The sequence below is a fragment of the Xenophilus arseniciresistens genome (genome assembly GCF_028023875.1).
Taxonomy (GTDB): Bacteria; Pseudomonadota; Gammaproteobacteria; order Burkholderiales; family Burkholderiaceae_C; genus Xenophilus; species Xenophilus arseniciresistens.
The window spans coordinates 787975-900078 of sequence record NZ_JAQIPB010000001.1 but is presented as its reverse complement, the minus strand read 5'-3'; the positions used below and the strand labels follow the sequence as shown (position 1 = coordinate 900078).

109 protein-coding genes and 2 tRNA genes (2 of these 111 cut by a window edge) are annotated in these 112104 nt (G+C 66.5%); 76 read left to right on the top strand and 35 right to left on the bottom strand.

From position 1 onward, the window contains the following. The 39 genes from PGB34_RS04010 to glmM form a co-directional block, all read left to right on the top strand. Positions 1-4300, top strand: the 3' portion of a protein-coding gene (locus PGB34_RS04010; protein ID WP_271426769.1) for a glutamate synthase-related protein. The gene continues 437 nt to the left of window position 1, outside the view; 4300 of the gene's 4737 nt are visible here — the last part of the coding sequence; the start codon falls outside the window, past its left edge; it ends in the stop codon at positions 4298-4300. A gap of 35 nt (positions 4301-4335) precedes the next feature. Further along, on the top strand, positions 4336-5814 hold the full coding sequence (locus PGB34_RS04005; protein ID WP_271426768.1) for a glutamate synthase subunit beta: 1479 nt from the start codon (positions 4336-4338) through the stop codon (positions 5812-5814). 286 nt (positions 5815-6100) lie between these two features. Beyond that, positions 6101-6931, top strand: coding sequence for an ABC transporter ATP-binding protein (locus PGB34_RS04000; RefSeq protein WP_271426767.1), 831 nt, complete (start codon positions 6101-6103; stop codon positions 6929-6931). Continuing rightward, positions 6928-7710, top strand: coding sequence for a lipid asymmetry maintenance ABC transporter permease subunit MlaE (gene mlaE, locus PGB34_RS03995; protein ID WP_271426766.1), 783 nt, complete (start codon positions 6928-6930; stop codon positions 7708-7710). Before PGB34_RS04000 ends, mlaE begins: the two co-directional genes overlap by 4 nt. Before the next feature lie 15 nt (positions 7711-7725). Then, on the top strand, positions 7726-8232 hold the full coding sequence (gene mlaD / locus PGB34_RS03990; protein WP_271426765.1) for an outer membrane lipid asymmetry maintenance protein MlaD: 507 nt from the start codon (positions 7726-7728) through the stop codon (positions 8230-8232). After that, on the top strand, positions 8213-9046 hold the full coding sequence (locus PGB34_RS03985; protein ID WP_271426764.1) for an MlaA family lipoprotein: 834 nt from the start codon (positions 8213-8215) through the stop codon (positions 9044-9046). Before mlaD ends, PGB34_RS03985 begins: the two co-directional genes overlap by 20 nt. Before the next feature lie 174 nt (positions 9047-9220). After that, positions 9221-9877: an MlaC/ttg2D family ABC transporter substrate-binding protein gene (locus tag PGB34_RS03980; RefSeq protein ID WP_271426763.1), complete on the top strand. Its 657-nt coding sequence runs from the start codon at positions 9221-9223 to the stop codon at positions 9875-9877. Between the two features lie 41 nt (positions 9878-9918). Then, positions 9919-10191, top strand: coding sequence for an STAS domain-containing protein (locus tag PGB34_RS03975; protein WP_271426901.1), 273 nt, complete (start codon positions 9919-9921; stop codon positions 10189-10191). Between the two features lie 95 nt (positions 10192-10286). Further along, the gene (locus PGB34_RS03970) at positions 10287-11234 is read left to right on the top strand and encodes an ABC transporter ATP-binding protein (RefSeq protein ID WP_271426762.1); all 948 of its coding nucleotides are present in this window, start codon (positions 10287-10289) and stop codon (positions 11232-11234) included. Further along, positions 11231-11998, top strand: coding sequence for an ABC transporter permease (locus tag PGB34_RS03965; RefSeq protein ID WP_271426761.1), 768 nt, complete (start codon positions 11231-11233; stop codon positions 11996-11998). Before PGB34_RS03970 ends, PGB34_RS03965 begins: the two co-directional genes overlap by 4 nt. Before the next feature lie 9 nt (positions 11999-12007). Further along, positions 12008-12250, top strand: a complete 243-nt coding sequence (locus PGB34_RS03960; RefSeq protein ID WP_271426760.1) for a BolA family protein — start codon at positions 12008-12010, stop codon at positions 12248-12250. A gap of 91 nt (positions 12251-12341) precedes the next feature. Next, positions 12342-13619, top strand: coding sequence for a UDP-N-acetylglucosamine 1-carboxyvinyltransferase (gene murA, locus PGB34_RS03955; protein WP_271426759.1), 1278 nt, complete (start codon positions 12342-12344; stop codon positions 13617-13619). Continuing rightward, positions 13616-14257, top strand: a complete 642-nt coding sequence (gene hisG, locus PGB34_RS03950; protein ID WP_271426758.1) for an ATP phosphoribosyltransferase — start codon at positions 13616-13618, stop codon at positions 14255-14257. Before murA ends, hisG begins: the two co-directional genes overlap by 4 nt. Before the next feature lie 34 nt (positions 14258-14291). Continuing rightward, positions 14292-15647 (top strand): histidinol dehydrogenase, encoded by a 1356-nt coding sequence (gene hisD, locus PGB34_RS03945; RefSeq protein ID WP_271426757.1) that lies wholly within the window; start codon positions 14292-14294, stop codon positions 15645-15647. Continuing rightward, on the top strand, positions 15647-16015 hold the full coding sequence (locus PGB34_RS03940) for a hypothetical protein (RefSeq protein ID WP_271426756.1): 369 nt from the start codon (positions 15647-15649) through the stop codon (positions 16013-16015). The genes hisD and PGB34_RS03940 overlap by 1 nt, the downstream gene beginning before the upstream one ends. A 61-nt stretch (positions 16016-16076) precedes the next feature. Then, positions 16077-16322, top strand: coding sequence for a CopG family transcriptional regulator (locus PGB34_RS03935; protein ID WP_271426755.1), 246 nt, complete (start codon positions 16077-16079; stop codon positions 16320-16322). Next, the gene (locus PGB34_RS03930) at positions 16306-16737 is read left to right on the top strand and encodes a PIN domain-containing protein (RefSeq protein ID WP_271426754.1); all 432 of its coding nucleotides are present in this window, start codon (positions 16306-16308) and stop codon (positions 16735-16737) included. Before PGB34_RS03935 ends, PGB34_RS03930 begins: the two co-directional genes overlap by 17 nt. After that, positions 16734-17843 (top strand): histidinol-phosphate transaminase, encoded by a 1110-nt coding sequence (gene hisC / locus PGB34_RS03925; RefSeq protein ID WP_271426753.1) that lies wholly within the window; start codon positions 16734-16736, stop codon positions 17841-17843. Before PGB34_RS03930 ends, hisC begins: the two co-directional genes overlap by 4 nt. Then, entirely contained in the window at positions 17840-18487 is a 648-nt protein-coding gene (hisB, locus tag PGB34_RS03920) for an imidazoleglycerol-phosphate dehydratase HisB (RefSeq protein ID WP_271426752.1), read from the top strand. The genes hisC and hisB overlap by 4 nt, the downstream gene beginning before the upstream one ends. Positions 18488-18511: 24 nt before the next feature. Beyond that, on the top strand, positions 18512-19159 hold the full coding sequence (hisH, locus tag PGB34_RS03915; RefSeq protein ID WP_271426751.1) for an imidazole glycerol phosphate synthase subunit HisH: 648 nt from the start codon (positions 18512-18514) through the stop codon (positions 19157-19159). Between the two features lie 87 nt (positions 19160-19246). Then, the gene (hisA, locus tag PGB34_RS03910) at positions 19247-19990 is read left to right on the top strand and encodes a 1-(5-phosphoribosyl)-5-[(5-phosphoribosylamino)methylideneamino]imidazole-4-carboxamide isomerase (RefSeq protein WP_271426750.1); all 744 of its coding nucleotides are present in this window, start codon (positions 19247-19249) and stop codon (positions 19988-19990) included. Between the two features lie 86 nt (positions 19991-20076). Then, positions 20077-20919, top strand: a complete 843-nt coding sequence (locus PGB34_RS03905) for a D-hexose-6-phosphate mutarotase (RefSeq protein WP_271426749.1) — start codon at positions 20077-20079, stop codon at positions 20917-20919. A 48-nt stretch (positions 20920-20967) separates the two neighbouring features. Next, a complete protein-coding gene (gene hisF, locus PGB34_RS03900) occupies positions 20968-21747 on the top strand; it encodes an imidazole glycerol phosphate synthase subunit HisF (RefSeq protein WP_271426748.1) in 780 nt (259 codons plus the stop codon). After that, the gene (locus tag PGB34_RS03895; protein ID WP_271426747.1) at positions 21744-22157 is read left to right on the top strand and encodes a VanZ family protein; all 414 of its coding nucleotides are present in this window, start codon (positions 21744-21746) and stop codon (positions 22155-22157) included. The genes hisF and PGB34_RS03895 overlap by 4 nt, the downstream gene beginning before the upstream one ends. A gap of 315 nt (positions 22158-22472) precedes the next feature. Continuing rightward, positions 22473-23588 carry a polysaccharide biosynthesis/export family protein gene (locus PGB34_RS03890; RefSeq protein WP_271426746.1) on the top strand — a complete coding sequence of 372 codons (1116 nt, stop codon included), beginning with the start codon at positions 22473-22475 and terminating at the stop codon, positions 23586-23588. A gap of 83 nt (positions 23589-23671) precedes the next feature. After that, a complete protein-coding gene (tviB, locus tag PGB34_RS03885) occupies positions 23672-24967 on the top strand; it encodes a Vi polysaccharide biosynthesis UDP-N-acetylglucosamine C-6 dehydrogenase TviB (RefSeq protein WP_271426745.1) in 1296 nt (431 codons plus the stop codon). Positions 24968-24989: 22 nt separating this feature from the next. After that, a complete protein-coding gene (locus PGB34_RS03880; protein WP_271426744.1) occupies positions 24990-25937 on the top strand; it encodes a Gfo/Idh/MocA family oxidoreductase in 948 nt (315 codons plus the stop codon). 29 nt (positions 25938-25966) lie between these two features. Next, entirely contained in the window at positions 25967-26554 is a 588-nt protein-coding gene (locus tag PGB34_RS03875) for an acyltransferase (protein ID WP_271426900.1), read from the top strand. A gap of 3 nt (positions 26555-26557) precedes the next feature. Next, complete coding sequence (locus PGB34_RS03870; RefSeq protein WP_271426743.1) at positions 26558-27646, top strand: DegT/DnrJ/EryC1/StrS family aminotransferase; 1089 nt, start codon at positions 26558-26560, stop codon at positions 27644-27646. A 31-nt stretch (positions 27647-27677) separates the two neighbouring features. After that, positions 27678-28829 (top strand): glycosyltransferase, encoded by a 1152-nt coding sequence (locus tag PGB34_RS03865; RefSeq protein WP_271426742.1) that lies wholly within the window; start codon positions 27678-27680, stop codon positions 28827-28829. Continuing rightward, positions 28830-30281, top strand: a complete 1452-nt coding sequence (locus PGB34_RS03860; protein WP_271426741.1) for an oligosaccharide flippase family protein — start codon at positions 28830-28832, stop codon at positions 30279-30281. Further along, a complete protein-coding gene (locus PGB34_RS03855) occupies positions 30281-31525 on the top strand; it encodes a glycosyltransferase (RefSeq protein WP_271426740.1) in 1245 nt (414 codons plus the stop codon). The genes PGB34_RS03860 and PGB34_RS03855 overlap by 1 nt, the downstream gene beginning before the upstream one ends. Before the next feature lie 2 nt (positions 31526-31527). Beyond that, positions 31528-32697 (top strand): hypothetical protein, encoded by a 1170-nt coding sequence (locus tag PGB34_RS03850; protein ID WP_271426739.1) that lies wholly within the window; start codon positions 31528-31530, stop codon positions 32695-32697. A 12-nt stretch (positions 32698-32709) separates the two neighbouring features. After that, entirely contained in the window at positions 32710-33612 is a 903-nt protein-coding gene (locus PGB34_RS03845; protein ID WP_271426738.1) for a glycosyltransferase, read from the top strand. 78 nt (positions 33613-33690) lie between these two features. Continuing rightward, positions 33691-34296, top strand: coding sequence for a sugar transferase (locus tag PGB34_RS03840; protein WP_271426899.1), 606 nt, complete (start codon positions 33691-33693; stop codon positions 34294-34296). Further along, positions 34293-34955 carry an acetyltransferase gene (locus PGB34_RS03835; RefSeq protein WP_271426737.1) on the top strand — a complete coding sequence of 221 codons (663 nt, stop codon included), beginning with the start codon at positions 34293-34295 and terminating at the stop codon, positions 34953-34955. Before PGB34_RS03840 ends, PGB34_RS03835 begins: the two co-directional genes overlap by 4 nt. A 5-nt stretch (positions 34956-34960) precedes the next feature. After that, a complete protein-coding gene (locus tag PGB34_RS03830; protein WP_271426736.1) occupies positions 34961-36142 on the top strand; it encodes a DegT/DnrJ/EryC1/StrS family aminotransferase in 1182 nt (393 codons plus the stop codon). Positions 36143-36184: 42 nt separating this feature from the next. Beyond that, positions 36185-38263, top strand: coding sequence for a polysaccharide biosynthesis protein (locus PGB34_RS03825; protein WP_271426735.1), 2079 nt, complete (start codon positions 36185-36187; stop codon positions 38261-38263). A gap of 78 nt (positions 38264-38341) precedes the next feature. Continuing rightward, positions 38342-39706: a phosphoglucosamine mutase gene (gene glmM, locus PGB34_RS03820; RefSeq protein WP_271426734.1), complete on the top strand. Its 1365-nt coding sequence runs from the start codon at positions 38342-38344 to the stop codon at positions 39704-39706. An 89-nt stretch (positions 39707-39795) separates the two neighbouring features. Here the strand turns inward: glmM and PGB34_RS03815 are convergent, their stop codons facing one another. The 5 genes from PGB34_RS03815 to PGB34_RS03795 all read right to left on the bottom strand — a co-directional run bounded on the left by PGB34_RS03815 (position 39796) and on the right by PGB34_RS03795 (position 46711). Continuing rightward, entirely contained in the window at positions 39796-42054 is a 2259-nt protein-coding gene (locus tag PGB34_RS03815; RefSeq protein WP_271426733.1) for a polysaccharide biosynthesis tyrosine autokinase, read from the bottom strand. Beyond that, the gene (locus PGB34_RS03810; RefSeq protein ID WP_271426732.1) at positions 42051-42488 is read right to left on the bottom strand and encodes a low molecular weight protein-tyrosine-phosphatase; all 438 of its coding nucleotides are present in this window, start codon (positions 42486-42488) and stop codon (positions 42051-42053) included. Before PGB34_RS03810 ends, PGB34_RS03815 begins: the two co-directional genes overlap by 4 nt. A 34-nt stretch (positions 42489-42522) precedes the next feature. Continuing rightward, on the bottom strand, positions 42523-45567 hold the full coding sequence (locus tag PGB34_RS03805) for a YjbH domain-containing protein (RefSeq protein ID WP_408647827.1): 3045 nt from the start codon (positions 45565-45567) through the stop codon (positions 42523-42525). Between the two features lie 50 nt (positions 45568-45617). Further along, positions 45618-46304, bottom strand: a complete 687-nt coding sequence (locus PGB34_RS03800) for a hypothetical protein (protein ID WP_271426730.1) — start codon at positions 46302-46304, stop codon at positions 45618-45620. 101 nt (positions 46305-46405) lie between these two features. Next, on the bottom strand, positions 46406-46711 hold the full coding sequence (locus PGB34_RS03795) for a hypothetical protein (RefSeq protein ID WP_271426729.1): 306 nt from the start codon (positions 46709-46711) through the stop codon (positions 46406-46408). Between the two features lie 161 nt (positions 46712-46872). Between PGB34_RS03795 and hisI the strand changes: the two genes are divergently transcribed. From hisI to tatC, 7 genes are all read left to right on the top strand, one after another. Further along, positions 46873-47262, top strand: a complete 390-nt coding sequence (gene hisI / locus PGB34_RS03790; protein ID WP_271426728.1) for a phosphoribosyl-AMP cyclohydrolase — start codon at positions 46873-46875, stop codon at positions 47260-47262. A gap of 62 nt (positions 47263-47324) precedes the next feature. Beyond that, entirely contained in the window at positions 47325-47693 is a 369-nt protein-coding gene (locus PGB34_RS03785; protein ID WP_271426727.1) for a phosphoribosyl-ATP diphosphatase, read from the top strand. 98 nt (positions 47694-47791) lie between these two features. Further along, positions 47792-48175: a DUF4870 family protein gene (locus PGB34_RS03780; RefSeq protein WP_271426726.1), complete on the top strand. Its 384-nt coding sequence runs from the start codon at positions 47792-47794 to the stop codon at positions 48173-48175. A gap of 50 nt (positions 48176-48225) precedes the next feature. Continuing rightward, positions 48226-48585 carry a histidine triad nucleotide-binding protein gene (locus PGB34_RS03775; protein WP_271426725.1) on the top strand — a complete coding sequence of 120 codons (360 nt, stop codon included), beginning with the start codon at positions 48226-48228 and terminating at the stop codon, positions 48583-48585. Positions 48586-48635: 50 nt separating this feature from the next. Continuing rightward, positions 48636-48875, top strand: a complete 240-nt coding sequence (gene tatA, locus PGB34_RS03770) for a Sec-independent protein translocase subunit TatA (RefSeq protein ID WP_271426724.1) — start codon at positions 48636-48638, stop codon at positions 48873-48875. A gap of 47 nt (positions 48876-48922) precedes the next feature. After that, a complete protein-coding gene (gene tatB, locus PGB34_RS03765) occupies positions 48923-49405 on the top strand; it encodes a Sec-independent protein translocase protein TatB (RefSeq protein WP_271426723.1) in 483 nt (160 codons plus the stop codon). A 97-nt stretch (positions 49406-49502) separates the two neighbouring features. Further along, positions 49503-50318, top strand: coding sequence for a twin-arginine translocase subunit TatC (gene tatC / locus PGB34_RS03760; protein ID WP_271426722.1), 816 nt, complete (start codon positions 49503-49505; stop codon positions 50316-50318). Between the two features lie 10 nt (positions 50319-50328). On the opposite strand, the gene PGB34_RS03755 is transcribed toward tatC, so the two are convergent. Then, positions 50329-51486, bottom strand: coding sequence for a trypsin-like peptidase domain-containing protein (locus PGB34_RS03755; protein WP_271426721.1), 1158 nt, complete (start codon positions 51484-51486; stop codon positions 50329-50331). A 352-nt stretch (positions 51487-51838) separates the two neighbouring features. Here PGB34_RS03755 and PGB34_RS03750 point away from each other — a divergent pair, with 352 nt between their 5' ends. The 3 genes from PGB34_RS03750 to pdxA are packed head-to-tail and all read left to right on the top strand — an operon-like array spanning position 51839 to position 55028. Next, on the top strand, positions 51839-53155 hold the full coding sequence (locus PGB34_RS03750) for an MFS transporter (protein WP_271426720.1): 1317 nt from the start codon (positions 51839-51841) through the stop codon (positions 53153-53155). A gap of 32 nt (positions 53156-53187) precedes the next feature. Beyond that, positions 53188-53967, top strand: a complete 780-nt coding sequence (locus tag PGB34_RS03745) for a Nif3-like dinuclear metal center hexameric protein (RefSeq protein ID WP_271426719.1) — start codon at positions 53188-53190, stop codon at positions 53965-53967. After that, positions 53964-55028 (top strand): 4-hydroxythreonine-4-phosphate dehydrogenase PdxA, encoded by a 1065-nt coding sequence (pdxA, locus tag PGB34_RS03740; protein ID WP_271426718.1) that lies wholly within the window; start codon positions 53964-53966, stop codon positions 55026-55028. The genes PGB34_RS03745 and pdxA overlap by 4 nt, the downstream gene beginning before the upstream one ends. A 40-nt stretch (positions 55029-55068) precedes the next feature. Here the strand turns inward: pdxA and mscL are convergent, their stop codons facing one another. Next, positions 55069-55500: a large conductance mechanosensitive channel protein MscL gene (mscL, locus tag PGB34_RS03735; protein ID WP_271426717.1), complete on the bottom strand. Its 432-nt coding sequence runs from the start codon at positions 55498-55500 to the stop codon at positions 55069-55071. A 157-nt stretch (positions 55501-55657) separates the two neighbouring features. Here mscL and petA point away from each other — a divergent pair, with 157 nt between their 5' ends. From petA to PGB34_RS03705, 6 genes are all read left to right on the top strand, one after another. Then, the gene (gene petA, locus PGB34_RS03730; protein WP_271426716.1) at positions 55658-56272 is read left to right on the top strand and encodes a ubiquinol-cytochrome c reductase iron-sulfur subunit; all 615 of its coding nucleotides are present in this window, start codon (positions 55658-55660) and stop codon (positions 56270-56272) included. A 13-nt stretch (positions 56273-56285) separates the two neighbouring features. Then, on the top strand, positions 56286-57689 hold the full coding sequence (locus tag PGB34_RS03725; RefSeq protein ID WP_271426715.1) for a cytochrome b: 1404 nt from the start codon (positions 56286-56288) through the stop codon (positions 57687-57689). Positions 57690-57706: 17 nt separating this feature from the next. Beyond that, entirely contained in the window at positions 57707-58465 is a 759-nt protein-coding gene (locus tag PGB34_RS03720; protein ID WP_271426714.1) for a cytochrome c1, read from the top strand. Positions 58466-58575: 110 nt separating this feature from the next. Further along, on the top strand, positions 58576-59187 hold the full coding sequence (locus PGB34_RS03715; protein WP_225781224.1) for a glutathione S-transferase N-terminal domain-containing protein: 612 nt from the start codon (positions 58576-58578) through the stop codon (positions 59185-59187). A 45-nt stretch (positions 59188-59232) separates the two neighbouring features. Further along, on the top strand, positions 59233-59748 hold the full coding sequence (locus tag PGB34_RS03710) for a ClpXP protease specificity-enhancing factor (protein WP_271426713.1): 516 nt from the start codon (positions 59233-59235) through the stop codon (positions 59746-59748). 54 nt (positions 59749-59802) lie between these two features. Beyond that, a tRNA-Thr gene (locus PGB34_RS03705) sits at positions 59803-59878 on the top strand. A gap of 95 nt (positions 59879-59973) precedes the next feature. On the opposite strand, the gene PGB34_RS03700 is transcribed toward PGB34_RS03705, so the two are convergent. From PGB34_RS03700 to PGB34_RS03690, 3 genes are all read right to left on the bottom strand, one after another. Continuing rightward, positions 59974-60957 (bottom strand): Bug family tripartite tricarboxylate transporter substrate binding protein, encoded by a 984-nt coding sequence (locus tag PGB34_RS03700; RefSeq protein ID WP_271426712.1) that lies wholly within the window; start codon positions 60955-60957, stop codon positions 59974-59976. Between the two features lie 93 nt (positions 60958-61050). After that, positions 61051-62079, bottom strand: a complete 1029-nt coding sequence (locus PGB34_RS03695; RefSeq protein ID WP_271426711.1) for an OmpA family protein — start codon at positions 62077-62079, stop codon at positions 61051-61053. A gap of 173 nt (positions 62080-62252) precedes the next feature. Next, the gene (locus PGB34_RS03690) at positions 62253-63317 is read right to left on the bottom strand and encodes a CDP-6-deoxy-delta-3,4-glucoseen reductase (RefSeq protein WP_271426710.1); all 1065 of its coding nucleotides are present in this window, start codon (positions 63315-63317) and stop codon (positions 62253-62255) included. A gap of 95 nt (positions 63318-63412) precedes the next feature. Between PGB34_RS03690 and PGB34_RS03685 the strand changes: the two genes are divergently transcribed. Next, a complete protein-coding gene (locus PGB34_RS03685) occupies positions 63413-64360 on the top strand; it encodes an NAD-dependent epimerase/dehydratase family protein (protein WP_271426709.1) in 948 nt (315 codons plus the stop codon). Positions 64361-64519: 159 nt separating this feature from the next. Here the strand turns inward: PGB34_RS03685 and PGB34_RS03680 are convergent. Continuing rightward, positions 64520-64604, bottom strand: a tRNA-Leu gene (locus PGB34_RS03680). A gap of 104 nt (positions 64605-64708) precedes the next feature. Here PGB34_RS03680 and cysM point away from each other — a divergent pair. From cysM to PGB34_RS03665, 3 genes are read left to right on the top strand one after another with little or no spacing between them, the layout of a single operon-like run. Next, positions 64709-65617 carry a cysteine synthase CysM gene (gene cysM, locus PGB34_RS03675; RefSeq protein ID WP_271426708.1) on the top strand — a complete coding sequence of 303 codons (909 nt, stop codon included), beginning with the start codon at positions 64709-64711 and terminating at the stop codon, positions 65615-65617. A 58-nt stretch (positions 65618-65675) separates the two neighbouring features. After that, positions 65676-66251, top strand: a complete 576-nt coding sequence (locus PGB34_RS03670; RefSeq protein ID WP_271426707.1) for an NUDIX domain-containing protein — start codon at positions 65676-65678, stop codon at positions 66249-66251. Further along, a complete protein-coding gene (locus PGB34_RS03665) occupies positions 66248-66523 on the top strand; it encodes a sulfurtransferase TusA family protein (protein WP_408647818.1) in 276 nt (91 codons plus the stop codon). Before PGB34_RS03670 ends, PGB34_RS03665 begins: the two co-directional genes overlap by 4 nt. Before the next feature lie 62 nt (positions 66524-66585). Here the strand turns inward: PGB34_RS03665 and galU are convergent, their stop codons facing one another. From galU to PGB34_RS03615, 10 genes are all read right to left on the bottom strand, one after another. Beyond that, on the bottom strand, positions 66586-67473 hold the full coding sequence (gene galU, locus PGB34_RS03660; RefSeq protein WP_271426706.1) for a UTP--glucose-1-phosphate uridylyltransferase GalU: 888 nt from the start codon (positions 67471-67473) through the stop codon (positions 66586-66588). 71 nt (positions 67474-67544) lie between these two features. Next, positions 67545-70442 carry a valine--tRNA ligase gene (locus PGB34_RS03655; protein ID WP_271426705.1) on the bottom strand — a complete coding sequence of 966 codons (2898 nt, stop codon included), beginning with the start codon at positions 70440-70442 and terminating at the stop codon, positions 67545-67547. A 123-nt stretch (positions 70443-70565) separates the two neighbouring features. Next, the gene (locus PGB34_RS03650; protein ID WP_271426704.1) at positions 70566-71060 is read right to left on the bottom strand and encodes a MarR family winged helix-turn-helix transcriptional regulator; all 495 of its coding nucleotides are present in this window, start codon (positions 71058-71060) and stop codon (positions 70566-70568) included. A gap of 7 nt (positions 71061-71067) precedes the next feature. Continuing rightward, entirely contained in the window at positions 71068-72810 is a 1743-nt protein-coding gene (locus PGB34_RS03645; protein WP_271426703.1) for an acyl-CoA dehydrogenase family protein, read from the bottom strand. A gap of 39 nt (positions 72811-72849) precedes the next feature. Then, entirely contained in the window at positions 72850-74565 is a 1716-nt protein-coding gene (locus tag PGB34_RS03640) for a tannase/feruloyl esterase family alpha/beta hydrolase (protein ID WP_271426702.1), read from the bottom strand. After that, a complete protein-coding gene (locus tag PGB34_RS03635) occupies positions 74562-75551 on the bottom strand; it encodes a Bug family tripartite tricarboxylate transporter substrate binding protein (protein ID WP_271426701.1) in 990 nt (329 codons plus the stop codon). The genes PGB34_RS03640 and PGB34_RS03635 overlap by 4 nt, the downstream gene beginning before the upstream one ends. Positions 75552-75598: 47 nt before the next feature. Then, positions 75599-76582, bottom strand: a complete 984-nt coding sequence (locus tag PGB34_RS03630; RefSeq protein WP_271426700.1) for a tripartite tricarboxylate transporter substrate-binding protein — start codon at positions 76580-76582, stop codon at positions 75599-75601. A 131-nt stretch (positions 76583-76713) separates the two neighbouring features. Next, complete coding sequence (locus PGB34_RS03625; protein WP_271426699.1) at positions 76714-77508, bottom strand: SDR family NAD(P)-dependent oxidoreductase; 795 nt, start codon at positions 77506-77508, stop codon at positions 76714-76716. Positions 77509-77524: 16 nt separating this feature from the next. Then, complete coding sequence (locus PGB34_RS03620) at positions 77525-79447, bottom strand: feruloyl-CoA synthase (protein ID WP_271426698.1); 1923 nt, start codon at positions 79445-79447, stop codon at positions 77525-77527. Between the two features lie 23 nt (positions 79448-79470). After that, complete coding sequence (locus tag PGB34_RS03615) at positions 79471-80244, bottom strand: crotonase/enoyl-CoA hydratase family protein (RefSeq protein WP_271426697.1); 774 nt, start codon at positions 80242-80244, stop codon at positions 79471-79473. 115 nt (positions 80245-80359) lie between these two features. Here PGB34_RS03615 and PGB34_RS03610 point away from each other — a divergent pair, with 115 nt between their 5' ends. The 7 genes from PGB34_RS03610 to PGB34_RS03580 all read left to right on the top strand — a co-directional run bounded on the left by PGB34_RS03610 (position 80360) and on the right by PGB34_RS03580 (position 86201). Then, the gene (locus tag PGB34_RS03610; protein WP_271426696.1) at positions 80360-81244 is read left to right on the top strand and encodes an amidohydrolase family protein; all 885 of its coding nucleotides are present in this window, start codon (positions 80360-80362) and stop codon (positions 81242-81244) included. Between the two features lie 85 nt (positions 81245-81329). After that, positions 81330-82118, top strand: a complete 789-nt coding sequence (gene yaaA, locus PGB34_RS03605; protein WP_271426695.1) for a peroxide stress protein YaaA — start codon at positions 81330-81332, stop codon at positions 82116-82118. A 74-nt stretch (positions 82119-82192) separates the two neighbouring features. Then, complete coding sequence (locus PGB34_RS03600; protein WP_271426694.1) at positions 82193-83068, top strand: 2OG-Fe(II) oxygenase; 876 nt, start codon at positions 82193-82195, stop codon at positions 83066-83068. Between the two features lie 5 nt (positions 83069-83073). Then, complete coding sequence (locus PGB34_RS03595; RefSeq protein ID WP_271426693.1) at positions 83074-83976, top strand: alpha/beta hydrolase; 903 nt, start codon at positions 83074-83076, stop codon at positions 83974-83976. Beyond that, positions 83973-84911: an NADPH-dependent 7-cyano-7-deazaguanine reductase gene (locus PGB34_RS03590; RefSeq protein ID WP_271426692.1), complete on the top strand. Its 939-nt coding sequence runs from the start codon at positions 83973-83975 to the stop codon at positions 84909-84911. Before PGB34_RS03595 ends, PGB34_RS03590 begins: the two co-directional genes overlap by 4 nt. 187 nt (positions 84912-85098) lie before the next feature. After that, positions 85099-85473: a response regulator gene (locus PGB34_RS03585; RefSeq protein WP_271426897.1), complete on the top strand. Its 375-nt coding sequence runs from the start codon at positions 85099-85101 to the stop codon at positions 85471-85473. After that, positions 85470-86201 (top strand): hypothetical protein, encoded by a 732-nt coding sequence (locus tag PGB34_RS03580; RefSeq protein ID WP_271426691.1) that lies wholly within the window; start codon positions 85470-85472, stop codon positions 86199-86201. The genes PGB34_RS03585 and PGB34_RS03580 overlap by 4 nt, the downstream gene beginning before the upstream one ends. A 6-nt stretch (positions 86202-86207) precedes the next feature. Here the strand turns inward: PGB34_RS03580 and PGB34_RS03575 are convergent, their stop codons facing one another. From PGB34_RS03575 to PGB34_RS03565, 3 genes are all read right to left on the bottom strand, one after another. Further along, the gene (locus PGB34_RS03575; RefSeq protein ID WP_271426690.1) at positions 86208-87398 is read right to left on the bottom strand and encodes a DNA topoisomerase IB; all 1191 of its coding nucleotides are present in this window, start codon (positions 87396-87398) and stop codon (positions 86208-86210) included. Between the two features lie 122 nt (positions 87399-87520). Next, positions 87521-88219 (bottom strand): TIGR02117 family protein, encoded by a 699-nt coding sequence (locus PGB34_RS03570; RefSeq protein ID WP_271426689.1) that lies wholly within the window; start codon positions 88217-88219, stop codon positions 87521-87523. A gap of 2 nt (positions 88220-88221) precedes the next feature. Next, entirely contained in the window at positions 88222-89406 is a 1185-nt protein-coding gene (locus tag PGB34_RS03565) for a Y-family DNA polymerase (RefSeq protein WP_271426896.1), read from the bottom strand. 170 nt (positions 89407-89576) lie between these two features. On the opposite strand from PGB34_RS03565, the gene PGB34_RS03560 reads away from it, so the two are divergent. Continuing rightward, positions 89577-90137, top strand: a complete 561-nt coding sequence (locus tag PGB34_RS03560; protein WP_271426688.1) for a putative glycolipid-binding domain-containing protein — start codon at positions 89577-89579, stop codon at positions 90135-90137. 281 nt (positions 90138-90418) lie between these two features. Beyond that, entirely contained in the window at positions 90419-90748 is a 330-nt protein-coding gene (locus PGB34_RS03555) for a hypothetical protein (protein ID WP_271426687.1), read from the top strand. Positions 90749-90764: 16 nt separating this feature from the next. Here the strand turns inward: PGB34_RS03555 and PGB34_RS03550 are convergent, their stop codons facing one another. From PGB34_RS03550 to PGB34_RS03520, 7 genes are all read right to left on the bottom strand, one after another. Further along, the gene (locus PGB34_RS03550) at positions 90765-90956 is read right to left on the bottom strand and encodes a hypothetical protein (protein WP_271426686.1); all 192 of its coding nucleotides are present in this window, start codon (positions 90954-90956) and stop codon (positions 90765-90767) included. A gap of 63 nt (positions 90957-91019) precedes the next feature. After that, positions 91020-95147 (bottom strand): translocation/assembly module TamB domain-containing protein, encoded by a 4128-nt coding sequence (locus PGB34_RS03545; RefSeq protein ID WP_271426685.1) that lies wholly within the window; start codon positions 95145-95147, stop codon positions 91020-91022. A 30-nt stretch (positions 95148-95177) separates the two neighbouring features. After that, positions 95178-97034, bottom strand: a complete 1857-nt coding sequence (locus tag PGB34_RS03540) for an autotransporter assembly complex protein TamA (protein WP_271426895.1) — start codon at positions 97032-97034, stop codon at positions 95178-95180. 214 nt (positions 97035-97248) lie between these two features. Continuing rightward, complete coding sequence (locus PGB34_RS03535) at positions 97249-98436, bottom strand: vWA domain-containing protein (RefSeq protein WP_271426684.1); 1188 nt, start codon at positions 98434-98436, stop codon at positions 97249-97251. Between the two features lie 25 nt (positions 98437-98461). Next, a complete protein-coding gene (locus tag PGB34_RS03530) occupies positions 98462-99076 on the bottom strand; it encodes a GNAT family N-acetyltransferase (RefSeq protein ID WP_271426683.1) in 615 nt (204 codons plus the stop codon). A gap of 11 nt (positions 99077-99087) precedes the next feature. Next, complete coding sequence (locus PGB34_RS03525) at positions 99088-99345, bottom strand: hypothetical protein (RefSeq protein ID WP_271426682.1); 258 nt, start codon at positions 99343-99345, stop codon at positions 99088-99090. A 16-nt stretch (positions 99346-99361) separates the two neighbouring features. Further along, complete coding sequence (locus PGB34_RS03520; protein WP_271426681.1) at positions 99362-100204, bottom strand: AAA family ATPase; 843 nt, start codon at positions 100202-100204, stop codon at positions 99362-99364. Between the two features lie 156 nt (positions 100205-100360). Between PGB34_RS03520 and PGB34_RS03515 the strand changes: the two genes are divergently transcribed. Continuing rightward, positions 100361-101047, top strand: coding sequence for a c-type cytochrome (locus PGB34_RS03515; protein ID WP_271426680.1), 687 nt, complete (start codon positions 100361-100363; stop codon positions 101045-101047). Between the two features lie 40 nt (positions 101048-101087). Here the strand turns inward: PGB34_RS03515 and PGB34_RS03510 are convergent, their stop codons facing one another. Then, the gene (locus tag PGB34_RS03510; RefSeq protein ID WP_271426679.1) at positions 101088-101522 is read right to left on the bottom strand and encodes a DUF1841 family protein; all 435 of its coding nucleotides are present in this window, start codon (positions 101520-101522) and stop codon (positions 101088-101090) included. Between the two features lie 180 nt (positions 101523-101702). Between PGB34_RS03510 and PGB34_RS03505 the strand changes: the two genes are divergently transcribed. The 5 genes from PGB34_RS03505 (at position 101703) to pcaF (ending at position 105735) form a co-directional block, all read left to right on the top strand. Beyond that, positions 101703-102386: a phosphatase PAP2 family protein gene (locus PGB34_RS03505; RefSeq protein WP_271426678.1), complete on the top strand. Its 684-nt coding sequence runs from the start codon at positions 101703-101705 to the stop codon at positions 102384-102386. A 109-nt stretch (positions 102387-102495) separates the two neighbouring features. Further along, positions 102496-102774, top strand: a complete 279-nt coding sequence (locus tag PGB34_RS03500) for an acyl carrier protein (RefSeq protein WP_271426677.1) — start codon at positions 102496-102498, stop codon at positions 102772-102774. Further along, positions 102771-104000 (top strand): beta-ketoacyl-[acyl-carrier-protein] synthase family protein, encoded by a 1230-nt coding sequence (locus tag PGB34_RS03495; protein WP_271426676.1) that lies wholly within the window; start codon positions 102771-102773, stop codon positions 103998-104000. Before PGB34_RS03500 ends, PGB34_RS03495 begins: the two co-directional genes overlap by 4 nt. Next, entirely contained in the window at positions 103997-104431 is a 435-nt protein-coding gene (locus tag PGB34_RS03490; protein ID WP_271426675.1) for a DUF4189 domain-containing protein, read from the top strand. Before PGB34_RS03495 ends, PGB34_RS03490 begins: the two co-directional genes overlap by 4 nt. A gap of 98 nt (positions 104432-104529) precedes the next feature. Beyond that, positions 104530-105735 (top strand): 3-oxoadipyl-CoA thiolase, encoded by a 1206-nt coding sequence (gene pcaF, locus PGB34_RS03485; protein ID WP_271426674.1) that lies wholly within the window; start codon positions 104530-104532, stop codon positions 105733-105735. Here the strand turns inward: pcaF and lhpI are convergent. The 3 genes from lhpI to rtcR form a co-directional block, all read right to left on the bottom strand. Continuing rightward, complete coding sequence (gene lhpI / locus PGB34_RS03480) at positions 105732-106670, bottom strand: bifunctional Delta(1)-pyrroline-2-carboxylate/Delta(1)-piperideine-2-carboxylate reductase (protein WP_271426673.1); 939 nt, start codon at positions 106668-106670, stop codon at positions 105732-105734. The two genes, pcaF and lhpI, sit on opposite strands and share 4 nt — an antisense overlap. Before the next feature lie 17 nt (positions 106671-106687). Next, on the bottom strand, positions 106688-107296 hold the full coding sequence (locus PGB34_RS03475; RefSeq protein WP_271426672.1) for a hypothetical protein: 609 nt from the start codon (positions 107294-107296) through the stop codon (positions 106688-106690). 109 nt (positions 107297-107405) lie between these two features. Continuing rightward, positions 107406-109016, bottom strand: a complete 1611-nt coding sequence (gene rtcR, locus PGB34_RS03470; protein ID WP_271426671.1) for an RNA repair transcriptional activator RtcR — start codon at positions 109014-109016, stop codon at positions 107406-107408. A 214-nt stretch (positions 109017-109230) separates the two neighbouring features. Between rtcR and PGB34_RS03465 the strand changes: the two genes are divergently transcribed. Both PGB34_RS03465 and PGB34_RS03460 read left to right on the top strand, forming a co-directional pair. Further along, complete coding sequence (locus tag PGB34_RS03465; RefSeq protein WP_271426670.1) at positions 109231-110787, top strand: vWA domain-containing protein; 1557 nt, start codon at positions 109231-109233, stop codon at positions 110785-110787. A 431-nt stretch (positions 110788-111218) separates the two neighbouring features. Further along, on the top strand, positions 111219-112104 hold the 5' portion of the coding sequence (locus tag PGB34_RS03460; RefSeq protein ID WP_271426669.1) for an RtcB family protein. Its footprint extends 347 nt past the window's final position; only the first 886 of its 1233 coding nucleotides appear in the window; the start codon lies at positions 111219-111221; its stop codon lies beyond the right edge, outside the window.

The following is a 112104-nucleotide window of genomic DNA, read 5'->3' as shown; positions in this document are numbered from 1 at the left end:
GCGCAAGACCGAGCCCATCGCGCGCCAGGTCTTCATCGGCCGCGGCGCCGACGTGATCGTCCAGGACGCGCTGGAGCGCAAGCTCTATGTGATCCGCAAGACGGCCAGCGCCAACATCCAGGCGCTCAAGCTCAAGTACTCCAAGGAGTACTACGTGCCCAGCATGTCCAGCCGCACCGTGGTCTACAAGGGCCTACTGCTGGCCGACCAGGTGGGCACCTACTACCTGGACCTGACCGACAGGCGCTGCATCTCGGCCATCGGCCTGGTGCACCAGCGCTTCTCCACCAACACCTTCCCCGAGTGGCCGCTGGCCCACCCGTACCGCTACGTGGCCCACAACGGTGAAATCAACACCGTGCGCGGCAACTACAACTGGATGCGCGCGCGCGAAGGCGTGATGTCCTCGCCCGTGCTGGCGGCCGATCTGGCCAAGCTGTACCCCATCAGCTTCGCCGGCCAGTCCGATACGGCCACCTTCGACAACTGCCTCGAGCTGCTGACCATGGCCGGCTACCCGATCAGCCAGGCCGTGATGATGATGATCCCGGAGCCCTGGGAACAGCACGAGGCGATGGACCCGCGCCGCCGCGCCTTCTACGAATACCACGCCGCCATGCTGGAGCCCTGGGACGGCCCGGCCGCCGTGGTCTTCACCGACGGCAAGCAGATCGGCGCCACGCTGGACCGCAACGGCCTGCGCCCCGCGCGCTACTGCGTGACCGACGACGACATGGTGATCATGGGTTCGGAATCGGGCGTGCTGCCCATCCCCGAAGCCAAGATCGTGCGCAAGTGGCGCCTGCAGCCCGGCAAGATGTTCCTGATCGATCTGGAACAGGGCCGCATGATCGACGACGAGGAAGTCAAGGCCACGCTGGCCAACAGCAAGCCCTACAAGCAGTGGATCGAGAACCTGCGCATCAAGCTCGATGACGTGGAAGGCGCCGGGGAAGCCCCGGCCAGCGCCGTGCCGCTGCTGGACCGTCAGCAGGCCTTCGGTTACACGCAGGAAGACCTGAAGTTCCTGCTCAGCCCCATGGCGCAGGCTGGCGAGGAAGGCATCGGCTCCATGGGCAACGACAGCCCGCTGGCCGTGCTGTCGAGCAAGAACAAGCCGCTGTACAACTACTTCCGGCAGATGTTCGCGCAGGTGACCAACCCGCCCATCGACCCGATCCGCGAGGCGATCGTGATGTCGCTGGTGTCCTTCGTCGGCCCCAAGCCGAACCTGCTGGACATCAACCAGGTGAACCCGCCGATGCGGCTGGAAGTGAGCCAGCCCATCCTGGACTTCAACGACATGGCCAAGGTGCGCGACATCGAGACCGTGACGCAGGGCAAGTTCAAGAGCTACACGCTGGACATCACCTACCCGCTGGCCTGGGGCGAGGAAGGCATCGAAGCCAAGCTGGCTTCGCTGTGCGCAGAAGCCGTGGACGCCATCAAGGGCGGCCACAACATCCTGATCATCAGCGACCGCGCAGTGAGCGCGCAGCAGGTGGCCATCCCCGCGCTGCTGGCGCTGTCGGCGGTGCACCAGCACCTGATCCGCGAAGGCCTGCGCACCACCGCCGGCCTGGTGGTGGAAACGGGCTCGGCGCGCGAAGTGCATCACTTCGGCGTGCTCGCGGGCTACGGCGCCGAGGCCGTGCACCCCTGGCTGGCCATGGAAACGCTGGCCGCCATGCACGAGGACCTGCCGGGCGACCTCTCCGCCGAGAAGGCGATCTACAACTACGTCAAGGCCATCGGCAAGGGTCTGTCGAAGATCATGTCCAAGATGGGCGTGTCCACCTACATGAGCTACTGCGGCGCGCAGCTGTTCGAGGTGATCGGCCTGAACTCGGGCACGGTGGACAAGTACTTCCCGGGCACCGCCAGCCGCGTCGAGGGCATCGGCGTGTTCGAGATCGCGGCTGAAGCCATCCGCATGCACAAGGCTGCCTTCGGCGAAGACCCGGTGCTGGCCAACATGCTCGATGCCGGCGGCGAGTACGCCTGGCGCACGCGCGGCGAAGACCACATGTGGACGCCCGACGCCATCGCCAAGCTGCAGCACAGCACGCGCGCCAACAACTTCAACACCTACAAGGAATACGCGCAGATCATCAACGACCAGAGCCGTCGCCACCTCACGCTGCGCGGCCTGTTCGAGTTCAAGTTCGATCCCTCCAAGGCCATTGCCGTGGACGAGGTCGAACCCGCGGCCGAGATCGTCAAGCGCTTTGCCACCGGCGCCATGTCGCTGGGCTCCATCAGCACCGAGGCGCACGCCACGCTGGCCATCGCGATGAACCGCATCGGCGGCAAGAGCAACACCGGCGAAGGCGGTGAAGACCCGGCGCGCTACCGCAACGAGCTCAAGGGCATCCCGATCAAGGCCGGAGCCACGCTGCGCAGCGAGATCGGCGTGGAGAACGTCGAGGTCGACCTGCCCCTGCAGCCCGGCGACTCGCTGCGCTCGCGCATCAAGCAGGTGGCTTCGGGCCGCTTCGGCGTGACGGCCGAATACCTGGCTTCTTCGGACCAGGTGCAGATCAAGATGGCGCAGGGCGCCAAGCCCGGCGAAGGCGGCCAGCTGCCCGGCGGCAAGGTCACCGACTACATCGGCAAGCAGCGCTACTCGGTGCCCGGCGTGGGCCTGATCAGCCCGCCGCCGCACCACGACATCTACTCGATCGAGGACCTGGCGCAGCTGATCCACGATCTGAAGAACGTGGCCACGCAGGCCTCCATCAGCGTCAAGCTGGTGTCCGAAGTGGGCGTGGGCACCATCGCGGCCGGCGTGGCCAAGTGCAAGGCCGATCACATCGTGATCGCCGGCCATGATGGCGGCACGGGCGCTTCGCCCTGGTCGTCGATCAAGCACGCGGGCAGCCCCTGGGAAATCGGCCTGGCCGAAACCCAGCAGACCCTGGTGCTGAACCGCCTGCGCGGCCGTGTGCGCGTGCAGGCCGACGGCCAGATGAAGACCGGCCGCGACGTGGTCATCGGCGCGCTGCTGGGCGCCGACGAGTTCGGCTTCGCCACGGCGCCGCTGGTGGTCGAGGGCTGCATCATGATGCGCAAGTGCCACCTCAACACCTGCCCGGTGGGCGTGGCCACGCAGGACCCGGTGCTGCGCAAGAAGTTCTCTGGCAAGCCCGAGCATGTCGTCAACTACTTCTTCTTCGTCGCCGAGGAAGTGCGCCAGCTGATGGCGCAGCTGGGCGTGCGCAAGTTCGACGACCTGATCGGCCGCGCCGACCTGCTCGACACCCGCAAGAGCATCGAGCACTGGAAGGCGCGCGGCCTGGACTTCAGCCGCCTGTTCGCGCAGCCGAACGTGCCGGCCGACGTGCCGCGCCTGCATGTGGAGAACCAGGACCACGGCCTCGAGAAGAGCCTGGACATCAAGCTCATCGAGAAGTCGCGTCCGGCCATCGACAAGGGCGAGAAGGTGCAGTTCATGGAGACCGCGCGCAACGTCAACCGCTCCGTGGGTGCCATGCTCTCGGGCGAGCTGACCAAGGTGCATCCCGAAGGCCTGCCCGACGACTCCATCCGCATCCAGCTCGAAGGCACCGGCGGCCAATCGTTCGGCGCCTTCCTGGCGCGCGGCATCACGCTGTACCTGATCGGCGAGGCCAACGACTACACGGGCAAGGGCCTGTCGGGCGGCCGCGTGGTGGTGCGCCCCAGCCTGGACTTCCGCGGCGACGCGGCACGCAACATCATCGTGGGCAACACGGCGCTGTATGGCGCAACCACGGGCGAGGCTTTCCTGGCCGGCGTGGCCGGCGAACGCTTTGCGGTGCGCCTGTCGGGTGCCACCGCGGTGGTGGAAGGCACGGGCGACCACGGCTGCGAATACATGACCGGTGGCACCGTCGCCGTGCTGGGCAAGACGGGCCGCAACTTCGCGGCCGGCATGAGCGGCGGCGTCGCCTTCGTCTACGACGAGGACGGCCAGTTCGCTTCGCGCTGCAACCTGTCGATGGTCTCGCTCGAGAAAGTGCTGACCAGCGCCGAGCAGACCGCGAGCGTCCATCGCAAGCACTGGCATGGCGGCGAGACCGACGAAGCCCAGCTCAAGCGTTTGCTGGAGGCGCAGTACCGCTGGACGGGCAGCAAGCGCGCGCGCGACCTGCTGGATGACTGGGCCGTCGCCCGCACCCGCTTCGTGAAGGTCTTCCCCAACGAATACAAGCGCGCGCTGGCCGAGATCCATGACCGCAAGGTCGAGATCACCAGCAGCGGCAACAACGCCAAGGCCGGCCTGGAGCCGCACGCCGTCTCGAAGCCCGCCACGGTCTGAGACGCCCCACGCACAAGAAAGAGCAGGAACACACGATGGGAAAGATCACCGGCTTCATGGAGCACGAGCGCATCGAGGAGGGCTATCGCCCGGTCCCGGAGCGCCTGAAGCATTACAAGGAATTCGTCGTCGGCCTCGACAACGAACAGGCCAAGGTGCAGGGTGCGCGCTGCATGGACTGCGGCACGCCCTTTTGCAACAACGGCTGCCCGGTCAACAACATCATTCCGGACTTCAACGACCTGGTGTACCGCCAGGACTGGAAGAGCGCGATCGAGGTGCTGCACAGCACCAACAACTTCCCCGAGTTCACCGGCCGCATCTGCCCCGCGCCCTGCGAAGCGGCCTGCGTGCTGAACGTGAACGATGACGCCGTGGGCATCAAGAGCCTGGAGCACGCCATCATCGACCGTGCCTGGGACGAGGGCTGGGTGCAGGCCCGCCCTCCCAAGCACAAGACGGGCAAGAAGGTGGCGGTGGTGGGCGCGGGCCCCGCAGGCCTGGCCGCGGCCCAGCAACTGGCGCGCGCCGGCCATGACGTGACGGTCTTTGAGAAGAACGACCGCGTGGGCGGCCTGCTGCGCTACGGCATCCCCGACTTCAAGATGGAGAAGTCGCACATCGACCGCCGCGTGGAGCAGATGAAGGCCGAAGGCGTGGTCTTTCGCACCGGCGTGGTCGTCGGCGCAGCCAAGGACCCGCTGGGCAAGGGCTCCAAGGTCACGAACCTGGCCAAGGAAAACGTCACGCCCGAGCAGCTGGACAAGGAATTCGACGCCGTGCTGCTGACCGGCGGCGCCGAGCAGTCGCGCGACCTGCCCGTGCCGGGCCGCGACCTTGATGGCATCCACTTCGCGATGGAGTTCCTGCCCCAGCAGAACCGCGTGAACGCCGGCGACAAGGTCAAGGGCCAACTGCGTGCCGACGGCAAGCATGTGATCGTGATCGGCGGTGGCGACACCGGCTCCGACTGCGTGGGCACCAGCAACCGCCACGGCGCTGCCAGCGTCACGCAGTTCGAGCTGATGCCCCAGCCGCCCGAAGAAGAGAACCGCCCGCTGACCTGGCCCTACTGGCCGATCAAGCTGCGCACCAGCTCCAGCCACGAAGAGGGCTGCGAGCGCGAGTTCGCCATCTCCACCAAGGAACTGATCGGCGAAAAGGGCAAGGTGACGGGCCTGAAGACCGTGAACGTCGAGTTCAAGGACGGCAAGTTCGTGGAAGTGGCCGGCACCGAGAAGACCTACAAGGCCGACCTGGTGCTGTTGGCCATGGGCTTCGTGAGCCCCGTCGCGGCCGTGCTCGATGCCTTCGGCGTCGAGAAGGATGCACGCGGCAACGCCAAGGCCAGCGTGGACTTCACGGGCGGCTACGCCACCAACGTGCCCAAGGTCTTCGCCGCTGGCGACATCCGCCGCGGCCAGTCCCTGGTGGTCTGGGCGATCCGCGAGGGCCGGCAGGCGGCGCGTGCCGTGGATGAGTTCCTGATGGGCTTCAGCGACCTGCCCCGTTGAGATCCGCGGATCGCCCTTCGGGCGTTCATGGACGCGCAGCCTGCCGGCTGCGCTGCGCGAGGGCCGCCAGGCGGCGCGTGCCGTCGACGAGTTCCTGATGGGCTTCAGCGACCTGCCTCGCTGAGGGCGCGCGCCCCGATCTGGCCGAAATCTGGAAGCCCCCGTCCTGCCTACTCCAAAGGTGGGGCGCGGGTCAGGGGGCCATCCCTTATCATCGGGCCAACCGCCAAGCCGGGATGCTGTCAATCAGCCCCCCGGCTTTTTTGTTGACCGGGAGTACAACGGCTTGTCGTCTGCAGCCTTCATCGAGTTCCGTGACGTGCGCTTTGCGTACAACGAACGCGCCATCCTCGATGGCGTGTCCTTTGCCGCGCCGCGCGGCAAGGTCACGGCGCTGATGGGTGCCTCGGGCGGCGGCAAGACCACGGTGCTGCGGCTGATCGGCGGCCAGGTCCGGGCTCAGGCCGGCCAGGTGCTCTTCGACGGCCAGGACGTGGGCCAACTGGACAACGACGCGCTCTACGCCGCGCGCCGGCGCATGGGCATGCTGTTCCAGTTCGGTGCCCTGTTCACCGACATGAACGTGTTCGACAACGTGGCCTTTCCGCTGCGCGAACACACCCAACTGCCTGAAGTGCTGGTGCGCGACATCGTGCTGATGAAGCTCGACGCCGTGGGCCTGCGCGGCGCACGCGAGCTGATGCCTTCGCAAGTCTCGGGCGGCATGGCGCGCCGCGTGGCGCTGGCCAGGGCCATTGCGCTGGACCCGGAACTGGTCATGTACGACGAGCCCTTCGCGGGGCTGGATCCCATTTCGCTGGGCACCGCCGCGCGGCTGATCCGCCGGCTCAACGACGCGCTGGGCCTGACCAGCCTGATCGTCTCGCACGACCTGGACGAGACCTTCCGCATCGCCGACCACGTGGTGGTGCTGGCCAATGGCGGCGTGGCGGCGCAGGGCACGCCCGAGGAGGTGCGCGCCAGCACCGATCCGCTGGTGCACCAGTTCGTCAACGCGCAGGCCGAAGGGCCGGTGCGCTTTCATCACCCCGGGCCGGGCATCGAAGCCGACTTCGGCGTCGGCGGCGGCGGCGGAGCAGGGGAGTCGTCCCGATGAGCTGGTACAAGCCTGCAGACGTCGGCTTCGCGGTGCGCAGCAAGCTGGCGGACATCGGCCATGCGGGCCGCCTGTTCGTGCGCCTGCTGGCGCTGGGCGGCGTGGCGCTGAGGCGCTTCTCACTGGTGCGCGACCAGATCCATTTCCTGGGCAACTACTCACTGGCCATCATCGCGGTCTCCGGCCTGTTCGTGGGTTTCGTGCTGGGCCTGCAGATCTACTACACGCTGGCGCAGTTCGGCTCCACCGACACGCTGGGCCAGGTGGTCACGCTGGTGCTGGTGCGCGAGCTGGGCCCGGTGGTGGCGGCGCTGCTGTTCGCGGGCCGCGCCGGCACCTCGCTGACGGCCGAAGTGGGCCTGATGAAGGCCGGCGAGCAACTGGCCGCGATGGAAATCATGGCGGTGGACCCGGTGCGCCGCGTGCTCGCGCCGCGCTTCTGGGGCGGCGTGATCACCATGCCATTGCTGGCGGCGGTGTTCAGCGCCGTGGGCGTGATCGGCGCCTACATCGTGGGGGTGCTGATGCTGGGTGTGGACGCCGGCACCTTCTGGGGCCGCATGCAAAGCAGCGTGGACGTCTGGTCCGACGTGGGCAACGGCATCGTCAAGAGCGTGGTCTTCGGCATCGCCGTGAGCTTCATCGCGCTGCTGCAGGGCTACGAGTCCAATCCCACGCCCGAAGGCGTTTCGCGCGCCACCACCCGCACCGTGGTCATGGCCTCGCTGTCGGTGCTGGGCCTGGATTTCCTGCTGACGGCCATGATGTTCAGCAGCTAGTACAAGGGATCACACATGCAACGTTCGAACAAGGACATCTGGGTCGGCCTGTTCGTGCTCATCGGCGCGGCGGCACTGCTTTTTCTGGCGCTGCAGTCGGCCAACCTGCTGAGCCTGAGCTTCCAGAAGACCTACAACGTCACGGCGCGCTTCCAGAACATCGGCGGCCTCAAGCCGCAGACGGCGGTGCGCAGCGCCGGCGTGGTGGTGGGCCGTGTGGAATCGATCACCTTCAACGACAAGACCTTTCAGGCCGACGTCGTGCTCTCGCTGCAGAGCCGCTATTCTTTTCCCAAGGACAGTTCCCTCAAGATCCTCACCAGCGGGCTGCTGGGCGATCAGTACATCGGCGTGGAGCCGGGCGCTGACGACCGCAACCTTCAGGCCGGCGACGTCGTGACCGACACGCAGTCCGCAGTGGTGCTGGAGAATCTGATCAGCCAATTCCTGTTCAATTCGGCTGCGGATGGCGCCGGTGGATCGGGAAATGCCAAACCCACAAATGACGACCGCAAGCAGTAGCAGTTTCACGTTCCCCGGCGCCGCGCCGGCCGCCTGGCGCCTGGCGGGCACCAGCCTGGCCTTGGCCCTGGGCCTTCTGGCCAGCCATGCCGCTGTGGCCCAGCCCCTGACCGGCAATGCACAGCCCGCGCTCCCCGCTGCGTCTGCTGCAGCCGCCCCGGCCCCGGCTTCGAACGAGGACGACCCCTTCGAGCCCTTCAACCGGACCATGTACCGCTTCAATGACGGGCTGGACCGCGCCGTGCTCAAGCCCGTGGCCACCACCTACCGCGATGTGCTGCCCAGCTTCGTACGCACGGGTGTGAGCAACTTCTTCGGCAACATCGGCGACGTCTGGAACCTGGCCAACAACGTGATGCAGCTCAAGCTGCGGGGCAGCGCCGAGACCTTCATGCGGCTGAACGTCAACACGGTGTTCGGCCTGGGCGGCCTGCTGGACATCGCCAGCGAAGCCGGCATCAACCGCCATTCCGAGGATTTCGGCCAGACCCTGGGCTACTGGGGCGTGCCTTCCGGCCCGTTTGTGATGCTGCCGCTGTTCGGCCCCTCGACCTTGCGCGACACCGCGGCCCTGCCCGCGGACCGCTGGGGCAACCCGGTGGGCGCCATCAATGACATTCCAGTGCGCAACGCGCTGTCGGTGCTCGACGTGGTGGACACGCGGGCGCGCCTGCTGGGCGTGACGCAACTGCTGCAGGAAGCCGCGCTGGACCCCTACAGCTTCCTGCGCGATTCCCACCTGCAGCGCCGCGCCATCGAGGTGCGCGACGGCGCCGCGGGCACCGAAACCGAAGAGCGCTACGACCTCGACTGAGCGAGAGCGGGTTGTTGCACGCGCCTGAAAGCGCCGATGCCCGCATGCATCGTGTTGCATTCAGGCCCGGCGGTGCGGGAACCCGGTGCGCCGCCGCAGTCTCCAAAGCCGGGACGAGGGCTCCGCCTGAGCCTGCGTCACCCTAGAAAAAATCACACAAGGAAGGTGAGCAAGATGACAAGCCTGATCCAACGTCGCACCCTGGCCCGCTGGGCTGTTTCGGCCACGCTCGTGGCCACCGGCGTCACCGCCTTTGCGCCTGCCTGGGCCGCCGACGAGGCGCCCGACATGCTGGTCAAGCGCCTGTCCACCGAGGTGCTCAACACCATCAAGGCCGACGCTTCCATCAAGGCGGGCGACATCAACAAGATCATGGCGCTGGTCGATACGCAGATCATGCCCAACGTGAACTTCCAGCGCATGACCGCCTCGGCCGTCGGCCCGGCCTGGCGCCAGGCCACGCCCGAGCAGCGCACGCGCCTGCAGCAGGAGTTCAAGACCCTGCTGGTGCGCACCTACGCAGGGGCGCTGGACCAGGTGTCGGACCAGGAGGTGGCCATCAAGCCCTTCCGCGGCACGGCCAACGACAAGGAAGTGCTGGTGCAAAGCGAGATCCGCGGCCGTGGCGACCCGATCCAGCTCGACTACCGCCTGGAAAAGACCCCCGGCCAGGGCTTTGGCTGGAAGGTCTACAACCTCAACGTGATGGGCGTGTGGCTGGTGGAAACCTACCGCACCCAGTTCGCGCAGGAGATCAGCAGCAAGGGCATCGATGGCCTGGTGGCGTCGCTGGCGGCGCGCAACAAGTCCAACGCGGGCACCAAGGGCTGAGCCCCTCACACATGGCCACCCAAGCCGCTTCCGAAGCCGCCATGCTGGTGCTGCCCGCGCGCCTGACGCACGACGAGGCCCCGGCCTGCATGCGCATGCTGCAGCAGGGCCTGGAGGCGCAGCGCGGCTCGGTGGCCATCGTCGACGCGGGCGCGCTGGCCCAGTTCGATTCTTCGGCCATTGCCGTGCTGCTCGAATGCCGGCGCGAGGCGGGCGTCAAGGGCCGCGGCTTTGCCGTCAAGGCGCTGCCCCAGCGCCTGCGCGAGCTGGCCACGCTGTATGGCGTGGCCGGCCTGCTGCCCGCCGCACCTTAGGCAGAAGCGCCCACGGCGCGTCCCGGGCGCCCTGCCGGCGCGGGGATGGCCCCATGCCAGCGGCCGGTGGCCGGGCCGCCTAAAATTCCGGCCCCATGCCCGCGATCTCCTTCCAGTCGGTCTCCAAGACCTATGCATCTTCACGTCAGCAGAAAACGCAGGGCGGCAACGGCCTGCGGGCCCTGGACGATGTGAGTTTCGACATCGAGGAGGGCGAGTTCTTCGGCCTCCTGGGCCCCAACGGCGCGGGCAAAACCTCTTTGATCAGCATCCTGGCCGGCCTGTCGCGCCCCACGGCCGGCCGCGTGAACGTGCGCGGCTATGACGTGCACACGCACTACGCCCAGGCGCGGCGCCAGCTGGGCATCGTGCCGCAGGAGCTGGTCTTCGACCCCTTCTTCAACGTGCGCGAAACGCTGCGCATCCAGTCCGGCTACTTCGGCATCGCCAACAACGAGGCCTGGATCGACGAGCTGCTCCAGAGCCTGGGCCTGGCCGACAAGGCCACGGCCAACCTGCGCCAGCTCTCGGGCGGCATGAAGCGCCGCGTGCTGGTGGCGCAGGCCCTGGTGCACAAGCCGCCCGTGATCGTGCTCGACGAGCCCACGGCGGGGGTGGACGTGGAACTGCGCCAGACGCTGTGGCAGTTCGTGGCGCGCCTGAACAAGCAGGGCAGCACGGTGCTGCTGACCACGCACTACCTGGAAGAGGCCGAGGCCCTGTGCAACCGCATCGCCATGCTCAAGAAGGGCCAGCTGATCGCGCTGAACCGCACCAGCGAGCTGCTGAAGTCCGCGGCCAGCAACGTGCTGCGCTTCAAGACCGATGGCAACCTGCCCTGGGCGCTGGCCCAGCATGCGCGCATCACGGGGCGCATCGTGCAACTGCCGGCGCGCGACGCCGGCGAAGTTGAACAACTGCTGGCCAGCCTGCGTGAAGCAGGCGTGGCCATCGAGGACGTGGAAATGCGAAAGGCCGACCTGGAAGACGTGTTCATTGACCTGATGGCCGGCGAGCAGACACCCCTGGAGGTGGCACGATGATCGCCGGCGCACTGGGCTGGCGCGCGCTTCTGTACAAGGAGACGCTGCGCTTCTGGAAGGTGGGTGCGCAGACCATCGGCGCGCCGGTGCTCACGGCCGTGCTGTATCTCATGGTCTTCGGCCATGTGCTGGAGGACCACGTGAAGGTCTACGGCAGCGTCAGCTACACGGCCTTCCTGATCCCGGGCCTGGTGATGATGAGCGTGCTGCAGAACGCCTTCGCCAACAGCTCGTCCTCGCTGATCCAGAGCAAGATCATGGGCAGCCTGGTGTTCGTGCTGCTCACGCCGCTGTCGCACTGGGGCTGGTTCTTTGCCTACGTGGGGTCGTCGGTGCTGCGCGGGTTGATCGTCGGCATGGGCGTGCTGCTGGTCACGCTGTTCTTTGCGGTGCCGCCCTTTGCCGCGCCGCTGTGGATCGTCGTGTTCGCCTTCCTGGGCGCGGCGCTGTTGGGCACGCTGGGGCTGATCGCCGGGTTGTGGGCCGAGAAGTTCGACCAGATGGCGGTGTTCCAGAACTTCCTGATCATGCCCATGACCTTCCTGTCGGGCGTGTTCTATTCCATCCATTCGCTGCCGGCCTTCTGGCAGGGCGTGAGCCACGCGAACCCCTTCTTCTACATGATCGACGGCTTTCGCTACGGCTTCTTCGGCATCTCGGACGTTTCGCCCTGGCTCAGCCTGGGCATCGTGGGTGGCGCCTGGCTGGTCGTGAGCGCGCTGGCCGTCCATCTGCTGCGCATCGGCTACAAGATCAGAGGCTAGCCCCACCCCATGACCGCTGAAGAACTGCAATCCATCATCGAAGCGGGCCTGGCCTGCGAGCACATCACGCTCGAGGGCGACGGCCGCCATTGGTACGCGACCATCGTCTCGGCCGAGTTCGAGGGCAAGCGCGCCATCCAGCGCCACCAGCGGGTGTACGCCACCCTGGGTGCCAAAATGCACACCGATGAAGTGCACGCGCTGTCGATGAAAACCTTCACCCCGGCAGAGTGGGCCGCACAGGCCCCTTGAGATCGGCACGGGGCGTCAGGCGCCTGGCATCGAGCGCGAAGCTGCCGACTCGAGACGCCTGAGGCCCGACGCCCCACCTTTTGGAATGCAGATGGACAAACTCCTGATCCGCGGCGGACGCACGCTGCATGGCGAAGTGCCTGTTTCCGGCGCCAAGAACGCGGCCCTGCCCGAGCTGTGCGCCGCGCTGCTCACGGCGCAGCCCGTGCTGCTGCACAACGTGCCGCGTCTGGAAGACGTGAGCACCATGCTCAAGCTGGTGCGCCACATGGGCGTGATCGCCGAGCGCGACGACAACGGCACGGTGCGCCTGAACGCAGCCGAGTTGACGCGCCCGGAAGCTCCGTACGAGCTGGTCAAGACCATGCGCGCCTCGGTGCTGGCACTGGGTCCGCTGCTGGCCCGCTTCGGCCACGCCAAGGTGTCGCTGCCCGGCGGCTGCGGCATCGGCTCGCGTCCGGTGGACCAGCACATCAAGGGGCTGCGCGCGATGGGCGCCGAAATCGAGGTGGAGCACGGCTACATGATGGCCAGGCTGCCGACCGGCCGCACCCGCCTGCGCGGCACGCGCATCACCACCGACATGGTGACCGTGACCGGCACCGAGAACCTGCTGATGGCCGCCGCGCTGGCCGAAGGCGAAACGGTGCTGGAGAACGCGGCCCAGGAGCCCGAGATTCCCGACCTGGCCGAGATGCTGATCGCCATGGGCGCGAAGATCGAAGGGCATGGCTCAAGCCGCATCCGCATCCAGGGCGTGGACAGCCTGCGCGGCGCCAGCCACACGGTGGTGGCCGACCGCATCGAGGCCGGCACCTTCCTGTGCGCCGTGGCTGCGGCCGGCGGCGACGTGCTGCTGAAGAACGCGCGCGCCGACCACCTGGACGCCGTGATCGACAAGCTGCTCGAAGCCGGTGCGCAGATCGAGGCCGTGGACGGCGGCATCCGCGTGCGCGCCGAAGGCCGGCTGAAGGCGCAGAGCTTCCGCACCACCGAGTACCCGGGCTTTCCGACCGACATGCAGGCGCAGTTCATGGCGCTCAACGCGGTTTCCGAAGGCGCCTCGACGGTGACCGAAACCATCTTCGAGAACCGCATGATGCACGTCAACGAGCTGCTGCGCCTGGGCGCCCGCATCCAGACGGATGGGCGCACGGCCGTGATCGAAGGCGTGCCGCGCCTATCAGGCGCCACCGTGATGGCCACCGATCTGCGGGCCTCGGCCTGCCTGGTGATCGCCGGCCTGGTGGCCGAGGGCGAGACCCTGGTGGACCGCATCTACCACCTGGATCGCGGCTACGACCGCATCGAGGCCAAGCTGGGTGCGCTGGGCGCCGACATCGAGCGCCTGTCGGGGAGCCGCGCATGATCACTCTGGCGCTTTCCAAGGGCCGCATCTTCGAAGAGACCATGCCCCTGCTGGCCGCGGCCGGCATCGAGGTGACCGAAGACCCCGACAAGTCGCGCAAGCTGATCCTGCCGACCACGCGCCCCGACGTGCGGGTGGTGCTGGTGCGCGCGTCCGACGTGCCCACCTATGTGCAGTACGGCGGCGCCGACCTGGGCGTGACGGGCCTGGACGTGCTGCTGGAGCATGGCAACCAGGGCATGTACCAGCCGCTGGACCTGAAGATCGCCGCCTGCCGCCTCAGCGTGGCCGTGCGCGCCGACTACGACTATGCCAACGCCGTGAAGCAGGGCGCGCGCCTGAAGGTGGCCACCAAGTACGTGAACCTGGCGCGCGAGTTCTTCGCGGCCAAGGGCGTGCACGTGGACCTGATCAAGCTCTACGGCAGCATGGAGCTGGCGCCGCTCACCGGCCTGGCCGATGCCATCGTCGACCTGGTGTCCACCGGCAACACCCTCAAGGCCAACCAACTGGTCGAGGTGGAGCGCATCATGGACATCAGCGCCCGCCTGGTCGTGAACCAGGCTGCGCTCAAGCTCAAGCGCGCACCCATGCGCCACATCATCGACGCCTTCGCGTCGGCCGTTGCCCAGCCCTGATTCCCAGTCCTTCCTTCTTTCTGCAAGACCGCTCATGAGCCTGCAAGCCCAGCCCCTGCGCCTCGCCACCTCCGCGCCCGATTTCGAGGCCGCGTTCAAGGCGCGGCTGCATTGGTCGGCCGACCAGGACGCGGCCATCGAACAGCGCGTGGCCGACATCCTGGCCGATGTGCGCGCGCGTGGTGATGCGGCGGTGCTGGAGTACACCGAACGCTTCGATGGCCTGCGCGCGCAGAGTCTGCAGGCGCTGGAGCTCAATGCAGGGGAGCTCAAGGCCGCTTTCGAGGCGCTGCCTGCGGCGCAGCGACAGGCGCTGGAATCGGCCGCGCGCCGCGTGCGCAGCTACCACGAGGCCCAGAAGAAGGCCAGCGGCGAAAGCTGGAGCTACCGCGATGAAGACGGCACGCTGCTGGGCCAGAAGGTCACGCCGCTGGACCGCGTGGGCATCTACGTGCCTGGTGGCAAGGCGGCCTATCCGTCCAGCGTGCTGATGAACGCCATCCCGGCCCATGTGGCTGGCGTGGGCGAAATCATCATGGTCGTGCCCACGCCGCGCGGCGAGAAGAACCCGCTGGTCCTGGCCGCCGCCCACGTGGCCGGCGTCACGCGCGCCTTCACCATCGGTGGCGCGCAGGCCGTGGCCGCGCTGGCCTACGGCACGGCCACCGTGCCTGCGGTGGACAAGATCACCGGCCCGGGCAATGCCTACGTGGCCGCCGCCAAGCGCCGCGTCTTCGGCACCGTGGGCATCGACATGATCGCCGGCCCCAGCGAGATCCTGGTGCTGGCCGATGGCAGCACGCCGCCCGAGTGGGTGGCGATGGACCTGTTCAGCCAGGCCGAGCACGACGAGCTGGCGCAGAGCATCCTGCTGTGCCCGGACGCCGACTACATAGCCGCCGTGCAGCGCGAGATCGACCGGCTGCTGCCCACGATGCCGCGCGCGCAGATCATCGCCGCCAGCCTCAACGGCCGCGGCGCGCTGATCCACACGCGCGACATGGAAGAAGCCTGCGCCATCAGCAACCGCATTGCGCCCGAGCACCTGGAAGTCTCCAGCAGCGAGCCGCACCGCTGGGAGCCGCTGCTGCGCCATGCGGGCGCGATCTTCCTGGGCGCCTACACCAGCGAGAGCCTGGGCGACTACTGCGCCGGCCCCAACCACGTGCTGCCCACCAGCGGCACCGCGCGCTTTTCGTCGCCGCTGGGCGTGTACGACTTCCAGAAGCGCAGCAGCCTGATCGAGGTGAGCGAGGCCGGCGCGCAGGTGCTGGGCCCGGTGGCGGCCGAGCTGGCCTATGGCGAAGGCCTGCAGGCCCACGCGCGCGCGGCCGAAATGCGCCTGGCCCAGGTGCCGCCCATGCGCGGCACCTCCGACGCGGCCCCCTGATGAAGCCCCGAGCCCTGCATCGGCTGGCTGGGCTGCTGGTGCTTGCGCTGCAGCTGTTGCCCGCGCCGGCGCAGGCCATGAGCATCCGCGAGCTGCGCACGCTCGAAGCGCAGGAGGCCGAAGGCCGCAACCGCGCCAGCTACTACCTCGTGGGCGTGCTCGAAGGCCTGCGCGAGGCTGCCGACGCCGCGCAGCGGGCGGGCGCCAGGCCGGCCTTCTGCGCCAACGGCCGCCGGCTGGAGCCGGCGATGGCGCGGCCCCTCTACGAAGGCGAACTGCGGCGCAACGCCGATCTGTACGAAGCCGACATGCCGGTGCCGCTGGTGCTGGCCGCTGCGCTGCAGGCCGCGTACCGCTGCGAGCCCTGAGAAGCAAGCCGGAATATCAACACGAACTTCGTGTTGCACGAGATTCGTGTACCATGCGCCCATGAAGAACGTCACCATCACCGTGGACGAGGGCGTGCTGGAATGGGCTCGCGTCGAGGCGGCGCGGCGGGGTTCCAGCGTCTCGCGCATGGTCGGCGAGATGCTGGCGGACAAGATGCGCCACGACGACGCCTACGAGCGGGCCTATCGCGAATGGCAATTCGATGACCGTCGCTGGATGTCCGACGGACAGGCGCCCTTTGCACGCGACGAGATCTATGCCGAGCGCCTTGCCCGTTTTCGTTGACACCAACATCCTGCTGTACGCCGATGACGGCGTCGATGAAAGCAAGCGACAGCGCGCGCGGCTCTGGCTCGATCATCTCTGGCTCACGCACCGCGGGCGATTGAGTACGCAGGTGCTCAACGAGTACTACGTCAACGCCATCCGCAAGCTGCACATGAGCCAGGGTGATGCGCGCGCCAAGGTGCGCCGCATGCAGCTCTGGCAGCCCTGGCAGATCGACCACCAGACGGTGGAGGCTGCATGGGGCGTGGAGGCCAGGCATGGCTTTTCCTTCTGGGATTCGCTCATCGTCGCAGCCGCCATGCAGGCCGGCTGCGGGCACCTGATCACCGAAGACATGCAGCACGGGCAGCGCGTGGAATCGCTCACCATCCTCAACCCCTTTCTGTCCCTCCCGGACGAGTTACCCCAATGACTGCTCCCCTTGACCGCATCCGCCCCGACGTGCAGGCCATGCATGCCTATGCCGTGCAGGACGCGCGGGGCTTGCTCAAGCTCGACGCGATGGAGAACCCCTACGGCCTGCCGCCCGCGCTGCAGGCCGCGCTGGGCGAACGCCTGGGTGCGCTGGCGCTCAACCGCTACCCCGGCGCGCGGGGCGACGACCTGAAGGCCGCCCTGGCCGCGCATGTGCAACTGCCCGAAGGCCAGGCTTTGATGCTGGGCAACGGCTCGGACGAACTGATCGGCCTGCTGTCCATGGCCTGCGACCTCCCCGGCGCAACCGTCGTGGCACCCGCGCCGGGCTTCGTCATGTACGCCATGAGCGCCCAGCTGCAGGGCCTGCGCTACGTGGGCGTGCCGCTGACGGCCGATTTCGAGCTCGACGAAGCCGCGATGCTGGCCGCCATCGAAAAGGAGAAGCCGGCCATCCTGTACCTGGCCTACCCCAACAACCCCACGGCCAACCTGTGGGACCGCGAGGTGGTGCGCCGCCTCGTGGCCGCCCAGGGCGCTCAGGGCGGGCTGGTGGTCATGGACGAGGCCTACCAGCCTTTCGCCAGCCACAGCTGGCTTGACGAGATCCGCCTGGACCCGGCCGCCCACGCGCATGTGCTGCTGATGCGCACGCTCAGCAAGTTCGGCCTGGCCGGCGTGCGCCTGGGCTACCTCATCGGCCCCGCGGCGCTGGTGGCGCAGATCGACAAGGTGCGTCCGCCCTACAACGTCAGCGTGCTGAACTGCGAATGCGCTCTGTTCGCGCTGGAACACGCCGACGTGTTCGCGCAGCAGGCCGCCGCCATCCGCGCCGAGCGCGATGCGCTGCTGGCGCGGCTGGCCGATCTGCCGGGCGTGAAGGTCTGGCCCAGCGACGCCAACATGGTGCTGCTGCGCGTGCAGGGCGGCGCGCAGGGCGCGCACGAGCGCGCCGACGCCGTGTTCGAAGGCATGAAGCAGCGCGGCGTGCTGGTGAAGAACGTTTCTAGAATGCACCCGCTGCTGGCCCAGTGCCTGCGCCTGACCGTCGGCTCCGCCGAAGACAACGCGCGCATGCTCGAAGCCCTGCGCCAATCCCTATGACAGCCTCCACGACACCCACCAGCGCCAGCGCCGCGATCCATGCCGGCCAGAGCGGCGAGCGCACCGCCGATGTTTCGCGCAACACGGCCGAAACCAAAATCCGCGTGCGCGTCAATCTCGACGGCAGCGGCCAGGCCAGTCTGGCCACCGGCATCGGCTTCTTCGACCACATGCTGGACCAGATCGCCCGCCATGGGCTGATCGACCTGGACATCCAGTGCGAGGGCGACCTGCACATCGACGGCCACCACACCGTCGAAGACGTGGGCATCACCCTGGGCCAGGCCGTGGCCAGGGCCGTGGGCGACAAGAAGGGCATCCGCCGCTACGGCCATGCCTACGTGCCGCTGGACGAAGCGCTGTCGCGCGTGGTGATCGACTTCTCGGGCCGCCCGGGCCTGCACATGGACGTGCAGTTCACCAGCGGCACCGTGGGCGGCTTCGATACCCAGCTGGCCTTCGAGTTCTTCCAGGGCTTCGTCAACCACGCGGGCGCCACGCTGCACATCGACAACCTCAAGGGCGTGAACGCACACCACCAGTGCGAGACCATCTTCAAGGCCTTTGCCCGCGCCGTGCGCGCCGCGCTCGAACTGGACCCCCGTTCGGCCGGCGTCATCCCTTCCACCAAAGGCTCCCTCTAAGCCCACCCGCCTGGTCCGAGCGTCATGAGCAATTCCGTCGCCGTCGTCGATTACGGCATGGGCAATCTGTGGTCCGTTTCCCAGGCCGTGCGCCATGCGGCCGATGCCGCCGGCGTGGAGGTCTTCGTCACTGCCGACCCCGAGGTGGTGCGCCGCGCCACGCGCGTGGTGCTGCCGGGGCAGGGCGCCATGCCCGACTGCATGCACGAGCTGCGCGCCTCCGGCCTGCAGGAATCGGTGCTCGAAGCCGCGGCCAGCAAGCCGCTGTTCGGCGTCTGCGTGGGCATGCAGATGATGCTCTCGCGCAGCGAGGAAGGCCCCACCGATGGCCTGGACCTGATCCCGGGCCAGGTGCAGCGCTTCGCGCTCGAAGGCCAGCGCCAGGCCGACGGCAGCCGCTTCAAGGTGCCGCAGATGGGCTGGAACCAGGTCTGGCAGAGCCAGCCCCATGCGCTGTGGGCCGGCGTGCCCGACGGCAGCCACTTCTACTTCGTCCACAGCTTCTATGCGCGGCCCGAGCTGGCGGTGCACAGCGTGGGCGAGGCGGACTACGGCGCGCGCTTTACCGCTGCCGTGGCCCGCGATAATATTTTTGCGACCCAGTTCCACCCCGAGAAAAGCGCCGACCGCGGCCTCCAGCTGTACCGCAACTTCCTGCACTGGAACCCCTGATACGGAGGCCGTGCGCCGGGCGTTTCTTGCGTTCAGCGCGCTGACTTCCCACCCGACGCTCATCGCTCAACGTCTGCTTCCCACCCCATGCTTCTCATTCCCGCCATCGACCTCAAGGACGGCCACTGCGTTCGACTCAAGCAGGGCGACATGGACCAATCCACCGTGTTCAGCGAAGACCCGGCCGCCATGGCGCGCCAGTGGGTGGACCGCGGCGCGCGCCGCCTGCACCTGGTGGACCTGAACGGCGCCTTCGCCGGCAAGCCCCAGAACCACGCGGCCATCAAAGCCATCCTGCGCGAAGTGGGTGAAGACATTCCGGTGCAACTGGGCGGCGGCATCCGCGACCTGGACACCATCGAGCGCTACATCGACGACGGCCTGCGCTACGTCATCATCGGCACCGCGGCCGTGAAGAACCCCGGCTTCCTCAAGGACGCCTGCATCGCCTTCGGCGGCCACATCATCGTGGGCCTGGACGCCAAGGACGGCAAGGTGGCCACCGACGGCTGGAGCAAGCTCACGGGCCATGAAGTGGTGGACCTGGGCAAGAAGTTCGAGGACTACGGCGTCGAGTCCATCATCTACACCGACATCGGCCGCGACGGCATGCTCTCGGGCATCAACATCGACGCCACCGTCAAGCTGGCCCAGTCGCTGAACATTCCGGTCATCGCCTCCGGCGGGCTGTCGAATATGGCCGACATCGAGCAGCTGTGCGCGGTGGAAGACGAAGGTGTCGAAGGCGTGATCTGCGGCCGGGCCATCTATTCGGGCGACCTGGATTTCGCCGCGGCGCAGACGCGCGCGGACGCGCTGGCGCGGCGCTGAGCCTGCTGCGCGTTCAGACCCACTTGCACGAGCGAAGGTTTCACAACAAAAAAGGGAGGATCCGCGCCATGTCTGTACGGAGCAAGATGACAACCGAGAGCCTGGCCGGGCAGCCGGCCGTGGCATTGGCCCTGCCCCAGGGCGATCGCGTGCTGGTGACCCTGCACGGCGGCCAGGTGGTGTCCTGGCAGAGTGCGGACGAGGCCGGACGGCTGACCGAACGCCTCTACCTCAGCCCCCGGTCGGTGTTCGATGGCAGCTTCCCGATCCGCGGCGGTGTGCCCGTGTGCTGGCCGCAGTTCAACAGGCGCGGCCCGCTGGTCAAGCACGGCTTCGTGCGCAACCTGCCCTGGCAGCCGGTGCCCACCGATGTGCCCGACACGCTGGTCTTGCGCCTGGCCAGCAGCGAGGCCTCGCGCGCCTTCTGGCCCGAAAGCTTCGAGGCCACGCTGACGGTGCAACTGGCCCCGGCCAGCCTGCGCATTGCGCTGGACGTGCGCAACACCGGCGATACGCCCTGGTCGTTCACGGGCGCCCTGCACACCTACCTGCATGTGCAGGACGCAGCCGCTGTCAGCCTGCATGGCCTGCAAGGCGCCGCCCGCTGGGACGCCGTGCGCGACACGCACAGCACCGAGGCCTCGCCGGCCCTGCGCTTCGGCGAAGAGTTCGACAGCGTCTTTGCCGCGCAGTCGGCGCCACTGCTCCTGCAAGACGGCGCCCGGCGCCTGCAGATCAGCCAAAGCGCCAGCTGCACCGAAACCGTGGTCTGGAACCCCGGCCCGGCGCTCTGCGCGAAGCTGCCCGACCTGCCCGATGACGGCTGGCGCCACATGCTGTGCGTGGAGGCTGCCTGCATCGACACGCCCCAACTCGTGCCGCCCGGTGCCCACTGGCAGGCGTGGCAAGCGCTGCACGCACTGGCCTGAAGCGCCTTTCACCCCGCATCCTTTCCAAGTCTCTACGCTGCTTCTTCCATGCTTGCCAAACGCATCATTCCCTGCCTCGACGTGACCGGCGGCCGTGTGGTCAAGGGTGTCAACTTCGTCGAGCTGCGCGATGCCGGCGACCCCGTGGAGATTGCAGCCCGCTACAACGCGCAGGGCGCCGACGAACTCACCTTCCTCGACATCACGGCCACCAGCGACGGCCGAGACCTGATCCTGCCCATCATCGAAGCCGTGGCTTCGCAGGTCTTCATTCCGCTCACGGTGGGTGGCGGCGTGCGCACGGTCGACGACGTGCGCCGCCTGCTCAACGCGGGCGCCGACAAGACCAGCTTCAACTCCGCCGCCATCGCCAACCCCCAGGTGATCGAGGACGCGTCGCGCAAGTACGGCGCGCAGTGCATCGTGGTGGCCATCGACGCCAAGCGCCGCAGCCCCGAAGAAGCCGCCACGCGTGGCCCGGGCTGGGACGTGTACAGCCACGGCGGCCGCAAGAACACCGGGCTGGACGCCGTGCAATGGGCTGCCGAGATGGCGCGCCGCGGCGCCGGCGAGATCCTTCTGACCAGCATGGACCGCGACGGCACCAAGAGTGGCTTCGACCTGGAGCTCACCCGCGCCGTGAGCGAGGCCGTGAGCGTGCCCGTCATCGCATCGGGTGGCGTCGGCAACCTCGACCACCTCGCCGACGGCGTGCAGCAGGGCGGCGCCGATGCCGTGCTGGCCGCCAGCATCTTCCACTACGGTGATCACACCGTGGGTGAAGCCAAGGCGCGCATGGCCGCGCGCGGCATCCCGGTGCGGCTGTGAGCCGCCCGGTGCCTGCGCATCCCTCCTCTGTTGCCGGCCTGGCCCGGCTGTGGCGCACCCCCCGCTTCTGGCGTGCGCTGTTCGCTGCGGCCTTGCTGGGCGTGCTGGTGCTCAGCCTGATGCCACCTTCGCCCGCACTGCCCACCACCGGCTGGGACAAGAGCAACCATGCCTTGGGCTTTGCAACGCTGGCCTTTCTGGGCTTGTGCGCCTTTCCGGGTGGATGGCGGACAGCACTGATCCTGATGATCGGGCTCTTGGCCTACGGCGCTGTCATCGAAGTCCTGCAATCCTTCACGCCTGCGCGCATGGCGGAGTGGGCTGATTTGTGGGCCGATGGCATGGGCCTGCTCATCGGCTGGGCCATACACCGCATTGTTCGCAAAGCCTGGGCGCCGCTCCCGGGCTGAACCAAACAAGCACAGAAAAAGCCTTTTCGCATCCCCTGTTTGCGGGATGCCTCACGAATTTACGCACCACTGTGGCTCATAGCCAAATGTCACTGCCACGCGATTGTGCGTTCCGCTTTGATCGACAATCATCCACAATCCTGTCAACTAGGGCTGACCTGTGATCGGGTGTAGTTATTGTTATTTTTTGTGAATTTTGCAAGTTAATTCGTTTGACTTCATACATCTGAAAATATGGGTGGCTCATTTCAAGCTGGGAGGAGTATGACAAAAAGTAAGAGGACCAATGTGTTGAGCAGAAGCTTGTTGCTGTGCATGGCCGTTGCCATGGCTGGGTGTTCGTCGATCGTGCCGGGAATGGGGAACGTCAGCCCCTATGCCGATCAATCGCTGCCCACGCAATTCGACTACCTGGCGGATGAAGCCCCCGAAGGCCGCATCACGCCGATCTCGCTGGCCCTGGTGCGCACCCTGGCGCAGCAGGCGCCGCAGGGCATCCCCCCGGAAGTGCAGACCCTGTTCGGTCAGCCCATGCCCTACACCATCGGACCCGGCGACGTGCTGGGCGTGATCGTCTACGACCATCCGGAGCTGCTGCCCAATTCCGGGGCCGTGATCTCGCAGTCTGTTGACCCCACCGGTGTGCAGGTGGCCCCCGGCTTCATTGTTAACTCGAAGGGCGAAATTGCCTTTCCATATGTGGGCCGGGTCCGTGTACAGGGCTTGACTGAAGCAGAGGCCTCCGACCTCATACGCAACCGAATCGCAGCCCAAGTCCGCGATCCGCAAGTGACGGTGCGGATCCAGTCTTTTCGCAGCCGCCGTGTGCATGTCGAAGGCGAAGTGCGGACTCCGGGCCAACAGATCATCACCGATGTGCCCATGACGCTCAACGAGGCCATCAGTCGTGCCGGAGGCATGACCGCCAATGGCAATCGCTCGGCAGTCACGCTCATCCGCGAAGGTCGCTCTATTCCCATCAATCTGACCCGCCTGCGTGATACCGGCCACGATGCCAATGCCATCCCGTTGCACAACGGCGACACCGTGCGGGTGGCCCATCGCGAAGACAGCAAGGTCTTCGTTATGGGCGAGGTGCTTGCCCCACTAGCCCTACCCATGCGCAGCGACGGGCACTTGAGCCTTAGCGAAGCCTTGGGCGAAACCGGGGGCCCCGCAGGCGCCACCGCTCATGCAGGGCAGATCTATGTGATTCGGGAAGGCGCGAAGACCGGCAGTCCGGCGATCTTTCACCTGGATGCGAAGAACCCCGCCGCCATGGCGGTGGCCGGCCAGTTCAATTTGCAGCCGCACGACGTCGTCTATGTAGATCCCGTGCCGCTGGTCAAGTGGAACCGCGTGGTCAGCTTGATTCTTCCGTCGTCTCAAGCAGTGAATACAGCCAGCCAGATTTATGTCAGACACCGTTAAACCGTTTTACATGACAACGATCCTGCGAATTTTCCAAGGCTTGCCTAGTATTCAGAAATGTAAACTTGCATCAAATTAAGTTTATGAATGTTGCTTCTTTAAAAATTGCTGTAATTGGCTTGGGCTATGTTGGCCTGCCTTTGGCTGTTGAGTTTGGCAAAAAACAAAAAGTTATTGGATTTGATATAAATTGTCAAAGAATTGAAGAGTTGATGTCGGGTCGTGATCACACGCTGGAAGTCTCGGCTGAAGAATTGAAAGAAGCTACACATTTAAAATATAGCTTCAATGTTGAAGAGCTTGCCTCCTGCAACATTTTCATTGTTACCGTACCGACTCCTGTTGATAGTGCCAATCGTCCCGACCTAAATCCTCTCATTAGGGCTAGTGAAACCATCGGAAAGGTATTGCCTGAGGGCGCAATTGTTGTTTACGAGTCGACCGTATTCCCCGGCGCTACGGAAGAGGTATGCGTACCAATTCTTGAAAAAATAAGCGGTAAAAAATTCAACAAGGATTTTTTCTGCGGCTACAGTCCCGAAAGAATTAACCCCGGTGATAAAGTCAATACGCTGACAAAAATCAAGAAGATCACGAGCGGTTCTACAGAAGAAATCGCAAAGCTGGTCGACCAGCTCTATGCTTCGATCATCACTGCCGGCACCTACAAGGCCAGCAGCATCAAGGTTGCCGAAGCGGCAAAAGTCATTGAAAACACCCAACGCGACCTGAATATCGCCTTGGTCAACGAGCTGTCCGTGATCTTTGACCGGCTGGGCATTGACACGCTAGACGTGCTGGAAGCCGCTGGAAGCAAGTGGAACTTCCTGCCGTTCAGGCCAGGTTTGGTTGGCGGGCACTGTATTGGCGTCGACCCGTACTACCTCACGCACAAGGCCGAAGAGGTGGGCTACCACCCGCAGGTCATTCTTGCGGGCCGCCGCATCAATGACAACATGGCGCGTTACGTGGCGCGCAACACCATCAAGCACATGCTGCGCAATGGCATGGACGTGCCGCGTTGCCGCGTTGGCGTGCTGGGAATTACCTTCAAGGAAAACTGCCCCGACATTCGCAACAGCAAGGTTGCGGACCTGGTGAACGAATTCAAGGCGTGGGGCGCGCAAGTGGTAGTAGCAGACCCCTGGGCAGATGCAGAAGAAGTCGAGCACGAATACGGGTTGCGCCTCGGTGTGGTAGATGAAGAGCACCCTGTGGATGCCATTGTGGTGGCTGTGGGCCATAACGAATATCGACAGCTGTCGCCTGAAGAATTGCGCGCCCTGTGCCGTGGCAACAAGCCGGTTCTGGCTGACGTCAAGAGCCTTTTTAACCGCCATGCAGCCGCAGCAGCCGGCTTCACCGTTTTCCGTCTTTAAGCCTCGGGCGCAAAAAAAGCAAATGAAGAATTTCGCATTGATCGGAGCCGCTGGCTACATCGCTCCCCGCCACATGCGGGCCATCAAAGACACGGGCAATCATCTGGCCGTTGCCTACGATGTCAACGATTCCGTGGGCATCATTGACAGCATCTCACCGCAAAGCGAGTTTTTCACTGAGTTCGAGCGTTTTTATGAGCATGCGCAATGCCTGCGCCGCGACCCGGCCACGGCATTGCACTACGTGAGCGTGTGTTCGCCTAACTATCTGCATCACCCGCACATTGCTGCGGGGCTGCGCTTGGGCGCAGACGTCATCTGTGAAAAGCCTCTGGTGCCGACGCCCGAACTGTTGGACGAACTGGCGCGGGTAGAGGAAGAAACCGGCCGGCGCGTATTCAATATCCTGCAGCTGCGCCATCATGACGCCATCCTGAAGCTGCGTGACAAGGTTGCCGCCGCACCGGCAGACACCAAATTCGATGTGGAGCTGACCTACATCACCTCTCGCGGCAAGTGGTACGCAGAAAGCTGGAAGGGTGACCCGCGCCAGTCTTTCGGCGTGGCCACCAATATCGGCGTGCACTTTTACGACATGCTGCACTTCGTGTTTGGCCAACTGCAGAAAAACGCCGTTCACTACAGCGGCGAAACCAAGGCCGCCGGCTATCTGGAATACGAACGTGCCCGAGTGCGCTGGTTCCTTTCGATCGACGCCAATGACCTGCCTGACGAGGTGAAAGGCAAAAAGCCTACCTTCCGGAGCATCGACATCAGCGGCGAGCAATTGGAGTTCTCCGAAGGCTTCACCGACCTGCACACCGTCAGCTACCAGGAGGTGCTGGCAGGCCGTGGCTACGGGCTGCAGGCTGCGCGCCATGCAGTGGAAACCGTCAACGTCATCCGCACTGCGCGCGTGGTGCGCGGCGAAGCGGGTGAAGTCCACCCGTATGTGCAGCGCCTAGCATGAACGGCAGCAACCTGCATGACCGTACCAGCATGAGTTACACCGCACACCCCAGCGCCATCATTGACGAAGGCGCACAAATTGGCGAAGGCACACGCATCTGGCATTGGGTGCACGTCAGTCCCCAGGCGCGCATTGGCAAGGGCTGCTCTTTGGGTCAGAACGTTTATGTGGGCAATGACGTGGAAATTGGCAACAACGTCAAGATCCAAAACAACGTGAGCGTGTACGACGCCGTAACGCTGGAAGATGACGTGTTCTGCGGCCCGAGCATGGTATTCACCAACGTCTATAACCCGCGATCAGCTGTCGCCCGCAAGAACGAGTACCGCCGCACCTTGATTCGGCAAGGTGCAACACTGGGTGCCAATTGCACCATCGTGTGCGGCAACACCATAGGCCGCTACGCTTTTGTGGGAGCTGGCGCTGTGGTCAATAAAGACGTGCTGGACTATGCGCTAATGGTGGGGGTGCCCGCCCGCCACATTGGGTGGATGAGCGAGTTTGGTGAGCAACTTGATTTACCGGTAAATGGCTCGGGTGAAGCCAACTGTCAGCATACGGCCACGCGCTACGTGTTGACGGATGGCCGAGTTGAAAAGATGGAAAGAAGGCCCTGAAAAATGGAATTTATCGATCTCAAGGCGCAATACCAAGAACTCAAGGCCGCCATCGATGCTGGCATTGCGCGCGTGCTGGCTCACGGAAAATTTATTCTGGGCCCGGAAGTGACAGAGCTGGAGGAAAAGCTGGCCATCTATACGGGAGCCGCACACTGCATCAGTGTCGCAAATGGCACCGATGCGTTGCAGATTGCATTGATGGCCTTGGGCGTCGGGCCCGGCGATGAAGTTATTACGCCCGGCTTTACCTATATTGCCACCGCCGAGACCGTCGCGCTGCTGGGTGCTAAACCTGTATATGTGGATGTGGACGCTCGGACCTGCAATCTGGATCCCGCGCTGCTGCAGGCTGCCATTACGCCTAAAACCAAGGCCATTATTCCTGTTAGCTTGTACGGCCAGTGCGCCGATTATGACGTCATCAACACCATCGCGCAAAAAAATGGCCTACCTGTCATTGAAGATGCGGCACAGAGTTTTGGTGCTACTTACAGGGGCCGCAAGAGCTGCAACCTAACCACCATTGCCTGCACCAGTTTTTTTCCAAGTAAACCACTGGGGTGCTACGGCGATGGCGGAGCGATTTTCACAAACGATAATTCCCTCGCGAAGGCGATGAATCAAATCGCCCGCCATGGGCAAGATCGCCGCTACCACCACGTCCGCATAGGAGTAAACAGTCGGCTAGATACTCTGCAAGCAGCCATTCTGCTTCCAAAGTTGTTAGTACTTGATCAAGAGGTTAGAGCACGGCAGCAAGTAGCGAATCAATACGAAAATCTTCTCAAGACCTTGCCATTTTCGCTCCCAAAAATAAATTCTGATAATGTCAGTGCGTGGGCACAGTACACGATTCAAACTGACGAGCGTGATAAAGTGCAGGAGAGGTTGCAGTCCCTCGGCGTTCCGACGGCTGTGCACTATCCGATCCCACTTAACAAACAGCCCGCGGTTTCAGATGGTAATTCCCTGCTTCCGGTTGGCGATGCTCTATCTAATCGTGTACTAAGTCTTCCGATGCATCCATATATGAATTTTGAAGATCAGCTATTCGTAGCTAATGCATTGAAAGAATCTGTGGTTGGCTAGCTGTTCCAATGGTTACTAGGAATGAGAATTAATGAAAGTTCTAATAATCGGCTCTGCTGACTCAATTTTCGTGAAGGATTTTGCCCGTCAATTCATTACCGACGGGCATAGCGTTGATATTCTGTCTCTTACAGTTGCCGCGCCAGTCCAAGGTGTGGATAGGTTCTGGGTTGTAGAGAATTTGAACAGCTCGAGTGTTATCCATTCGAAAATAAAGAAGGCAGTTGAGATTTTAAAGTCATATCAATATATAAATAAGACGGCTAAACTAATTAAAGATAAAGAATATGACTGCACCTTTATTCATTTCGTCGCGTATCGATTGGCTTGGAATTTGCTAGAAATAGAAAGAATATCAAAAAAAATTGTTGCAGTTATATGGGGAAGCGATCTATACCGTACCAATTCAATAAAATCAAATTTCCAGAAAAGAATATATAGAGCCGCAAATAAAATAGTATTTACCAATCAACGATCCATTGAATTTTTTGAGAGAAAATACGGCAATAAATTCTCTTCAAAAATAAGGGTCGCAAACTTCGGGTTGCCCGTACTAGATGAAATTGACTTAATGAAAAATCAAACCTTCAGTCGGGATCAAGCGTTGAGTTTTTTTGATTTCCCTAAGAATAAATTAATTATAATGGTGGGATATAACGGGAATCCGTTGCAAAGACAGCTAGAATTTATAGCTGAGTTTTCGTGCTTGGCTCCGGTAGAAAGAAATCGATTTCACTTGGTTTTTGCGGTGGGGTATGGGAACACAGGAATAGATAAAAAAATAAGGGAATTGACGACTTTGAAGGGACTTGACAACTATTCAATTCTCGACAAATTTCTAAATTTCCCCGATACGGCAAAACTCCGTTATAGCGCCGACATCCTCGTTAATATTCAACCGTCGGATCAGCTAAGTGGCTCAATGCTCGAGGTCCTCTACGCTGGCGGAACTGTGTACGCAGGCAGTTGGTTACCTTATCAGGACTTAGTAAAAGCAGGCGCGCGAATTTACTCGGTTGGTTCAGTGCAAGAGTGTGTTAGGGCTATCGCGCAGCACAAATGGAGGGAATCAAAGGCAGAAGAAGAAAATAAGGCTCTTGACTTTATTCGGGATAAAGCTAGTTGGAAGTCGTGCTATGAGAGATGGAGAAAAATATCTCTGGAAACCGATCATCATCATTAAATGAATTTAAGAACTATTTTGGGATTTGCGCTGGGGCCTATCGTTGGGGGTCTTCTATCCCTGGCAACATTGCCCATGCTTTCTTGGCACTTCTCATCGTCTGATATCGGGCGCTTTAATATCTACCAAGTGCTGGTCGGATTCTCGCTCGTCGCAATTCTGTTTGGGCTTGATCAAGCCTATATTAGAGAGTTTCACGATACGCCTGACCAAAAAAAACTCTTGAAAAGTTGTATAGAACCCAGTTTGTACGCTCTGGTAGTTCTAGTGGTTCTTGCTGTATTTTTTGCTTCAAGTCTCTCGATAATTTTTTATGACAAAGAACGCTCAATTTATATTTATCTCAGCGCGCTGAGTATTGCGCTTACGGTTATCTCAAGATACTTTTCGCTGATCCTGAGAATGTCGGAGCGGGGGTTCGCATTCTCTATTAGTCAAATATTGGCAAAATTTTTGCTGCTGGCAGTTATTGCGATCTTGATATTTCTAGACATTGGGCACGACTTTTTGCATTTGATGATCGCCAGCTTGGTGTCGCTAGGCGCCTCAGCGGTGATGTCCGCGTGGTGGAGCAAAAAGCAATGGATTGGTCTATGGAATGAAGATATTTCTAGGCGAGATCAGGTGAAGTATGTCCAATATGGGATGCCATTGGTTGGAGCAGGTTTCGCTTACTGGGGCTTAACGGCGATAAATACGATTGCGTTGAGGTTTACAGCTGATCTAAACGCTCTTGGAGTTTATGCAATGGCCATGAACTTCGCAGGGCTCGGCACCTTGTTGCAGATGATCTTTGCGACCATTTGGGCTCCCGTAATTTACAGATGGACAGCTGAGCACAGAAATCTTCAATATGTTGACAAGCTGATCAATTACGTATGCATTGCTGTTGCGTTAGCGTGGGTGGGGACTGGCCTATTCTCTTGGATAATCGAACTTGTCCTCCCTAGTGAATATCGAGATGTTAAATATTTGCTTGCTTGCTGCATGCTACCGCCGCTTTTTTATCTGCTTTCAGAAGCGACGGTCACGGGTGTCAATGTCGCAAGGAAAACAAGCTATGCTCTATGGGCGGTACTGGTCGCGTTGCTAGTGAATCTCATCTTTGCCGCGTGGCTAATACCTAGTTATGGTGTCGTTGGAGCAGCCATTAGCTCAGCAGTGACTTATTTCCTATTTTTTGTGTTGCGTACTGAGGCTGCTGGCGTGGCATGGCGCCCAGTCCAAGGACGTTTTCGGATGTATGTAGTGGGGGCGGCAATGCTAATTGCCAGTGTTGTCTATGCGGTTCACGGACAGCAGCTCAGCGCCAAGGCGGATGTGATTTTTTGGATCGCTGTCCTAGTAATTATTCTATTGAAGTTTGGGCGCACACTCTTCGAGTTCCCAGGTTTCTTGCGGCAACTCACGGTTTCTGAAGTTCTACAAGAATCTAAAAATCGTTCAGCGTAATGAAAATCCTTTATTTAACGTGGGGCGAAACGCCTCGGACTTCTGGCGCCTACGGTTCGCAGGCCTTGAATCAATTCAAAGCAAACATTGCGCTAACTGGGGCAACGGGAAAGTTTGTCGCTGCGGTGCCGCTTATTCATAGCGGCCACGTTAGAGAAAGAGGCCAATACACACATGAGCTTAAAAATGTGCGCGAACGGCTCGCAAACATTGAGTACGAGCAGATCCCAATCTACTGTGCTCAGCCCCTGATTTTTCCTAATAGATGGACTTTTAAATTTAATCATATTGGCGCAAATTTGAGGTTGCGTCAGCTTGTGGATCGTTTCGATCCAGACGTCATCCATTGCCGCTCCTATCATGCGACTTTTGCAGCATTGCGATTGCGTGAAGCGACTTCTGCTCGGTACAGGATATTGTTTGATGCAAGAGGGCTTTGGATTGACGAGTTAGCCTTGCGTAAAGGATGGGAGTCGAGCAGCAGAAATTATCGCTTCTTCCGCGCACTCGAAAGCTACCTCCTAGGGGCGGCCGACGCTGTTGTCGCTGTGTCGGAAGGAATGAAAGAGTATTTCATCTCCCAGGCAGCTCGTAGAGTTGAAACCATATATCTAAGCGCCCCAGTGCGCTTACTGTCTTCGGCGGCAGTCCGCACGGAGACATATGTTGAGCGCGTTTCTGTTGTCTATTTGGGAACACTTGACAGTAACAGCTGGCACCCACCTGATGAACTTCGGCGTTTAATTGAGTATTTGCTCAAATTGGGTTTGAAAATTGATCTGAAGATTATCACGATGTCAGATCATGCCGCGTTGGAGCCCATCTTTAAGCCATTGGGCTTAGGAAGTTTTAGGGTGGTACGGACTCATTCAGCCAAGGAGTTGGCTGCCGAACTTCGAGAGGCTGATTTCGGAGTTCTTTCATACTTCCGACCTACTGGGGTGTTAGAACATAGGCTGTCGAGTGTGGTTATGGCCATAAAGACCGCGGAGTATTTGGGGGCGGGAGTCCCAATTCTAGTAAATAAGCATTGTGGAGGAGCTGCAGGGATAGTTCGTGAGCACCGAGTAGGCCTCGCCTATGATCCAGAGAGTTTCTCGGAATTGACTAGGGATGCTGTTATTTCGTTACTTGAGCCAGGAGTTCGCCGCCGCGCAATAGACGTGGCCTTCGCGAAATTCGATATAGGAAGTAACGCACAGCGCTATGCGAGTTTATACAGCTCTCTGGCGGCTCCAAATTGAAGATGAAATTGTCTAGCTTTGGCCTGAGTGCGGTGGCCGCGTACACGGTTATTGTTGTAGTCGGTCGCATTTTGTATCCGTTTGGTGACGAGCCAGATTTTTCCGCTCGCGCCCCTTATTTGATTTTTTCGGAAAAATCTTGGATAGACCCGTACTACTGGCTGCAAAGTATGCTTGACGGGATCAATTTGAGTTCTAATTGTTCCATTCAAGGTGGTGCATTTTCATTTTGGTCTGATATTGAATTTCTGACGTGTAGCGAGCCGCTGCCCCAAGTGCTTAGGCGAATCATATTGACGCTTTTTGTGTCGATCCCCTTGATAATTGCAATTTGTTTTCATCGAAAACAAAAGATACGACCAGCACCTGCTCATCCTGCAATAGTTCTTGGCGGTAGTATTTTGCTTCCAGGAATGACATATTACCTCGGTGTTTTGTCATATGAGCAATGGACATTGGTACTGAGTTTACTGTTGGTACTGGTAAGTCGGTCCTATTTGATAATGGGTCTTATAGCCGTAGCGGTTTGTGCGATTGACTTTGGCAACGGAATTGTTGTTCTATCCTATGTGTTGTTAACGCCGATCTATCGTTATTTTTTAAGGAAGAAATCGCTAAAATTTACAGTCATAGTTGCTGTTTTACAAATATGTGTCGCGGGTATTTTGGGTTTAGCATTTTTGAGTGCGGCGGGCTCACTATCTGCGCTCGAGAATAAAGCCTCAGCCATTGAGGAATCCTTGGCGGGGAGCGATCTGGTCGGAAAATATCCGCTGATTTTACGCCCTGCTATTACTTTCATGACGGCGATCTTCATGACACCTGCCTTTGTGAAAATTATCCCTCTTTATATAGTATTCGGGTTCGCAATTTTCTTTGGAATTATTCGGCTGAGAGAATATTTAAATTCTCTTCGTATGGAAGAGAAAAAGAATTCGTATGAGCTAAATGAAGTAAATATCATCCTCACTGATGCTATTGTTGCCCTCACCACTATTTGCTCTATAGTATTTATTTTGCCAACGTACAGCAACGCCAAATACTATATATTCTTGGCCCCAATCCTTCTACGCCCCGCTTTTTTGGTGTACGCGAAAACCTCAATTTTTTTCTTTATGTTAATGTCACAGGTTGTTGTTTTCTTTTTTTTGATGGCGTTTCGGCTTAACTAGGGCGGCATCTACATGTATAAAGTCGCGGTTTTGCTTGCGTCTTTCAATGGGGAAAAGTGGTTGGAGGAGCAGGTCAGTTCGATTCTTGCCCAAACAAAAGTGGAAATAAATTTGTTTTTGCGGGATGATTGCTCCAGCGACGGCACACGAGATGTGCTTAATAGTCTTGGCCACGAATCCCGACTTCATGTCCTTCCAAACCGAGGGCGAGCAACAGGAACAGCAGCTGGTAACTTTTTTGAAATTATAAAAGAATGCGCGGATATCAATGTAGATTATTTTTTTCTGGCCGACCAAGATGACTATTGGTACCCAGAAAAAATTTCCGCTGCAATAGAGCTCATGAGAAAAGAGGGGGCTGATTGTTATGCGTCAAATTTGAGATGTGTGTCTGACAGCCAGTCTCCTCGTATTCTGCGTAAAGATTTCCCGCAAACAACCAATGATTTTTTATTTCAGGGAGCGAGTGCGGGATGCACCTATGGCCTAAGTGCGAGGTCAATTAAGTATGTGCGCAACGTGATAAATGATTCTTCGACACATAGGGTGAATCTGGCCGCTGTATCGCACGACTGGGCAATTTATGCGATAACCCGCTCGCGTGGATGTGTATGGGCAATTGATCCGTCCTATTACATAGATTATCGGCAGCATAACTCTAATGTTTACGGTGCCTTAGGCTTTAAGTCATACGTGAAGAGGCTGCGGTTGCTGCGTTCGGGCTGGTATCGCGAAAATGTTCTAAATGTTGCGGAGCTTTGTGAGTTGAATTCTTCGCAGAAAAGGATAGTGGAGGCAATAAGAAGGGGGGGTATCATTGGGAAAATACGGCTGCTGAGCGATTGTTTTTCATTTAGAAGAAGAAGGTCAGAAAAGATAATTATGCTATTTTTTATTGTTGTAGGATTTATTTGATATTCGGGCAGAAATTTCGATTCGTTTTGATGCAGGACTTATCTTATGAGTGATGATTATTTTTCGGTGCCTAGTGCAATGAAGCGAGGAGTGGATTTGTTTTTGGCTTTTATTGCAATTCTTATTTTATTTTTTCCATTGCTTATTATTTCGCTTTTGATCTTTGTAAAAATGGGTTCTCCGGTTTTTTTTGTGCAAACGAGATCCGGCATGGGAGGTGCGCCTTTTCGAATATTAAAATTTCGAACGATGGCAAACGCCTCTTCAATTGGGGGGGCGCCCTTGCTTGATGGGCAACGCATCACGCCGTTGGGCGATTTTCTGAGAAGCACCAGTTTAGATGAGTTGCCCGAGCTCTGGAACGTGATCAGGGGCGACATGAGTTTGGTCGGCCCCCGGCCGTTATTAATGGACTACCTTCCTCTTTATTCCGATGAGCAAGCTAGACGTCATGAAGTACGACCTGGCATTACCGGATGGGCTCAGATCAATGGGCGCAATACGCTAAGCTGGGAAGAGAAGTTCAAGCTTGATGTCTGGTATGTCGACAACCGCACGCTGTGGCTGGACATCAAGATCCTGTGGCTGACGGTGCGCAAGGTGCTGGTGCGTGACGGCATCAGCGCGGCCGGAGAGGCGACGATGCCGCGATTCACCGGAGCGCGCGTGGAGCCCAAGCAATGAGTACGCCCTTGTTTGCCGTCTACGGCGCCAGCGGGTGCGGCCGCGGCGTGATGCCGCTGGCGCGGGCTCAGCTCATGCGCGCAGGCGTGCCTGTTGAACGACTCGTCTTCGTTGACGATGCAGCCACCGCGCCAAACGTGAACGGCCAGCGCGCATTGCGTTATGAAGAGTTCCTCCAGACGCCGGCGAGCGAACGCCACGCAGTGCTGGCCATTGCCAACAGCAAGGTGCGGGAACAACTGGCACTGCGCCTTGCCGCAGATGGCGTGCACGCGTGGACGGTGAGTGCCGAGAACGTGGTGCGCATGGACGATGTCGTGCTGGGTGAAGGCGCTGCCCTGAGTCCTTTCGTCACGCTCACATCCAACATACGCATTGGCCGTCACTTCCACGCCAACCTCTACAGCTACGTAGAGCACGACTGCGTCATTGGTGACTTCGTCACTTTCGCACCAGGCGTCAAATGCAATGGAAATGTCGTCATCGAAGACCATGCTTATGTGGGCGCGGGGGCTGTCATCAAGCAGGGTGTCCCGGGCAAGCCGCTCGTGATCGGCCGCGGCGCGGTCGTGGGGATGGGGGCAGTCGTCACCCGCAGCGTGCCGGCAGGTGCCACCGTGGTGGGCAACCCTGCACGTCCTATGAAAACCAAAGGTTGATTGTTTTGCTGAATACCAAGTTCTCTGTGTGGCCCAGCTTCACGCTGGAAGAAGCCGATGCCGTGCAGCAGGTGCTGCTGTCGAACAAGGTCAACTACTGGACGGGCCAGGAGTGCCGCGAGTTCGAAAAGGAGTTCGCGGCGTGGGCTGGCACTGCGCATGCGGTGGCCTTGGCCAATGGCACCCTTGCCCTGGACGTGGCGCTCAAGGCCATGGGCATCGGCCCCGGCGACGAAGTCGTGGTCACGCCGCGCACCTTCATTGCCAGCGTGTCGTGCGTGGTGAACGCAGGCGCAACGCCGGTCTTTGCCGACGTGGAGCCCGACAGCGGCAACGTCTCCGCGGCCACCATCGCGCGGGTGCTCACGCCGCGCACGCGTGCCGTGATCTGCGTGCACCTGGCGGGTTGGCCCTGCGACATGGACCCCATCATGGCGCTGGCGGCCGAGCATGGCTTCAAGGTGATCGAAGACTGCGCACAGGCACATGGCGCGCGGTACAAGGGGCGTTCCGTGGGCTCCATTGGCCATGTCGGCGCCTGGTCGTTCTGTCAGGACAAGATCATGACCACGGGCGGCGAAGGCGGCATGGTGACCACGAACGACACATCGTTGTGGCGCGCCATGTGGGAGTTCAAAGACCACGGCAAGAGCTATGCGGCGGTGTATGAACGCCAGCATCCGCCGGGCTTTCGCTGGCTGCACGAGAGCTTCGGCACCAACTGGCGCATGCTCGAGATGCAGGCCGTCATCGGCCGCATCCAGCTGCGGCGCATGGCCGACTGGCGTGCACGGCGCACCGCGAATGCAGAAGCGATCTGGTCGACCTGCCGCGCTTTCCCCATCTTCCGCGTGCCCGAACCGCCCTCGGGCTCGGAGCATGCGCACTACAAGTGCTACGTGTATGTGCAGCCGCAGCTGCTGGCACCGGGCTGGTCCCGCGACCGCATCGCAGACGCCATCCAGGCCCTCGGCGTACCTTGTTACCAGGGCAGCTGCTCAGAGGTGTATCTTGAGAAGGCCTTCGACGGCACGTCCTGGCGGCCCGCTCAGCCGTTGGCGGCTGCGCAGGAGCTGGGCCAGACGAGCCTGATGTTCCTGGTGCATCCCACGCTGACGGACGAAGAGATTCGCAAGACCCAGGCCGCCATCGAGCAGGTCGCCGTGCAGGCGGGCATGCCCGCCTGATGGCGCAGGCGCGCTGAAGAAAACTCCAAGACAGGACGCTCCATGATCAACAAGTCGGCAGACCGGTTGCTGATGCTGCCCAGGCCAGCCAAGCGGCTGCTCGCGGTGACGGTCGATACCGTGCTCTGCGTCTTCTGCGTGTGGCTGGCGATCAGCCTGCGGCTGGAAGTCTGGCATTCCTGGCATCTGGCGCACTGGCGGGCGATGGTGGCGGCGCCGCTGCTGGCCTTGCCCCTGTTCGTGGCCTTTGGCCTCTACCGCGCCATCTTTCGCTATGCCAGCGGCGCGTCGGCGCTCGCCATCGTGCGCGCCTGCTTCCTGTTTGGCCTGGTGTACTGCATCGTGGTCACGGGCATCGGCATTCCTGGGGTGCCGCGCTCCATCGGCGTCATGGTGCCGCTGCTGTTGTTCGTGATGATCAGTGGCTCGCGCGCATTGGCGCGCCATTGGCTGGGTGGCACCTACACCTACGTTCGCAATCGGCATTCGCTGCCCCAGGTCTACATCTACGGGGCCGGGCAGGCCGGCCGCCAGCTGGCGGCAGCGCTCAACCACGGGCACGACATGGTCGTGCGCGGTTTCGTCGATGACGACCGGCAATTGCAGGATGCCTTGATGGACGGCCTGCGGGTGCGCACGCCCGAATGGCTGCTGGCCAATGCCCGTGCGCAGGGCGTGACCGACATCCTGCTGGCCATGCCGTCGGCCTCCCACGCGCGGCGTGCCGAGATCTTGAATGCACTGCTGCCGCTGCATCTGCATGTGCGCATGCTGCCTGGCCTCGACCAGTTGGCCAGCGGCAAGGTGCAGGTCAATGACCTCAACGAAGTGCGGATCGAGGACCTTCTGGGCCGGGACACGGTCCCTCCGGTGGCTGACCTGCTGCATCGCAACCTGAGCGGCAAGGTGGTGCTGGTGACGGGCGCGGGCGGCTCCATTGGCAGCGAGCTGTGCCGCCAGATCGCGCAACAGCGGCCGCGCATGCTGCTGCTGGTCGAATGGAGCGAGTTCGCGCTGTATGCCATCCATGGCGAGCTGGAGAAGGCCGTCGCGGGGCTCAAGGTGGTGCCGCTGCTGGCTTCGGTCTGCGACGAGCCGCGCATGCAGGCCATCATGCAGGCCTTTCGCCCGGACACGGTCTATCACGCCGCGGCCTACAAGCATGTGCCGCTGGTGGAGCACAACCCCGCACAGGGCTTGCGCAACAACGTGCTGGGCACCTTCATCACGGCGCGCATGGCGCGGGCCTGCGGCGTGGGGCGCTTCGTGCTCGTCAGCACGGACAAGGCCGTGCGGCCCACCAACATCATGGGTGCCAGCAAGCGGCTGGCCGAGATGGTGCTGCAGGGCCTGGCGCAAGAGCCGTCGGCCACCTGCTTTTCCATGGTGCGCTTTGGCAATGTGCTGGGCTCCAGCGGTTCGGTGGTGCCGCTGTTCCAGCGCCAGATCGCCGCTGGCGGCCCCATCACGCTCACGCACGAAGACATCACCCGCTACTTCATGACGATCCCCGAAGCCGCTCAGCTGGTGATCCAGGCGGGCGCGATGGCCAACGGGGGCGAGGTGTTCGTGCTCGACATGGGCGAGCCCGTGCGGATCATCGACTTGGCGCGTCGGATGGTGGAGTTGTCGGGCCGCAGCGTGCGCGATGACGACAACCCCCATGGCGACATCGAGCTGCAGGTCACTGGTCTGCGCCCCGGCGAGAAGCTGTACGAAGAGTTGTTGATCGAAGACAACGCCCTTTCCACGCCGCATCCGCGCATCCGCATGGCGCAGGAGCCCTGCCTTGCCTCCGCGCAGCTGTGGCCCCTGCTGGAAGAGTTGCAGCGCCTGATGGCTGCGGGCGACGTGGGGGCAGGCAAGGCGCTGCTGAAGCAGTTGGTGCCGGGCTACCGTCCTCATGCCGAGGTGGTCGACTGGATTCACATGGCCCGCCAGACGCGTAAGCAGATGGCCGTGGTTGACTCTGCACCTGCACCTGCACCTGCACCTGCACCTGCACCTGCACCTGCACCTGTGGCCGTGCCTGCCGCGGTCGTGCCTCAGGCGACCGGCGAGGCACCTGCAGCCCCGGCCTGCCCCAAGGGGGTCGGGCAGCCCATTCCGCTTTCCAGCTGAAGCGCCCGTCTTCAAGGGGCAAGCGTCAGCGCGCCAGCAGTTGCAGCAAGCGCAATCCATTCAAGAGGTTCTTCAACAATGAGCAGACAGTACTTTGGAACGGACGGCATCCGCGGCACGGTGGGCCGCGCGCCCATCACGCCGGATTTCGTGCTTCGGCTGGGCCATGCCGTGGGCCGCGTGCTCCGGCGCACGCAAGCCCGCCCCACGGTGCTGGTGGGCAAAGACACGCGGCTGTCGGGCTACATGCTCGAATCCGCGCTGGAGTCGGGCCTGAACTCCGCCGGCGTCGACGTGGTGCTGCTCGGCCCGCTGCCCACGCCAGGCGTTGCCTACCTGACCCGCGCCCTGCGGGCCAGCCTGGGCGTGGTGATCAGCGCGAGCCACAACCCCTACCCGGACAACGGCATCAAGTTCTTCAGCGCGCTGGGCACCAAACTCAGTGACGAGTGGGAGTTGGAGGTGGAGGCCGCATTGGCAGAGCCGCCGGAATGGGCCGACTCCGCGGCCATTGGCCGCGCGCGGCGCCTGGACGACGCGGCAGGCCGCTACATCGAATTCTGCAAGAGCACCTTTGCGCCCGAGCTGAGCCTGCGCGGCCTGAAGCTGGTGGTGGATGCGGCGCACGGCGCGGCCTACCAGGTGGCGCCGAATGTGTTCCATGAGCTGGGCGCCGAGGTGGTGAGCATTGGCGTGCAGCCCGACGGCTTGAACATCAACGATGGCGTGGGCGCGACGCATCCGGAAGCCCTGATCGCTGCCGTGAAGGCGCACAAGGCCCACTACGGCATCGCCCTGGACGGCGACGCCGACCGCCTGCAATGGGTCGATGCCGACGGGCGCCTGTTCAATGGCGACGAACTGCTCTACCTCATGGCGCGTGACCGCATCGCGCGTGGCGAGAAGCCCGAAGGCGTGGTCGGCACGCTGATGACCAACAAGGCCGTGGAAGTGGCCTTCAAGCGCCAGGGCATCGACTTCGTGCGCGCCAAGGTGGGCGACCGCTACGTGCTCGAAGAGTTGGACAAGCGTGGCTGGCTGCTGGGCGGCGAAGGCTCTGGCCATCTGCTGGCGCTGGACCGCCACAGCACCGGCGACGGCCTGGTCAGCGCCTTGCAGGTGCTGCAGGCCTGCGTGCGCAGTGGCCGCACGGTGGCAGAACTGCTGGCCGATGTGCGCCTGTTCCCCCAGGTGCTGATCAACGTTCGGCTGCAGCCAGGCCAGGACTGGAAGACGCACGCTGCCATGCAGGAAGAAACCGCGCGCGTTGAAGCCGAGCTGGGAGAGGGCGGCCGCGTGCTGATTCGCGCCAGTGGCACCGAGCCCGTGCTGCGCGTGATGGTGGAGGCGCAGGACGCCGCGCAAGCCCGGCAATGCGCCTCGCGCATCGCGGCCACGCTGCAGGCCGAAGCGCCAGCCCAGAGGACCGCAGTCTCCGCGTAGGCGGATTCACCCGCCACAAACAAATAACCCGGCCATTTGGGCCGGGTTATTTTTTGGGCGCTCAGCGCGCGGGCATCAGGCCTTGTGCATCAGGCCTTGTACTTGTACTCGGTGTAGCGGTAGCCACCGTAGCGGTAGCCATAGCTGCCCGAATGGCGGCGGCTCAGGTCCATGCCGTTGAAGACCACGCCGGTGACCGAGGTGCCGGCCTGCGCCAGGCGGCGCGCGCTTTCGGTGATCTCGCCCATGTGTGTCTGCTCCGAGCGGGCCACCATCAGCACCACGCCGCAAGAGGGCGCCACGGCCGCGGTGTCGGCGGCCACCAGCACGGGCGGCGTGTCCACGATCACCAGGTCGTATTGGGCCGACAGCGACTCCAGCAACTGCGCGAAGGTGGCGGACATGAGCATGTCCGACGGATTGGGCGGCAGCGCACCCGTGGTGAGCAGGTCCAGGCCGGGGAGCAGGTCGGCGTGGATCGCTTGCTGCGCGGTGATGCTGCCGTTCAGCAACTCGGAAAGCCCGCCCTCGCGCTTGAGGCCGAAGGAGCGGTTGATGTGGCCCTTGCGCAAGTCGGCGTCGATCAGCAGCACGCGCTTGCCGCCTTGCGCCATGATGGCTGCGAAGTTGGCCGAAATGAAGCTCTTGCCGATGCCTGGCGTCGGGCCGGTGATCAGCACACGGTTGTTGCCCGCTTCCATCATCGCGAACTGCAGGGCCACGCGCAGGCTGCGCAGGGCTTCCACCGGCAGGCTGTCGGGCTCGTTGTGGGCCAGCAGCTGAATGCCGCGCGCGCCTGCCGTGATGCGCTTGTCGAGCACGGGCTGGTCGGTGCTCAGCGGCACCGTGGCGTACACGCTCAGGCCCGTGTGGCCCTCGATCTCCTGCGGATCACGCAGGCCGCCCATGAGGCGTGCCCGACCAATAGCAGCTGCCACTCCAGCCAGGGCACCCAGGACCAGCGCCAGCGCGGCGACAAGTTGCTTCTGCGGTTTGACCGGGCGAAGGGGCTGCACGGCGGGGTCGAGCAGGCGCACGTTGCCGGTCTTGCCTTCTTTCACCAGCCGCAGTTGCAGCGCATTGTTCTGCAGCGATTGGTACAGCTCGGCATTCACGCGCACATCGCGTTCCAGGCGCAGTGCATCCTGCTGGATGGTGGGCATGCGGCTCACGCGGTTGCTGAGCTTGTCGAGCTCGGCCTGCAAGGCGCCGATCTGGCGGTCCACGGTCTGCACGCGGACGTTGTTGTCGGTGAAGCGCGCGCTCAGCTCGCGCCGCTGTTGCTGGGCTTCCAGCAGCTTAGTTTGCATCTCGATACTCTGCTGCAGAACGCCGCGCGCCTCTTCGTCGAAAGCCACCGTGCCGTTCTGATTGCGAAAGCGCGTGAATGCGTCTTCCGAGGCTTCGAGCTGCTTGCGGAAGGCGGGCAGTTGCTCGTCCAGGAAGACCAGGGTTTTCTGCGCTTCGGCGGCCTTGCGCTCCACGTTCTGGCGCACGTACTGGTCGCCAATGGCGTTCAGGATCGATTGCAGCCGTGCGCGGTCGCTGCCTTCCAGCACCACGTTGATCACGTTCGACTGGCGGCCCTGCTCGGAAATCTGAAGCCCGCGCTGCAGTTCTTCGACCGAGGCCAACTGCGACGCGCGTTCGATGCTGAACTCGGCGCCGGCTTCGCCGTCAAGCCGTGTGATGAGCAGGTCGATGGCCTGGTCACCGGGCAGCACGTGCTTGAGCGGCTGGCCGACCGTGCCCTGCAGGGGCTCGGGCAGCAGCTCGTGCGTCAGCGTGTAGCGGCCTTCGCCCCTGGCCGTGACGGTGAACTCGCCCTGGCCCTGCAGCGAGGAGGGCAGCTCGAAATGGTCCACCTCGATCCGCTCGGTGCCGCTGACGAAGCCGCCCATACCCAAAAAGCCCGGCGTGGACAGGCCATCGGCCCGGGCGGCCATCCAGCGGCCAAAGAAGGGGGTGTACCTGGGCTGCGCGTCCAGGTAGTAGCGGGTCTGCTCCACGGCCGCGCCCAGCACCATGCGTGAGCGGATGACCTGGATTTCCCCGGTTGCAGGCGTCTTCACGTCGAAGAGGCTGCCGGCATCGCCCAGAAAGCCCTTGGCTTCGGGTGCCGAGTCCTCGACCTGGACCAGGACGTTGGTTTGATAGATCGGCGTGGCCAGCAGTGCATAGGCCACGCCCGCTGCCAGCGCCACCGCCGTGATGCCCGCGATCAGCCATTTCTGGTCGATCAGGATGTCCAGGTACTCGATCAGATTGATCTCGTCGTCGTCCGCCTCGATGGGAGTGGGGCGCGGCGCTCGCTGGCCGTCGGGGGTCGATGCGGAATGTGCGTTCATTGTTGGATCCTCCGGATGCGTTCGGCCCATGCCTGGGCACCCGCATCAATCATCTGCAAAGCCTGTTCAAAGGCGGACCGACCGCGGCGGTACGGGTCTGGAATGTTGATCCTGGCCGCGTCGCCGAGACGGAACACCTTCCCCATGGCAAAGGGGTAGCGTGCTTCCACGTGGCGACGCTGCTCGTCGTCCATCACCAGGATCAGGTCCGACTGCAGGCACATGGCCTGGTTGATCTGGCGCGCGCGGTGTGCGCCCACGTCGAGGCCGCGGGCGGTCATCAGCTCGGCCGCGATGGGATCGGCCGGGTTGCCGACCAGTGCCCCGAGACCGGCGGATGACACGTCCATGTGCGGCAGTGCATCGGCCAGCAGGACCTGCCCCATGGGGCTGCGGCAGATGTTGCCGATGCACACGACAAGGATGGACTTCATGGCTTGGGTGGGGTTGAACTTGGGGCAGCTGGGCTCAACGGCGATTCTCGAAATCGAGCAGATTGTCCCCGTTCCCCGGGGTCTTCGAGACGGGCGGCCCGATGTGCGGCGCGCGCGGGTCCGTTCCGGAAGTCAGCTCGTAAAGCGGCTGGGCCCGGATCAGCCGCGCGCCGCCGTCCCGCGTCAGCGGGTTCCACACGAAGCCGAAGTTGCCCTTGGTGGAGCGGGGCAGCAGCGCGTCGAGCGGAATGTTGAGGTAGATGCCCTTGTCGAAGCCGCCTTCGCCGAACTGCTCGGAAGACACGTTGGTCTTGGTGGCATAGGCGCCAATGACCAGGCCGTTGTCGAAGCGGCGCGAAACATCGATGGTGGCGCCGCGATCGCCCGCCAGGTACTGGCCCACGGACACCCTGGCCATCACGCCCTTCCAGCCCGTGTCCCAGTAGAGGGTCGCGTGGCCGGTGGTGATCTCGTAGTCGCGCAGGCTGAAGTCCTGTTTGAAGCCGCGCTGACGCACACGGTTCACATCGACGCCGAAGGCCACGCGGCTGTGCCAGGGGCGGTAGAGCCATTCACCGCCCACGCCGGCGAACATGCTCTCGAGCATCCCGCCGTACACGCTGTAGTAGTGGCCGGGCGCCCACTGGCCGACATGGGTCAGCTGCAGGTTGGGCAGCGTCACGCGGCTGCTGATGGCGTACTCGCGCTGGAAGGTGCGCACGCGCGGCAGGTTGCTGGGCGCGGTGTAGCTGAACTTGCTGTAGTTGTCGGCCAGCCGCCAGTTCACGGTACCGCTGAGCCAGGTGCGCTCGGTGAAGCGGTATTCGGCCGAGGCTGCCAGGCCCAGTTGGTAGATGAGGAAGGCGTCGGGTCCGCCGATGATCGGCTGGAAGCTGGGCGCGATGGACCAGCTGAACCTGTCGCTCGGAGCCGTCCATGGGCCTTCCACGGCCTCGCCCTGGGGCTGGCCGCCTGCCGGCGCAGCGGCGGCTGGTGCCGCAGGCGGAATCTGCCCTGCACTGATCCGCCCGGCTGCACTCTCCTTGGCCGCGGCGGGGTAGTGGGTCACAGGCTCCACGCGCGCCTGGCGCGGCAACTGGGGCAGGACCTGCTGCTTCACCCAGACGGCCCGGTCGATCACCTGCGTGCTGACGCCCATGCCACGTTGGCTGAAATGCAGGACGAAGCGCTGGATGCTGGCCGGCGCGGCCGCGTGCAGCACCGCAACGGCGCGTTGGGTGCGCTCCTTGACGTAGGCAGCCTGGGCGTCGGTCACCCAGACATGCAGCCCTTCGCCGTCGGGTGCGATGTGCGTCACCACCCACTGGGTCTGCGTTTCAATGTTCTCTGCCGTCTGCGCCCAACCGGCGGGGCGCAGCGGCGCGTGCACGTTGACGGTCGGCGCGGGTTCGTCCAGGACCTTGGGCGCCGACGCCTGCGCCAGGTCTGACGCCACACTCAGCCCCAGCATCACGCGGTTGCCGCGCTCCACGCCTGCAGACAGCGTCACGCCCTGGGCCAGGCGGTAGCTGAGGCCGACGTTGATGGGCGAGCGATGCCGCAGCTGGTTGCCCAGCGGCTCCGACTGGTAGTCGTTGCTGTCGTATTCGATCTTCAGGGTCAGCGGATCCCAGGGCGTGCGCCATTGCACGCCGCCGAACACGCCCACCGGCCCGCGAAACATCGAGCTGAAATTCACGGTGCCCGCGCCATCTGCCGTTGGACGTACGCGGAAGCGGTCACCCAGGATGCGAAGCGGATTGCCGATGCTGCTTCCGTTTGCGATGTTGCCCCAGCCCAGCCCCAGGCTGAAATCCAGATCTCTCCAGCGCTTGCTGGCCACCAGGTACTCGCTGGAGAAAAGGCCCGTGCCCCCGAGGTCGCGAAAGCCCAGAACCACTTGCGGGACGTGGGCCGTCTCCCGGAGCAGTCGCAGGCGAAGGTCGATGCTCTTGTCCTTGGTCGACTGCCCCGTCACGCTGGCGGCGTAGGCCACATTCGACACGGAGGTGTAGCGAAAGCCCCCTTCCAGCCAGTCCAGGGGCTGAAAGAACACGGTCCCGCGCGTGTACGGGTACACGTTGCTGAGCGTCACCCGCATGTGGCCCGCGCTTGCCATGCGCGCGCTGGGCGTCTGCAGCAAGCCGGGCTCGCCCCAGTCGTTGGCCCCGATCTCGAAGGGCCTGGGCTGGGCCGCAGCCTTCGCGGGCAAGGCGACAGGCGCGGTTGCTGCAGGCGCCGGGGCGCCTGCACTGGAGATGGCAGATGGGCTTTCGCCCATGGCCGGTGCAGGGCGCGTGGCGGAGCTTTCGGTGGCTGGGGCAAGCTGCGGCGAGGGGCCCTGCGTCGCCAGGAACTTGATGATGCCTTCGGAGATGGCGTCCAGCGTCCGCGCGCTGCGCGGAGGCGCCCAGAGCCAGGCGCCCGGGGCCGGCTCCTGCACGGGCCCGGCGTTCCAAGCGGCAACTTCCATCTGGAATGTCCGCCCATCGGGTTGAGCCAGCCAGGCCCAGTCGGCCGCGTCGGCGGGCAGGCCGCAGGCCGCCAGATAGTCCAGCACGTTCCGGCCGGGCTCGTGCCTGACCTGGCACAGCTCGCCGTCGGGCCGCAACAGGGCCACCGTCTGCAGCGGCCAGGGCGAGGGCACCAGGCGCTGGCCGGCTTCGAGAATCGGGTCGTGACGCGGATTCACCTCCAGCCAGCGCGGGTCCGTCGCCTGGAGCCCCACGCGGCCCGTGACCGGCAGCGCGCGCAACCACGCCAGCAGCTTGGTTCCCTCGAGGCGTTGATGCGCGTGCGCAGCGTCGCGCACCCAGGCCTCCAGTTGGACCAGCAAGGTGTTTTTCAGGTGCAGCTGCGGCAGCTCTTCTTCGCGCACCTGCCAGGCCAATCCGGGGTTGGCGAGTTGCTGGCCGTCGGGTTGGCGCAGGAGCCATTGGCTCAGGCGCTCGCCGGGAACGATGGCGCCGGGGGCCTGCGCAGAGGAAGAGCCGTGGTCGGCCGAGGGTGCGGCACTTGCTCGCGCAGCGTCAGCGCCGCGTGCCGGTATGGCATGGAACCCCAACAGCAAGCTCGCCATCACGGCGCCAAGACAGAGGGGGAAAGGGGGGCGTGACGATCCGGGGGGCGTCATGAGTCCTTGTCGACGGCCGCTGCAGTCGGGAGAGGGGCGGCGGCCGCCGCATGGGGAACCCAGCGCTCCAGGCTGAGGCAGAAGTTGGCGGCCAGGCATTGCTCGGAATAGAGCACCTCGGCTCGTCCGTTGGCCACGGTCACCGCATAACGGGAGGGCGGCAGCGCTTCGTCCGCCGGCACGGTGGAGCTTCGCTCCTCAAACCACTGCAGCCCGGCGCCTTGCACCTGCAGCGCCTGGGTGCGCTCCGGTGCGGCGATGCGTGTCTGCACGATGTCGTCGCGCACTGCCATTCGATAGCCGGGCATCAGATCGCGCTCGCGCGTAAAACGTGTGATCTCACTCGGTCGGTCGGGGCGCGTTGAAGACGGGGGTACAGCCCAGGCTGGCAGGGCCGAATAGCGCACGGCCTGCCAGTTTCTGACACCGCGCAACCCGGTCGTGCCCACGATGCGGCCCTCGCGGAGGCGAAAAACTTCGCCGGAGCCGCTGTACCAGACCTCGGTAGCACCCTCGGGAAGCTGATCAAGATACCCCAGTGCCAGGAACGCAACGCGGCCATCAATGTTGGCGCGCAAATAGCGATAGCGCGCGTCCAGCGGGGCGGCTGGCGCGCCCTCGCTGGCAAATGCGCGCTTGGCCGCGCCATACACCTGAGTCTGGCCGCTGCTGCAGCCGACCATGCCCAAAAATGCGGCTACGAGGGCGCACGAAGCCCACCAGCGCATCCATGCAGGGCGAAAGAGACGGGATTCGGGCCCTCCTTGCCGGAGGGTGCGAAACATCAGCGGGTGGTGCCGGTCGTACCCGTGGTGCCCGTGCTGCCGGTGGGCGGGAAGATGCTGCGGCCACCGCCATTGCCCTGGCTCAGGGCGACTGCCAGAACTGCGGCAGCGGCGCCGGCACCGATGACCTTCTCCCTGGAAATGTCGCCAGACGCGGCGCTAGCTGCGCCGGCGCCGCCTGCTGCGGCGACCTGGCCCGTCGTCGATGCATTCGGGCTCGTGGTGCCGGGGGTGTTTTGCGCAAACACAGGAGCGCTGCACACGGCGCTGAGGGCGAAGATGGAAATCAGTTGACGGGCGTTCATAGGAGGACTCTCCCCAGTTAGGTTGGCTGATGTTAGCTGCCCTCTGGAAATACTCAAAACCTCGGGTTTTGACGTTCTTGCAACAGTGGGCACGGTGTACAGACGGTTACAGCCACGCAGAGGCTTTTTCCGCGCTTGCGCGAGTAGGTGACAATACCTCGATGACTTGGCTTGATGATGTCAGATGGGACGCCAACGGCTTGGTGCCGGCGATTGCCCAGGAAAAAGGCACCAAAGATGTGCTCATGTTCGCCTGGATGAACCGAGAGGCTTTGGCCAAGACGGTGGAGCTGGGCCGTGCGGTCTACTTCAGCCGCTCGCGCGGCAAACTCTGGTTCAAGGGAGAAGAGTCGGGCCATGTGCAGACCGTGCACAGCGTGCGCCTGGACTGCGACAACGATGTCGTCCTGCTGGAGGTCACCCAGCAGGGGCATGAGCCCGGAATCGCTTGTCACACCGGCCGGCACAGTTGTTTCTTCCAGAAATATTCTGAGGGGGCGTGGCAGGCCGTCGATCCGGTCTTGAAAGACCCGGAGTCCATCTACAAATGACGCGAACCATGACTGTTGCCGCTCCTGCCCCGGTTCCCCTTTCTGCCTCCTCCGACGCTGCCATGAGCACTGGCGATGTTCTGGACCGGCTGGCCGCGGTGATCGACAGTCGGCGGCCTGGGAGCGGCGGCGACCCCGAAGCCAGCTATGTGGCGCGCCTGTTGCACAAGGGGCCCGACGCCTTCCTCAAGAAGATCGGCGAAGAGGCCACGGAAGTCGTGCTGGCTGCCAAGGACGCCGACCACGGCGGTGATCGCCAGAAGCTGGTGAACGAAGTCGCCGACCTGTGGTTCCACAGCATGGTGGCGCTGTCGCACTATGGACTCGCGCCGCGCGACGTTGCGGCTGAGCTGGCTCGGCGCGAAGGCACCAGCGGCATCGAAGAAAAGGCCCTGCGCAAGGCGCAGCGGCGCGAAGCGGCTGGCGACTGAAGACGGCAGTGCGTGTGCGGCCATGGGCCGTGCGCGTTTGACCTCGGCCCGGCCAGCACTGAATACTCACCCTTCGCCATCCAAAGGGACTTCAATACATGCCCAATGACATCGTCACGGTCGAAGACAAGGACGCCGAATCGCTGCGCACCATCGGCTGGGTCAGCTACCTGCTTCACATGGTGGTGGCCCTGGGTGCGGTGGTGCCGGGGGCGCAGGTCTCGGTGCTGATCCTGCTGGCTGCGCTCCTGATCGATTTCGTGAAGCGCGACGACGCGCAAGGCACCTGGCAGGCTTCGCACTTCAGCTGGCGCATCCGCTCTGTGCTGTGGGCGGGCGTGCTGTATCTGCTGACCTCCTGGCTGTGGCTCTTGTTCCTCGTGCCGGGGTGGATCGCCTGGACGCTGATTTCCCTTTGGTTCTTCTATCGCATCGTCAAGGGCATGGTCAGGCTGCACGCGGGCCGGCCCATGGATGCCTGATGGCGGATTCAAGGCATTTGTCGACCTTCCGTCCCGACCCGGAGTTTTGAGTGGCGCACGATCCGAACTGCATCTTCTGCAAGATCATTGAAGGCCAGATTCCTTCGCGCAAGGTCTACGAGGACGAGGACCTCTACGGCTTTCACGACATCGCGCCCTGGGCGCCGGTTCATTTCCTGCTGGTTCCCAAGAAGCACATCGCATCCATGGCGCAGCTCACGCCCGAAGATGCCGGCGTGATGGGAAAGCTGATGACGCTGGCGCCCCGGCTGGCAGCCGAAAACGGCTGCAACCCCTATCCGGAAGGGGGGTTCAGGGTGGTCGTGAACACGGGCGCAGAGGGCGGTCAGGAAGTGCACCACCTCCACGTTCATGTGATGGGCGGCCCGCGGCCATGGCTTCGGGGCTGAACTGTCACACGCCCGACTAAAATCGTTCGATTCTTCAGGAGAAATCCACCATGGGTACCCTTTCTATCTGGCACTGGCTCATCGTTTTGCTCGTGGTCGTCATGATCTTCGGCACCAAGAAACTCAAGAACATGGGCTCCGACCTGGGCGGCGCCGTCAAGGGTTTCAAGGACGGCATGAAGGACGGATCCTCCCCTGACGCGCCTGCCGCCCCCCAGCAGCAGGTTTCGGCCAACAACGCCGCGGCCGACAAGTCGACCATCGACGTCGAAGCGCGTCAGAAGTCCTGATCGGCCGCCACAGCCCCGGCATTCGCTGTCATCGCATCCGCTGATTCGTGATCGACCTCGGAATCTCCAAGATTGCGCTCATCGGCGCGGTGGCGCTGATCGTCATCGGCCCTGAAAAGCTGCCCCGCGTGGCTCGCACGGTGGGCACGCTGCTGGGCAAGGCCCAGCGCTATGTGAACGACGTCAAGGCCGAGGTCAACCGCTCCATGGAGCTGGATGAGCTGCGCAAGATGAAGGACACGGTGGAGGGTGCTGCGCGCGACGTGGAAGGCAGCATCCGCACGGGCGCCCAGGATGTGCAGGACAAGCTGAGCTTCTCCGACAACGCGAGCGGCGATGGCGGCGGCCTGGATACGGCCAGCGCTTTCGAGCCTGCTCCCCTCTACCCGAGCTACCGGCATCCGGGCAAGAAATGGCGCCTCAAGCAGGGTGCCGTGCCGCAGTGGTACAAGGCGCGTGCGGGTGTGCGTAGCAAGGCGTTGTCAGGCGCTGCGCGCGTGGCCCGCCACCGCCCGCGGCGCTTCAAGTAAGTTGCGACGCCCATTCGCTGCTGCTGGCTGCGGCCTCCTGTGACCTTTCCTCACCTTCCATCCGGTGCCCACTCCGCGGCCCGGTGTCCCCTGCGCGATGGCTGATCCCGACACCAAGAACAAAGAAGACGAGCTGGCCGGCACCGAGCAGCCTTTCGTGGCCCATCTGGCCGAACTGCGCGACCGGCTGCTGTACTGCGTCTATGGTGTGGCGGCGGCGGCGGCGCTGCTGGCCCTGTGGCCCGGGCCGGGCGGGCTGATCGACCTGATCGCCATGCCCATCCGCGCGCACATGCCGCCCGATGCCAAGCTCATCGCGGTGGGCGTTTTCTCGCCTTTCTTCGTGCCGCTGAAGGTGCTGATGATGGCCGCCGTGCTGCTGGCCCTGCCATGGCTGATGTACCAAGCATGGATGTTCGTGGCACCGGGTCTCTACAGCCATGAGAAGCGCTTTGCGCTACCGCTCATCGTGTTCGGCAGCGGCCTGGCCTATGCCGGCATCGCGTTTGTGCAGCTCTTCGTGCTGGACAAGATGTTCGGCTTCATCCAGAAGTTCACGCCTGCAGCCGTGGCGGCCACGCCGGACATTTCCTCCTACGTGGAAGCCATCCTGTCGCTGTACCTGGCTTTTGGCATGGCCTTCCAGGTGCCCATCGTGGTGATGCTGCTGGTGCGCTTCAACATGGTCACCATTGAGAAGCTGCGCTCCTTCCGCGGCTACTTCATCGTGGTGGCTTTCGTGGTGGCTGCCGTGGTGACGCCGCCTGATGTGATCTCACAGCTGGCCCTGGCCGTGCCCATGTGTCTGCTCTACGAGGTGGGCATCATCGCGGCCCACTACTTCGCGCGCGGCAGCCGCACGCCTGAAGACGAATCGGATTCCTCCGAGTCGTCTTCGTCCTCTTCTTCCTGATCTTCCCGGGCTACTGCCCCGGCGGCACCCGCCGTGGTGGCCGCGTGCCGGGTGTGACCTGCAATGCCAGGCGTTCATTGCCGCGTTGCACGGTGAAGGCCGATGCGGTCCCGGGCCGCAGGTTGGCCACGGCCGTGAGCAGTTCCTTGAAGTTGGCCACCTTCTTCTCGCCCACTTCGGTGATCACGTCGCCTGGGCGGATGCCGGCCTGCGCGGCCGGGCCGTTCTGCAGCACGCCCGTGATGATCACGCCCGACGTCGCCTTCACGCCGAAAGTCTCGGCCAGCTCGGGCGACAGGTCGCTGGGCTCCACGCCGATCCAGCCGCGCGTGACGCGCCCGTCGCGCACGATGCCTTCGAGCACCAGCTTGGCCATCGAGGCCGGAATGGCGAATCCGATCCCCATGCTGCCACCCGAGCGCGAATAGATCGCCGTGTTGATGCCCAGCAGGTTGCCGTTCACGTCGATCAGCGCGCCACCCGAGTTGCCGGGGTTGATGGCCGCATCGGTCTGGATGAAGTTCTCGAAGTCGTTGATGCCCAGCTGGTTGCGCCCCAATGCAGAGACGATGCCGCTGGTCACGGTCTGCCCCACGCCGAAGGGGTTGCCGATGGCCAGTACCTGGTCGCCCACCAGCAGGTGGTCCGAATCGCCGATGACGATGACGGGCAGCCGGTCCAGGTCGATCTTGAGTACGGCCAGGTCGGTCTCGGGGTCGGTGCCGATCACCTTGGCCAGCGCCTGGCGGCCGTCGGCCAGATGCACCTCGATTTCGTCGGCGCTTTCGATGACGTGGTTGTTCGTCAGGATGTAGCCCTCGGGGCTCACGATCACGCCGCTGCCCAGGCCCACCTGCGGCTGGCTCTGCGCCTGGTCGCCGAAGAAGAAGCGGAAGAAGGGGTCGTTGCTGTAGGGATGCGCGCGCACCGCCTTGCTGGTGTTGATGCTTACCACCGCAGGCGAAGCCCTTTGCGCCGCCGCGCTGTAGCTGCCCGGCGCGGGTGTGGGCGCGCTGCTGCTGATGGGGGTTTCGATGATGGAGACCACACCACCCAGCGAACTCGCCGCTCCGCGCTGCACCCATTGCGGCTTGAGCGTGGCGACGACGAAGAAGGCGGCGAGCAGGACGGTGACGGCCTGGGAGAACAGCAACCAGATGCGCTTCATGAGCAGGAGAAAGGAGGGGCGGGCGGTGGAGGGCCGGTGGCCGGCAGGGCCGCAATTGTCGTTCAGCCCCGTGGCGCGGAAGGCCGCGTGAGCTTGTCGGACAAGCGCGCATCCCGGTGCGATAAAGGGTAAACCCTTAAAATCACCCGGCCCAACCGGCTTTCCGCCGCTTGGCGGCGCTGCCTACCCGGTGCGCCGCAAGCGGCTCTTCGCATTCTGGCGCCTTGCCTCGGCCTGACCGGCCCGCAGGCGGCGCGCGGATCGCTCCTGTCAGTCACAGGCCCTGCCACCTGCGCCGTTCACACCGTTCGGGCGCGGCGGCGGTCTGTGCCGTCGATCTGCTGTTTCGCTCATGACATCGACCACCACCTTCCCGGGCGCGGCTGCGCCCGCCGCCCAGCGCACGCTGGGCAAACGCGACTACCAGACGCTGGGGCTTTCGGCCCTCGGCGGCACGCTGGAGTTCTACGACTTCGTCGTTTTCGTGTTCTTTGCCAACGTGCTGGGGACGCTGTTCTTTCCGGCCGACATGCCCGACTGGCTGCGCCAACTGCAGACACTGGGCATCTTCGCGGCCGGCTACCTGGCCCGCCCGCTGGGCGGCATCGTCATTGCGCATTTCGGCGACATCCTGGGCCGCAAGCGCATGTTCACGCTGTCGATCTTCCTGATGTCGCTGCCCACGCTGGTCATCGGCTTGCTGCCCACCTATACGGCCATCGGCATCGCGGCGCCGCTGCTGCTGCTGGCCATGCGCATCCTGCAGGGGGCGGCCATCGGCGGCGAGATGCCGGGCGCCTGGGTCTTCGTGGCCGAGCACGTGCCGCAGCGCCACTACGGCATGGCCGTGGGCACGCTGACGGCCGGCATCACGGGCGGCATCCTGCTGGGCTCGCTGATCGCGGTGGCGCTGAACAGCTGGTACACCCCGGCCGAAATCCATGACTGGGCATGGCGCATCCCCTTCATCCTGGGCGGCGTCTTCGGCATGGTGTCGGTTTACCTGCGCCGCTACCTGGAGGAAACGCCCGTGTTCCAGGAACTGGCCGAGCGCAAGAAGGTGGCGCGCGAGCTGCCACTCAAGACCGTGCTGCGCGACCACCGCAAGGCCATCGTGCTGGTGGCGCTGATGACCTGGGTGCTGTCCACAGCCATCGTGGTGGTGATCCTGTTCACGCCGGCCTACCTGCAGAAGGTGTTCCAGATCCCGGCCAAGCTGTCGCTGCAGGCCAACCTGGCCGCCACCTTCACGCTGACCATCGGCTGTGCGCTGGTGGGCTGGGCATCGGACCGCATCGGCACCAAGGCCGTGATGCTGATCGGCTGGGGCGGGCTGTTCGTGACCACCTACCTGTTCTACCTGGGCCTGCCGGGAACGGCCGCATCGCTGGTGTGGGGCTATGCGCTGATCGGCCTGTTCGTCGGTTCCATCGCGCTGCTGCCCATCGTGGGTGTGCGCGCCTTCCCGCCCGCCGTGCGCTTCTCGGGCCTGTCCTTCGCCTACAACATGGCCTATGCCGTGTTCGGCGGCCTCACGCCGGTGCTGATCAGCGTCTGGCAGAAGTACGACCAGATGGCACCGGCCCACTACGTGGCCTTCGTGTCGGTGCTGGGCTTCCTGATCGGCCTGTGGCCCTTCGCCTCGCGCGGCTGGCAGCCCAGGGGCTGAGGCGGCCAGGCAGCGCCTGAGACAATTCATCGATGCACATGACCACGCGCGATGAATTGCTGCAGGCCTGCGATGCGCTGCTGCAGCCGGCCCGCTTCAAGGACTACGGCCCCAACGGCCTGCAGGTCGAGGGCCGCCGCGGGGTGCGCCGGCTGGTCAGCGGCGTGACCGCCAGCCGGGCGCTGATCGAGGCCGCGATTGCTGAAGAGGCCGATGCGATCTTCGTGCACCACGGCCTGTTCTGGCGCGGCCATGACGGGCGTGTGACCGGCTGGATGAAGCAGCGCCTGGCCCTGCTGCTGCAGCACGACATCAACCTCTACGCCTACCACCTGCCGCTGGACGCCCATCCGCAACTGGGCAACAACGCGCAGCTGGGCCTGCATCTGGGCTTTGCCGCGCGCGAGGGCCTGGGCAGCCGCTTTGGCGATCAGGACCTGGGATGGCTGGGCACACCCGGCGAAGGCCAGCACTTCGACGACACGCAGGCGCTGGCCGACCATGTGTCTGCCCGGCTGGGCCGGGGCGTGCAGTGCGTGCCAGGCGCAACGGGCCGGCCCGTGCGCACGCTCGCCTGGTGCACGGGCGGCGCGCAAGGCTTATTCGAGGCCGCCATCGCTGCGGGCGCCGATGCGTTCATCACCGGCGAAATCTCCGAGCCGCAGGCGCACTATGCGCGCGAACTGGGCGTGGGCTTCATCGCGGCCGGCCACCATGCCACCGAGCGCTATGGCGCGCCGGCCGTCGCGGCGCATGTGGCGACGCAACTGGGCATCGCGCATCGGTTCATCGACATCGACAACCCCGCATGAGCACGCCGCAGTCTCCTGGCGCGCAAGCGCCACTGGCCCTGACGCAGGGCGATCCGGCCGGCATCGGACCGGAAATCCTGGTCAAGGCCTTCCAGCGCGCGCCTGAAGCCATGCATGGTTGCTTCGTGGCCGGCGACGTGGCCGTGATGCGCCATGCCGTGCGCGCGCTGGCCCAGGATGGCTCCCCGCCGTGGCCGGTGCTGGAGATCGAGCAGGCCTCGCAGGCAGCGTCATTGCCGCCGCGCTGCGTGCCGGTCCTGCAGGCCGTGATGCCGGTCGATGCGCTGCCGGCCATGGGCCATGTCAGCGCCGCGGCGGGCCGCATGGCCGGCGATGCGGTGGTGTGGGCGGCGCGCGCGGCCCTGCGCGCAGAGATCGGCGGCATGGTCACGGCGCCGCTGCACAAGGAGTCGCTGTCGGCGGCCGGTTTCCCTTTCCCTGGCCACACGGAACTGCTGCAGGCCGAAGCCGCTGCGCATGCCGGGCTGTCCATCGATCAGGTACCGGTGCGGATGATGCTGGCCAACGACGAGTTGCGCACGGTGCTGGTCAGCATTCACATGGCGCTTCGGCAGGCCATCGACAGCCTGAGCACCGACGGCGTGCTGCAGACCCTGCGCATCACGCATCAGGCGCTCAGTGCCGTGCTCGGCGCAGCGCCGCGCATCGCCGTGGCGGGCCTGAACCCGCACGCAGGAGAAGGCGGCCTTTTCGGCCGCGAAGACCTCGAACTGATTGCACCGGCCATCGCAGCCGCGCGGGCCGAGGGCATCGATGCCAGCGGCCCCTGGCCGCCCGACACCGTGTTCATGCGGGCGCGGGCGCGCGAGGGCATGTTCAGGGAGTTCGATGTGGTCCTGGCCATGTACCACGACCAGGGCCTGATCCCGGTGAAGTACCTGGGCGTGGAGCAGGGCGTGAACGTGACCTTGGGACTGCCTTTCGTGCGCACCAGCCCGGACCATGGCACGGCTTTCGACATCGCCGGCCACGGGGTGGCCGATCCGGCCAGCCTGCTGGCGGCCGTGCGCATGGCCCGTCAGCTGACCGGCCTGCGCTGAGAGGCTGCGCCGCGGCCAGCGAGGGCCGCAGCACGCGGGTTCAGGGACGCTTGAGGCTGTCGCGGATCTCGCGCAGCAGCACGATGTCTTCGGCCGGCGTGTCGGGCGCGGCAGGTGCTTCTTCCGTCGAGCGGCGCAGACGGTTGATCTGCTTGACCATCAGGAAGATGACGAAGGCCAGGATGATGAAATTCACCGCGATGGTGATGAAGTTGCCGTAGGCCAGCACGGGCACGCCCGCCTTCTTCAGTTCAGCCAGGTTGTTGGCAACGCCGGCGGGCACTGTGCCCAGCACCACATAGAGATTGGAGAAATCCAGCTTGCCGAAGATCAGGCCCACGATGGGCATGATGATGTCGGCCACCAAGGAGTCGACGATCTTGCCGAACGCGCCGCCGATGATCACGCCGACCGCCAGGTCGACCACGTTGCCCTTGACGGCAAACTCGCGAAACTCGGTGAAAAAACCCATGCTGACCCTCCATGAAATTGAGAAGAATGCGGGATGAGTATAGGGAGGGCCGAGCCTCGGCATTCCTGTCGCGCGGGTGCCCGCTTCGGTGCGGCCGCTCGAAGCGCTCCGCTACAATCTTTTAACCCCACAGCACATAAGTACTTTGAGGAGCCCCATGAGTGAAATCTCGGTCGGTCCAAAGAAGGTCGATGCAAGTAAAAGGACCTGGTTGATCGCTTCCGGCTGCGCCGGGGCCGTGGGTGGAGTGGCAACAGCCATCCCGTTCGTCAGCACATTCCAGCCATCGGAGCGGGCCAAGGCCGCAGGCGCGCCCGTCGAAGTGGACATCGGCGCCATGCAGGACGGCGAGAAGATCACGGTGGAGTGGCGTGGCCGCCCCGTCTGGATCCTGAAGCGTTCCAAGGCCCAGCTCGAAGAGCTGGCCAAGCTCGATGGCCAACTGGCCGATCCGAATTCGCAGCGCAACCCCGCCGAGTTCACGCCCAAGTACGCGCAGAACACGGGCCGCTCGATCAAGCCCGAGATCCTCGTGGTCGTGGGCATCTGCACCCACCTGGGCTGCTCGCCGATCGACAAGCTGCAGGCCGGGCCTCAGCCCTCGTTGCCCAGCGACTGGCAGGGCGGCTTTCTGTGCCCCTGCCATGGCTCCACGTTCGATCTGGCCGGGCGCGTGTTCAAGAACAAGCCTGCGCCCGACAACCTGCCGGTGCCTCCACACAAATACCTGACCGACACGCGTCTGCTGATCGGCGATGACGCCGCGGCCTGAGGAGCGCACGACAATGGCTGAATTCAAGGAGATCTCGCCGAACGCTCCCGCCGGTGCACGGCTGGGCAATTGGCTCAACAACCGCTTCCCGACCCTGTTCGACGCGTACCGCGTCCACATGTCGGAGTACTACGCGCCGAAGAACTTCAACTTCTGGTACATCTTCGGCTCGCTGGCGCTGCTGGTGCTGGTGATCCAGATCGTCACCGGCATCTTCCTTGTGATGCACTACAAGCCCGATGCGAACACCGCCTTCGCCTCGGTCGAGTACATCATGCGCGACGTGCCCTGGGGCTGGCTGATCCGCTACATGCACTCCACGGGCGCTTCGGCCTTCTTCGTGGTCGTGTACCTGCACATGTTCCGCGGCCTGCTCTACGGCAGCTATCGCAAGCCGCGCGAGCTGGTCTGGATCTTCGGCTGCGCGATCTTCCTGTGCCTGATGGCCGAGGCCTTCATGGGCTACCTGCTGCCCTGGGGCCAGATGAGCTACTGGGGCGCGCAGGTGATCGTGAACCTGTTCGCCGCCGTGCCGCTGGTCGGCCCCGACCTGGCACTGCTGATCCGCGGTGACTACGTGGTCAGCGACGCCACCCTCAACCGCTTCTTCAGCTTCCACGTGATCGCGGTGCCGCTGGTGCTGCTGGGCCTGGTGGTGGCGCACCTGCTGGCGCTGCACGACGTGGGCTCCAACAACCCCGACGGTGTGGAGATCAAGGCCACCAAGGACGAGAACGGCAAGCCGCTGGACGGCATTCCCTTCCACCCCTACTACACGGTGCACGACGCACTGGGCGTGGTGATCTTCCTGATGGTGTTCTCGGCGGTGATCTTCTTCGCTCCCGAGATGGGCGGCTACTTCCTGGAGTACAACAACTTCATCCCGGCCGATCCGCTCAAGACGCCCAACCACATCGCTCCGGTCTGGTACTTCACGCCCTTCTACTCGATGCTGCGTGCCATCACGACCGAGATGATGTATGTGCTGATCGCCTGCGTGGTGGGCGGCGCCGCCTTTGCCGTGCTCAAGACGCGGCTGAGTTCGATTGCCAAGGGCGCCGTCGTGGTCGCCGCCGTGGTGGCCTGTGTGCTGATGCTGGGCATCGATGCCAAGTTCTGGGGCGTGGTGGTCATGGGCGGTGCCGTGATCATCCTGTTCTTCCTGCCCTGGCTGGACCACAGCCCGGTCAAGTCCATCCGCTACCGCCCCGACTGGCACAAGTACCTGTATGGCGTGTTCGTGGTGAACTTCGTGGTGCTGGCCTACCTGGGCGTGCAGCCGCCGTCGCCCATCGGCGAGCGGGTGTCGCAGGCGGGCACGCTGTTCTACTTCGGTTTCTTCCTGCTCATGCCCTGGTGGACGCGTCTGGGTCAGTTCAAGACTGTGCCTGACCGCGTGACCTACTCGGCGCACTGAGCCCGGAGACTGACCTCATGAAGAAACTGATCCTCACGATGATCACGGCGCTGAGCATGAGCTTCGGCGCGCATGCGGCCGAAGGCGGCATCCCCTGGGACAAGGCGCCTGACCGGACCAACGACCTGGCCGCGCTCCAGCATGGCGCCAAGCTCTTCGTCAATTACTGCCTCAGCTGCCACTCGGCCGCCTTCATGCGCTACAACCGCCTGCAGGAGATCGGACTGAGCGAGCAGCAAATCAAGGACAATCTCCTGTTCACGACCGAAAAGGTCGGGGACACGATGAAGGCCAACATCGAGCCGCGCGAGGCCAAGGAGTGGTTTGGAGGTGTGCCTCCGGACCTGACCCTGGTGGCGCGTTCGCGTGCGGCCGTGGGCAAGGGCAGTGGAGCTGACTATCTCTACACTTACCTGCGCACCTACTACCGCGACGACACCAAGGCCACGGGCTGGAACAACCTGGCTTACCCCAGCGTGGGCATGCCGCATGTGCTGTGGGAGCTGCAAGGCGAACGCCGGCCGGTGTTCGAGAAAATCAGCCACGGCGGCCACGAATCGGTGGTCGTCAAGGGCTGGGAGCAGGTCAAGCCCGGCGCCATGACGTCCGCACAGTACGATCAGGCCATGGGTGACCTCGTGGCTTACATGCAATGGATGGCCGAACCGGCGCAGAACGCGCGGGTGCGACTGGGCGTGTGGGTGATGTTGTTCCTGAGCGTGTTGCTCGTTCTGGTGTGGCGCCTCAATGCGGCGTACTGGAAAGATGTGAAGTGAACGTGCATGAAGACCGGCGCCGCCGTTGAGGGCGACGCCGGTTGCTTGTGACCTTGGAGTGGGTTGCCTGAGGCAAACCCACTCCTTTTGATTTTGAGGAGCCTTTCGCCATGATGGTGCTGTATTCCGGAACGACCTGTCCTTTTTCCCACCGCTGCCGTTTCGTGCTTTTTGAGAAGGGAATGGACTTCGAGATCCGCGACGTTGACCTTTACAACAAGCCGGAGGACATCAGCGTCATGAACCCCTATGGCCAGGTGCCCATCCTGGTCGAGCGTGACCTGATCCTGTACGAGTCGAACATCATCAACGAGTACATCGACGAGCGCTTCCCGCACCCGCAGCTGATGCCCGGCGACCCGGTCGACCGCGCGCGCGTGCGTCTGTTCCTGCTGAACTTCGAGAAGGAGCTGTTCGTGCATGTCTCCACGCTGGAAAACCGCAGCGTCAAGGGCAACGAGAAGGCGCTGGAAAAGGCGCGTTCGCACATCCGTGACCGTCTCACGCAGCTGGCCCCCGTGTTCCTGAAGAACAAGTACATGCTGGGCGAGAACTTCTCGATGCTGGACGTGGCCATCGCACCGCTGCTGTGGCGCCTGGACTACTACGGCATCGACCTGAGCAAGAACGCCGCCCCGCTGTTGAAGTACGCCGAGCGCATCTTCTCCCGCCCCGCCTACATCGAGGCGCTGACCCCGTCCGAGAAGGTGATGCGCAAGTAAGAAAGCGCCGCCTTCGTCTGCCCGCCTGCCTGCTTGCTGCTTTCAATGATCAACGCGCTCGAATCGTCCTCGCTGCGGCCTTACCTGATCCGCGCTCTCTACGAATGGTGCACCGACAACGGCTTCACGCCCTATCTGGCGGTGCAGGTCGATGAGAACGTGCAGGTGCCGCGCGAGTACGTGAAGAACGGCGAGATCGTGCTCAATGTGAGCTACGACGCCACGAGTTCGCTCAAGCTGGGCAATGAATTCATCGAGTTCAAGGCCCGCTTCGCAGGCACTGCGCGCGACATCATCGTGCCCGTGGGCCGCGTGGTGGCCATCTATGCGCGTGAGAACGGGCAGGGCATGGCTTTCCCGCCGGTGATTGCCGAGCAGGCGACGACGGCGAATGCCCAGCCTGCGGCCCCCGCAGCTGAAGAGGCGCGCGTGATGCAGCTGGTGGCCGACGAAGCCGACACGGCGCCGGACGATGCCTCCACGGCCGATGAGGGCGCGGACGGCGAGCCGCCCAGGCCCGGCGGCCCGGGCGGACGGCCGGCGCTCAAGCGCGTCAAGTAAGGGGCGTGGCGCGAGCCGAGGGCTCGCGTTTGCAGCCAGTAGAATCGCAGGTTCGCCGCTTTAGCTCAGTTGGTAGAGCACCCGCCTTGTAAGCGGTAGGTCGTCAGTTCGATTCCGACAAGCGGCACCATTTCGCAAGAAGCCCGGTCCTTCGCAAGAAGGGCCGGGCTTTTTCCATGGGTTCGGCAGTCGCCGAAGGGCGGGCCTCGAAGGCCCGCCACAGTCTCAATCGACCTTGGCGCCGGTGGCCTTGACCACCCGCTCGTACTTGGCGAGCTCCGCCTTCATGAAGGCGCCGAACTGGGCGCTGGTGTTGCCCACGGGTTCAGCCATCAACGCCGCGAAGCGGGTCTTGGTCTCGGGGGCCTGCAATGCCGCCACGAAGGCCTGGTTGAGTTTGTCGAGCACCGGTTGCGGCGTGCCTGCCGGCGCGACCAGACCCCACCAGGTGTCGATGGCGAAGCCCTTGAGCACATCGGCCACGGGCGGCACCTCGGGCAGCATGGGGCTGCGGGCCAAGGTGGTGACGGCGATGGGCTTGAGCTTGCCGGACTTGATGTTGGGCGCCGCGGTGGCCAGGTTGTCGAAGTTGAAGTCCACCTGGCCCGATAGCAGTGCCAGCTGCGCAGGGTTGCCGCCGTTGTAGGGAATGTGCACGGCAAAGATGCCCGCTTCCTTCTTGAACATCTCGCCGGCCAGGTGGCCGGCGCTGCCGTTGCCGCCGCTGGCGTAGTTGAGCTTGCCGGGGTTGGCCTTGGCGTAGGAGATCAGGTCCTTGAGCGTGTTGATCTTCAGGCGCTGCGCGACCTCGGCGTTCATCACCAGCACATTGGGCACGCGCACCATCTGCGTCACCGGCGTGAAGTCGGTGGCTGCATTGAAGGGCATCTTGCTGTAGAGCCAGGGGTTCACCGCGTGGGTGGCCGTGGCGGCGATGCCGATGGTCAGTCCGTCGGGCGCGGCCTTGGCGACGATGTCGGCGCCGATGTTGCCGCCCGCGCCGGGCTTGTTGTCGATGATGACGGGTCCGCCCAGCGCATCCTTCACGCGCTCAGCCAGCGCGCGTGCGGTGACGTCGATGGGGCCGCCGGCGGCGTAGGGCACGACCAGGCGCACGGTGTGTGTCTGCTGGGCCTGGACCAGAGGGGCGGCAAAGCTGAGCGCGGCGGCGGTGCCGAGCAGCGAGATCAGGTGGTGTCTCTTGTTCATGCGGCCATTGTCGCCGTCGAGCCGGGCGTTGGCAGGCGGGACTGCCCGTACCTGCGCAGTCCGCCAGCGATGTGCGCGCGGTGCTGGTGCCCGCTACTGCTTCACCAGTTCCACGCGCCGGTTCTTTGCGCGACCGGCCTCGCTGTCGTTGGGAGCCACGGGTTCGACCGGCCCCGCGCCGCGATGCGTGAGCCGCCTCGGGTCTACGCCGGCCTGCACCAGCGCCGCCACCACGGCCACGCTGCGGCGCTGTGACAGGTCCCGGTTGTGCGCATCGCCGCCCTGGTTGTCGGTGTGGCCCACCACCTGCAGTTTGAGCTGCGGCTGGCTGCGCATCAGTTTGACCATCTCGTCGAGCGTGGGACGCGAGGCGGGTTGGAGCTCGGCCTTGTCGGTGTCGAAGAGGATGCCGTAGAGGGCCACGCGGCCGTTGCCCGCCAGGCTCCGGGCCATGGCCGTGGCATCGACGAACACGATCCGGTCGCTGTCCATGGCCTTGCTTTCCACCACGCGCACGAAGGCGTAGTTGCCCACTTCGGGACGGTGTTCCGACAGCGCGATGCTGGCGTAGACCGTGCCCTGCGGTGTGGCGCGCCGGGCCAGCAGGTAGCGCGCATTCGTGCTGAAGTAGTTGCGGACGTAGTCACCGCGCTTGCCCAGGCGCGGCCATTCCGGCTCGTCGAAGGCGAGCGCGAAGTCATAGGGCGCAGTGGTGGGCACCGAATTCGGTCGCGGCTGGTAGCAGGAGGCGTCGCTGGTCGCGCAGCTGAACAGCAGCTCGAAGCCCTTGGCCCGGAGGCTGGCCTCGTAGTTGCGCAGCACTTCCAGCGTGGAGCGTTCCGCGGGCAGGCTGTAGTAGTACAGGCCCACCTTGCCTTCGACCTTCAGGCGCTGCGGCCGCGCGCCGCCCCAGTTCTGCAGCGGCTCCTGGATCAGTGCGGCCTCGTCGTACGAGGAGCCCTTGTAGGCCTCCAGCACCGCGCCTTCGTAGCGGCCGACCAGCGGATGGTCCTTGGCTGGCTCGGCGGCGCGCAGGGTCTGGGTGGTGCCGGCGCTCCACAGGGCTGCGCCGGCCAGCAGCAACATCAGCAGGCGACGGTCGGACAGGGCTCGGATCGGCATGGTGGGCGGCTCCCTGCGGGGGCCTGCACCAGGCGGCCATCAGCCCATCCGCTTGCCGGTCAAGATACGTGCCGGCCCAGGCACGAGCAATCGACCAGCGGCGCTATGACCTTTGGTGAGAGCGCACGAACCGGGCCGCCGCCCGTGGCCTGCGCGTCAATGCCTGAAGTGGCTCAGGGCAGGGCCTTGTCGGCTTCGCTCGTGAAGGCGTCGGCGTAGAACTCTTCGTCGGGCAGGCCGGCCAGCGCCACATAGTCGCGCCGGGCCGATTCCACCACCACCGGCGCGCCGCAGGCATAGACCTGATGGCCCGACAGATCGGGCAGGTCTTCCAGCACGGCCTGGTGCACGAAGCCCGTGCGGCCGGTCCAGTTGTCTTCGGGCGTGGCGTTGGAGACCACGGGCACGTAGCGCAGGTGCGGCATCAGCGCCTCGCGCTCGCGCAGCCAGTCGTCCATGTACAGGTCTTCGGGCCGGCGGCCGCCCCAGTACAGCACGGTGGGCCGCGTGAGGTTCTTGAACTGCATGTGTTCGATGAGCGCCTTGATCGGCGCAAAGCCGGTGCCCGACGCCAGCAGCACGATGGGCTTGGTCGATTCCTCGCGCAGGAAGAAGCTGCCGTAGGGGCCTTCGACGCGAAGGATCTCCTTTTCCTTCATCGCGCCGAACACATGGTCGGTGAACTTGCCGCCGGGCATGTGGCGCACATGCAGCTCCACGCCTGCGCCGGGCGCATGCAGCGTGTGCGGCGCATTGGCCATGGAGTAGCTGCGCCGTGCGCCGTCACGCAGGATGAATTCGATGTACTGCCCGGCATGGAACTGCATGGGCTCGCCGGCCGGCAGCTGCAGCTGGATCTGCATCACGTCATGCGAGAGCCTGCTCAGCGCGCGCACGCGCACGGGCATCTTGCGGATGGGGAAGGCACCTGCCTCGGTGACCTGGCGCGACTCCAGCACCACGTCGCTGGTCGGGTGCGCGCGGCAGGTCAGGATCAGGCCCGCCAGTTCCTCGTCGGCCGACAGGGCCTTGCTCTGGTGGCTGTCGAGCGTCACCGTGCCCGCGAGCATCTTGCACTTGCACGAGCCGCAGGCGCCGTCCTTGCAGCCATAGGGCAGGCCCACGCCCTGGCGGATCGCCGCCGAAAGGATGGTCTCGTTGCCTTCAACGGTGAAGGCGCGCCCGCTGGGCTCTACAGTGATGGAAAAGCCCGCATCCGCGGTGCCGACAAGGCTCATGGCTATTCTTCGGCCCTTTGGGGAACGCACTTCACTTTTCGAGAATCGTGAGGGCCTCCTTGCTTCAGGCTTTCTTCGTCAGGGAACCCTCGATTTTGCCTTCAAACCAGTCCCCCCTCGGCGCGCTGCCGGCGCGCTTCCGGCGCGAGCGGCTGCTCATCATCGGCTGCGGCGACGTGGGTACGCGCGTGCTGCGCGCCCTGCAGGGGCGCATGCAGGTGCTGGCCCTCACGTCCTCGCCGCAACGCGTGCCTGCGTTGCGCGCGGCCGGTGCACGAGCGCTGATCGGCGATCTGGACGCGCCCGCCACGCTGCACCGGCTGGCGGGGCTGGGCACGCGCGTGCTGCACCTGGCGCCGCCGCCGCGCGCCGATGAGGGCGAAGCGGCGACGCACGAGGCCGTCGTGCGCGACCGCCGCACCGAGGCCGTGGTGCGCCTGCTGCGCCAGCGCACGCCGCCGCTGTCGCTGGTCTATGGCTCCACCAGCGGCGTGTACGGCGATTGCGAAGGCGCACGCGTGCCCGAAACGCGCGGCGTGCAGGCCGGCACCGCGCGCGCCTTGCGCCGCGTGGCGGCCGAACGCCAGGTGCGCTGGCTGGGCCGCGGCCTGCAGGTGCGCACCGGCATCCTGCGCATTCCTGGCATCTACGCGCCCGACCGCGAAGGCGGCACGCCGCGTGCGAGGCTGCTGCGCGGCACGCCCGTGCTGCAGCCGCAGGACGATGTCTTCACGAACCACATCCATGCCGACGACCTGGCGCGCGCCTGCATCGCCGCGCTGTACCGCGCACGCGGCGGGCGCGTCTTTCACGTCAGCGACGACAGCGAGCTGCAGATGGGCGACTACTTCGACCTGGCGGCCGGCCTCTACGGCCTGCCGTGTCCGCCGCGCGTGGCGCGGGCCGAAGCGCAGCAACAGCTCACGCCCATGCAGCTGAGTTTCATGAGCGAATCGCGCCGGCTCGACAACCGTCGCATGAAGCGTGAGCTGGGCGTGCGGCTGCGCTATCCCACGGTGCGTGAGGGATTGGCGGCGTCTTGAGCCCTCGTATTGGCCGCAACCCAGGAGGCCGGAATCGAAGCCTCGTTCACACGACTGAGCGGACGATCACATGCACGCCCACGGCGTGCCGGAGCGATTGCATGCGCGAAGGCGGCGCCAAAAAGCAAAAGGCCCGCCAAGGGCGGGCCATGCTTTTTTTGGTGCCGGAGGCCGGAATCGAACCGGCACGCCTTGCGGCGGGGGATTTTGAGTCCCCTGCGTCTACCAATTTCACCACTCCGGCAGGAAAGGCTGAGACAGCCCAAAATTATGGCACAGTGCCCAGCCGCCTCGCCGATTCGGCGACCCCGCGGCGCCCTGGCTTCGCAGTTGTCCTAAGCTTGTTCCATGACCCATTCCTACCCCACCCTTGAAGACGCCGTCGGCCAGACACCGCTGGTGGCGCTGCAGCGCATCGACGCGGCACGCAACGCGCAGCGCGGCAACGTGATCCTGGCCAAGCTGGAGGGCAACAACCCGGCAGGCTCCGTGAAGGACCGCCCGGCGCTATCGATGATCCGGCGGGCCGAGGAGCGCGGCGAGATCAAGCCCGGCGACACGCTGATCGAGGCGACTTCGGGCAACACCGGCATCGCGCTGGCCATGGCGGCGGCCATCAAGGGCTACCGCATGCTGCTGATCATGCCGGAGGACCTGTCCGTCGAGCGTGCGCAGACCATGAAGGCCTTCGGCGCCGAGCTGATCCTCACGCCCAAGAGCGGTGGCATGGAATACGCGCGCGACCTGGCCGACCAGATGGTGGCGCAGGGCAAGGGCCGCGTGCTGGACCAGTTCGCCAACCCCGACAACCCGCGCATCCACTATGAAACGACGGGCCCCGAGCTGTGGGCCCAGACCGGCGGGCGCATCACCCACTTCGTGAGCGCGATGGGCACCACGGGCACCATCACGGGCGTCTCGCGCTTCCTCAAGGAAAAGAACCCGGCCATCCAGATCGTGGGCGCGCAGCCCGACGAAGGCTCGCGCATCCCGGGCATCCGCAAGTGGCCGCAGGAGTACCTGCCCAAGATCTACGACCCCTCGCGCGTGGATCAGGTGGTGAACGTGAGCCAGGACGAGGCCGAGGAGATGGCCCGGCGCCTGGCGCGCGAAGAGGGCATCTTCGGCGGCATCTCGGCCGCGGGGGCGTTGTGGGTGGCGCTGGAGGTGTCCAAGACCGTGGAGAACGCGACCATCGTCTTTGTGGTCTGCGACCGCGGTGACCGTTATCTGTCCACCGGCGTGTTCCCGGCCTGATCCCCCCTGTTCGCGTGGGCGACACGCCGGATGCGCGACAACGCAGAGACTCCCCGCCATGAAACTCCCCCGCTTCTGCCCCGACTGCGCCACGCCGCTCGAATGGATCGCCCTGATGGAAGACGGCGGCCCGAAGGAGCGGCTGCGCTGCGTCAACTGCGGCCACACGCACTGGGGCAATCCCACGCCGGTCCTGGCGGCCATCGTCGAATACCGCGGCCAGGTGCTGCTGGCACGCAATGCGGCCTGGCCGGGCAAGATGTTCGCGCTGATCACGGGCTTCATGGAAGCGGGCGAGTCGCCACAGGAAGGCATTGCGCGCGAGGTCAAGGAAGAGACCAACCTCGACGTGCTCAGCAGCAGCATCGTGGGTGCCTATGAGTTCACGCGCATGAACCAGGTCATCATTGCCTACCACGTGGTGGCAGAAGGCGAGGTGAAGCTCTCGCCTGAGCTGGTGGACTACCGGCTCTACGACCTGCCCGATCTGAAGTGCTGGCCTGCCGGCACAGGCTATGCGCTGGCGGACTGGCTGCGCACGCGCGGCCATGAGCCCGTGTTCTTCACCGCGCAGGAAAATGAGGAACGGCGGCGCGGGCTGGATCAGCCGCCTTCATCGGAGAATGGGTCATGAGCGTTGATCAAGACACCCAAGCCCCGGCCGCTGCGGCAGCCCCGCTGAGCATCGACCGCGAGATCGACACGCGGGGCCTGAACTGCCCCTTGCCCATCCTCAAGGCCAAGAAGGCGCTCAACGACATGGAAAGTGGCCAGCTGCTCAAGGTCGTGTCCACCGACCCGGGCTCGCTGCGCGACTTCCAGGCCTTTGCGCGCCAGACCGGCAATGCGCTGATGGAGCAGCAGACACAGGGAACGGACTTCATCCACGTGCTCAAGCGGCGCTGAGCCGCGCACAAGAAGAAAAGCCCGGCGCAAGGCCGGGCTCGTGGGCCGCAGGCGCGTGGCCCTCAGAGCTTGAGCGTGCGCAGGTAGTCGCGGAAGGAGTCCCCGACTTCGGCGTGCGCCAGGGCCAGCTCCACGGTGGCCTGCAGGAAGCCTTCCTTGGCGCCGCAGTCGTAGCGCGTGCCCTGGTAGGCATAGGCATACACGCTCTCCTTCTTCAGCAGCGAGGCGATGCCGTCGGTCAGCTGGATCTCGCCGCCCGCGCCCTTGGGCTGGTTGCGGATCTCGTCGAACACGCCGGGCGTGAGGATGTAGCGGCCGGCCACGCCCAGGCGCGAGGGCGCCTTCTCGGGCGAGGGCTTCTCGACCATGGCGCTGACCTTGGTCAGGCTGTTGCCCATGGCGTCGCCGGCCACGATGCCGTAGCGCTTGACCTGGTCCAGCGGCACTTCCTGCACCGCCAGCACCGAGCCGCCCAGGTTGTTGAAGTTGCGAACCATCTGCGCGAGCACGCCTTCGCCGCCCTTGGGGCCGACCATCAGGTCATCGGCCAGCAGCACGGCAAAGGGCTGATCGCCCACCAGGTGCTCGGCGCACAGCACGGCGTGGCCCAGGCCCAGCATGCGCGGCTGGCGCACATAGGAGCAGGTCATGTCCTCGGGCGCGACCGAGCGGGCGATGTGCAGCAGCGCGTCCTTGCCGCTGGCCTCGAGCTGGCTTTCCAGCTCGTAGGCCGTGTCGTAATGGTCTTCGATGGCCCGCTTGTTGCGGCCGGTGACGAAGATCATGTCGCGGATGCCGGCCGCGTAGGCCTCTTCGACGGCGTACTGGATCAGCGGCTTGTCCACCACCGGCAGCATTTCCTTGGGCTGCGCCTTGGTGGCCGGAAGGAAGCGGGTGCCGAAGCCGGCAACGGGGAAGACAGCCTTGCGGATGCGCGTCGAAGTGGGCATGAGTCGGTACGAAGAAGTGGAAAACAGAAGACGGGCTGCCTATCGTAGAGGACGCCCGTCCTCATTCGTTGTCAGCCAAGGCGCTGCAACTGGGCCTGCAGGCGCGTCAGGGCCGCCGAAAAGTCCGCCAGGCGCTGCTTTTCCTGCTCGATGACGGCCGCCGGGGCCCGTGCCACGAAGGATTCGTTGCCCAGCTTGCCGTTGGCCTTGGCGATCTCGCCCTCCAGCCGCGCGATCTCCTTGCCCAGGCGCACGCGCTCGGCGGCCACGTCGATCTCCACATGCAGCGCCAGGCGCGCACCGCCCACCACGGCCACGGGCGCGGCCTGCGCTGCTGCAGCCCAGGCGGCCTCGTCGGTGAAGACCTTCACTTCGCTGAGCTTGGCCAGCGCCTGCAGCACGCTGGCGGCGCCCTGCAGGAACTCGGCCTCGGCCGGGCTTTCGGCCAGCGCGAACAGCGGCAGTCGCTGTGCGGGAGAGACGTTCATCTCGCCGCGCAGCGTGCGGCAGGCCGCCACCAGCGACTTGAGCCTGAGCACGTGGGCTTCGGCCGCTTCGTCGATCTTCTCGGGCTGCGCCACGGGGTAGGCCGCAACCATGATGGACTCGCCCGCCCGCCCGGCCACCGGGGCGACCTTCTGCCACAGCTCCTCGGTGATGAAGGGGATGATCGGGTGCGCCAGGCGCAGCAGCGCCTCCAGCGTGCGGATCAGGGTGCGGCGCGTGCCGCGCTGCTGGGCCTCGTTGCCGGTCTGGATCTGCACCTTGGCGATTTCCAGGTACCAGTCGCAGAAGGCGTCCCACGCGAACTGGTAGATGGCGTTGGCCACGTTGTCCAGGCGGTAGTCGGCAAAGCCCTGCGCCACTTCGGCTTCCACGCGCTGCAGCTGCGAGGCGATCCAGCGGTCGGCCTGGCTGAAGTGCATGTAGCCGTGCGCGGCACCGCCGGGCTGGCATTCGGCTTTGGTGTGCTCCTTCAGCCCACAATCTTGCCCTTCGCAATTCATCAGCACGAAGCGCGTGGCGTTCCACAGCTTGTTGCAGAAGTTGCGATAACCCTCGCAGCGCTTGGAGTCGAAGTTGATGCTGCGGCCCAGTGAGGCCAGCGCCGCGAAGGTGAAGCGCAGCGCATCGGCGCCATAGGCCGGGATGCCTTCCGGGAATTCCTTCTCGGTCTGCTTGCGCACCTTGGGGGCGGTCTCGGGCTTGCGCAGGCCGGTGGTGCGCTTGTCCAGCAGCGGCTCCAGCGCAATGCCGTCGATCAGGTCCACCGGATCGAGCACGTTGCCTTCGGACTTGGACATCTTCTTGCCCTGCGCGTCGCGCACCAGGCCGTGGATGTACACGTGCTTGAAGGGCACGCGGCCCGTGAAGTGCGTGGTCATCATGATCATCCGGGCGACCCAGAAGAAGATGATGTCGTAGCCCGTGACCAGCGTGGTGGAGGGCAGGTAGAGGTCGTAGTCTTTCAGCGCGTTCTTGTCGTCCAGCGCCTGGGGCCAGCCCAGCGAGGAGAAAGGAACCAGCGCCGACGAATACCAGGTGTCCAGCACGTCCTCGTCGCGCGTGAGCGCCTTGCCCGGGGCCTGCTGGCGCGCATCTTCCTCACTGCGCGCCACGTACACCTTGCCGTCCTCGTCGTACCAGGCCGGGATCTGGTGGCCCCACCAGAGCTGGCGGCTGATGCACCAGTCCTGGATGTTGTTCATCCACTGGTTGTAGGTGTTGACCCAGTTCTCGGGCACGAAGCGCACTTCGCCCGACTGCACGGCATCGATGGCCTTTTGCGCGATGGACTTGCCGCCCGGCTCCTTCTCGCTGGGCTTGCTCATCGCCACGAACCACTGGTCCGTCAGCATGGGTTCGATCACCTGGCCCGTGCGCGCGCAGCGCGGCACCATCAGCTTGTGCTTCTTGGTCTCGACCAGCGCGCCGGCCGCTTCCAGGTCGGCCACCACGGCCTTGCGCGCGACGAAGCGGTCCAGCCCGCGGTACTTTTCAGGCGCGTTCTCGTTGATTTTTGCGTCCAGCGTCAGCACGCTGATCATGGGCAGGCCATGGCGCTGGCCCACCGCATAGTCGTTGGTGTCGTGCGCCGGCGTGACCTTCACCACGCCGGTGCCGAACTCGCGATCCACGTAGTCGTCGGCAATGATGGGGATCAGACGCTGGACCAGCGGCAGGCGCACCTGCTTGCCGATCAGCGCGGTGTAGCGCTCGTCCTCGGGGTGCACCATCACGGCCACGTCGCCCAGCATGGTCTCGGGGCGCGTGGTGGCCACCGTCAGGCTGCCGCTGCCGTCTTCGAGCGGGTAGGCGATGTGCCAGAGGAAGCCATCTTCCTCCTCGCTTTCCACTTCGAGGTCGCTCACGGCGCTCTTGAGCTCCGGGTCCCAGTTCACCAGGCGCTTGCCGCGGTAGATCAGGCCCTCCTCGTACAGGCGCACGAAGGTCTCGGTCACCACCTTGGACAGCTTGTCGTCCATGGTGAAGTATTCGCGGCTCCAGTCCACCGTGTCGCCCATGCGGCGCATCTGGTTGGTGATGGTGTTGCCCGACTGCTGCTTCCACTCCCACACGCGCGAGACGAAGTTCTTGCGGCCCAGGTCATGGCGGCTCTGGCCCTGGCCCTGCAGCTGGCGCTCCACCACGATCTGCGTGGCAATGCCCGCATGGTCGGTGCCCGGCACCCACAGCGTGTTCGCGCCCGCCATGCGGTGGTAGCGCGTGAGGCTGTCCATGATGGTCTGGTTGAAGGCATGGCCCATGTGCAGCGTGCCCGTCACGTTCGGCGGCGGCAGCTGGATCGAGAAGGAGGGTGCGCCTTCCTGGGGTTGCTGCGTGCCGCGAAAGCCGGCCTTCGCGTAGCCGCGCTTTTCCCACTCGGGGCCCCAGTGGGCTTCGAGGGCTGCGGGTTCAAAGGACTTGGACAGGCCGGCCAGGCCCGGTTGTTCGGGGGTGTCGCTCATGGGAATCCAGACGGGGGAGGCCGCGCACATCGTCGGCTGCCGGCATGGGCCGGCAAGCTGCCGCGCGGCAGGCGAAGGAAGGACAGGATTTTAGGGCAGGGCCTTCGCAGACCACCCGGATGCCTATGCCTTGTACAGCTTCTGCAGCAGGTTCCGCAGCGTCTCGCGTTCGCGCGCCGTCAGCGCGTCTGCGGCGTCGCTTTCCAGCTCGATCACGACCTGCTCGGTTTCCTGCGCCAATGCCAGGCCCGCGGCCGTGAGGTGCAGGCCGATGGCGCGGCCGTCGCGCGGGTGCGGGCGGCGCTCGATCAGGCCGCGCCGGTCCAGCGCAGAGATCAGGCTCACCAGGTTGGGCGGCAGGATGTCCAGGGTGGCGCACAACTGGCGCGAGGTGGCGCCGGGGTTGTGGGCCAGCAGCGCCAGCACCGAGTACTCGACCTGCTTGAGCCCGTAGGGCGCCATGCGTTCGAAGAACAGCGCGCTGATCACGCTGTAGGCGCGGCGCGTGTTGTAGCCGATCAGGGCTTCGAGGGTGCCGGCTTCCAGCCGCTCGGGGGCGGGCGCGGGCGCAGCGGCAGAGGGGGTGGCGGCAGTCTTCTTGCGGGGTGCGGCTGGCATCGTGCGCTCATTGTCGCGCGAGGGCGGCGCCCGGCGGCTGCGCATGCGCGCCCAGCACACCTTCGGCGGCGCGCTTGACCAGCCCCAGGCGCATCTCGAACTCCGGCAGCACATGGCGGCGGAAGGCGGCGGCGGGCGCCTGCCAGCGCGCATCGTCGGTGCCGCTGTGGGCTTCGATGCGGGCCCAGGCCCAGGCCATCAGGCCCAGCATGGTCACGCGCAGGAAGTCGTCTGCCACCTCATAGGGCAGGCGCGGGTTGGCCTGCGCGGCCATCGCCACGCTGGTGCCCAGGTAGCGCAGTTGCGCCAGGCGGCGCTGCGCGTCGGCGTCGGCCTCGCGCGAGGCGTCCAGCTCGTCGCGCAGTTCCAGCAGCACGGCCGAGAGGGCGGCGCCGCCGTCGGGCAGCACCTTGCGCACCAGCAGGTCGATGGCCTGGATCTCGTTGGTGCCCTCGTAGATCATGGCCACGCGCACGTCGCGCACATGCTGCTCCACGCCCCATTCGCGCACGTAGCCATGCCCGCCGAAGACCTGCAGGCAGGCACTCGCGCCCTCGAAGCCCTGCTGCGTGCAGGCGGCCTTGAGGATGGGCGTGACCAGGGCGCACCAGCGCTGCGCGCGCTCGCGCAGCTTGGGCTCGGGCGCATGGCGCGCCAGGTCCAGTTGCAGGCCGGTGCGGTAGGCGATCAGGCGCCCGCCGTCGATCCAGGCGCGCTGCGTGTCCAGAATGCGCGCGATGGCCGGGTGCTCGGCGATCAGGCTGGGCTCAGCGCCCGTGGCGCCGGGCACTCTCATCTGCTGGCGCTCCTGCGCGTAGGCATGGGCCTTCTGCCAGGCTGCGTCCAGCGTGCCGATGCCCTGCAGCGCCACATGCAGGCGCGCCGCGTTCATCATCACGAACATGGCGTTCAGGCCCTTGCCGGCCTCGCCCACCAGCCAGCCCCGCGCCTCGTCGAAGCGCAGCACGCAGGTGGGGCTGCCGTGCAGGCCCATCTTCTCCTCGATGCGCTCGCAATGGATGGCGTTGCGCGTGCCGTCTTCCAGCACCTTGGGCGCCAGCACCAGCGACAGGCCCTTGGGCCCCTCGGGCGCATCGGGCAGGCGGCACAGCACCAGGTGCACGATGTTGTCCGTCAGGTCGTGCTCGCCGCCGGAGATGAAGATCTTGCTGCCACTGAGCAGCACGCTGCCGTCGGCCTGCGGGGTGGCGCGCGTGCGCACGCGGCCCAGGTCGCTGCCCGCGTGGGCTTCGGTCAGCGCCATGGTGGCCAGCCATTCGCCGGTGGCGATCTTGCTCAGGTAGCGCGCTTTCAGTTCTTCGCTGCCGTGATGCCTGAGGCATTCATAGGCGCCATGCAGCAGGCCCGGCGCCATGGTGAAGCCGTGGTTGGCGCCCGAGAGCCATTCATAGAGCACGGCGTCGAGCACCGCGGGCAGGCCCTGGCCGCCGTCCTCCACGGCCGCCGACAGCGCGGGCCAGCCGGCCTGCCAGAAGGCCTGGTAGGCCTCTTTGAAGCCCGGGGGCGAGACCACGGCGCCGTTGTCGAAGCGGCAGCCGATCTCGTCACCCGTGCGGTTCAGCGGCGCGACCACCTCGCCCACGAAACGGCCGGCCTCTTCCAGCACCTGGCGCATCAGGGCGGCGTCGGCGCTGTCGGCGAAGGCCGGCAGGGCCGCCAGCTGTGCCGGCGCCCCCAGCACGGTGTCGATCAGGAACAGCGAATCATCGGGGCGGGGGGCGTAGTCCATCGGGCACAGGCAGGAAGAGGAAGGCGGAGGAAGGAACGGTCAGGACGGGCTGCAGGCAAAGCTGGCCGCCAGCTCCGGGTCGCCGCCACGATAGCGCGCCACGGCGGGCCAGGCGCACAGCGGTCGGCTGCGCGTGGGCGACCAGTCGGCCGGCACCTCGGGGTTGGGGCTGGCCGTGCCCGCGCCGCGCGCGCGGGCCGGCACGGCTTGGGGGGCCACGCCGCGCTCCACCCAGTCGACCAGTGGCGTCAGCAGATCGAACTGGTCGGTGGCCGGGCCGCCGCGGCAATGGTTCATGGCCGGCACGGGGAAGTAGCGCGCAAAGCTGGCCGCGCGGCCCTGGTGGGCGCTGTCCAGCTGCGTCCACCAGCGGGCCGTGTCGTCGGAGGAGAACACGCCGTCGGCCGTGCCGTGGTAGACGATCATGCGCGCGCCGCGCTGGCGCAGGGGCTGCAGGTCGCCGGCCGGGGGCAGCATGAAGTCCAGGGCCGATTCGGTGTACAGGCCCGCCGTGGCGCCGATGCTGGGCGCGTCGCGGTCCATGTCGAAGCCCAGTGCAAAGTCCAGCCCTTGCGGGCGCTCATGCATCGGCGGCGTCGCGAAGATGAAGGCCACGGCCGCCGCGTCGCGCGTGGCCGGGGCGGCGAACTTCCAGCTTCGCCAGTCCTGGCCGGTGATGCCCGGGTCGAAGGGAAAACTGCTGTAGACCGGCTGGCCGCGGCTGTTGCGCGCACCCGCGAAGACGCGCGCCAGCGCCTCCTTCTGTGCCGGCGCCAGGCAGGCGCTGCCGGCGTTGCTGCCGCTGCTGCTGGCGCCGGGCGTGCAGCCCGGCACGTCGCGCATCAGGTCGAACTGCGCCTGGCAGGCCTTCACGTCGCTCACGATGCCGTCGGCCAGGCCGTCCAGTGCATCGCAGCGCGCACGCACGCCCTGGGCCACCGCCGCCAGTTGCGCGGGCGTGAAGGCGCTCTGCAGCTCGGGCTGGCCCTGCGGCGTGCGCGCCGTGGCCAGCGGGGCCCACTGCTGGGCGCCCCACAGCTGCGCGACGGCCGCGCGCGGCAGGTTGAAGCCGGGGTTGCCGGCCAGCACGCCGTCGTATTCGCCGGGCAGGCGCGCGGCGGCCACCATGGCGTGGCGTCCGCCGTTGGAGCAGCCGCCAATGTACGAACGGTCCGGCCCGCGCCCGTAGGCGCTGGCGATCAGCTGCTTGGCCACGGGCGTGAGCTGGGCCACCGCGCCGTAGCCGTAGTTGATGCGCGCCTGCGGGTCGAGCCCGAAGCGCGGGTTCTGCGCGCCGCTGTGGCCGGCGTCGGAGCTGACGACGGCAAAGCCCTGTTGCAGCGCCGTGTGCGTGGGCGCGCCGCCGCCGATGGCGCCCATGGCCGGCACCACCGCGCCGTCCAGCCCGCCGTTGACCTGGTGGAAGAAGCGCCCGTTCCAGGCCTGCGGCAGGCGCAGCTCGAAGCCGATCGCGTAGCGCTGGCCGTCGACCGGGCTGCTGCGCTCGTGGAGCTGGCCCTGCACCAGGCAGTGCGCGGGCACGGCCGGCGTGGTGCCGGTGGCTGGCGCGGCGGCCACGGCTTGCGTGCGCGTGAGGCGCGTGCCCGCCGGCAGCGCCCCGCGCGCCAGCGCCTCGCACTGCTGCAGCGGGCCGGGGCGGGCTTCGGCCAGCGCGGGTGCCGCGCCCTGCGGCGCGTGGCCGCATGCAGCCAGCGCCAACGCGGCGGCGAGGGCGGTCCAACGGGGGGAGGTCATGACTCAGCGGTGAAGCCGATCTGCTTGACCAGCGGGCCCCAGCGCTCGAACTCGGCTTTCTGGTCGGCCGCCATTTCCTGCGGCGTGCTGCCATGCGCCACCAGGCCGACGAGGGCCAGTGAATCGATCACCGTCTTGTCCTTGAGTGCGGCCGTGATCGCGGCATTGGCGTTGGCCAGCGTGGCAGCCGGCGTCTTGGCCGGCGCGTAGAAGCCGAACCATTCCTCCGAAGTCACGTCGGGGTAGCCCAGCTCGGTGAAGGTGGGCACATCGGGCAGGTAGGGCGAGCGCTTCCTGCCCGAGGTGGCCAGCACGCGCACGCGGCCGCTCTTCATGTACTGCAGGTAGTCGCCGCTGGGGTTCATGGCCGCGGCGATCTGGCCGCCCACCAGGTCGGTGATGCTGGGCACCGTGCCGCGGTAGGGCACATGCTTGAGGTCCACGCCCGAGCGGATGCCCAGCAGCGCACCCAGCAGGTGCGGCATGGAGCCCGCGCCCGGCGAGCCGTAGCTGGCCTGGCCCGGGTTGGCCTTGGCCCAGGCCAGGAAGTCCTTGAGCGTCTTCACCTCGGCCGGCACGGCCGGGCCCACGGCCAGGCCGTGGAACATGATGGCGCCGATGGAGACCTGCGTCACCTCCTCGGGCTTGTAGCTGAGCTTGGGGTAGATGTAGGGATACACCGCGAGCGCGGACACCGGCGCCAGCGTCAGCACGGAGCCGTCCGCCGGCGAGTTCTTGAGCGTTTCCACCGCGATGCGGCCACCCGCGCCGGGCTTGTTCTCGACGAAGCCCGGGTTCTTGCTGTAGGCCGTGCCGCCGATCTTCTCGGCCACGCGGCGGGCCACGCTGTCGCCCGCGCTGCCGGCCGGAAAGCCGTACATGATCTTGACCTGGTCCAGCGCCTGCGCGAGCGCGGACATCGGCGACAGGGCTGCCAGTGCGGCAGCGCTGCCCAGGGTGTGCAGGAAATGGCGGCGTTCGAACATGGTTGTCTCCTAGTGGATGAATGGGATGAGCGGGCTCGGCGCAAGGCTCAGGAATCGGTGGTGAACCCGATCTTGCGAACCAGCGGGCCCCAGCGCTCGTGGTCGGCCTTGAGTTCGGCGGCGGCTTCTTGCGGCGTGCCGCCCTTGACCAGCAGCCCCAGGCTGGCCAGGCTGTCGGCCACGCGCGGGTCGCCCAGAGCGGCATTGATGGCGGCGTTGGCGGCCTGCACGATGTGCGGCGGCGTCTTGGCGGGCATGTAGAAGCCGAACCATTCCTCTACCGTCAGATCGGCAAAGCCCTGCTCGGCGAAGGTGGGCACCTGTGGCAGATGGGGCGAGCGCCGGCTGCCCGAGGTGGCCAGCACGCGCAGCTTGCCGGCCGACAGAAAGGGCAGGTAGTCGCCGCTGGGCGTGACCATGGCGGCGATCTGCCCGCCGACGGTGTCGGTCACGCCCGGCACCGAGCCCCGGTAGGGGACGTGGCGCAGTTCGATCCCGCTGTCGATGCCCAGCAGCGCGCCGATGAAGTGCGGCGTGGAGCCGGCGCCGGGCGAGCCGAAGGCGGCCTTGCTCGGGTTGGCCTTGGCCCAGGCCAGGAAGTCCTTCAGCGTCCTCACGCTGTCCGGCACCAGCGGCCCGACCGCCAGCCCGTGGTGCATGACGGCCGCGCGACCGACCACCTGGAAGTCTTCGTTGCGGTAGCGCTGCACCTTGTAGGTGTACGGGTGGATGGTCATCGCGCCCAGCGGCGCCAGCGCCATCACCGTGCCGTCGGCCGGCGCCGACTTCAGGCTTTCCAGCGCGATGCGACCGGCGGCGCCGGTCTTGTTCTCGATCACCGCCGCCTTGCGCGTGTAGGCCGAGCCGGCCAGCTTTTCGCCGATGCGGCGCGCCACGGCATCGCCCGAACTGCCGGCCGGAAAGCCGTAGTAGATCTGCACCTGGTCCACCGGCAGCCCGGCACCCTGGGCGGCGAAGGCGCGCAGCGGCACGGCGGCATTCCAGGTGGCCGCGCCGGCGGCGCTCAGCATGAGTTGAAGGCAGCGGCGGCGTGCGGGTATCGGCATGAAGGTATCTCCTGACTCAAAGGCCGGGTGCAGGGTGGGATACAGGGCGGGGCAGGGTGGATGGCTGGGTGAATGAAGGATGCGTTCAGGCCTTCTCAGCGCGGCGCCATGCGCAGCGCGCCGTCGAGGCGAATCACCTCGCCGTTGAGGTGGCCGTTGGTCACGATGTGGCAGGCCAGCTCGGCGAATTCCGAAGGCTTGCCCAGGCGCGGGGGGAACGGAATGGCGGCCGCCAGCGATTGCTGCACCGGCTCGGGCAGCTCCAGCAGCAGCGGCGTGGCGAAGATGCCGGGCGCCACCGTGCAGACGCGGATGCCGTGCTGCGCCAGGTCGCGCGCCATCGGCAGCGTCATGCCCGCCAGCCCGGCCTTGGAGGCGCTGTAGGCCTGCTGGCCCACCTGGCCGTCGAAGGCTGCGACGGAGGCGGTGAACACCATCACGCCGCGCCCCTCGCCGTCTTCGCCTGCCAGTGGCGCCAGCTTCGCGCAGCGCGCGGCGAACAGGCGGCTGACGTTGTACGTGCCGATCAGGTTGATGCCGATCACCCGCGCGAAGTCCTCCAGCGGCGCCGCGTTGCCGTCCTTGCCCACGACGCGCTTGGCCGAGCCGATGCCCGCCACGTTCATGAGGATGCGCGCGGGGCCGTGCGCGGCCTCGGCCCCGGCCAGCGCGGCTTCCACGCTGGCGGTGTCGGTGATGTCGCAGGCGAAGGCCACGGCGCAGCCGTCTCCGTGTTCCCTGCCGATGTCGGCCGCCACCTTCGCGGCCAGCTCGGCGTTGCGGTCCAGCACGGCCACCTTGGCGCCCAGGCGGGCCAGTTCGCGCGCGGTGGCCTCGCCCAGGCCCGATGCGCCGCCCGTGACGAGGGCGGCCTGTCCTTGGATCTTCATGGTGTGTGTCTCCGGCTTAGTTCCATTGGGGCTTGAGCGTGAAGGGCAGCCCATCGCCATGCAGCGCCTGCACGAAGGCATCGCGGTGCTTGAGCACGGCGCGCTGGTTGATGGAGCCCTTGTCCGTGACCTCGCCCTTGTCGATGGAAGGGGGCTCGGCCACCAGCACGGCGCGTGCGATGCGGTTGGCGCTGCCCGTGGCGTCGGCCGCCAGGCGGTCGACCACGGTCTGGAAATGCGCCTGCACGGCGGCGCTTTGCAGCACCTCGGCCAGGGGCGTGTGGGCCGGCAGCTGCGCCAGTTCGCGCACGGCCTGGGTCGGGAAGATCAGCGCGCCCACTTCCTTCATGTTCAGGCCCGTGAGCACCACGTCCTGCACATAGGGCGCGCCAAAGGCGGTGACCTTGGCCCGCAGCGGCCCCACGCTCACGAAGGTGCCGGTGGTCAGCTTGAAGTCCTCGGCGATGCGCCCGTCGAAGCGCAGGCCCAGGTGCAGGTTGTCGGGGTCTATCCAGCGCACGGCGTCGCCGGTCAGGAAGAAGCCCTCTTCGTCGAAGGACTCGTGCGTGGCTTCGGGCATGCGCCAGTAGCCGGGCGTGACGTTGGGGCCGCGGTAGCGGATCTCGGTCTTGCCGTCGCTGGGCACCAGCTTCAGCTCCAGGCCCGCGGCAGGCAGGCCCAGCTCGCCGGCCACCATGTCGGGGCGCGTCACGTTCAGCGCGAAGGGCGACGACTCGGTCATGCCCAGGCCGGTGCCCATCACGATGCGCTCGCCCACCTCGGCCTCGGCAATGCGGTAGAGCTTGTCCAGCACGCCCGGCGGCAGCGCGGCGCCGGCGTAGTAGAAGAGCTGGCAGCGCTCCAGCAGCTTGCGGCGCAGCTGCGCGTCCTGCTCCATCGCGTCGGCGATCGCCTCGAAGCCGGTGGGCACGTTGAAGTAGATCGTGGGTCCGATCTCGCGCAGGTTGCGCAGCGTCTCGCCGATGCCTGCGGGCGTGGGCTTGCCCTCGTCGATGTAGAGCGTGCCGCCGTTGTTCAGCACGATGCCGATGTTGTGGTTGCCGCCGAAGGTGTGGTTCCAGGGCAGCCAGTCCACCAGCACCGGGCCGCAGCCATCCTCCAGCCGCGCCGACACCGGCGGCAGGCTGCAGCGCAGCTGCTGCTGGTTGGCGCACCACATGCGATGGGTGTTGATCACCGCCTTGGGGTTCTTGGTCGAGCCCGAGGTGAACAGGAACTTGGTGATGGTGCCGGGGTGCACCTGCGCCATGGCGTCGTCCACGGCGTGCGTGGCGTGCGTGGCCAGCAGCTCGGCCAGCGGCCGGGTGGCGCGGCCTTCCAGCGCGCCGCTGCCCATCACCACCGGCACCTCGGGCGGCACGGTGGCCGCTATGGCGGGGCCAAAGCGCGCGTCGGCCGCGAACACCAGGCCCGGCGTCAGTGTCTGCATCACATGGCGCAGCTTCTCGTAGTCCTTGCTCACCAGCGCATAGGGCGTGGAGACAGGGCAGTGCGGCACGCCGATCAGCAGGCAGCCGAAGGCCACCAGCGCATGGTCCAGGCTGTTCTCGGCCAGGATCGCCACCGGCCGCTCCTCAGAGAGGCCGTATTGCAGCAGGGCCTGCGCGATGGCGCGCGCGCGCGCCAGGAACTGGCTGTAGCTCAGGCGCACCCAGTCGCCGCGGCTGCCGTCGGGCAGGCGCTCGCGCTGGGCCATGAAGGTGCGCTCGGGCGCGATGGCGGCCCAGTGCACCAGCCGGTCATTCATGCGGTGGGCGTAGTGGGGCAGGGCCGTGTCGCACGTGAGGTACTGCACCCCGCCCTGGCCCTCGCGCAGCACGCCGCGCGTCACGCCATAGATCGCGGCAGGGTTCGCTGCGCGGTATTTGGGCAAGGCTGCGCCCCGGCTGCTGTCGGCAGCCTTGTCGGTTTGCGTCATGTCTTCCTCCGGGAGGTGAGGGATCAGTCTCTGGAGACCTTGGCGGCGCGGCCTTCAAGGAAGGCGCGCACGCGCTGCTTGGCATCGGGCGCGTCCTGCGCGATGCCGGCCATCAGGGCTTCAGTGAACAGGCCATGGTCGGCCGGCTGTTCGGCGATGCGCGGCAGCGCGTGCATCAGCGCGTAGTTGGTCAGCGGCGCATTGGTGGCGATGCGGCGGGCCAGCTCGATGGCCTTGGCCAAAGCCTGGCCCTGTGGCACCAGGTACTGCGCAAAGCCGGCGCGCTCGCCTTCCTCGGCCTTGTAGACGCGGCCGGTCATCATCATGTCGGTCATGCGCGCCACGCCGATCAGCTTGGGAATGCGCACCGAGCCGCCGCCGCCCACGAAGATGCCGCGCGAGCCTTCGGGCAGGGCGTAGAAGGTGCTCTCGTCGGCCACGCGGATGTGGCAGGCGCTGGCCAGCTCCAGCCCGCCGCCCACCACCGCGCCATGCAGCGCCGCCACCACGGGCACGGGGCCGAACTGCAGCGCATCGAGCGCCTGGTGCCACATGCGCGAATGCAGCACGCCCTGGCCGGCATTGCGCTCCTTCAGTTCCGACAAATCCAGGCCGGCGCAGAAATGCTCGCCCTCGCCATCGATCACCACGGCGCCCACGCCCTCGGGCAGGTTCTGGAAGCAGTCGCGCAGCGCCAGGATCAGGCCGTCGTTCAGGGCGTTGCGTTTGGCGCCGCGCGCCAGGCGCACGATGGCGATCTCGTCCTGGCGTTCGAAGAAAAGGTCGGGGTGGGTCATGATTGCATCCTGGGAATGCATCGATTATGGTTATGCAAAATAACCAAATCAAGGCAAGATCGGGTTCCTCGATCTCAGTGCTTACCCTAGCCACACCGCTCCTCCGGAGACATCCATGGACTGCTCCCAACTCATCGCCATCGACACCCACACCCACGCCGAGGTCAGCTGCTGGAACCCCTTCGACAGCTACGGCGAGGAGTACGACCGCGCCGCCGACAAGTACTTCAAGAACGCCAAGCGGCCCACGATCCAGGAGAGCATCGACTACTACCGCGAGCGCAAGATCGGCTTCGTGATGTTCGGCGTCGATGCGGAGTCGCAACTGGGCCGCCGGCGCATCCCCAACGAGGAGATCGCCGAGGCCGCGCAGAAGAACTCGGACATCATGATTGCCTTCGCCAGCATCGACCCGCACAAGGGCAAGATGGGCGCGCGCGAGGCGCGCCGGCTGGTGGAGGAGCACGGCGTCAAGGGCTTCAAGTTCCACCCCACCGTGCAGGGCTTCCACCCCTACGACCGCATGGCCTGGCCGATCTACGAGGTGATCGCCGAGCACAAGCTGCCGGCCATCTTCCACACCGGCCACAGCGGCATCGGCTCGGGCATGCGCTGCGGCGGCGGCCTGCGGCTGGAATACAGCAACCCCATGCACCTGGACGACGTGGCCATCGACTTCCCCGACATGCAGATCGTGATGGCGCACCCCAGCTTTCCGTGGCAGGACGAGGCGCTCTCGGTGGCCACGCACAAGCCCAATGTCTGGATCGACCTGTCGGGCTGGAGCCCCAAGTACTTCCCGAAGCAGCTGATCCAGTACGCCAACACCCTGCTCAAGGACCGCGTGCTCTTCGCCAGCGACTGGCCGCTGATTTCGCCCGAGCGCTGGCTCAAGGACTCGGAAGAGGCAGGCTTCAAGCCCGAGGTGATGCCCGGCATCCTCAAGGGCAACGCGATGCGGCTGCTGGGGCTGAAGGACGGCGGCGCGCCGGCTGCCTGAACGCAGTCAGCGGCGGTGCCTTGCCGCGGGCCGAAGCTGCCACACGCGTGCCGGATAATTTCCGGCTGCACCTTCGGTCCCGCGCATGCTCTTTCTCCTGTCTCCCGCCAAATCCCTCGACTACGACACACCGGCCCCCGCCGACCTTGCGGCCACCGCCGCGCATTTCGAGGGCCCGCGCGGCCCGGCGGCCGAGCTGATCGGCCTGCTGCGCCAGCAGTCGCCGCAGCAGGTGGCGGCGCTGATGAAGCTGTCCGACAAGCTGGCCGCCCTGAACGTCGGCCGCTATGCCGCCTGGGCGCCCCGGGGCACGGCCCGCAACGCCAAGCAGGCCGTGCTGGCCTTCGACGGCGATGTCTACGGCGGGTTGGACGCCAAGACCCTGAGCACCGCCGAACTGGACTGGGCCCAGGCCCATGTGGTGATCCTCAGCGGCCTGTACGGCGTGCTGCGGCCCCTGGACCGGCTGCAACCCTATCGCCTGGAAATGGGCACCGCGCTGGCCAACCCGCGCGGCAAGGACCTGTACGCCTTCTGGGGCAGCCGCATCGCCGATTACCTCAACGAGCGCGCGGCCGCGGACCACACGCCCGTGGTGGTCAACCTCGCCTCGCAGGAGTACTTCCGCGCCGTCGATCGCCAGGCCCTGAAGGCGCGGGTGATCGACTGCCAGTTCGAGGACTGGAAGAATGGGCAGTACAAGATCATCAGCTTCTATGCCAAGCGTGCGCGCGGCCTGATGGCCCGCTGGGCCATCCAGCACCAGGCCACCACGCCCCGGCAGCTGGAAGCCTTCGATCTGGAGGGCTATGCGCTGGCGCGCTCCGAATCGTCGCCCGAGCGTCTGCTGTTCAGACGCAAGATGGCCGATTGAGGGAACGCCGCGGCGCTGAAGCGATCCCTGTCTGATTGCCACAGAACCCAAGCACACCGAGGAGCCTTGTCCGCATGCAGCCGATCAGCCCTGAACTGCGCGAGTGGATCGTCGCCCAGCTCGCCGCCGGCCATTCCGTGGCCGCCCTGCGCCAATCCATGCAGGCCGCAGGCTGGCATGACGACGCCACCACGGCTGCCCTGGCCGAGGTGGAGCGCAGCGTGACCAGCCGCACCGGCGACCCGGCCGCCAGCGGTGCCGCCGTGGCCAAAAGCGTGGCCGCCGACGCCAACAAGCCCTTGCCCGGCCCCAGCCTGGAGGGCTCGCCGCTGTACCTGGACGCGGGCGACCGCCGCGTGCAGGTGCTGCAGACCGTGCAGCACCCGCGCGTGGTGGTGTTCGGCAACCTGCTGGACGCGGCCGAATGCGAGGCGCTGATCGAGGCCGCGCGCGCCCGGCTCGCGCGCTCGCGCACCGTGGAAACCAAGACTGGCGGCGAGACGCTCAACGCCGACCGCACCAGCGACGGCATGTTCTTCGAACGCGGCGAAAGCGAGCTGGTGCAGCGCCTGGAGGCGCGCATCGCCAGGCTGCTGAACTGGCCGCTGGACCATGGCGAGGGCCTGCAGATCCTGCGCTACAGCCCCGGCGCCCAGTACCGCCCGCACTACGACTACTTCGACCCGCGCGAACCCGGCACGCCCACCATCCTGCGCCGCGGCGGCCAGCGCGTGGGCACGCTGGTGATGTACCTGCAGGAGCCCGAGGCCGGCGGCGCCACCACCTTTCCTGACATCGGCCTGGAAGTCGCGCCCGTGCGCGGCACGGCCGTGTTCTTCAGCTACGACCGCCCCGACCCTGCCACGCGCACGCTGCATGGCGGCGCCCCCGTCATGGCGGGCGAAAAATGGGTGGCCACCAAGTGGCTGCGCGAGCGCGTCTTCACCTAGCGACCATGAAAGTCCAAGCCAACGGCATCTCCCTTGAAGTGGAAGACAGTGGCGGCAGCGGCCCGGCCGTGCTGCTGGTCATGGGCCTGGGCATGCAGCTGATCGCCTGGCCCGAGGCCTTCGTGCAGGGCCTGGCCGGCGCGGGCTACCGCGTGCTGCGGCATGACAACCGCGACGTCGGCCTGTCGCAGTACTTCGACGAGCTGCCCACGCCCGGCCTGATGTGGCAGGCGCTGCGCCAGAAGATGGGCCTGCCGGTGCGCGCGCCCTATGGCCTCGACGACATGGCCCGCGACGCGCTGGGCCTGCTGGACGCGCTGGGCATCGAGCAGGCCCATGTGATCGGCGCCTCCATGGGCGGCATGATCGCGCAGCGCATGGCCATTGCCGAGCCCACACGCGTGCGCAGCCTGGTCAGCGTCATGAGCTCCAGCGGCGCGCGCGGTCTGCCCGAGGCCCGGCAGGACGTGGGCCTGGCGCTGCTGAGCCGTCCGCCGCGCCAGGGCGGCCAGGCCGCGCTGGTCGAGCATTCGCTGAGCCTGGTGCGTCTGATCGCCAGCCCGGGCTATCCCTTTGACGAAGCCGCCACGCGCGAGCGCCTGGCCGCCGCGCTGGACCGGGCCTACCACCCGGCCGGCCTGGTCCGGCAGATCCTGGCCATCGGCGCCGACACCGGCGTGCGCGACGCGCTGCTGCCGCGCATCAGCAGCCCCACGCTGGTGCTGCACGGCGACGGCGACGTGCTGGTGCCCATCGAATGCGGACGCGACACGGCGCGCCGCATTCCCGGCGCGCGCTTCGAGGCCATCGCCGGCATGGGCCACGACCTGCCGGCCGGCCTGCTGCCGGTGCTGCTTTCGCACATCCTGCCCTTCTTCCAGGCCGTGGACGCCGGGAATCCTCCATGAGCCTGAACCCCAACACCCCCGAACAGTCCCAGCTCGGCCGCGCCTCGGCCTACGTCGACCAGTACGACGCGAGCCTGCTGTTCCCGCTGCCGCGCGCGGCGCAGCGCGTGCCCATGGGCATCGAGGAGGGCCGGCTGCCCTTCTTCGGCGCCGACCTGTGGACCGCCTACGAGCTGTCCTGGCTCAATGCACGGGGCAAGCCGCAGATCGCGCTGGCCCACATCACGGTGCCTTGCGAGTCGCCCAACATCATCGAAAGCAAGTCCTTCAAGCTCTACCTCAACAGCTTCAACAGCACGGTGTTCGCCAGTGCCGATGACGTGCGCGAGCGCTTGAAGACAGACCTTTCCGAGGCCGCCTGGCGCGGCGCACCAAGCCCCCAGGGCCGGGCTTTGCCCGGCCCGCCCCCCGAGGGGGACCAGAAAGCTTGGGGCGGCCCGGCGCTTTCTTACCGACCCAGTTCTGTGGGCGTCAAGCTCGTGCTGCCCGAGCATTTCGGCCAGGAGCGTGTGGCAGAACTGGAAGGCTTCGATCTGGACCGGCTGGACCTGGACTGCACGCACAGCGAGCCCGCGCCCGAGCTGCTGAGCGCGGCCACGCACGAGGCGCCCGTGAGCGAGACGCTCAGCAGCCGGCTGCTCAAGAGCAACTGCCGCGTCACCAGCCAGCCCGACTGGGGCAGCGTGCAGATCCGCTACACCGGCCCGGCCATCGACCAGGCGGGGCTGCTGCGCTACATCGTGAGCTTCAGGCGCCACAACGAGTTCCACGAGCCCTGCTGCGAGCGCATCTTCCAGGACATCTGGCAGCGCTGCCAGCCGACCAAGCTGGCCGTGTACTGCCGCTACACGCGCCGCGGCGGGCTGGACATCAACCCCTTCCGCACCAGCTGGCCGCAGGCGCTGCCGGTGCCGCTGCGCACGGCGCGGCAATAGCACCTCGGGCGGCTGCGGCGCACGCTGTTGCGCTTTGTTTCGCGCCGGTTTCCTACAGGCGTGCGTTCGCTGTCCGACAGATACTGATCCGCTGCGTATCGCGGCGGGCCGTGGCCGCGGCCCGGCCCCCGGCGGGGCGCATCCCGGCCACCCCACCGCTCTCAAGAAAAAAGGTGCTTCCTTGAACGTGCTGATCGTCGACGACAACCAGGCTGCCGCCGAACTTCTGCAGGAGCTGATCGCGCTGCAGGACCATCAGGCGGTCTGTGCGTATACCGCACAGCAGGCGCTGGACCTGGCGGCCCAGCCAGGTGCCCGGTTCTGCCTGGCCTTCATCGACCTCACGCTGCCCGACCAGCCGGGCGCCGAAGTGGCGCGCCAGCTGCGCGCGCAGGCCCAGGCGCAGGGCAGGCCGCTGGTGCTGGTGGCCGTCTCGGGCTACGGCCCCAATGACCCGGCCGGCAGGCAGGCGGCGCCCCATGTGGACCACTTCCTGCAAAAGCCCATCGATTTCGACGCGCTGGACCGCCTGCTGGCGGCCACTGCTGCCGCCACCGCATGAAGGCAGCCCCCAGCGCGCGCAGCTGGATGGCCGCGGGGGTTCGGCATGAACTCCTGATGCGGGCCTTGCCCGCGGTGCGCCACGACCTGGCGGCGCCCCTGTCGCTGATGCGCATGCAGCTGCTGCTGCTGCGCCGCCATGCGCAGGCCGACGCGCCCGCGCCGGCCGAGGCGCTGGCCGCGCGCGTCACGCAGCTGGAGTCGCAGACCAGCGAGATTTCCGACAGCCTGCGCACCCTGCGCCAGTGGGAATGGCCCACCCCCGAAGGCGCCCTGGGCGCCACCGAGCCCACGCGCGCGGAGCTGGTGGCGCAGGCCGTGTCGCTGATGCGCGCGGCCTTCGAACTCAACGGCATCGCGCTGCAGGTGGCCGATGCGCTGAACCCGCTGAGCGGCGCCGCTGCCGACGCCGGCCCGGCCGAGCGCTGGCCCGACCCCGTGGGCCTGCGCTACCTGTTGCTGGGCGCGCTGTGCCACCTGCACGACTGGCATGACGGGCTGGAAGGCGGGGGCAGCATCGAACTCTCGCCGGTGGAAGACTGGGGCGTGCAGCTCAAGGCCCGGTCGGCGGCTGCGGCGCAGGGCCAGCCGGCCGGTGCGCTGGCCCCGCATCGCGCGCCGCGCCACCTGGCCATCGACGCCGTGAGCCTGCAGGCCCTGGCCGATGACCTGGGCCATGAGGTGCAGATCACGCCCGGCATGCTGGTGGTCGATCTGCGCGCGCCCTGAGCGTCTTCAAGCGCGCTTGCGCGGCGCCTTCGCCGCATCTTCCTTCTTCTTTTCCTGTGCAGCCTTCGCGGACGGCGCCTTGCTGCGCTTGATGCGCTGCTGGCGCATGAACTGCAGCAGCCGCGCCTCGGCCGCCAGAAGGCCACGGGGGCGGCGTGGCGTGCTCAGACGCGGCCACAGCGCGGCCAGCGTGGCGGCGTCGTCGGCCATGGATTCGCCCAGCGCCAGCACATCGGGATGCACATAGGCCTTGCGGCACACGGCGGGCGTGTTGCCCAGCTGCCGGGCCACCGCCGTCACGATGGCCAGCGCCGCGCTGCGCGCCGGCAGCGCCTGCGCGTCCCGCGCCGAGGCCTCGCAGGCCAGCCGCGTGAGCTCCAGCGCCAGCACGCTGCCGTGCCAGGTGCGGAAGTCCTTGGCCGTGAATTCGCCGCCCGAGGCTTCGCGCAGGTACTCGTTCACGTCGCCGGCCTGCACGCGGTGCGTCTGGCCCTGCTCGTCCACGTACTGGAACAGCTCCTGGCCCGGCAGCTCCTGGCATTGACGCACCACGCGGGCCACGCGCGGGTCGTCCACCTCGCTTTCGTGCATCACGCCGCCCTTGCCGCGAAAGCGCAGCCGCAGGGTGCTGCCCTGCACCCTGGCATGGCGGTTGCGCAGCGTGCTCAGGCCGAAGGAGCCGTTGTCCTGCGCATAGCTTTCATGGCCCACGCGCAGGCGCGTGGCATCCAGCAGGCGCACCAGCGTGGCCAGCACCAGCGTGCGCGTGGGTGGCGCGGGGCGGCGCGCCGTGGCCGGCGCGAGGTCGCGCTGCACGCGCGCGCGGATGCGCGGCAGCGCACGGCCGAAGGCCTCGATGCGCTCGAACTTCACGGCGTCCTGCGAGGCGCGCCAGGCCGGGTGGTAGCGGTACTGCAGGCGCCCGCGCGCATCGCGGCCCGTGGCCTGCAGGTGGCCGTTGGGCAGGGGGCAGATCCATACCTGCTGGTAGGCCGGTGGAATGGCCAGGGCGCGGATGCGCGCCAGCTCGGCCGCCGCCCGCACGGGGCGCCCGCGCGCGTCGCGGTAGCGGAAGTCGGGCGCCTGTCCCAGGCGCCGCAGGCCCGGCATGCCGGGGTTGACGTAGACCAGCGTGACGGGCTCGGCCGCCTGGGCGGCCAGGGTCGCTGCAGCGGCGGCGCGGGAAGGGGCGGGCATGGGGCAGGGCGAAGCGATGGCGTGCGGGTGGAGGGCGATGCCTGCCACTGTGCGGCAGGCCGGCGCCAGCGGCTGTAGGACTCGCAGGCCCGCCGCCAGGGCCGCCGCGGCGCTGCTGCGTGTCAGTCGCCAGCCTGCGCCAGCGGCTGCAGGTGCCAGCGCACCCCGAAGTCGAACGGCGCCCACGGCGGCACAGCCACGCCTGCGGCGCGCAGGGCCTCGGCGGTCCATTCATTGCAGGTGCGCATCAGGTTGTAGTGGCCGGTGGCTTCGTAGAAGGCGTCCTGCGCGTGGTAGTGCGCGCCCGCAATCGGCTGCGCCTTGCCCTGCGGCAGGCTGCGCTGCACATGGCGCAGCAGTTGCGCGTGCTGCGCGGTGCTCACGGGCAGCCGCCAGGTCTGGCCAGCGGGCAACTGGTCGCGCTGCAGCCAGCTCACATGCAGGGCCGCGGGGTGCCGGCCCAGCAGCGCGCCCAGTGCGCGGGGCAGGGTCAGGTCGGCCCAGGTGGGCGTGTGCAGGTAGAACTCCCGGTCGCCCCAGCCGATGGCCACGAACTCGGCATCGGCCGGCGCGGCCTGCGCATGCGAAGGCGCAAAGAGCGCGGTCCAGTCCACGCCGCCGCCGCGCAGCGGCAGCACCAGATCGGTGTGCACGCCGTTGCTGATGACGTAGGCCTCGATCGCATCGCCGCCGGGCGCGGTGGCGGGCTTCACGGGCCAGGCCAGCGCGGTCAGCGCCAGCACGACGTAGAGCACGGGTGCGGCCACCAGCATCGTCAGTTGCCACAGAAAAAAGCGGCGCAGGGCGGTGCGCGTGCGCATGCTCAGAACAGCGAGGCCGTCACCGGCACCGGTGCGGCGGCCGCGGCGCGGCTGACGGGCGCTTGCGCCTCGGGGCTGTCGGCGCGCACCAGCGAGCCCACGCGCACGCCCAGCAGGCGCAGCGGCTGCGCCAGCGGCGCGCGCTTGAGCGCCAGGCCCGCGGTGCGGCGGATCAGCGCCGGATCGGCCGTGTAACGGTCCAGGCTCTGGTCGCGCGTGGCGATGCGGAAGTCGTCATAACGCAGCTTCACGCCGATGGTGCGGCCCACATAGCCCTTGCGCTGCAGGTCCTCGGCCACGCGCCGGCACAGGTCGGTGAAGATGGCGCCCAGCTCGGCCTTGTCGCGTACTGCGTGCAGGTCGCGGTCGAAGGTGGTCTCGCGGCTCATCGAGACCGGCTCGCTCTCGGTCACCACGGGCCGCTCGTCGCGCCCCCAGGCCATCTCGTGCATCCAGGCGCCGCTGGCGTTGCCGAAGCGCTCGATCAGCCAGCTGCGCTCGCAGGCCGCCAGCTCGCCGACGGTGCGGATGCCCAGCTTCTCGAGCCTGGCGTCGGCCTTGGGGCCGATGCCGTTGACCTTGCGCACGGGCAGCGGCCAGATGCGCGCCTGGAGGTCGGCCTCGTGCAGGATGGTGATGCCGTTGGGCTTGTCCATCTCGCTGGCCAGCTTGGCCAGCAGCTTGTTGGGCGCCACGCCGATGGAGCAGGTCAGGCCCGTGGCCGCGAAGATGGACTTCTGGATCAGCCGCGCCAGCACGCGCCCGCCCTCGCGCTGGCCGCCGGGCACGTCGGTGAAGTCGATGTAGACCTCATCCACGCCGCGGTCCTGCATGACGGGCGCGATGTCGGTGATGATGGCCTTGAACTGGCGCGAGATGCGGCGCACCTCTTCAAAGTCCACCGGCAGCACGATGGCCTGCGGGCACAGCTTGGCGGCTTTCATCATGCCCATGGCCGAGCCCACGCCGAACTGGCGCGCCGGGTAGGTGGCGGTGGTGATCACGCCGCGGCCCACATAGTCCCTGAGCAGCGGAAAGGCCTCGGCCGGGATTTCGTGCTGCGGCACCCCCGCCCAGTCGCGCGCGAGCATCTCATCGACCTTGCGCCTGCCGCCGCCGATCACCATCGGCAGGCCCTTGAGCTGCGGATAGCGCAGCAGCGCCACGGACGCGAAAAAGGCGTCCATGTCGAGGTGGGCGATGCGGCGCACGGATGGGGGGCTCACCCGCGCTATTGTCTTTGCCCCGGCCACGCCGGGCCGGCCCGCACGTGGCCCGACCCGCAGCCGCGCACGTCTTTTCCGATAGGCGCAAGCGGCACTTGCGCGGCCCCCGGGCGAGGGCCATCATGCGGCCCATGCACACCGTCGCCACCCTTCTCTGGCGCCGCCTCGATGCCCCCGGGCACGACGCCTGTCGCCTCGACCAAAACGATGTCGCCTGGCAGCTCGACGGCGCCGCCGTGTTCCGGCACGGCGACGGTCGCATCGCGCAGCTGCACTACCGCGTGCGCTGCGACCGCCACTGGCACACGCAGTGGGGCACGGTGCGCGGCTGGCTGGGCGAAACCGCCATCGACCTCTCGGTGGCGCATGGCGCCAAGGGCTGGACGCTCAACGAACAGCCGGTGCCCGAACTCTCGCACTGCGTGGACCTGGACCTGGGCTTCACGCCCGCTACCAACCTTTTGCAGCTGCGCCGCCTGCATCTGGCCGAAGGCGAGGCCGCCGAGGTCCCCGTCGCCTGGCTGGACATGGCCGATGCCAGCCTGGGCCTGCTGGAGCAGCGCTACGAACATCTGGCGCCGGGCCGCTACGGCTATGCGGCGCCGCGGCTGGACTTCCGCACCGAGCTGGCGGTCGACGCCCAGGGCTTCGTGCATGACTATCCGCCGCTGTGGCAGGCCGATTCGGCCTGATACGGTTTCGCCTTCAAACGCATAGCTTCGTTGGGCTGCCTTGCCGTGCGTCAGCACTGTCGGCGGCACCCCGCCTCGCTCCGCGCTTGAATGCAAAACCGTAGGAGTGGCACGCGCGGCGCTCACACGCCCTTCGTCCTGGGACCGCCCGCGCGGAAGTCCCATTCCTACAGGCAGGACCGGGCCAGCCTCCTAAGTTGGACTGCATGCAAGCCGCCGGGCGCACGCCTCCTGCAGGCGCCGCGCGGCGGGGAGCCTGACACCCAGCCGGAGAGAACGCCATGCCTCAAAGCCCGTCCACCCATCCCGATCCGCAAGCCCATGCCCACCCGCGCACGCGCGAGCCCGAAGCCGCGCGCGCGGGCGGCGCCACGCAGCGCACGCCCGCACCCGGCACCAACGGCCGCATGACCGAACGCGACAACCAGCGCATCCTTCGCATTGCGCTGGTGGTCGTGGTCCTGGCCTTCGCGGGCGTGCTGATGCTCAACGCCTTCTGGCAGCCGGGGGCGCGCATCGGCCACAGCGCGGCGCCGCAGCAGGCCGCGCCGCCCGCAGCCGCCAGTGCGCAGCCGGGCAGCGGCACGCCCGCGCCCGCCGCACCGCGCTGACGCCGCAGGCGGTGCCTCAGCGTCCGCTGCGCCGCGCGACGATGGCCGCCACGTACAGCACCAGCGCGCCGATGCCAAAGCGCGTGGCCCACACGGGGTTCTGCTGAAAGGAAAACCAGGCGGCCACGAAGGCGCAGCCGGCGCCTGCAATCATGAGAGCCAGGATCCAGGGCTTGAAGGGTTTGCGCGGGGGCAGCGGAGCGATCATGGGGCGCGAGGGTAGCAAAGCCGCCGCGCGCAGCGGCGCCAATGCCCCGCTGCGGCGCCGGCCTCAGTCGTACTTCACCGTGTAGATGAGGTCCACCGCGCTCTGCTGGCCGGCCTGGCCGCGCAGCGTGAGGTTGCGCGTGAGGTCGTAGAAGATGAACAGGGTGCCCAGCGCACCGGCCAGGCTGCGTTCGTAGGTCACGTAGAAGTCCTTGGACAGGCGCTTGCCCAGCGTGACCGAGGACTCCGTCAGTTCGCCGCCGCCCGGCCCCTTGAAGCCGATCTCGTCCAGCCCGAAGCGGCTGGCCAGGCTGCCGCCCGACTGGCCCTTGCCCAGGCCGCCCAGCAGCGCCAGCGCGGCCTGCTGCATCAGGATGGCCTCGCCGCCGCTGGCCGCCGAAGCCCGGCCCAGGATCACCCACGACAGCGTTTCCGCATCCGAGAGCACCGGGTCTGAATAAAGCGCCACGCGCGGCGCCTGTGCGCTGCCCGTGATGCGCACGCCCGCGCGCTGCGTGATGTTGGGGCGCAGCGCGAAGATGTCCAGCTGCGGGTTGTCGACCACGCCGTTGAAGCGGGCCAGGCCGCTTTCCACGTCCAGCGCCTGGCCGTAGGCCCGGTACTGGCCCTGCACCGTGCGCACCTCGCCGGTCACGCGCGGCGCGGCCGTCAGACTGTTGGCGCGGATGTCCAGCGCGCCCTCGAGGCGCGTGGTGATGCCGCGGCCCTGCACGGCGAAGTCGTTGCCGAGGTCGAAGCTCAGCTCGATGTCGGGCGGCCGGCGCAGCAGGGGCTGCTGGGGCTTTTCGGCGTCCTGCGCGTCGGCATTGCTGCGCGCGCGCGCCTCGCGCTCGGCCTTCTCGCGCGCTTCCTTCTCGATGGCGGCCGAACGCACCACCACGTCGCTGCCCAGGCTGGGCGCGCTTTCGTCGGGCAGGATGATGGCGGCGCGGTCGGCCGTGATCTTGCCGCGCACCTGCAACTGGCCGTCCTGCAGCCGGGTCTGCAGATTGCCGGACACGGTCACCTGGCGGTCGGTGCGCACCAGCGCGCGCAGGCGTTGCACCTCGGCCTGCAGGTCGATGCGCGGCGCGCTGGCGCTCCACTGCGCCTCGCCGCGCACCGTCAGGCGCCCGCCGTCGCGCCCCAGTTCGCTGCCCACGGTGCTCAGGTTGCCGCCGCGCCCGGCAATGCGCACCCGGCTGGCCTGCCCGCCCTGCAGCGTGAATTCGTCGATGCGCATGCGGTCGCCGGCCAGGGTGGCGCGCAGGCGGCCGTCGCGCAGGTCCAGCCCTTCCACGCGTGCGCGCAGCGCCAGCTGGTCCGCCGCCAGCGTGCCGTTCCAGCGCGGCTCGGCCCGGTTGCCGCCGAGCGTGGCATCGGCCTGCAGCGAGCCGGCCACGCGCCAGCCCGGCGGCGCCAGCATGGACCACACGCCCAACTGCGGCAGGGCTGCGCGCACGCGCCCGCTCAGCGGTGCGTCGGGGGCCCATTGCCAGCCGCCGCCCTGCTGCACCAGCCGCGTGCCGGCTTCGGCGTTGATGGTGCCCGCGCGTTCGCTGTCCCACACCAGCGAGGCCTGCAGCGCGTCGCCATCGGCGCGCAGCAGCAGCTCGGCCTGGCGCAGGCCGGCCGGCGTGCCCGGGCCTTCGTCGGTCGGCGTCATGGTGATTTCGCTGCGCGTGCCGGTGCCGCGGCTTTCGATGCGCCGCACCAGCGCCGCTTCGCCGGCCTGCACGCGCAGGTCGCCGCTGGCGCGGGCCACGCGGGCCTGGGCCCGCAGGCGGTCGGCGGCGTCGATGTCCCAGTCGCCGTCGAACACGAGGTCGCCGCTGATGCCCATTTCGCGCAGGCTGGCGTCGCCGCCAAAGGCGCGGGCCCAGGCCATGGGCAGGCCGCGCATGCGCCCCTTCGATTGCAGGCGCAGGCTGGCGCCCTGGGCGCCGCTGCGCTGCTGCAGGCGCAGCGGTTCCCAGTCGATGCTGACGGTGCCGGGCACGGGGCCGTTGAGCGTGACGCCGGCGGCCGAGCCCTGCACCTCGATCAGCCCCTGGCTGATGCGCACCTGGCTGCTGAATTCGCGCGTGAGCGCCAGCGTCCAGGGCGCGAGCTGCTGCTGCGGCTGCGTGCCGGCTTGCACGTCCTGGGCCTGGGCGCGCAAGCGGGCCAGCTGCAGCCGCCATTCGCCCGCGCGCTGCAGGCCGCCGCTGGCCTGGGTGTCCAGCGACAGGCGCTGGGTGCCGCGCTCGGCCTGGCCCTGCAGCGCAAGGCTGGCTTGCGCAAGCCGCCCTTCGAGCGTGGCGCGCACGCCGCGCAGCAGCACGGGCGCGGGTCGCGGTGCCTGGGCATCGGCTGCAGCCTGCTGCAGCGCCAGGCTGGGCACCTCGAGCCGCGCGTTGACCGTGGGCTCGGCGCTGCCGCGCGGCAGCGGCTGGCCCGGGTTCTGCAACTGCTGCATGAAGCTCTGCCAGCCGCCCTGCCAGCGCGCATCGAGCCGCGCTTCGCCGCGCAGGCTGTTGCCGGCAAAGACCTTGGACAGGCCGGGCAGGCTTTCGACCCAGCCTTGCAGCGCGCTGGCGTCGCGCAGTTGCAGTTGCGCCTGGCCGTTGCCCTGCGCGGGCGCCATGCGGCCGTCGATGTCGAGGCTGGCGCCGGGCAGCGTGGCCTGCAGCTTCGCGCTGCCCGCCTGTTCGGCGATGCGGGCCTGGCCCTGGCCGCGCACGTCCACGCGCGCGGCCTGCACGCGCAGGTTGCGCAGCTCCAGCAGCTGCGCCGGCAGGCTCCAGCGGCCCCGGGCCTGCGCCAGTTGCAGGTTCAGCCCCTCGAGCGCGCGTGCGCCGGCGCCTTCGCCCGCGGCCTGCAGGTCCACGTCGAAGTCCAGCACCGTGCCTTCGCTTTCGGCGCCCGCGGCTTTCTGCGTGGCCTTGATCTCGCCGCGGATGGGCGCGCCGGCCAGTTGGGTGTGCAGCAGGCCGGGCCGCAGGTCGCGCACGGTGGCTTCGATCTGCCAGGGCGCGGGTGCGGGCCGCCATTCGCCTTGGGCTTCGATGCTGCCGCGGCCGGCCTCGATGCGGGCTTCGCGCACGCGCACGGCCTGCTCGGCCGCGTTGTAGTGGAGCTGGGCCTGCAGGGCCTGCACGGGCAGACCGCCTTCGTCCCAGGGCGCGGCGGCGGCATTGCGCAGCTCGGCATCGAGCGCCCAGGCCTGCTGCGTGCCGGCGCTCTCGTCGGGGCGCACGGTGATTTCGCCGCTCAGTTGGGTGCGCGGCGCCTGCGGCAGCAGCCAGGCCGCATCGATGTTGCGCAGCCGGGCCAGGGCATCGACCACCGGCTGCGGCGCCCAGGGCGCGATGTTGGCCTTGAGCAGCGCATCGACGGGGCGCGCGGGATCGGCCTCGCCTGCGGGCTGCAGCGTGGCTTCGACGGCCAGGCGCGCATCAGGCCCGGCCAGTTGGCCCGTGGCACTGGCCTGGGCCTGCAATTGCAGCGGCGCTTCGCCCTCTTGCAGGGCGGCCTGCACGCGGCCCTGCAGCGCGAGCTTCAGGTCCATGGGCGCCGGGCCCTGCAGCTTCATCGTGCCGCTGTAGTGGCCGTCGGCCACGTCCACGCCGTCGAGCTGCAGATGGTGGGCCTGGCCTTCATAGCGGTAGCGGCCGGCCAGGGCCTGCACCGTGAGAGCCGGCGGGCCCACCCATTCGATGGTCTGCACCTTGAAGGGCAGGTCCACGTCCACCGGCAGCGGCAGTCCCTGCAGCGGCTGCAGGGGCTCGGCCGGCTTGTCGGGCTGGGGGAAGGATTCGATGCGCACGTGCGCGGCCCGCACTTCGCCCAGCTGCACCTTGCGGCTCAGCAGCGGGCGCAGCAGCCAGCCGATGTCGGCGTCCTGCACCGTGACCTGCATCGCGTCGCTGCGCCACTGCAGATGGTCGATGTGGCCGCCGCGCCGCACCGAGCCGCTGACCTCGCGCGTCTCCAGGGTCTGGCCCGCGGGCATCAGCCGCGCCACGCGCGCCAGCGTGGCGGCCAGCGACTGGTCGGTGCCGGCCCACCACCACAGCGCGCCACCCAGCGCGATCAACAGCGCCGCAAGGCCGGCCAGGCTCCAGCCCAGCCAGCGCAGCACGCGGCGGCCCCGGCGGCGGCGCGGCGCGCTGCTGGCGGCGGTGTGCGTGGCGAGGGTCTGTTCGTCCATCGGAAAAAAAACGCGGCAGAAAAAAGCCGATCAGAAAGAGAAGCCCAGGCGCAGGTGCAGCCTGAATTTCTTGACGTCCACGCCGTAGGCCAGATCGGCCTGCACCGGCCCCACGGGGCTGGCCCAGCGCGCGCCCACGCCCACGCCGACCTTGAACTTGTTCAGCGCATTGGCCTTGTCGGCCACGGCGCCCGCATCCACGAAGGCCACGCTCTCCCAGTCGGTGCGCTTGCCGTTCCACACCACGGGCCGCTGCCATTCCACGCTGGCGACGGCCATGTAGCGGCCGGCCACCGTGGCACCCACGGCATCGAGCGTGCCGATCTGGCGGTAGCTGTAGCCGCGCACGCTGGTGTCGCCGCCGGTCAAGAAGAGCAAGGTGCTGGGGATGCGGGCCGAGTCCTTGGCCACCACGCCGCCCAGCTCCGCGCGCAGCGCCAGGCGCGAGCGGCGCGCGTCGAGCGAGCCCTCGCCGGGCTCGGCCCGGCCCAGCGGCACCACGCCCAGCCAGCGCGCATAGGCGCGCGTGAAGGGCAGGCGCTGGCCCGACAGCGCATAGCCCGCGCCCAGCTCCAGCGCCAGGCCCCAGCCGCGGCGCGGCGCGCCGGCGTCGTCGAAGTAGCGGCCCGTCCAGTGCCAGTTCACGCTCAGCGCAGAGGCCGAGGGCGGCGCGCTTTCGCCCACGTTCTCGGCATAGTCGTACTGGAGGAAGGTGGCGTAGTCGATGTGGTCGCCGGCCTTGCTCAGGCCGTAGCGCACGCGGCCGCTGTTCACGTCGTAGGTGCCGGCCTGCTCCTTCTTCAGCTCGCCCAGCGCGCCCCAGCGCCAGCCGCTTTCGCCGGGCAGCGAGGTCCAGGTGGTGTTGAGCACCTGCGTGTCGCGCTCCACCGAGAGCTTGGAGACGGCGCGCCAGCCCAGCAGCGGCATGCGGTTGTGGATGTGGTCCACCGACACGCGCGGGCCGTTGTCGGTGGTGAAGCCCACGCCCAGCACCACCTTCTGGTAGGGCGCCTCGCGCACCTGGGCGATCACGGGGGCGAAGGTGGGCAGGCCCTGCTCGGTGTCCAGCGTGAGGAAGACCGAGTCGTAGTAGCCGCTGCTGGCCAGGCGCTGCTGCGCGTCGAGCAGCTTCTGCTGGTCATACACCTCGCCCGTGGGCACGCGCGCGATGCGGCGCGCGCCGTCGGCGTCGTAGCGCTCGGCGCCGCGCAACTGCAGTGCGCCGAAGCGGTAGGCCGGGCCCGAGTGGTAGGTGACCGACAGGCGCGCGCGGCTGCGGTCGGCATCGATGTCGGCGCGGCTGAACTGCACGCTGCCGGTGGGAAAGCGCCGGGCCGTCAGGGCGCGCAGGCCCACGGTCTTGGCGTTGTCCCAACTCTGCTGCGTGAACACCTGGCCCGGTGCCAGGCTCCAGCCGCTGCGGATCAGCTCGCGCTGCACGCGCGCGTCTTCATCGCTGGTGATGGGGCCGGCGAAATCCACCTGCACCGCCTCCACCTGCGTGCGCTCGCCGGGCTGCACGCGCACCACGATGCGGTGCGGCGCCTTGCGGTCTTCGGGCCGGTCCTGCAGCTCCAGCGTGAGCGCGGGCGTGAAGTAGCCCTGCGTGGCCAGCAACTGGCGCGCGTTGGCCTCGGCCGCCACCATCAGGCGCGAGACTTCGGCCAGTTCCAGGTCATCGAGCTGCCGGTAGCGCTGCAGCTCCAGGTGCTTTTCCAGCAGCTCGCGCAGCTCGTCGTCGTCCGCCAGCACCTCGACGCTGAACGCGTGGTTTTCCGGCGCGGGCGCGCTGCCTGGCGCATCGGCCTGCACGGCCGAGGCGCTGGCGTCCGCTTCGGCCGCCGCATCCCCGCGCCCGGGCAGCAGGCTGCAGCCCTGCAGCAGCATCAGCAGCAGCAGGGCCAGCACCAGCAGCCACCCCGACGCGGGCAGCCGCCAGCGGCCCGACACATCCGCATGAAGGGGTGTGGGCCGGCAAAAAAACGCCGGCTGGCAGGCCGGCGTGGGGGTCATCGGAGAACGTCGCGCCGCCCTGTGCATGGGAGGAATTCTGACATCCGGGGACAAGCCCCGATGTCGGAGATGGACTCAGAACCCGTCCTTACTTCGACAGCAGGCGCATCGCGTCTTCAAGCCCCTTGAGCGTGAGCGGGAACATGCGCTGGCTCATGAGCTGCTGCACCACCGAAATGCTCTGGCGGTACTGCCACACGCCCTGCGGCTCAGGGTTGATCCAGGCGAACTTGGGGAAGGCGTGCGTCAGGCGCTGCAGCCATTCGGCGCCGGCTTCCTCGTTGTTGTATTCCACGCTGCCACCGGGCTGCAGGATCTCGTAGGGGCTCATGGTGGCGTCGCCCACGAAGATCAGCTTGTAGTCCTTGTTGTACTTGCGGATCACGTCCCAGGTTGCGAACTTCTCGGAGAAGCGGCGCCGGTTGTTCTTCCACATGAAGTCGTAGACGCAGTTGTGGAAGTAATAGAACTCCAGGTGCTTGAACTCGGTCTTGACGGCCGAGAACAGCTCCTCCACGCGCGCGACGTGTTCGTCCATGGTGCCGCCCACGTCCATCAGCAGCAGCACCTTGACGTTGTTGTGCCGCTCGGGCCGCATCTTGATATCGAGGTAGCCGGCGTTGGCGGCGGTGCGGCTGATGGTCTCGTCGAGGTCCAGCTCGTCCTCATGGCCCTCGCGCGCAAAGCGGCGCAGCCGGCGCAGCGCCATCTTGATGTTGCGCGTGCCCAGCTCCTGGCTGTCGTCGTAGTCCTTGTAGGCGCGCTGGTCCCAGACCTTCACCGCGCTCTTGTTCTTGCCCTGGCCGCCGATGCGGATGCCCTGCGGGTTGTAGCCGCCGTGGCCGAAGGGCGAGGTGCCGCCGGTGCCGATCCACTTGCTGCCGCCCTCGTGGCGCTCCTTCTGCTCCTCGAAGCGCTTCTTGAGCGTTGCCATCAGCTCGTCCCAGCCCATCTTCTCGATGGCGGCCTTCTCCTCGGGCGTAAGCTCCTTCTCCAGCGTCTGGCGCAGCCAGTCCAGCGGCACTTCCTTGGTGAAGTCCGTGAGCATCTCCACGCCCTTGAAGTAGGCCGCAAAGGCGCGGTCGAACTTGTCGTAGTGCTTCTCGTCCTTCACCAGCGCCGTGCGGCTCAGGTAATAGAAGTCGTCCATGCTGTAGGCGTCGTCCGAGTTCGGACCCACCACATCGGACTGCAGCGCTTCCAGCAAGGTCAGGTATTCCTTGACCGACACCGGCAGCTTGGCCGCGCGCAGGGTGTAGAAGAAGTCGATCAGCATCGCGGATCTCCTGTTCGGGCTTTCATCAGCCCCGGGGCTTGTCCAGCAGGTACAGCAACTGCGCCTTCGCTTCGGGCCATTCGCCGCTGCGCAGGCTGTACATCACGGTGTCGCGGATCGTGCCGTCGCGGCGCAGGGCATGGCCGCGGATCACGCCGTCCTTCTTCGCGCCCAGCCGCTCGATGGCCGCCTGCGACGCGAAGTTGAAGTTGTCGGTGCGCCAGCCCACCACATGGCAGCCCAACTGCTCGAAGGCATGCTGCAGCATCAGCAGTTTGCAGGTGGTGTTGATGTGCGTGCGCTGGCAGCGCTTGGCATACCAGGTGTAGCCGATCTCCACGCGCCGCACGGCGGGCAGGATGTCGTGGTAGCTGGTGCTGCCCAGCACTTCGCCCGTGGCCTCGTCGGTCACGGCAAAGGCAAAGCGGTTGCCCTCTTCGCGCATCTTCAAGGCCGACTCGATGTAGGCGCGCGTTTCGCCCGGCGCGGGCACGGAGGTCACGCGCAGCTTCCACAGCTCGCCGTCGGCGGCTGCGGCGGCCAGGCCGGCTTCGTGCGACAGGGCCAGCGGCACCAGCTTCACGTCACGCAGGCCAAGCTCGACGGGCGCTATGGCAAAGGAGGATGAGGAGGAACTCATGGACGAGGCCATCAGACCGGCGGCGTGCCGTAGCGCCGCCTGTACCAGGTGCGCGCCAGTTGCACGCCACCTCCGCCGCCGATGCCGATCAGCGCGATGCCGCCCATGGCGCGGCCCGTGTAGCCTTCGGGGCCGAAGGCATCCCAGCCCAGCGCCAGGCCCAGCCAGCGGCCCAGCAGCGCGCCGACGAAGAAGGCCACGGCCTGGGCCAGGCCCAGCACCATCAACTGGCTGACCGGCGGGCTTGCGGGCGGCGTGGGGCGGGCCATGGCGTGCAGACCCGCTTCAGCGGTTGTGCCGCTGCATGAAGACCAGCTTCTCGAACAGGGTCACGTCCTGTTCGTTCTTGAGCAGCGCGCCCACCAGCGGCGGCACGGCCACTTTGTCGTCCTTGCTCTGCAGCGCCTCGAGCGGAATGTCCTCGGCCACCAGCAGCTTGAGCCAATCGAGCAGTTCGCTGGTGGAGGGCTTTTTCTTCAGGCCGGGCAGGTTGCGCACGTCGTAGAAGGTCTTCATCGCCGCGGCCAGCAGTTCCTGCTTCAGGCCCGGGAAGTGCACCGCGACGATGCTCTTCATCGTCTCCGCATCGGGGAACTTGATGTAGTGGAAGAAGCAGCGCCGCAGGAAGGCGTCGGGCAGCTCCTTCTCGTTGTTGGAGGTGATGAACACCAGCGGGCGGTGCTTGGCGCGGATCATCTCGCGCGTCTCGTAGCAGTAAAACTCCATGCGGTCGATTTCGCGCAACAGGTCGTTGGGGAATTCGATATCCGCCTTGTCGATCTCGTCGATCAACAATGCCACCGGTTGGTCGGAGGTGAAGGCCTGCCACAGCACACCCTTGACGATGTAGTTGTGGATGTCCTTGACCCGCTCGTCACCGAGTTGCGAGTCGCGCAGGCGGCTCACGGCGTCGTACTCGTACAGGCCCTGCTGCGCCTTGGTGGTGGACTTGATGTGCCACTGCAGCAGCGGCAGACCCAGCGCGGTGGAGACTTCCTCGGCCAGCATGGTCTTGCCGGTGCCGGGCTCGCCCTTGACGAGCAGCGGACGCTTGAGCGTGATGGCGGCATTGACGGCCAGCATCAGGTCCTGCGTGGCCACGTAATTGTCGGAACCCTTGAATTTCATGACAGGAGGGCGGATGAAAGGGTGGGAGGAGAGGCATCATTCCGATGCCGGCAAAGTCGCCGACCGGTCAGCGAGCCAAAGGGCCGTTGCAGGTGCGGCCCATATAATCAATCGCAGGTTGGGAACCCCCGATCTGCTTCAGATTGTGCGCGCAAAATGAACAAGCTGTTGACCACGATGTTCGCCCTGGCTGTCGCTTCTGCGACCACTTCGGCGTTGGCCCAGAGCCCTTCCGGCAAGGTGGAGGACGGGGCCAAGAAGACCGCGATGTGCGTGGGTTGCCATGGCATCCCGGGCTATCAGGCCTCCTTCCCCGAAGTGCATAAGGTGCCCAAGATTTCGGGCCAGAGCGCGAGCTACATCTCGGCCGCTCTCAATGCCTACAAGACAGGTGACCGGCGCCATCCGACGATGCGGGCCATCGCCGACACGCTGACCGAGCAGGACATCGCCGACCTGGCGGCCTACTACAGTCAGCATGGCATGGTGCAGGGCGCGGCCGCGGTGCCGGCCGATCCGGCCAACAAGCCGGGCGAGCGTCTGCAGTCGCTGATCGCGCGCAATGCCGACAGCTGCACCAAGTGCCACGGTGCGAACTTCAACACCCCCAACGACGGCACCGTGCCCAAGCTGGCGGGTCAGCATGCCGACTACCTGTATGTGGCGCTGAAGTCGTACAAGGCCAGCACCCATGCCACGGTGGGCCGCTCCAACGCGGTGATGGGCCTGCAGAGCAAGCCCTACACGCCGGCCGAGCTGCGCGAACTCTCGCGCTACATCGCCTCGCTGCCGGGCGAACTCAAGACGGTGCCCGAGCCGCGCCTGCACACGGCTGGCAAGTAGGGCAGGCGGGGCGCCAGGCGCGCTGCGTCTGGCGTTTTTGTCAATCCCGCGTGGCGCGGCGCTGCACGCAGTCCACATAGGCCATGCCGTCGGGCGGACGCCCGGCGCGCTGGCTTTCCCACATCATGCGGCCCAGGCATTCCATGGCCTCGTGGTGCGCTTCCAGCAATGAACCCCTGCGCGCCGCCAGCAGCTCAACAGCCTGGCGGATGCCGCGCGGCTGGTCGATGGAGCATTGCTCGCTGATCGACAGGTGCATCGAGAGGTGAAGGAAGGGGTTCTCGCGCCCGTCCTTGCCGTCGTACACGCGGCTGACGGCGGCATCGGCATCGGCCAGGTCGGCGTGGTACTCGGGGTGCTGCGCGATCCATTCGGCCGCGATGATCTCCAGCGCCTCCATGGGCTGGCCGGCGCGGCTCTTGGTGTAGACATTGCAGAAGAAGCGCCGCACTTCTTCCTGGGTGGGATTGAACATGATGGGCCGCAGTGTCGCACTGCTGCCCGTGCGGGGCCACGAAGGGGCGATGGAGGCCGCACGCGTGTGTGCGCTGCGAGCCGTCACACAAGGCGGGCAGCATCGCGGGCTTCCTGCGGCGGGTTCCATGCGCGCCACGCCGGCAGGCCACCCCAACTCTTGCACGATACTTCCGCGCCCATGCATGCCTCTGTCTCCCAATCCTGGACGCGCGAACTGGGCGCGCGCGTGCGCAGGCTGTTCTGGCTCAAGGGTCTGGGCACCACCGCCTGGGTCTGGGTCTTCTTCATCGGCTACTTCCACACGCTGCGCAACCCGGTCCATCCGGTCACGGTGATGCCGCTGACGGCGCTCGATGCCTGGGTGCCCTTCATGCCCTGGATGCTGGGTCCTTATCTTTCGCTGTGGCTCTACGTGGGCATCGCGCCGGGGCTGCTGCGCGACTTTCGTGCGCTGCTGGTCTACGGGCTGTGGTCGGGCGCGCTGTGCCTGACGGGGCTGGCGCTGTTCCATTTCTGGCCCACGCAGATCCCGCCGCTGGCCGTGGATGCGGGCGCGCCGGGCTTCGGCCTGCTGCAGGGCATCGACGCCGCGGGCAACGCCTGCCCGTCGATGCACGTGGCGATCTCGGTCTTCACGGCCGTGTGGATCGAACGCGCGCTGCGATTCATCGGCGCACCGGCGTGGCTGCGCGGCCTCAACGCCCTGTGGCTGCTGGCCATCTGCATCTCGACCCTGGCGGTGCGCCAGCATGTGGCGCTGGACGTGCTGGGCGGCGTGCTGCTGGGCGGCGTCTACGCCTGGATGTCGCTGCGCTGGAGCCCGGCCGAGCGCCTTCTGACGCAGGGCGAGCGGCTATCATGAACTCCCATCGCCGCGGGGTGCGGCGCCCGGCGGCCGCAGTGCCGCCAGGCCTGTGCACCTGCAGAAGGACGCCCGCACCTTGCGGCGACGCGCACGGAACCACGCACACATGAGCTCCCTGAAGGAACTGCAGGACCTGATCCAGGAAAAGTACGGCATCGACCCGGCCACGTTGGACCCGCAGGAGTCCATGCGCGAGAAGGGTTTCGATTCGCTGGCGATCGTCGAATTCCTGTTCGAGGTCGAGGATCGCCTGAAGGTCTCGCTGCCCGACCCGGACCCGAGCATCGAAACCCTGGCCGGCCTGGCCGCCGTCGTCGACCGCGCGCGCGCCGAGCAGCAGCAACAGCAGGTTGCTGCGGCCGAGCCACCGGCCGCAGCAGAATGAACACCGCGCGACCCGCCGTGGCCGTCACCGGCCTCGGCCTCATGGTGCCGCACGGCGAGACGCCGCAGGCGCTGTTCGACGCGCTGCTGCGCAGCGAATCGGCCATCCGTCCCGTCTTCCCCGAACTGGCCAAGCCGGCGGCAGCCGCCACCGTGGCCTTCGACGAATCGCGCTGGTTCACCAAGCTGCAGCTTTCGGGCGTGGACCGCGTGAGCCAGCTCGCCGTGGCGGCGGCCGACCTGGCCGTGAAGGACGCTGGCGGCCTGGACGGCGTGGAGCGCGAGCGCATCGGCGTGTTCGGCGGCTGCGGCATGGGCGGCGCCAATGCCATCGACAACGGCTACCGCTACGGCATCCAGGGCCGCATGCCGCCGCTGACCATTCCGGCCTTCATGCCCAACGCACCTGCTGCGCACGTGGCCATGCGGCTGCAGGCGCAGGGGCCGGTGTTCACCTACGCGGTGGCCTGTTCCTCATCGGCCATCGCCATCGCCGAAGCCGCCAAGGCCGTGCAGTGCGGCGAGGTGGACGTGGCCATTGCCGGCGGCAGCGAAGCGCTGATCGTGCCCGGCGTGGTGATGGCCTGGCAGGCCATGCAGACGCTGGCGGCCTTCCCGGCCGGCGACGCGCAGGCCGCGGCCACCGCCGTGCGGCCCTTCTCGGCCGAGCGCAGCGGCTTCGCGCTGGGCGAGGGCGCGGCCTTCGTGGTGCTCGAATCGGAAGCACGCGCCCGCGCCCGTGGTGCGCGCCGCTACGCCACCCTGGCCGGCTGGGGCCACAGCTGCGATGCCACGCACCTGACCAAGCCCGATGCGCCGGGCCAGGCGCGCGCGCTGCGCGCAGCCCTGCGCATGGCCGATCTGCAACCGCAGGACATCGGCTACTGCAACGCACACGGCACGGCCACCCGCATCGGCGACCCGATCGAGCGCGAGGCGCTGGCCCAGGTCTGGGGCGAGCATCTGGATGCACTGCCGGTCAGCTCCACCAAGGCGCTGCATGGCCACCTGCTGGGCGCCGCGGGCGCGCTCGAGGCCGTGATCTCGGTGTTGGCGCTGCACCGGCGCCAGTTGCCGCCGCAGGCCCATGTGCAGCAGCCCGACGCGGCCTGCGCGCTCAATCTGGTGCAGCCCGAGGCCATCGAGGCCCCGGCGCTGGAGGCCGTGATCAGCAGCTCCTTCGCCTTCGGCGGCTCCAACGCGGCGCTGCTGTTCCGCCGCGCATGAGCGGCCCGGCGCCACCCCGCTCGGTGCGTGGCCTCACGCTGGCGCTGGCGCTGTGCGCGGGCGCGGCCAGCGCGCAAAGCGCAGATGCTGCTGGACCCAGCCCGCGCTGGGGCGCCATTGCCGTGCAGCAGCAGCTCTTCGGCTATGCCTTTGACCAGCCCACGCGCGCAGCCGCCGAACAGGCGGCACGCGCCCAGTGCGCGGCGGCCGTGGCCAAGGCCCGCACCAGCAAGGGCGGCGCCGCGTGCGAAGTGCGCACCGCCTTCAACCGCCAGTGCGCCGCACTGGCCTTCGGCAACTTCGGCGAGTGGGGCGCGGCCAGCGCGCCCACGCGCGAACAGGCCGCCCGGGAAGCCACGCACCAGTGCAACGAACACCTGCCCACCGAGCCCTGCAAGGTGGCCGTGCAGGTGTGCTCGGCCGCACCCTGAGCCTGCGTGCGTCGCGCGCCGCAGCCCCTGGATGAGGCAAGGGTGACAGCCGCATCGCGCGTGCGGGCCCAGAATGCAAACGCCCAACGGAGACACCCATGCCCCTCGACGCCTACATCTGCGACGCCATCCGCACCCCCTTCGGCCGCTACGGCGGTGCCCTGAGCAGCGTGCGCACCGACGACCTGGGCGCGCTGCCCATCCGCGCGCTGATGGCGCGCAACCCCGAGGTGGACTGGCAGGCCGTGGACGACGTGCTCTACGGCTGCGCCAACCAGGCCGGCGAAGACAACCGCAACGTCGCGCGCATGGCCGCGCTGCTGGCCGGCCTGCCCATCGAGGTGCCCGGCGCCACCCTCAACCGCCTGTGCGGCTCGGGCCTGGATGCGGTGGGCTCGGCCGCGCGCGCCATCCGTGCCGGCGAAGCGCAGCTCATGATCGCCGGCGGCGTCGAAAGCATGAGCCGCGCCCCCTTCGTCATGCCCAAGGCCGAATCGGCCTTCGCCCGCGCCAACGCGGTGTACGACACCACCATCGGCTGGCGCTTCGTCAACCGGCTCATGAAGGCCCAGTACGGCGTGGACTCCATGCCCGAGACGGCCGAGAACGTGGCCGTGGAGCACGGCATCGAGCGCGAGGCGCAGGACCGCATGGCCCTGGCCAGCCAGCAGCGCGCGGTGGCGGCGCAAAAGCGCGGCTTCTTCGATGCCGAGATCGTGCCGGTGCAGATTCCGCAGAAGAAGGGCGATCCGCTCATCGTCAGCCAGGACGAGCATCCGCGCGACACCAGCCTGGAGGCGCTGGCCAGGCTCAAGGGCGTGGTGCGCGAAGGCGGCAGCGTGACGGCGGGCAATGCCAGCGGCGTGAACGACGGCGCCTGCGCGCTGCTGATGGCCGGCGAGGCGGCGGCCGTGAAGCACGGGCTCAAGCCGCGCGCGCGCATCGTGGGCATGGCCACGGCGGGCGTGGCGCCGCGCGTGATGGGCATCGGCCCGGCGCCGGCCACGCAGAAGGTGCTGGCGCTGACGGGGCTGCGGCTGGATCAGATCGACGTGATCGAGCTCAACGAGGCCTTTGCGGCGCAGGGGCTGGCGGTGCTGCGGCTGCTGGGCCTGGCCGATGACGATGCGCGGGTGAACATCAACGGCGGCGCGATCGCGCTGGGCCACCCGCTGGGCGCCAGCGGTGCGCGCCTGGCCACCACGGCGGTGAACCAACTGCACAGCGGCGGCGGCCGCTATGCGCTGTGCACCATGTGCATCGGCGTGGGGCAGGGCATTGCTGTTGTGCTTGAGAAGGTCTAGCGCGCCTGCCACACCTGCATGGCGGCCGCCAGGTCTTCGAGCGCGCTGCCCACGGCCTTGAAGACGGTGCGCTCCTGCGCGTGCTGCCGGCCGGGCCGCTCGCCGCGGCACAGCTGGGCCAGCGTGGCTTCGATGGCCTGCGGGCCGAGCGTGCCGGCCGCCAGGGCGTCCAGCAGGTCGCCGGCCTTGGTGGGCGCTTCCTCGGTGTCGACGAAGACGCGCCGGCCTGCGCCGAAGCAGGCCGGATCGGCTTCGCGCATCTGCGGCGTGAAGCTGCCGATCAAGTCCAGGTGCGCGCCGGGCGCCAGCCACGGGCCTTGCACCAGCGGCTGCGTGGACAGCGTGGCGCAGCTCACGATGTCGGCCTCGCGCACGGCACCTTCCAGATCGGTGACGGCCTGGGCATCCAGGCCCTGCGCGCGCCATTGCGCGGCCAGCGTCTGCGCGCCCTCGCTGCGGTGGTTCCACACGCGAATCTGCGTCAGGCCGGGCCGCACGCTGCGCAGGGCGGCCGGCAGCAGCCGTGCCACGCGGCCCGTGCCCAGCACCAGCAGGCGGCGCGCGTCTTCGCGCGCGAGGAAGCTGGCGCCCAGGGCAGCCGCCGCGGCCGTGCGGTGGGCCGTGATCTCGTTGCCGTCCATCAGCGCCAGCGGCACGCCGGTGCGCGCGTCATACAGCACGTAGGTGGCATGCAGGCCCGGCAGGCCCTGGGCGCCGTTGCCCGGGAAGATGTTGATGGTCTTGATGCCCAGAAAGCCCGCATCGCTCCAGGCCGGCATGATCAGCACGGTGCCCATGGCCTGGCCCTGCTGCGCAACCGCATGCACATGGCGCGGCGGCACTTGGGCCTGCGCCGCGAAGGCGGCGCGCAGGGCCGGCACCAGGGCCTCGAAGCCCAGCGCGGCGCGGGTGGCAGTGGCGTCGAAGTGCTGCATGCGGGCCTGGCCTTCGTTCAGACGCCGGTCAGGGCGCGATAGGCTTCGCGCGTCTGCGGTGAGACGGCTTCAAGCACCTGCGCAAAGTGCGTCTGATGCCGCGCCATCAAACGCGCATTGGCCACTGCGCGCGAGCGGCAGAACCAGTGGCAGGTGTGCTGCATCAAATAAAGCTCCGCGGTCATCATGAAGGCCCGGGCCTTGGGGTTCAGGCCCATCACGTTCTGCAGGTTGGCCTCGATGCCGCGGGCATGGATCGCAAAAGCCTTGCGCGCATCGAACAGGCGCCAGCCCGGCAGCAACTGCTGCGCGAAAGGGATCGCGAAGGACAGCTTGCTCACCTGCGCCAGCGGTGCCGGCGTCTGCTGGAACTCGCGCGCGAAGCTGCTGAACTGCCCGGCCAGCGCCTGCTCGGTGCCTTCGAGCACGCCCCAGATCTGCGCCTTGCGCTCGGCGTCCTGCTCGTCCAGCCAGCGCATGTAGCCCTCGGTCAGGTTCTCCATCAACTGTTCGATCTGGTACTTGCCCAGCGCCTGGCCCAGCAGCGCGATGCGCTGGCGCTGCTCGCGGGTCTTGAGGATCTGGAAGGCGATGGCCAGCAGGGCGATGAGAAGAAGCAGTTCCATGAAGGGCGGGGCGGCAAAAGGGGAGTGTGCGCGGGACAAGAAGGCGCCGCAGGCGTGCTGGGCGGCCCGCAAGTGTAGGCAGCAGCGGCCGGCGCAGACGCGGGCCGCATCAGGCGCGAATGCGTTCCCAGCTCAGCCGGTGCTTGGCCAGGTACTTGCGCAGCCGGTCGGCGTCGTTGACCACGCTGCGCTGCATGCGAGAGGCCTGGAACAGTTGACGCCCCGCGTCGGAAAGCGTGCGCGAGCGGCGGCACACGCGCAGCACGGCTTCGAGCTGCAGGCGGTCGAACAGGTCCAGCGCGGCGGCCTGTTCGGTGCCCAGCAATTCATCGAGATCGAGGTCGTCGTCGGCCAGAGTGTGCGCAGGCGCAGCATCCTCGCGCGCCCACAGCCAGCGCAGGCGGGCCAGTTCGGCCTGCACCAGGTCTTCGGTGATGCGCGCGCCCTCGGCCAGCGTGGCCAGGCGCGTGATGCTGGCCGACAGATCGCGGAAGTTGCCGTGCCAGGGCGCGTCGGGGCCTTGGGCAAAGCGCAGGTAGGCCGCGCGCGCTTCGGCGTTGAAGCGCACGCCGCGATGGGCCTGCTGCGCGTGCTGCGCCAGCAGGTGCTCGATGTTGGGCTCGATGTCTTCGGGCCGCTGCGCCAGGCCCGGCAGCTCGTAGGTCCAGAGGTTGATGCGGGCGAAGAGGTCTTCGCGGAAGCGCCCCGCCGCCACCTCGCCGCGCAGGTCGCGGTTGGTGCCGGCGACGAGCTGGAAGTCGCTGTGAACTTCGTGGTCGGCGCCCACGGGGTAGAAGCGCTTTTCCTCGATCGCCATCAGCAGCATGGCCTGCTCGTCCGCGCCCAGTTCGCCGATCTCGTCGAGGAAGAGCACGCCCTGGTCGGCACTGCGCAGCAGGCCCGCGCGTTCGCTGGCCGCGCCCGTGAAGGCGCCCTTCTTGTGGCCGAAGAGGCTGGAGGCCGCGCCGTCGCCGCGCAGGGTGGCGCAGTTCACCTCCACAAAAGGGCCGCTGACCTGGTGGCGCGCCTTCTTGAGTTCGAACATGCGCCGCGCCAGGAAGGACTTGCCCGCGCCCGTCGGCCCCACCAGCAGGATGGGCGCGCGCGAGCGCACGGCCACGCGCTCCACCTCGTCGATCAGCGCGTTGAAGCGCGCATTGCGGGTGGCGATGCCGCGCTTGAGGAAGGCCACGGCCTCGCGCTGGTCGGCCGCATGGCGCTGGGCGATGGCGTCGTAGCGCGAACGGTCCAGGTCGATCAGCGTGAAGCTGCCCGGGTCGCCTTCGCGCTGGCGCCGCGGCGGCGAAGTCTGGGCCAGCACGCCCGGCACGATGCGCGATTCGGCCAGCAGGAACATGCAGATCTGCGCCACATGCGTGCCGGTGGTGATGTGGGCCCAGTATTGCTCGCGCGCGGTGTCGAAGGGGTAGGCGCGCGCCCAGTCGTACAGGCGCGTGTAGACCTCGCCGAAGTCCCACGGGTCTTCGATGTCCAGCGGCACCAGGCGCACCTCGGTCTCGGGCGAAACGCCCTCGATGTCGGCCTTGACCATCTCGGCCAGCGCGGTGTGGCGCGGCGTGTGGATCAGCTCCATGCGCGCGACCACCATGTCCGGGTGCTGGGCCAGCGAGAGCGTGGGGCGCCACTTCTCCCAGCGGCCCGCGCCCCGGCCCGAATCGAGCTGCGTGCCAATGAAGCCGATGACGACGATGGGTTTCATGGTCTGGATAAATAACTAGCTACAAAGCTAATTTAGCAGACGGGCGCAGGCTGATGAACAGGGCCGGTTTCAGCTCTGGAATCTGGAAATATCCAGTGCTGTCAACAGCTTGGCCTTCCAGGGGCAGGCCGCGGTCCGAAGCTGGCACAGCCGTTGCGAAAAGAGGACCAGGCTGCAGGACGCAGCCACCCAAGAACAAAGCAAGGAGATTCCCATGGTCAACACCGAACTGTTCCAGACGCTGCGCGGCCTGTTCGTGCCCGCTGCCGATGCGGTGAACGAAGCCGGTGGCGCGGCCTATGCACTGCGCCCCGAGCACCAGCTGGCGCAGCTGGCGGCCACGGGTTGCCTGAACAACACCTTCTACGCGAGCGGCCAGGCGCAGCTGGACCAGGTGCTGGCCCTGGCGCAATCGGCGGAGCCGGCCTTCGTCGCCAGGACGGCCGTGTACGCGCGCCGTGCCGGCCACATGAAGGACATGCCGGCGCTGCTGCTGGCCACGCTGGCGGTGCGCGATGTGGCGCTGTTCGCCAAGGTGTTCGGCCGCGTGGTCGACAACGGCAAGATGCTGCGCAACGTGGTGCAGGTGCTGCGCTCGGGCGTGGTGGGCCGCAAGTCGCTGGGCAGCCGGCCCAAGAAGCTGGTGCAGCAATGGCTGCTGGACGCGACCGAAGCACAGCTGCTGCAGGCCGCCGTGGGCAATACGCCTTCGCTGGCCGACGTGGTGAAGATGGTGCACCCCAAGCCCGCCGAGGCCTGGCGCGCAGCCTGGTTTGCCTGGCTCATCGGCCGGCCCCATGAGGCTGCGGCACTGCCGCCGCTGACGGCGGCCTTCGAGCGCTTCAAGGCGGATCGGACGAGCGAAGTGCCGGACGTGCCCTTCCAGATGCTGAGCGCGCTGGAACTGGACGCCGCCGCCTGGGCCCGCATCGCCGAGCGCGGTTCGTGGCAGATGGTGCGCCAGAACCTCAACACCTTTGCCCGCCATGGCGTGTTTGCGCAGCCGGGCATGGCCGAGGTGGTGGCGGCCAGGCTGCGCGACCCGCAGGCCGTGGCCCAGGCGCGCGTGCTGCCCTATCAGCTGATGACGGCCTGCATGGCGGCCGACGCCGAGGTGCCAGCCGTGGTGAAGGAAGCGCTGCAGGATGCGATGGAGCTGGCGCTGGCCAACGTGCCTCGGTTCGAGGGCCGCGTGGTGGTGTGCCCCGACGTGTCGGGCTCGATGAGCTCGCCGGTCACGGGTTATCGCCGCGGCGCCACCTCGGTGGTGCGCTGCATCGACGTGGCGGCGCTGATGGCTGCTGCGGTGCTGCGCCAGAACGCGACGGCGCGTGTGCTGCCTTTCGAGAACAAGGTGGTGCCCGTGGCGCTGGACCCGCGCGATTCGGTGATGACGAACGCGCAGAAGCTGGCCGCCATTGGCGGTGGCGGCACCGCCTGTGCGGCGCCGCTGGAGTTGCTCAACCGCGAGAAGGCGAAGGCCGATCTGGTGCTGCTGGTGTCGGACAACGAATCCTGGGCTGACAAGGCGCGCGGCCGTGGCACGGCCACCATGCAGGCCTGGGCCGCGTTCAAGCAACGCAACCCGCAGGCCAGGCTGGTGTGCATCGACATTCAGCCCAACGGCTCGACGCAGGCGCAGGAGCGCGCCGATGTGCTGAACATCGGCGGCTTCAGCGACGAGGTGTTCAAGCTGCTGGCGCTGTATGCGGCCGGTGGCCTGGGCGCCGAGCATTGGGTGGGCGTGATCGAAGAGATTGCGCTTGCCTAAAAGGAAGCAAGGCAATGCGTCGTCGCCTGGCGAATGCAGGTGTGATTACATCGAAGCGATCACATCGACCGTTGGTCGCCAGGCGGGGAGGCGTCGCCGATTTTTTGCAGCGAATGCTGGTGGAACTACAGACTCTTAATCTCCAGGTCGCGGGTTCGAATCCCGCCGGTCGCAAGGCCGTAGCTCAGTCCGGATAGAGCGGGAGCCTGCGTCTTTTCATGGGCGCAGGCAATGTTTCACCTCTCTTGTCGCTGCTTTTCTTTTTTTCTAAGGGTGAATGCCGGCAGGTCTACAGGTAGAGCGTCGCCGCCCTCGTGCGAGGGCGATGAAGGTTCCGGGTCCGAACCCCGGCCTGCGCAAGCGGGTAGCTCAAGAAACGACTTGCCAAATCCTGGTCACCCCCTTTTTTTTGAGATCGAATGGAGCACAGCATGAAAGAACAGAAGAACAACTACAAGCTGCACGCCGTGGCCGGCGGTGTGCCCGTGAAGATGTGGACCGAAGGCGTGCCCGTGGAAGACGAGGCGCGCCAGCAGCTGGAAAACGCCGCGCGCCTGCCCATCGTGTTCAGGCACATCGCGGCCATGCCCGACGTGCACTACGGCATCGGCGCCACCGTGGGTTCGGTGATCCCGACCTTCAAGGCCATCATCCCGGCCGCGGTGGGTGTGGACATCGGCTGCGGCATGATGGCCTGCAAGACCACGCTGCACGCCAACGACCTGCCCGACAACCTGGGGCCGCTGCGCTCGGCGATCGAGAAGGCGGTGCCGCACGGCTCCAACCCCAGGCGCATGGGCCGCGACAAGGGCTCGTGGGAAACCCCGCCTGACGAAAGCGACCGTGCCTGGGCTGCGCTGGCTGACGAGTTCGACGCCATCTGCGAGGACTATCCGCGCCTGGCCAACACCAACAACCGCAAGCACCTGGGCACGCTGGGCACCGGCAACCACTTCATCGAGGTCTGCCTGGACGAGGCAGGCGCCGTGTGGTTCATGCTGCACTCGGGCTCGCGCGGCGTGGGCAATGCCATCGGCACCCACTTCATCGAGCTGGCGAAGAAGGACGCGCAGCAGCACCAGCGCAACCTGCCCGACCAGGACCTGGCGTATTTCGAAGAAGGCGCCAGGTACTTCGGCGACTACGTGCGCGCGGTGGGCTGGGCGCAGAAGTTCGCGCGCGCCAACCGCGAAGTGATGATGCAGCGCGTGGTTGCGGCCGCGCGAAAAGTCATCGCCAAGCCCTTCGAGGCGCATGTGGAAGCCGTGAACTGCCACCACAACTACGTGCAGCGCGAAACCCACTTCGGCCACGAGG

Coding starts and splice junctions, on each gene's coding strand:
- PGB34_RS04005 (WP_271426768.1), top strand. CDS start 4,336: ATGGGAAAGATCACCGGCTTCATGGAGCACGAGCGCATCGAGGAGGGC.
- mlaE (WP_271426766.1), top strand. CDS start 6,928: ATGAGCTGGTACAAGCCTGCAGACGTCGGCTTCGCGGTGCGCAGCAAG.
- mlaD (WP_271426765.1), top strand. CDS start 7,726: ATGCAACGTTCGAACAAGGACATCTGGGTCGGCCTGTTCGTGCTCATC.
- PGB34_RS03985 (WP_271426764.1), top strand. CDS start 8,213: ATGACGACCGCAAGCAGTAGCAGTTTCACGTTCCCCGGCGCCGCGCCG.
- PGB34_RS03980 (WP_271426763.1), top strand. CDS start 9,221: ATGACAAGCCTGATCCAACGTCGCACCCTGGCCCGCTGGGCTGTTTCG.
- PGB34_RS03975 (WP_271426901.1), top strand. CDS start 9,919: ATGCTGGTGCTGCCCGCGCGCCTGACGCACGACGAGGCCCCGGCCTGC.
- PGB34_RS03970 (WP_271426762.1), top strand. CDS start 10,287: ATGCCCGCGATCTCCTTCCAGTCGGTCTCCAAGACCTATGCATCTTCA.
- PGB34_RS03965 (WP_271426761.1), top strand. CDS start 11,231: ATGATCGCCGGCGCACTGGGCTGGCGCGCGCTTCTGTACAAGGAGACG.
- PGB34_RS03960 (WP_271426760.1), top strand. CDS start 12,008: ATGACCGCTGAAGAACTGCAATCCATCATCGAAGCGGGCCTGGCCTGC.
- murA (WP_271426759.1), top strand. CDS start 12,342: ATGGACAAACTCCTGATCCGCGGCGGACGCACGCTGCATGGCGAAGTG.
- hisG (WP_271426758.1), top strand. CDS start 13,616: ATGATCACTCTGGCGCTTTCCAAGGGCCGCATCTTCGAAGAGACCATG.
- hisD (WP_271426757.1), top strand. CDS start 14,292: ATGAGCCTGCAAGCCCAGCCCCTGCGCCTCGCCACCTCCGCGCCCGAT.
- PGB34_RS03940 (WP_271426756.1), top strand. CDS start 15,647: ATGAAGCCCCGAGCCCTGCATCGGCTGGCTGGGCTGCTGGTGCTTGCG.
- PGB34_RS03935 (WP_271426755.1), top strand. CDS start 16,077: ATGAAGAACGTCACCATCACCGTGGACGAGGGCGTGCTGGAATGGGCT.
- hisC (WP_271426753.1), top strand. CDS start 16,734: ATGACTGCTCCCCTTGACCGCATCCGCCCCGACGTGCAGGCCATGCAT.
- hisB (WP_271426752.1), top strand. CDS start 17,840: ATGACAGCCTCCACGACACCCACCAGCGCCAGCGCCGCGATCCATGCC.
- hisH (WP_271426751.1), top strand. CDS start 18,512: ATGAGCAATTCCGTCGCCGTCGTCGATTACGGCATGGGCAATCTGTGG.
- hisA (WP_271426750.1), top strand. CDS start 19,247: ATGCTTCTCATTCCCGCCATCGACCTCAAGGACGGCCACTGCGTTCGA.
- PGB34_RS03905 (WP_271426749.1), top strand. CDS start 20,077: ATGACAACCGAGAGCCTGGCCGGGCAGCCGGCCGTGGCATTGGCCCTG.
- hisF (WP_271426748.1), top strand. CDS start 20,968: ATGCTTGCCAAACGCATCATTCCCTGCCTCGACGTGACCGGCGGCCGT.
- PGB34_RS03890 (WP_271426746.1), top strand. CDS start 22,473: ATGGCCGTTGCCATGGCTGGGTGTTCGTCGATCGTGCCGGGAATGGGG.
- tviB (WP_271426745.1), top strand. CDS start 23,672: ATGAATGTTGCTTCTTTAAAAATTGCTGTAATTGGCTTGGGCTATGTT.
- PGB34_RS03880 (WP_271426744.1), top strand. CDS start 24,990: ATGAAGAATTTCGCATTGATCGGAGCCGCTGGCTACATCGCTCCCCGC.
- PGB34_RS03875 (WP_271426900.1), top strand. CDS start 25,967: ATGAGTTACACCGCACACCCCAGCGCCATCATTGACGAAGGCGCACAA.
- PGB34_RS03870 (WP_271426743.1), top strand. CDS start 26,558: ATGGAATTTATCGATCTCAAGGCGCAATACCAAGAACTCAAGGCCGCC.
- PGB34_RS03865 (WP_271426742.1), top strand. CDS start 27,678: ATGAAAGTTCTAATAATCGGCTCTGCTGACTCAATTTTCGTGAAGGAT.
- PGB34_RS03860 (WP_271426741.1), top strand. CDS start 28,830: ATGAATTTAAGAACTATTTTGGGATTTGCGCTGGGGCCTATCGTTGGG.
- PGB34_RS03855 (WP_271426740.1), top strand. CDS start 30,281: ATGAAAATCCTTTATTTAACGTGGGGCGAAACGCCTCGGACTTCTGGC.
- PGB34_RS03850 (WP_271426739.1), top strand. CDS start 31,528: ATGAAATTGTCTAGCTTTGGCCTGAGTGCGGTGGCCGCGTACACGGTT.
- PGB34_RS03845 (WP_271426738.1), top strand. CDS start 32,710: ATGTATAAAGTCGCGGTTTTGCTTGCGTCTTTCAATGGGGAAAAGTGG.
- PGB34_RS03840 (WP_271426899.1), top strand. CDS start 33,691: ATGAAGCGAGGAGTGGATTTGTTTTTGGCTTTTATTGCAATTCTTATT.
- PGB34_RS03835 (WP_271426737.1), top strand. CDS start 34,293: ATGAGTACGCCCTTGTTTGCCGTCTACGGCGCCAGCGGGTGCGGCCGC.
- PGB34_RS03825 (WP_271426735.1), top strand. CDS start 36,185: ATGATCAACAAGTCGGCAGACCGGTTGCTGATGCTGCCCAGGCCAGCC.
- glmM (WP_271426734.1), top strand. CDS start 38,342: ATGAGCAGACAGTACTTTGGAACGGACGGCATCCGCGGCACGGTGGGC.
- PGB34_RS03815 (WP_271426733.1), bottom strand. CDS start 42,054: ATGAACGCACATTCCGCATCGACCCCCGACGGCCAGCGAGCGCCGCGC.
- PGB34_RS03810 (WP_271426732.1), bottom strand. CDS start 42,488: ATGAAGTCCATCCTTGTCGTGTGCATCGGCAACATCTGCCGCAGCCCC.
- PGB34_RS03805 (WP_408647827.1), bottom strand. CDS start 45,567: ATGGCGAGCTTGCTGTTGGGGTTCCATGCCATACCGGCACGCGGCGCT.
- PGB34_RS03800 (WP_271426730.1), bottom strand. CDS start 46,304: ATGGTCGGCTGCAGCAGCGGCCAGACTCAGGTGTATGGCGCGGCCAAG.
- PGB34_RS03795 (WP_271426729.1), bottom strand. CDS start 46,711: ATGAACGCCCGTCAACTGATTTCCATCTTCGCCCTCAGCGCCGTGTGC.
- hisI (WP_271426728.1), top strand. CDS start 46,873: ATGACTTGGCTTGATGATGTCAGATGGGACGCCAACGGCTTGGTGCCG.
- PGB34_RS03785 (WP_271426727.1), top strand. CDS start 47,325: ATGAGCACTGGCGATGTTCTGGACCGGCTGGCCGCGGTGATCGACAGT.
- PGB34_RS03780 (WP_271426726.1), top strand. CDS start 47,792: ATGCCCAATGACATCGTCACGGTCGAAGACAAGGACGCCGAATCGCTG.
- tatA (WP_271426724.1), top strand. CDS start 48,636: ATGGGTACCCTTTCTATCTGGCACTGGCTCATCGTTTTGCTCGTGGTC.
- tatC (WP_271426722.1), top strand. CDS start 49,503: ATGGCTGATCCCGACACCAAGAACAAAGAAGACGAGCTGGCCGGCACC.
- PGB34_RS03755 (WP_271426721.1), bottom strand. CDS start 51,486: ATGAAGCGCATCTGGTTGCTGTTCTCCCAGGCCGTCACCGTCCTGCTC.
- PGB34_RS03750 (WP_271426720.1), top strand. CDS start 51,839: ATGACATCGACCACCACCTTCCCGGGCGCGGCTGCGCCCGCCGCCCAG.
- PGB34_RS03745 (WP_271426719.1), top strand. CDS start 53,188: ATGCACATGACCACGCGCGATGAATTGCTGCAGGCCTGCGATGCGCTG.
- pdxA (WP_271426718.1), top strand. CDS start 53,964: ATGAGCACGCCGCAGTCTCCTGGCGCGCAAGCGCCACTGGCCCTGACG.
- mscL (WP_271426717.1), bottom strand. CDS start 55,500: ATGGGTTTTTTCACCGAGTTTCGCGAGTTTGCCGTCAAGGGCAACGTG.
- petA (WP_271426716.1), top strand. CDS start 55,658: ATGAGTGAAATCTCGGTCGGTCCAAAGAAGGTCGATGCAAGTAAAAGG.
- PGB34_RS03725 (WP_271426715.1), top strand. CDS start 56,286: ATGGCTGAATTCAAGGAGATCTCGCCGAACGCTCCCGCCGGTGCACGG.
- PGB34_RS03720 (WP_271426714.1), top strand. CDS start 57,707: ATGAAGAAACTGATCCTCACGATGATCACGGCGCTGAGCATGAGCTTC.
- PGB34_RS03715 (WP_225781224.1), top strand. CDS start 58,576: ATGATGGTGCTGTATTCCGGAACGACCTGTCCTTTTTCCCACCGCTGC.
- PGB34_RS03710 (WP_271426713.1), top strand. CDS start 59,233: ATGATCAACGCGCTCGAATCGTCCTCGCTGCGGCCTTACCTGATCCGC.
- PGB34_RS03700 (WP_271426712.1), bottom strand. CDS start 60,957: ATGAACAAGAGACACCACCTGATCTCGCTGCTCGGCACCGCCGCCGCG.
- PGB34_RS03695 (WP_271426711.1), bottom strand. CDS start 62,079: ATGCCGATCCGAGCCCTGTCCGACCGTCGCCTGCTGATGTTGCTGCTG.
- PGB34_RS03690 (WP_271426710.1), bottom strand. CDS start 63,317: ATGAGCCTTGTCGGCACCGCGGATGCGGGCTTTTCCATCACTGTAGAG.
- cysM (WP_271426708.1), top strand. CDS start 64,709: ATGACCCATTCCTACCCCACCCTTGAAGACGCCGTCGGCCAGACACCG.
- PGB34_RS03670 (WP_271426707.1), top strand. CDS start 65,676: ATGAAACTCCCCCGCTTCTGCCCCGACTGCGCCACGCCGCTCGAATGG.
- PGB34_RS03665 (WP_408647818.1), top strand. CDS start 66,248: ATGAGCGTTGATCAAGACACCCAAGCCCCGGCCGCTGCGGCAGCCCCG.
- galU (WP_271426706.1), bottom strand. CDS start 67,473: ATGCCCACTTCGACGCGCATCCGCAAGGCTGTCTTCCCCGTTGCCGGC.
- PGB34_RS03655 (WP_271426705.1), bottom strand. CDS start 70,442: ATGAGCGACACCCCCGAACAACCGGGCCTGGCCGGCCTGTCCAAGTCC.
- PGB34_RS03650 (WP_271426704.1), bottom strand. CDS start 71,060: ATGCCAGCCGCACCCCGCAAGAAGACTGCCGCCACCCCCTCTGCCGCT.
- PGB34_RS03645 (WP_271426703.1), bottom strand. CDS start 72,810: ATGGACTACGCCCCCCGCCCCGATGATTCGCTGTTCCTGATCGACACC.
- PGB34_RS03640 (WP_271426702.1), bottom strand. CDS start 74,565: ATGACCTCCCCCCGTTGGACCGCCCTCGCCGCCGCGTTGGCGCTGGCT.
- PGB34_RS03635 (WP_271426701.1), bottom strand. CDS start 75,551: ATGTTCGAACGCCGCCATTTCCTGCACACCCTGGGCAGCGCTGCCGCA.
- PGB34_RS03630 (WP_271426700.1), bottom strand. CDS start 76,582: ATGCTGAGCGCCGCCGGCGCGGCCACCTGGAATGCCGCCGTGCCGCTG.
- PGB34_RS03625 (WP_271426699.1), bottom strand. CDS start 77,508: ATGAAGATCCAAGGACAGGCCGCCCTCGTCACGGGCGGCGCATCGGGC.
- PGB34_RS03620 (WP_271426698.1), bottom strand. CDS start 79,447: ATGACGCAAACCGACAAGGCTGCCGACAGCAGCCGGGGCGCAGCCTTG.
- PGB34_RS03615 (WP_271426697.1), bottom strand. CDS start 80,244: ATGACCCACCCCGACCTTTTCTTCGAACGCCAGGACGAGATCGCCATC.
- PGB34_RS03610 (WP_271426696.1), top strand. CDS start 80,360: ATGGACTGCTCCCAACTCATCGCCATCGACACCCACACCCACGCCGAG.
- yaaA (WP_271426695.1), top strand. CDS start 81,330: ATGCTCTTTCTCCTGTCTCCCGCCAAATCCCTCGACTACGACACACCG.
- PGB34_RS03600 (WP_271426694.1), top strand. CDS start 82,193: ATGCAGCCGATCAGCCCTGAACTGCGCGAGTGGATCGTCGCCCAGCTC.
- PGB34_RS03595 (WP_271426693.1), top strand. CDS start 83,074: ATGAAAGTCCAAGCCAACGGCATCTCCCTTGAAGTGGAAGACAGTGGC.
- PGB34_RS03590 (WP_271426692.1), top strand. CDS start 83,973: ATGAGCCTGAACCCCAACACCCCCGAACAGTCCCAGCTCGGCCGCGCC.
- PGB34_RS03580 (WP_271426691.1), top strand. CDS start 85,470: ATGAAGGCAGCCCCCAGCGCGCGCAGCTGGATGGCCGCGGGGGTTCGG.
- PGB34_RS03575 (WP_271426690.1), bottom strand. CDS start 87,398: ATGCCCGCCCCTTCCCGCGCCGCCGCTGCAGCGACCCTGGCCGCCCAG.
- PGB34_RS03570 (WP_271426689.1), bottom strand. CDS start 88,219: ATGCGCACGCGCACCGCCCTGCGCCGCTTTTTTCTGTGGCAACTGACG.
- PGB34_RS03565 (WP_271426896.1), bottom strand. CDS start 89,406: ATGGACGCCTTTTTCGCGTCCGTGGCGCTGCTGCGCTATCCGCAGCTC.
- PGB34_RS03560 (WP_271426688.1), top strand. CDS start 89,577: ATGCACACCGTCGCCACCCTTCTCTGGCGCCGCCTCGATGCCCCCGGG.
- PGB34_RS03555 (WP_271426687.1), top strand. CDS start 90,419: ATGCCTCAAAGCCCGTCCACCCATCCCGATCCGCAAGCCCATGCCCAC.
- PGB34_RS03550 (WP_271426686.1), bottom strand. CDS start 90,956: ATGATCGCTCCGCTGCCCCCGCGCAAACCCTTCAAGCCCTGGATCCTG.
- PGB34_RS03545 (WP_271426685.1), bottom strand. CDS start 95,147: ATGGACGAACAGACCCTCGCCACGCACACCGCCGCCAGCAGCGCGCCG.
- PGB34_RS03540 (WP_271426895.1), bottom strand. CDS start 97,034: ATGCTGCTGCAGGGCTGCAGCCTGCTGCCCGGGCGCGGGGATGCGGCG.
- PGB34_RS03535 (WP_271426684.1), bottom strand. CDS start 98,436: ATGCTGATCGACTTCTTCTACACCCTGCGCGCGGCCAAGCTGCCGGTG.
- PGB34_RS03530 (WP_271426683.1), bottom strand. CDS start 99,076: ATGAGTTCCTCCTCATCCTCCTTTGCCATAGCGCCCGTCGAGCTTGGC.
- PGB34_RS03525 (WP_271426682.1), bottom strand. CDS start 99,345: ATGGCCCGCCCCACGCCGCCCGCAAGCCCGCCGGTCAGCCAGTTGATG.
- PGB34_RS03520 (WP_271426681.1), bottom strand. CDS start 100,204: ATGAAATTCAAGGGTTCCGACAATTACGTGGCCACGCAGGACCTGATG.
- PGB34_RS03515 (WP_271426680.1), top strand. CDS start 100,361: ATGAACAAGCTGTTGACCACGATGTTCGCCCTGGCTGTCGCTTCTGCG.
- PGB34_RS03510 (WP_271426679.1), bottom strand. CDS start 101,522: ATGTTCAATCCCACCCAGGAAGAAGTGCGGCGCTTCTTCTGCAATGTC.
- PGB34_RS03505 (WP_271426678.1), top strand. CDS start 101,703: ATGCATGCCTCTGTCTCCCAATCCTGGACGCGCGAACTGGGCGCGCGC.
- PGB34_RS03500 (WP_271426677.1), top strand. CDS start 102,496: ATGAGCTCCCTGAAGGAACTGCAGGACCTGATCCAGGAAAAGTACGGC.
- PGB34_RS03495 (WP_271426676.1), top strand. CDS start 102,771: ATGAACACCGCGCGACCCGCCGTGGCCGTCACCGGCCTCGGCCTCATG.
- PGB34_RS03490 (WP_271426675.1), top strand. CDS start 103,997: ATGAGCGGCCCGGCGCCACCCCGCTCGGTGCGTGGCCTCACGCTGGCG.
- pcaF (WP_271426674.1), top strand. CDS start 104,530: ATGCCCCTCGACGCCTACATCTGCGACGCCATCCGCACCCCCTTCGGC.
- lhpI (WP_271426673.1), bottom strand. CDS start 106,670: ATGCAGCACTTCGACGCCACTGCCACCCGCGCCGCGCTGGGCTTCGAG.
- PGB34_RS03475 (WP_271426672.1), bottom strand. CDS start 107,296: ATGGAACTGCTTCTTCTCATCGCCCTGCTGGCCATCGCCTTCCAGATC.
- rtcR (WP_271426671.1), bottom strand. CDS start 109,016: ATGAAACCCATCGTCGTCATCGGCTTCATTGGCACGCAGCTCGATTCG.
- PGB34_RS03465 (WP_271426670.1), top strand. CDS start 109,231: ATGGTCAACACCGAACTGTTCCAGACGCTGCGCGGCCTGTTCGTGCCC.